Here is a 102,289-nt window from a genome sequence, read left to right on the forward strand (position 1 = left end):
CGCGGGCCTGGAGGGCCTTCACAGCGGCCCGGGATTCCTCGCGGACCCTGTCCTCGAGGCGAACCGCGCCGATCACCTCGCCGTCGCGGAGAACGTGCAGGACCGACGCGCCGCGGCCCACCCACTCCTGGACGGTGCCCGCGATGTCGGAAGGGGAGCCGAGTCCGAGTTCCTTCAGCATGGTCGGCCCGCCGACCGCCACGTCATGACCGCTGACGGTGGCCCGGACACCGCGGCCGGTCATCGACCTGAAGGCGGTGCCGGGAGAGGCGAGGTCCGCCGCGGCGGGGTCGGCCTGGGCCGCGGCGACGATGGCCCGGGCGACGGGGTGCTCGCTGTCGGCCTCCGCGGCCCCGGCCAGTGCCAGCAGTTCGGCCTCGGTCACGCCGGCGGTGGTGGTGATCGCGGTGACGGCGTGCCTGCCCTCGGTGAGGGTGCCGGTCTTGTCGAACAGGACGACGTCGATGGTCCGCATGCGTTCCAGGGCGATGCGGTTCTTGATCAGCACCCCGGCCTTCGCGGCGCGCTCGGTGGAGATCGCGATGACCAGCGGGATCGCCAGTCCCAGCGCGTGGGGGCAGGCGATCACGAGGACCGTGACGGTGCGGATCACCGCGTCGTCCGGGCTGCCCAGGAGCATCCAGGCGAGAAAGGTCAGGATGCCGGCGCCGAGCGCGAAGTAGAACAGCAGGGCTGCGGCCCTGTCGGCGAGGGCCTGCGCCCGCGAGGAGGAGGCCTGCGCCTCGGCGACCAGACGCTGGATCCCGGCGAGGGTCGTCTCGGATCCGACGGCGGTCACCGCCAGGCGGACGGCGTTGTCGGTCGCGACGGTACCGGCGACGACGGCGTCCCCGACAGTCCGCGGCACGGTGCGGGACTCGCCGGTGATCATGGATTCGTCGAACTCGGCCGTCCCGTCGATGATCCGCCCGTCGGCGGGCACCCGGGCGCCGGAGCGTACGAGGACGACATCCCCGGTCACCAGCGAGCTCACGGGCACGGTTTCGACGCCGTCGGCCGTGACCCTGTCGGCCTCGTCGGGCAGGAGCGCCGCGAGGGCATCGAGGGCCCCCGCCGCGGAGCCCAGGGCCCGCATCTCCATCCAGTGGCCCAGTAGCATGATGACGATCAGCAGGGCGAGCTCCCACCAGAAGTCCAGGTCGAACCCGCCGATGCGCAACGTGGTGACCCAGGAGGCGATGAACGCGACGCTGATGGCCATCGCGATCAGCAGCATCATGCCCGGCTGCCGGGATTTCAGCTCCGAGACACCGCCCTTCAGGAAGGGCGTGCCGCCGTAGACGAAGATGACGGTGCCGAGGATCGGGGCGATCAGTGTGGAGCCCGGGAACTCCGGTGGCATGTACCCGAGGAGCATGGTGAACATCGGGCTGAAGGCGACGACGGGGACGGTCAGGGCCAGACTGATCCAGAACCGGTTCTTGAACATCGCCGTCGAATGGCCTGCGTGCTCCCCGTGGGAGTGCACCTGATCGTCGTGACCGGTATGCCCCGCATGGTTCGCATGCTGGCCATCGGCCGGACCGGTGTGAGGCTGCTCCTTGGTGGACAACGCCGAGTGGGGGTGATCGTCGGGCATGGCCTGACCGTGCGTCGGTTCAGGGCCGGATCCGTGATCCACGTGGTGGCGGTGCTGGTTCGTGCTCATGATGACTTCCTTTTCGGCACCCGGACGGGTGCCCGTGCCCAGGTGTTCTCCTGAGGCGTTCGGATCGGTCGGAATGAGAGCGGTCTCGAAGACCTCTTTCACGGGGTTGCGCGCGACGTTCGTAGGCTCGGCGCTCGCGGCTTCCCGGGACACGGGCGTTACAGGGCGGCGGTGCCGGACCCTCAGGGTCCGCAGCGCGCTCGCCTGCAACGGTCGTGCGACTGGACCATCACTGTGTGTGTCCCCGATGGGGAGACAGTCTTTTCAGGTACCGACGAATTTATACCCCTAGGGGGTATACGTCAAGGGGGCGAATGTCGCTCGTTGCCTGCTCCGGTAAGGGACGCCTTCAGCGCACCTGGCTGGTGGTGACGATGGACTTCCAGGGCCCTGCCGGGACGTCCCTGTCATCCACGAACTGCCAGTTGACCCGGTCGTCCTGGCCGTTGACCTGCCGGAAGCCGAGGCAGCCGTTGAGGGCCGGCGAGACGTCCATGCCGGCTCCGTTGAAGTTCGTGTTCGCCGGCCGTGCGTCATTGGCGCCGAAGACGTAGGCCTTGTCCTGGTACTGGCCGGGTCCGGCGTCCTGGATCTGCCCGTAGCATTCACGGTCGCCGCTGCGGATCCGGACCCAGCGGTTCTTCATGTAGCTGAAGGATCGGTCCGTGCCCCGGCCGGCGTAGGCCGGCTCGTTGGCCCAGGGGATGACGCTCGCCCGCTCCTGGAAGGCCGCGGCATTGTTGAGGTCGTCGTAGGGCAGGTCGAGGTAGAACGGGTTCTCCCGTGGCGTCATGCGGGTCGGGGCGAAGCCGTTGGCGGCCCCGCGGGGTTCGGTCTGGCAGGCTCCATCGACGAGCACGCCGTCGCACCCGCCGTAGCTCTGCATCCACGCGGAGTCGTAGGTCGAGAACGCCTGGCTGCCGTCCGACGCCTGTGGGTTGAAGATCTCGCCGACCCAGAAGGTCGTGGCCACGATGTTCGTGTGCCAGGGATACTTCCCGTTGTTGACCAGCGCGGCCGCCGGGGAGGGCTGAGGGACAGGTGGCTGCGCAGCGGCCGCGGAGGGCTGAGGGTCGGCGGACTGCTCAGCCCGTGGAGACGGTTGAGGGGCGGAGGGCGCAGCTGCCGGGGACGGCTGGGAATCCGCCGGCGAACACGCGGCGGTTCCCAGCGCCAGGATCACCAGGAGCGTGCATCCCACCACCGGACGCCTGATGCCGTTGCCGTGGCGGGTGTTCTTTCTGGCGGACGAGGTATTCATGACGTCTGGCTCATCTCCGACCTGGTTTTTCCGGACGTGCCCTGAGAGAAGCGTTCCGGAACCGCGCGCAACTCCACACCCATTGCGCCGGCTCGGGGGCTGGCCTTCTCGCTCGTCGTCGGCCCAGCACGACGCCGTGCAGCCCATGGTGGACCAATCTACGGTTCTTTTCCTGGGTCCGGAACGGTTGAGGGATACCCGAATCTTCACCGCCGGCACTCGTTCAGGGCAGGACGCCGTCCATCGCAGGCTGCGGGATGAGGATCGTGAAGCAGGTGCCCTTGCCGCGCTCGCTCGTCACGGTGATGGACCCGCGGTGCTCGCTCACGATCGTCTTGGTGATCAGCAGCCCCAGCCCCACGCCCGGCACCGTCGACGTGCGGACGGACGGCGAGCGGAAGAAGCGGTCGAAGATCTGGTGGAGGTCGTCCTCCTCGATGCCGATCCCGGTGTCCTCGACCTCGACGATCAGGCCGTCGTCGCTCCGGCAGGCGTTCAGCGTGATGCTCCCGCCCTTCCGGTTGTACTTGACGGCGTTGGTGAGCAGGTTGTCGACAGCCTGCGCGAGGCGTGTGGGGTCCACGACGGCGGGGAGGGTCGACGGAGCACGGTTCACGAGGCGCAGCCCCGCGCGCGTGGCGCGGACCTGGCCCGACGACGCCGCCTCCGCGAGGACCCTGCCCACGTCCGTGGGCACCGGGTCGACGCGGAAGGAGCCGGCGTTGATGGCGAGCAGGTCCTCGACCAGCCGCTCGAGCCGCACCGCGTTGCGCCGCGCGACCTCGAGGTGGCCGGCGACGCCGTCGGGCAGGGTCCCGGCGCGTTCGAGCGTCAGCTCGAGGTACCCGAGGATCGACGTGAGCGGCGTGCGGAACTCGTGCGAGACGTTCGAGAGGAAGTCGTCCTTGGCCTGCAGCGCGAGGACCAGTTCGGTCACGTCGTGGAAGGAGACGACCGTCCCCGCGAAGGCGCCGTCGTCGTCGTGCATGGCGTGCGAGAAGATGTTGAGCGCGCGCTGCGAGCGCCCCGTACCCACCCACACCTGCTCGGCGTCGAGGTCCTCACCGCGGATCGCGCGCCGGACCGGCCGCGCCTCCGGCGGGAGGGGCGTGACCCTGTCCGGGCCGAAGAGCAGCAGCTCGGACTCGTTCGGATCGGCGTTGCCGGGAGGCGCCGCGGCGGAGTGGACCGCCCGCTGCCTGGCGTTCATGAGGACGTCGTGGCCCTCGGCGTCGACCGCCAGGAGACCCACGCTGACGGTGTCGAGGACGGTGTTGAGCAGGCGCTCGCGGGTGCGGCCCGCTTCCACGCTCTCGCGCAGCGCCGCCTGGGACGCCCTCAGCGCTTCCTGCCGCTGTCGGTTGTCCTTCGTGATCGAACTGACGAACCACGCGAGCCCGCAGAGCATCACGGGCAGCAGGATCGGATCGAACAGCGCGTCGAACGTGGGCGACCGCCCGCCGAGCAGCAGCGGGGACCAGACCATCGTCAGGGATGCGACGGCGGCGACGGCGACGGCCGTGCCCGTGCGGACCCGGGAAGCCGCGATCCAGACCACGGGGAACGCGGCCAGCAGGCCGATGCCGGGCATGCTCTCGCCTGCTGCTGCGCGCGACAGGCCGATCGCGACGAAGTCCACCAGGGGGACGATGATCACCCAGCGGCCCGGGATGCGCGACCACGGCAGCGTGCAGCACAGCACCAGGACGAGGAGGTTCAGCACCCAGGCGGCCAGGAAGACGGGGGGCGAGGTGAGTTCCTCGCGCTCGGCGATCCCGTGCAGCGTGGAGAGGGTGAAGGTGACGCTGAGGGCGAGTTCGCTGAGGATGATGCGGCGCCGCTGACGGGAGCGCCGCGCACCACGGCTCGTCTCTGCAAGGCTTCCCTCGATCGGTGTGCGTCCGGGTTCGCCCATGGGCCGATCCTAGTGGGGTCTGTAGAGTGACCGGAGGTGAGCCGGGAAGTCTGGTCGGCAGTTTCTTCGTCGACCCGCAAAGGACACCTCCATGACCAGCACTCCTCCACCCCGTCCGCGCTCGTCCGTCCTCGGCCGGGGGAGCTACGGCGAGGCGCTGCGGATCGGCGAGATCCTGCGGAAGGAGACCGTCGGCGGCATCCTGCTGGTCGCCGCGGCGGTCGTCGCGCTGATCTGGGCGAACTCCCCGGCCTCGGAGAGCTATTTCGCGCTGCGGGACCTGCCCGTCGGGTACGAGCCCTGGCATCTCGAACTGACCCTGGGGGCCTGGGCCGCCGACGGACTGCTCGCCATCTTCTTCTTCCTCGTGGGCCTGGAACTCAAGCGAGAGTTCGTGGCCGGCGATCTCCGGCAGTTCAGCCGGTCGGTGGTGCCCATCGCTGCCGCCGTCGGGGGCGTGGCGGTCCCCGCGGTCATCTACGCCCTGGTGAACCTCGGCAGCCCGGACACCCTGCGCGGGTGGGCGATCCCGACGGCGACCGACATCGCGTTCGCCGTGGCCGTCCTCGCGATCATCGGCTCGCACCTCCCCAGCGCGCTGAGGATTTTCCTGCTGACACTGGCCGTGGTCGACGACCTCCTGGCCATCACGATCATCGCGGTGTTCTACTCCTCGGACCTGCAGGTCGGGCCCCTGCTGCTGGCCCTCCTCCCGCTGGCCGCCTACACGGTCCTGGCGCAGCGGCACCGCCGGTTCTTCGGCTCCACGCCCGCCGCCGCGTGGGTGATCCTGCTGCCCCTGGGCATGGCCACCTGGGCGCTCGTCCACGCCTCGGGCATTCACGCCACCGTGGCCGGCGTGCTGCTGGGTTTTGCGATCCCCGTGATCCGGTCGCAGGCCAGCGGCGGCCCTGCAGCGGGCCCCGGCCTCTCCGAGATCTTCGAACACAGGTTCCGCCCGATCTCGGCCGGTATCGCGGTGCCGGTCTTCGCCTTCTTCTCCGCGGGCGTCGCGGTCGGAGGCTGGGACGGTCTGCTCTCGGCGGTCACCGACCCCGTAGCGATCGGCATCATCGTGGCGCTGGTGCTGGGCAAGCCGATCGGGATCCTGGGGACCACGTACCTCGTCACGAAGCTCACGCGGGCCTCGCTGGACCGGTCCCTGAAGTGGATCGACGTGTTCGGGGTGTCGCTCCTGGCCGGGATCGGCTTCACGGTCTCGCTCCTCGTGGCGGAGCTGAGCTTCGGCCAGGGCAGCATCCACGACGATCACGCGAAGGTGGGCATCCTCGCGGCATCGCTGCTGGCAGCACTCCTGGCGTCGTCGGTGCTGGTCCTCCGGAACCGCAGGTACCGGGCGGCGGAGGCCGAGGAGTCCGTCGACGCCGACCGGGACGGCGTCCCCGACGTGTACGAGGAGGACGGCCGCCCCTGAGCCGGTGGCCTGACGCGGCCGGGCTTCACGCGGGCCGCTCGGCCCGCCTCAAGCGGTTGGTTCTCCTCGCCTCTGCTCGCCTCAGGCGAGGAGGGCGCGTACGCCGATGACGGCGGTCGCCGCGCCGAGGATCATCGACGTGGAGATCAGCATGAGGTGCACCGTGAGGAAGCGGGTGGCCGCGCCCTTCTCGTCGCGTGCCCGCGGGTCCTTCATGATGCGGCGCAGGAAGGGCGGCCAGACGATCAGCGTCCAGACGCCGGCGAGGATCAGGATGAGGGCGAGCGGTGTGGGGAGTTCCATGGCGTGCGCAGGTCTTTCGGTCGGAGCGGAGGGAGCGGGGCGGCGCCGTCAGCGGCTTTCGAGCCACTTCCGGGCCTCGACGGCCTGCACGTTGAGCGCCTTGCCGATCATCGGCTCCGCGGCACCGGCGATCTTGCTGCCGAGGAACGGGATGGAGGACGTGACGGTGCCCTGGAGGTCGACCACGGTGTCGGTGCCCTGGGCGACCAGCCGCTGGACGGCGTTCACGTTCAGGGGGACGCCGGCGACGGTCATTTCGAGGGTCGCCGCACGGGAGCCGTCCGCGGTGGGGGCTTCCCAGTGCTCGGTCTGCGTGACCGAGAGGGTCTCGCCGACGAACTTGCGGGCCATGTCCGGGAGGCGGTTCGTCGGCATGGTGCGGACGGCGGTGAGCGTGAACGCTCCGGCGGTGTCGCCGTCGACCGTGAGCGACTCCAGGGTGCCGCCGACGTACTCGCTCATGTGGCGGACGAACGCCTCGTCGGTGAAGATCCCGAGCACCGTCGAGGTGTCGTAGGGGAGCGTGGTGGAAGCGTTCAGGGCCATGGTTCCTCCGGGGTTTTCGGCGCGCAGACCGCAGGGAGCGGCAGGCAGGGGTTCTCCGGTAATCCTACGGCCTGCCCTGTCCAGGGTGCCCGCGTCCCCCTTCCCGGGCGGCAAAGCGTCAGGGCCGCTTGGTAGTGTGGAGACGTCCCGGGAACGATTCGTCTTTCCGGGCTTTCGTGCTGTCTCCGCCTCGTTGCCGCCGTGCTGAGCACCGCCCGGTGACGGGAGGGGACGGACCACCGCCTGAGGAGTCCCGAACAGATGAGCCTTAACGGATTGCGCGCGGCCCTGGCCGAGGATGCGTCCTTCGCCCGCGTGCTGACCAACGCGTCGCGCCCCGTGGAGCAGCGCAGCGCGGACCTGCAGATCGGCGCGCCCGCGGGTCTCCGTGCCCCGCTGATCGCCGAGATGGTGGACGGTCTCGCCGCAGCCGGCCCGTCCGGCAACGGTGCGGTGCCCGTGGTCCTGGCGATCACCGCCACGGGACGTGAGGCGGAGGACCTCGCCTCGGCGTTGCGCAGCTACCTGCCCGAGAGCGCCATCGAGGAGTTCCCGAGCTGGGAGACGCTGCCCCACGAACGGCTCTCGCCGCGCTCCGACACGGTGGGCCGCCGCCTGTCGGTCCTCCGCCGGCTCGCGCACCCGGAGGGCTCGCCCGTCAAGGTCATCACGGCGCCCATCCGCGCCGTCGTGCAGCCGCTCGTCGCCGGACTCGGCGACCTTGAGCCTGTGGCCCTGAAGGTCGGCGACGAGATCGCGTTCTCCGACGTGGTGAAGGCCCTCTCCGAGGCCGCCTACGCGCGCGTCGACATGGTCACCCACCGCGGCGAGTTCGCCGTGCGCGGCGGGATCATCGACGTCTTCCCGCCCACCGAGGACCATCCCATCCGCGTCGACTTCTTCGGCGACGAGGTGGACCAGATGCGCTGGTTCGCCGTCGCCGACCAGCGCTCGATCGCCTCCGAGGAGCCGCCGGCAGCCCTGTACGCGCCGCCGTGCCGCGAGATCCTCATCACGCCGTCGGTCATGTCCCGGGCGGCGCGGCTGTGCTCGGAGCTGCCCGCCGCCGCCGCGATGCTCGAGAAGATCGCCGGCGGCATCGCCGTCGAGGGCATGGAGTCCCTCGCGCCCGTGCTCGTGGACGCCATGGTGCCGTTCGCCGGGGAGCTGCCGCCCGGGTCCATCGCCGTCGTGATCGAACCCGAGAAGGTGCGGGCACGCGCCCACGACCTCGCCGCCACGAACGAGGAGTTCCTCGCCGCCGCCTGGTCGACCGCGTCCGAGGGCGGCGCGGCGCCGCTCGACCTGGGCGGGAGCCTGGGCACCGACCTGCAGGAGGCGAGCTTCCGCTCGCTCACCGACACCCGCTCGACGGCGCTCGCCAACTCCGTGGCCTGGTGGGGCATCACGTCCTTCGGCGCTGACGAGGAGCTGAGCGACGTCGACAGCTTCAGCCTGCACGCCCGCGAGCCGCGCGGCTACCAGGGCGACGTCGCCGAGATGATGGAGTTCATCGGCGGGCGCGTCCGCGACCAGTGGCGCGTCGTCGTCGCCACCGAGGGCCCCGGCCCGGCCCAACGACTCGCCGAGCTCTTCCACGACAACGACATCCCCGCGAGCCGCGTCGACTCCCTCGACAAGGCGCCGCAGCCCGGGATCATCGAGATCACGACGGCGTGCGCCGGCCGCGGCTTCGTGGTGGACGGCCTGAAGATGGGGCTGCTCACCGAGGCCGACCTGCTCGGCCGTACGAGCGCCGCGGGCACCCGCGACATGCGCAAGATGCCCTCGCGACGGCGCAACGCCGTCGACCCGCTGCAGCTCAAGGACGGCGATTTCGTGGTCCACGAGCAGCACGGCGTGGCGAAGTTCGTCGAGCTGATGCAGCGCTCCACGGGCGCCGGGCCCACCCGCACCACGCGGGAGTACCTCGTGCTCGAGTACGCGCCGTCCAAGCGCGGCGCCCCGGGGGACCGGCTCTTCGTGCCCACCGACCAGCTCGACCAGGTGACCCGCTACGTGGGCGGCGACGCGCCGGCGCTCAGCAAGATGGGCGGCTCCGACTGGAGCAAGACCAAGAACCAGGCCCGCAAGGCCGTCAAGGAGATCGCCGGCGAGCTCATCCGCCTCTACTCGGCGCGCATGGCCTCCCGCGGCCACGCCTTCGGGCCCGACACCCCCTGGCAGCGTGAGCTCGAGGAGGCGTTCCCCTACGTCGAGACGCCGGACCAGCTGACGACCATCAACGAGGTGAAGGCCGACATGGAGCGCGAGGTGCCGATGGACCGCCTCGTCTCGGGCGACGTCGGCTACGGCAAGACCGAGATCGCCGTCCGCGCGGCGTTCAAGGCCGTGCAGGACGGCAAGCAGGTGGCCGTCCTCGTGCCCACCACGCTGCTGGTGCAGCAGCATTTCGAGACGTTCTCCGAGCGCTTCTCCGGCTTCCCGGTGCGCGTGAAGGCGCTGTCCCGGTTCCAGACCGCGAAGGAATCGCGGGAGACGGCGGAGGGGCTCACCTCGGGCGCCGTCGACGTCGTGATCGGCACGCACCGGCTCCTGTCGAAGGAGATCTCCTTCAAGGACCTCGGGCTCGTGATCGTGGACGAGGAGCAGCGGTTCGGTGTGGAGCACAAGGAGGCGCTGAAGAAGATGCGCACTAACGTGGACGTCCTCGCGATGAGTGCCACGCCGATCCCGCGCACCCTGGAGATGTCCCTCACCGGTATCCGCGAGACCTCCACGCTCGCCACGCCGCCGGAGGAACGCCACCCCGTCCTCACCTACGTGGGCCCCTACACCGACAAGCAGGCGTCCGCCGCGATCCGTCGGGAGCTGATGCGCGAGGGCCAGGTGTTCTTCGTGCACAACCGTGTCTCGTCGATCGACCGCACCGCCGCGCACCTCAAGGAGCTCGTGCCCGAGGCGCGCGTCGCCGTCGCGCACGGGCAGATGACGGAGTCCCGTCTCGAGCAGATCATCGTCGACTTCTGGGAGAAGCGGTTCGACGTGCTCGTGTGCACCACGATCATCGAGACGGGCCTGGACATCTCCAACGCCAACACGCTGATCGTGGACCGCGCCGACTCCTACGGCCTGTCGCAGCTGCACCAGCTCCGCGGCCGCGTCGGCCGTGGCCGCGAGCGGGCCTACTCCTACTTCCTGTACCCGTCGGAGAAGCCGCTCGGCGAGGTGGCCCTCGAGAGGCTGAAGGCCGTGGCGTCCCACAACGAGCTCGGCGCCGGCATGCAGCTGGCCATGAAGGACCTCGAGATCCGCGGGGCCGGTAACCTGCTCGGTGGCGAGCAGTCCGGCCACATCCAGGGCGTCGGCTTCGACCTGTACATCCGGCTCGTCGGCGAGGCCGTCGCGAACTTCCGCGGCGAGGCCGAGGAGAAGGCGGCGGAGATGAAGATCGAGCTGCCCGTCAATGCGCACCTGCCCCACGACTACGTGCCGGGGGAGCGGCTCCGCCTCGAGGCGTACCGCAAGCTCGCCGCAGCCATCACCGACGAGGCGATCGACGCCGTCGTCGCCGAGCTCAAGGACCGCTACGGAGAGCCGCCCGCAGCGGTGGAGAACCTCATCGCCGTCGCGCGCTTCCGGGTGAGCGCCCGCGCGCTCGGCCTGACGGACGTGGCGCTGCAGGGCAACTTCATCAAGTTCGCGCCGGCCGAGCTGCCGGAGTCCAAGCAGATGCGGCTCACCCGGATGTACCCGGGGGCGGCCATCAAGCCGGCGCTCAACGCGGTGCTCGTCCCGAAGCCGAAGACCGCGAGGATCGGCGGCCGGGACCTCGTGGACGCGGAGATCCTCGGCTGGGCCAAGAACGTGCTCGAGTCGGTGTTCACTCCCTAGCGCCGCCGGTCCATCCCTGTCCGGTCCGTCCCTGTCCGGCCCGTCCCTGTCCGGGTCGGACGGGTCTACAGGTCGGCCGTCCTCGGTGCTTCCGCCGGGCTGTTGCGCCGTCCGGTGCGCAGGGCGCGGAGGGCCAGCACGGTCACCGGGACGAGTGCCACGTGGCACAGCGCGAGCGCGATGGTGCTCGGGAGGTCGAAGTCGGCGGGGATCGTCATGGCGAAGATCGTGCCGATCTCCAGGACCGGGGCGACGATCATCGCGACGGTCACGACCCCGGGCCACCAGCGGCGCACGACGGCGACCACGGCGAGGCCGAGCGCGAGCGGCAGGACCGTGAACGCGACCAGGACGACGGCGACGACCTCCGCCGGGCCCGCCGGCGACGTGAAGGCGTAGCTCCCTCCGGCGAGCATGCCCAGGAAGAAGAGGGCGAGGTTCACGACGACCGCGATCGCGAGGGCGGTGAGGATGGCCCGCGCGGCCGGCATCCGGCTCATCGTGGGGCCTCGAGGTGGGCCCCGACGGGCGGGGCGGCGAACGCGATTCTGTGCTGGTACCGGATCATGCGGCCTACTCTGGACCGCTCCGAGAACGGAATCAAGGGTCGGGGGAGGACGGGCCGCTCTTCGTCGTTCGGACGCCCGAACCGGCTTTTCGCGGCGCGTCCTGCGGTGACACGCACCCCGCCTGGAGAACCGGGTACGAGGACGGGCGGGACGCAGTGGGGACGAAAGAGGCCGCCCCCGCAGGGACGGCCTCTCGACGGACGGCGGGTGGACCGTCGTCGTTGTCGTTGTCAGGAACCGACGCCCGCGGACGTCTCCTTCTCATCGGTGCTGTTGCCCTCGGCGAGGTTGTAGCCGGTGTCCGCGCGCCCGAGGATGCCCTGCGGGATGAAGAAGACGAGGAACGAGACGACGACGATCACGGCCATGGGCCAGACGTCCTGAGGTGTGAACCAGGTCAGCAGATACATGCTGAGCAGGAAGGCACCGAAGATGATCACGAACCAGACGATGTTCCCGACGAGGTGGCCCTTGCCGGCGTGGGCGGGCGGGGTCTCGGCGTTGGCTTCGTGTGACATGTGGTCTCCCTTGCGTGCTGTGTCTGCCGCGCCGTCAGTAGCCTGCGGCACCCTGTTCACCCTTAACGATAGCGACTCCCGAGCTCGCGCCGATACGCGTCGCTCCGGCATCGATCATGGCGCGTGCGTCCTCGAGCGATCGGACCCCGCCGGAGGCCTTCACGCCGAGGTCCGGACCGACGGTCTTCCGCATGAGCGCGACGTCCTCGACGGTCGCGCCGCCGCCGTTGAAGCCCGTGGACGTCTTCACGAAGTCGGCTCCTGCCTCGACCGCGGCCTGGCAGGCAAGCACTTTCTGCTCGTCCGTGAGCAGGGCCGTCTCGATGATGACCTTCAGGATCGCGCCGTGCTCGTGCACCGCCTCGGCGACGGCGAGGATGTCCGCCACGAGGACGTCCTTCTCACCGGCGCGTGCCGCGGCGATGTTGATGACCATGTCGATCTCGTCGGCGCCGTCGGCCACCGCGCCGCGCGCCTCGAGGACCTTGGACTCGGTGGTCGTGGCTCCGAGCGGGAAGCCGATCACCGAGCAGGTGAGCACGCCGGAGCCCTTCACGGCGGTGCGCACCGTGCTGACCCAGAGGGGGTTCACGCAGACGGACTTGAACGAGTACTCGACCGCCTCCCGGCACACCGTGAGGATCTGCTCACGGCTGGCGTCGGGCTTGAGGAGCGTGTGGTCGATGTAGGAGGCGAGGGATACGTCGGTAGGCATGCCCACTATCCTTCCATGTCGGCTGCGGCCCCTGCGCCCGCCCCGTGCGCGCTGTCGAGAGGACAGAGATGACCGGGGATGGCGCTCCCGGCCGGTCTTCTCCGTCCTCACGACGGGAGAGGGGTGCGTCAGAGGCCGAGCGCCTCGCCGACGTCGCGCCGCACGGCCTCGAGCCGCGCCCGGGCGGTCTCCTTCGCGCTGTCGAGCTCGGCGGCGGATCCGACGGGTTCCACCACCTCGAGGTAGCACTTGAGTTTCGGCTCGGTGCCGCTGGGCCGGATGATCACGCGTGTCTCGTTCTGCGTCAGGTACAGGAGCCCGTCCGTGGGCGGCAGCTGCGCGGAGCCGTGGGCGAGGTCCTCGGCGATGGTCACCGGGGAGTCGGCGAACGACGACGGCGGGTTCTCGCGCAGCCTGTTCATCATCGCGCCGAGCAGACCGAGGCTGGCGACCCGGACCGGGAGCTGGTCGGCGGCGTGCAGGCCGTGCACCAGGAACGCGTCGTCCAGCAGGTCGAAGAGCGTACGCCCGGCGGCCTTCGTGGCGGCCGCGAGCTCGGCCAGGAGGAGTCCCGCCGAGATGCCGTCCTTGTCCCGCACGAGCTCGGGGGCCACGCAGTACCCGAGGGCCTCTTCGTAGCCGAAGGCGAGGTCGTGCACGCGGGCGATCCACTTGAACCCGGTCAGCGTCTGGGCGTGGTCGATCCCGGAGACGCCCGCGATCCGCCCGAGGAGGCGTGAGGACACGATGGAGTTCGCAAAGACGCCGGTGCGGGCCGCGTCGGCGCCGCCCGCGTGGGACGCCGCCGAGCGGCGCGCGGCCAGGTGCAGGCCGAGGAGCGTGCCCACCTCGTCGCCGCGCAGCATGCGCCATGCGCCCGTGGCGGGTTCGCGCGCGGCGAGGGCCACGCGGTCGGCGTCCGGGTCGTTGGCGATGACGAGGTCCGCGTCCGTCTCCGCCGCCGCCTCGAGGGCGAGGTCCAGTGCCCCGGGCTCCTCCGGGTTGGGGAACGCGACGGTCGGGAAGTCGGGATCGGGCTCGGCCTGGCGTTCCACCATGGTGACGTCGTCGAACCCGGCCGCCGCGAGGACGGCCTGCGCCGTGCGCCCGCCGACCCCGTGCAGGGGTGTGAGGACGATCCTGAGGCCGCGGTCGGAGAAGGAGGGATCGGCGAGGGCCGCGACGGAGGCGATGTAGTCGGTCTCGATGGTCTCCGGCAGCACGGTCCAGCCGGCCGCCGCGAGGTCGATGCCGTCGACGGCGTCGACGGCATCGATATGGGCTGCGATGCCGGCGTCGTGCGGTGCCACGATCTGCACGCCGCGTGCGTCCTCCTCCACGGCCCGCCCGCCCAGGTACACCTTGTACCCGTTGTCCTGCGGCGGGTTGTGGCTCGCGGTGACCATGATCCCCACCTCGCAGTCCAGCGCGCGGATGGCGTAGGCGAGGACCGGCGTGGGCAGTTCGCGCGGCATGAGGAACGTCTCGATCCCGGCGGCGGTCAGGATCGCGGCGGTCTCCTCGGCGAAGATCCGCGAGTTGTGGCGGGCGTCGAACCCGACGACGGCGCGGGGCGCGTAGGCGCCGGCCGCGAGGTCGAGCGCGTGCGCGGCGACGCCCGCGGCGGCCCGGCGGACCACCACGCGGTTCATGCGGTTCGGGCCCGCGCCGAGGGCCGCCCGCAGGCCGGCCGTGCCGAACACGAGGGGACCGGAGAAGCGGTCACGCAGGTCCTGTTCGGAGACGGCGGCGAAGGAGTCGCCGTCGCGCACGTGCGCGAGGACCGTGCGGAGCTCCTGCGCCGTCCGCGGGTCGGGGTCCGCAGCGGCCCAGGCCTCCGCGGTCGCGAGGAGGGTGTCCAGTTCGGAGGTGGTCATGCGGGTCCCTACTGTCGACGAGGACGGGCGCCGGTCCGACGGCGCCCGCGTGCTGCAGGTGGTTGGTGCCCGGAGGGCTAGATGGCGGCGACGATGTCGGCCAGCAGGCGCGAGATGCGCGGTCCGGCCGACTGCCCGGCCTCGAGGACCTCGGCGTGGCTGAGCGGGACCGGGCTGATGCCGGCGGCGAGGTTCGTCACGAGCGAGATGCCGAAGACCTCCATGCCGGCATGGCGGGCGGCGATGGCCTCGAGCGCCGTGGACATGCCCACGAGGTCGGCGCCGATGCGCTTGGCGTACTGCACCTCGGCGGGCGTCTCGTAGTGCGGGCCGGTGAACTGCGCGTAGACGCCCTCCTCGAGGGTGGGATCCACCGTGCGGGCGAGGTCGCGGAGGCGGGAGGAGTAGAGGTCGGTCAGGTCCACGAAGGTGGCGCCCTCGAGCGGCGACGACGCGGTGAGGTTGATGTGGTCGCTGATGAGCACCGGGGTGCCGGGCTGCCAGTGTTCCTGAAGGCCGCCGCAGCCGTTGGTGAGGATCATCGTCGTCGCGCCCGCGGCCGCCGCGGTGCGCACGCCGTGCACGACGGCCCGCACGCCCTTGCCCTCGTAGAAGTGCGTGCGCGCGCCGAGCACGAGGGCGCGCTTGCCGTTGGGTGTGAGCACGGAGCGGATGGTGCCGGTGTGGCCGACGACGGCGGGAGCCGAGAAGCCGGGGATGTCGGCGGCGTGGAGCGTGTGCGTGGTCTCGCCGATCAGCTCGGCGGCCTCGCCCCAGCCGGAGCCGAGGACGAGGGCGGTGTCGTGCCGGTCGATGCCGGTAGCACGGGCGATATGGTCGGCAGCGTCGCGGGCCAGGTCAAAAGGATCAGAAGTCACCGGTACAACTTACCCGCTGCGCCATCAGGCGGACCACCGCGCCCCGCGGTCCCGGTGGCGGTTCCGACCGTTCCTTCCGGCCTGCCCGCCGTTGGGGTGTGTCGGTGGCATGGGCAATAATCGACGGGTGACCAACCAACTCGACTTCAGTTCACTGCGCCTCGCGATCCTGGGTGGCGGGCCCGGCGGATACGAAGCGGCCATGGTCGCCGCGTCGCTGGGCGCCAACGTCACCATCGTGGAGCGCAAGGGCCTCGGCGGGTCGGCGGTCCTCACGGACGTCGTGCCGTCCAAGACCCTCATCGCCACCGCGGACACCATGACCCGCTTCACCGATGCCAGTGGGCTCGGTGTCCACTTCTCCGCGGACAGCGCCGTGTACGCCGACCTGGACAAGGTCAACCAGCGGTTGCTGAAGCTCGCGCTCGAGCAGTCCTCCGACATCCGCGCCACCCTCGAGCGCCTCGGGGTGCGTGTCCTCATCGGCTCCGGCAAGCTGCTGGACGACCACCGGCTCGAGGTCGAGGTCGACGGCGAGACCACCATCGTCGAGGCCGACGCCGTGCTGCTCGCCGTCGGCTCGACGCCGCGCGAACTGCCGAGCGCCATGCCCGACGGCGAGCGGATCTTCAACTGGACGCAGCTCTACAACCTCCGCGAGATCCCCGAGCACCTGATCGTCGTCGGCTCGGGCGTCACCGGTGCTGAGTTCGCGAGCGCGTACAACGGACTCGGCTCCAAGGTCACGCTCATCTCCAGCCGCGACCGCGTGCTCCCCGGCGAGGACGCCGACGCCGCCGAGGTGCTCGAGGGCGTCTTCAAGGACCGCGGCATGACCGTCCTGTCCCGCTCACGGGCCAACGCCGTCGAGCGCACGGAGGACGGCGTGATCGTGACCCTCGGAGACGGCAGCACGGTCGAGGGCAGCCACTGCCTCGTCGCCGTCGGGGCCGTGCCCAACACGGCCGGGATCGGCCTCGAGGAGGCCGGCGTCGCCATCAGCGAGTCCGGCCACATCCAGGTGGACGGCGTCTCGCGCACCACGGCGTCGAACGTCTACGCGGCGGGGGACTGCACGGGCGTCTTCGCCCTCGCGTCCGTGGCCGCGATGCAGGGCCGGATCGCCATCGCCCACCTCATGGGCGATTCCGTCAGCCCCATCAAGCTCAAGCAGGTCGCCTCGAACATCTTCACCTCGCCCGAGATCGCCACGGTGGGCGTCACCGAGGAGGACATCGCGTCCGGCCAGTACCAGGGCGACATCGTGAAGCTCTCCCTGCACACCAATGCCCGCGCGAAGATGATGAACGTCAAGGACGGCTTCGTGAAGGTGATCTCCCGGAAGGGCTCCGGCACCGTGATCGGCGGCGTCGTCGTCGGGCCGCGTGCCTCCGAGCTGATCTTCCCGCTCGCGATCGCCGTGACCAAGAAGCTGCACGTCGACGACGTCGCGAACACCTTCACGGTGTACCCGTCGCTCACCGGCTCCATCTCCGAAGCGGCGCGGCGCCTGCACAAGCGCCTCTGACCCGGCGGGGCGGCGCCCCGGCATCCGTTCCCGGCGTCCAGTATGTGGACACGTTTATCCACCTGCTGGACGCCGGTGGTCAGATATCAGGGTTCAATGAAGCGCGGGTGCCGTGCTGCGGAGCCTCGTGCCCGGCAGCGGTGCCTCGTCCGAGAAAGCCGCAGCCATGACCTCCTCCACTTCCGCTGGTGCCAGCGGGACCACCAAACCGCTGAACTCCCGGGGCAAGGTGATCTTCGCCAGCCTCATCGGAACCACGATCGAGTTCTACGACTTCTACATCTATGCCACGGCAGCCGTCCTGGTCTTCCCGGCACTGTTCTTCCCCAACCAGACCTCCGCGAACCAGCTCCTCAGCTCGTTCGCCGTCTTCGGCGTCGCGTTCGTCGCCCGCCCGCTCGGGTCCATCGTCTTCGGCCACTTCGGCGACAAGATCGGCCGCAAGGCGACCCTCGTGGCCTCGCTGCTGACCATGGGTGTCGCCACGTTCCTCATCGGCCTGCTGCCCGCCGCCACCAATCCCGGCTGGGTCTTCCTGGCGCCGCTGCTCCTCGTCGTGCTGCGCTTCCTCCAGGGCCTCGCGCTCGGCGGTGAGTGGAGCGGCGCCGCGCTGCTGGCCACCGAGAACGCACCCGAGGGCAAGCGCGCCGTCTACGGCACGTTCCCGCAGCTCGGAGCGCCGATCGGCTTCATCCTCGCGAACCTGCTGTTCGTCCTGCTGAGCACCACGCTCAGCCCCGAGGAGTTCCTCGACTGGGGCTGGCGCGTGCCGTTCCTGCTGAGCGCCGTCATGGTGATCATCGGACTCTACGTCCGCCTGAAGCTGATCGAGAGCGCATCCTTCCAGAAGGTCCAGAAGGAGGGCAAGGTCGTCAAGGTGCCGCTCGGCACGACGTTCCGCCTCCACTGGCGCGCGCTGATCCTCGGCACCTTCATCATGTTCGCCACCTACGTGCTGTTCTACTTCATGACCGCCTTCACGCTGACCTACGGGACCGCGCCGTCGAGCGTGGAGCAGGCGCATGCCCGGGCGGAAGCGGCCGGCAAGGAGTTCACGGCGGCGCAGGCTGCGGCGTTCGTCCCCGGCCTCGGCATGAGCCGTACGGATTTCCTCTGGATGCTCATCATCGGTGTCGTGTTCTTCGGTATCTTCACGATCGTCTCCGGACCCCTGGCCGAGCGTTTCGGCCGCCGCAAGATGCTGCTCGGGACGACCGTCGGCATCGCCGTCTTCGGTCTCCTCTGGGCGCCGCTGTTCGGTGCGGGCACGGTCGGGGCGATGGCCCTGCTGATCATCGGGTTCATCCTCATGGGACTCACCTTCGGGCCGATGGCGGCCGTCCTGCCGGAGCTGTTCCCGGCCAACGTCCGGTACACGGGGTCGGCCGTGGCGTACAACGTGTCGAGCATGATCGGAGCGGCCCCCGCCTCCTTCATCGCCGTCGCACTCTGGCAGGCGGCGGACGGCAGCACCGTCCTCGTCGGCGCCTACCTGACGGTTGCCGCGGTCCTCACCTTCATCGCGCTCTACATCTCCAAGGAGACGCGCGACCGCGACTACGAGAACAACGTGTCCTGACCCGCGGGTCCGTCCGACCGCTCCTCGACGGCGCCGCATCCACCCGGGTGCGGCGCCGTCGTCGTCCCGGCCCGTTTCCGGCGCCCCCAGTACACTGGAAGGAAAGGCGGCTTACCAGGTACTTCGACGCGCACGGAACACGTGCGCCATAGGCCGGTCAACGGGGTAGCAGAAGCGGGTGACATGGAGAAGCAGGCGCTGGCCGGGCGGTACGCAGTGGGGGCGCGCATCGGATCCGGCGGTATGGCGGACGTCTTCGCCGCCCGTGACACGCGGCTCGAGCGGGACGTCGCCGTCAAGATCTTCCGTCCCGGGACCGCGGACGGGCTCGAGCGGGGATCCGCCGAGGCCCGCATGCTCGCGGGGCTCGACCACCCGGGACTCGTGCGCGTCCTGGACATGGACAGCGGTGAGCACTCCCAGGAGGGCGCCTACCTGGTCATGGAGCTCGTCGAGGGCCCGGACCTGAGGGACCTGGTCAAGATCGGCGGGCCGCTCGGTCCGGAGGCCGTGCGGGTCCTCGCGCTCGACCTCGCGCGGACGCTGCAGTACATCCACGGGCGCGGCATCGTGCACCGCGACATCAAGCCGTCGAACATCCTCACGCGCCAGGCCGATCCGGAGAGCGGTCTCTTCCGTTACCTCCTCACCGACTTCGGGATCGCCCGGTTCTTCGACGGCACCCACATGACCGCCACGGGTCAGGTCATCGGGAGCGCCGCCTACTTCAGCCCCGAGCAGACCCGGGGCGACGCTGTCGGGCAGCCCTCCGACATCTACTCGCTGGGGCTCGTGATGATCGAGGCGCTCACGGGCGAGCGGGCCTTCCCCGGCACCGGGGTCGAGAGCGCGCTGGCGCGCCTGCACCGGAGCCCGTCCATCCCGCACGCGGCGGGCCCTGCACTGTCCGCGCTCCTCGTCGCCATGACCCTCGACGAGCCGGGCGACCGGCCGGACGCGGCGAGCCTGGTCCGGGCGCTGAGCGCCATGGGGCCGCAGCGACAGGAGCCGTCGGCGACCACGGTCCTGCCCGTGGCTGAGTCGCCGACGGCGGCTCTGCCCGACGCGGCGGCGACTGGCTCCGGTGCCGCGCCGGCCGGTTCTTCCCACGACGGCGCGACGTCCCTGGTCGGCGCTGCACCCGGGTCGGTCGACGACGGTGCCACGTCCGTGCTGGGCGTCGACGCGCACGGCTCGGACGACAGTCGGGCCCATCCGACCGACGGCGGCACTGCCCGTGCGGGTCACCCTGCAACGGCTCTGATGAGTCCCGTACCGTCCGCACCGATACGTGCCGAGCGTTTTTGGGCGCCGTCGCCCTCCGAGCCGACCCGCACCGACGGGGTGGACGACTCCCTGGTGGACCGGTCGGAACGGAGCCGGGATGTGACGTCGAAGGGCGGCTCCGCCGGCCGGCGTCGTCGCGGGCCCTCCTGGCTCGTCGCGGTGCTGGCCGTCGCCGTCCTCGCAGCGGCCGTCTGGGCGTTCGTCCTGTTGTTCGGCGGCGATCCCGCACCCGCCGTCGAGCCATTGCCCGTCGTGCCCGGGGAGACGGGCCAGAGACTGCAGGAACTCTACGAAAGCGTGCAGCCATGAGGGGTACCACCACGTCCGGGGTCGTGACCCTGGTGGCCGCCGGCTTCCTGCTGGCGGGATGCGGTGCGCCGGCAATCGATGCCGCGACGGCAGGAGATCTCCAGGCCGAGGTGCGCACCATCGCCTCGACGGCGGCTGCGGGTGACCCCGCAGAAGCCATCGCCCTCGCGCAGAACCTGAAGGGCGAGGTGGATGCCGCCCGCACTGCGGGGACCGTCACCGAGGACCGCGCGAGCGAGATCGGAACCCGTCTGGATGCGGTGATCGCCGCCCTCGAAGCAGGGCAGGCGCCCGCCGACACCGCGACGACGGACCCGGCGACGCAACCGCCGGCCGAGGAACCGACCGGGGAAGCGCCGGCTCCGGTCGAGACGGACGCGCCCGCACCCCAGCCCAATCCTGCGGTAACCACTCCGGCTCCGGTGGAGCCCACCCCCGTGCCGACGACGGAGGAGGACCCGGAGGACGCCGAGGACACGGGGACCGAGGACGCGGGGGAGGAACCCGCGCCGGGTGTCGACGAGAAGGCGGCCGAGAAGGAAGCCGAGAAGGCAGCGGAACAGCAGCGGAAGGCCGCGGAGAAGGCGGCGGAGGAAGCCCCCGGGAACTCGGGCAACGCCCCCGGGAACTCAGGGGACAGGGGCAGGGGCGAATCGGGCTGACGCCGTCGCGGGACGACGTGTCCTGACGTCGAAGCCTTCCAGCCGGGTCCGAGCCGATGGTCCCCTCGCGGGCGTCGGGCGCATCGAAGGGGTCCCGCGCGGGTGTAGTCACCGTGAGCCATGGTGCCGACAGCAGGAAGCGCCCGGTGGAGGTGCAGTCCACCGGGCGCTTCCCGGACTAGCTGGTGGGCGGGGAACCCGAAGGCCTGCCGGGTTCCCCGCCGGGTACTCCTACCTGTAGGTGATGGCCGATCCCGTGGCGGCGGACCAGGTGATGCGTCCGCCCTGGAAATCCTGGGCCACCACCGTGGCGCTCAGCCTGAACTCGTTGGTGGTCGGGTAGCCGAGGCGACCGTTCTCCCAGCCCTGCGAGGCGTAGGCGTTGCGGATGGCGCCGGCGTTGCTGCGTGCTCCGGTGGCGGGGGACCAGTAGATGACCCCGCCCTGGAAGTTCTGGTACACGCCACCGTTCCTCAGTCCGACGATCTCGTTGCTGGTCGGGTAGCCGAGGAATCCGTTCTCCCAGTTGAACGAGGCCCATGCTGCGTCGATGGCCCCCCGGGTGATGCGGGCTCCCGTAGTCGGGGACCAGTGCACGACGCCGCCCTGGAAGTTCTGGTACGCGCCGCCGTTCCTCAGTCCGGTGACCTCGTTGCTGGTCGGGTAGCCGAGGCCACCGTTCTCCCATCCCTGGGCCGCCCAGGCCGCCCCGATGGCACCCTTGGTGATGCGGGCCCCGGTCGCCGGCGTCCAGTGCACGGTACCGCCCTGGAAGTTCTGGTACACGCCGCCGTTCTTCAGCCCGCCGACCTCGTTGCTGGTCGGGTAGCCGAGTGGTCCGTTCTCCCAGCGCTGACCCGCCCAGGTTGCGGCGATGGCGCCCCGGGTGATGCGGGCCCCGGTGGCCTGGGTCCAGTGGATGGCACCGTTCTGGTAGTTCTGGTAGCAACCGTTGGAGACGAGGCCGCAGACGACCGCGCCGGTCGCCGTTCCGACCCCGGGGGATGCGGCTGCCGCTGCATTGATCGCAGCGACGGCTGCCGGGGGAGTCGGTGCCGGAGCCGGTGGCGGCGGCGGCGGCGGGGTCGTCCCGGAGACCGTCAGTTCGTAGTCGTCCGTGACGAGCGTCCCGTTGCTGGTCAGGTTGAGCCCCATGCTGATCGCCGAGGCGCCTTCCGGCACGGGGGGTGAGGTGAAGGTGAGCTGGGTCCAGTCCGCCGCGGCGTTGAACAGCGGGCTGCTCGTCCAGTACCGCCACGTGCCCAGTCCGGTCCGGTAGTACAGCTCGAACTGGGTGGGGCCCGTGGACTTGTACCAGGCCTTCATCACGTAGGCGCGGCCCGGCACCGCGCCGGGGGCGCATTCACCGAGATCCAGCGTCGGGAGGAGCTTCGCGTCGCCGTCGACGTAGTTCGTCATGGTCAGTTGCTGCGCGATCGTGCTCGTGCGACCCGCGACCTGCGAGAACACCGGGGTGTTGACGCCGAAGCCGCCGAAGGCCCAGCACTTGGGCACGCCGGCCACGGAGCTCGGCGTCTGGAGGCCGGGGTTCTGCAGCAGGTTCCCGCTGGTGATCGGAGCCGGTGCGGCGGGCCCGGCCACGATCGGCTTGGTCGCTCCGGGGATGACGTCGCGGACCGGCTTGACCTCGATCCTCCCGGCGGCGACCTCGTCCCTGAGCCAGTTCGTGTACTGGGCGAAGACGGTGCTGGGGATGGAGAGCGGCTCACCGTCGCGTCCGACGTGGTGGAAGGTCAGCTGGACCCACCCCCCGCCTCCGTTCACGGACTGCGTCACGACGTTCTGCAGATCGGCGAGGGTCCAGGTGCTGTCCACCTGGTCGGGGGCTCCCGTGTAGAAGAGGTTGGCCGGAGGGATCGTCTCGGCGACCGGGAACGTCGCCGACTCGGGGTTCTTGCTCCGGACGTCGCCCAGGCCGCGCGCACTGTTGTAGCCGCAGTCCCTGACGATGGCTTCGGCCGCAGGATTGGAGGAAGCGAACGGGTAGGCGAAACTCCTGATGTCCAGGCCCATGCTGGTCAGGTTGACCCGGTCGTTGCAGACCTGGCGTCTGGCCTCGTCCGTCCCCGTCACCGCGAGGTCAGGGTGCGTCACGGAGTGTCCGCCGATCTCGTGGCCGTCGGCCTGCAGCTGCTGGACCTGTGCTGTGGTCATGTAGGTGGGAGCATTCAGGAACCCCGAGTTGACGTAGAACGTCCCCCGGAGACCGGCAGTCCTCATGGTGGTGGCTGCAGCGAACTGATTGTCGTTGGCGTCGTCGAACGTGAGGCTGACGACGGTGTTCGCGACGGCGTGTGCCGGCGCCGCGAAGACAGCTCCACCGAGCAGGCTGGCGGAGACCGCCAGGACGCTGCCGAGCGCCGTCCACCGCATGCGCAGGGAGGAGGGGCTGCGCCCTCCCCTGCGTGAGTGGTTCGATCCCGCGTGAGCGGGCTCTTCGGTCCGTGTTCCCATGTCTGCACCCCGATACTCCGTCAGGGGGGAAACCGGTTCCATCGAAGGCTGCGCACACCGGAGGTCAGTCGACCCCGATGTCCAAGACCCATTCCGCAACCCTGTCACGCGGTTGCGCGACATGACGCTGTTTCCCCAGCCAATGTGTCGGGCCCTGATATCGACCCGTGCTCGAAGCGTATTTAGGAAGGGCTGCGTCGTCGCGAGTGGTCGGTACCCTATTTGTACGGTCGCATTCTCGCGCTCTACTCGCTCCTACTTGGTCACGAGCATTCCCCGATCGGCGGGCGGCGCGCGCGCCGGACTTCCCCGTTCCGCATTCGCTGTGCCCGGCCGGGTTCGTCCTGAATGAATGCCGGGAGCCCGCAGTAAAGGTGCGCATCGAGGGAAATAGGGAGCCGACGCACTCGGCGCGGAGAATCGGACTTCCCTGGGACCAGGAGGACGCCGAGGGGTACGGGACGCATTCGTCGTACTTCTCCGCGGATCCCGCCGGTGGCGCTAGTCCCGGATGGTCGCGATGACGGAACCGGCCGAGACCGTGTCCCCGGGGGAGGCCGTCAGGCCCGTCAGGGTACCTGCCTTGTGGGCCGTCAGCGGCTGTTCCATCTTCATCGCCTCGAGCACCACGATGAGGTCGCCCTCGGAGACCACGTCGCCGTCGGACGCCGCCACCTTGACGATCGTCCCCTGCATCGGTGACGTCAGCTCGTCACCGCTGACGGTGGCCTTGCCGGCGCGGGCACGCGAGGACTTCTTGGACTTCGTCGGGGCACTGGCCTTGCCGTTCGGCGACGCGCCGAGTCCTGCCGGCAGCACCACCTCGAGGCGACGCCCGCCGACCTCGACGACCACGCGCTGGCGGGGGTCGTCGTCGGGCGCCGGATCGGCCGGTCCCTTCCAGGGCTCGATGGTGTTGTCGAACTCCGTCTCGATCCAGCGGGTATGGATGGAGAAGGGGCCCTCGGTGGGGGCGAAGGCGGGGTCGGCGACGACGGCTGCGTGGAACGGCAGCACGGTGGGCATGCCCTCGATGACCATCTCGTGCAGGGCGCGCCGGGCCCGCTGCAGGGCCTGCTCCCGCGTGGCGCCGCTGACGATCAGCTTGGCGAGCATGGAGTCGAAGTTGCCGCCGATGACCTCGCCGGCCTCGATGCCGGAATCGACCCTCACGCCCGGACCGCTGGGGAGCCTGAGCGTCTGCACCGTGCCGGGGGCGGGCATGAAGCCACGGCCGGCGTCCTCGCCGTTGATGCGGAACTCGAACGAGTGGCCGCGCACCTCGGGATCGCCGTAGCCGAGCTCCTCGCCCCGGGCGATCCGGAACTGCTCGCGGACGAGGTCGATGCCCGTGACCTCCTCGGACACGGGATGCTCGACCTGGAGGCGGGTGTTGACCTCGAGGAAGGAGATGGTGCCGTCCTGGCCCACGAGGAACTCGCAGGTGCCGGCGCCCTGGTAATCGGCTTCCCGGAGGATGGCCTTCGACGCCTCGTACAACCGCGTGTTCTGCTCGGCGGAGAGGAACGGAGCCGGCGCTTCCTCCACCAGCTTCTGGTTGCGGCGCTGCAGGGAGCAGTCACGTGTGGAGACGACGACGACGTTCCCGTAGGCGTCCGCCAGGCACTGCGTCTCGACGTGGCGGGGGGCGTCGAGGAAGCGTTCCACGAAGCACTCGCCGCGGCCGAAGGCCGCCGTCGCCTCGCGGACGGCCGACTCGTACAGCTCGGGGATCTCCTCGTGGCTGCGGACCACCTTGATGCCGCGACCGCCGCCGCCGAAGGCGGCCTTGATGGCGAGGGGCAACCCGAACTCGTCGGCGAAGTCGATGACCTCCTGCACGGATCCGACCGGGTCCTTGGTGCCGGGGACGAGCGGTGCGCCGACGCGCTCGGCGATGTGGCGGGCCTGGACCTTGTCGCCCAGCTGGGAGATGGAGTGCGGGGACGGGCCGATCCAGGTGAGACCGGCGTCGATGACGCGCTGCGCGAAGTCGGCGTTCTCGGACAGGAACCCGTAGCCGGGGTGGACGGCGTCGGCGCCGCTCCGTTCGGCCGCTTCGAGGATGCGGTCCATCACGAGGTAGGACTCCGCCGCGGTGTCCCCGCCGAGCGCGAAGGCCTCGTCGGCCATGCGCACGTGCAGCGCGTCGCGGTCGGGATCCGCGTACACGGCGACCGAGGCGATGCCCTCGTCCCGTGCGGCGCGGAGGACCCGGACGGCGATCTCCCCGCGGTTGGCCACCAGGACCTTCGTCACCGGCCGGCGCGCGCTGTCAGTGACGGGAGAGCTGCTGGCATCCGGGGACACGGACGCTGCAAGGGGGGACTGACTCATGGGGCGTGAACTCCTTTTTCTCAGTTCGGAGCCTAGCCCGCTTTGGTGCCTTCCGCCCATGGATCGTGCTGAACGGGAGTGTTGGGTGGCGATCCTTTGTAGGGAACCTACAACGCCGCGACGTGCTCCCACAGATCGGTGATCGGGACGCCCGCCGAGTTCAGGAGGGCGCGCAGCGTGGAGATGCTGACCCCGACGACGGCGTGCGGGTCGCCGTCCACGCGCTCGATGAAGGCGCCACCGAGGCCGTCGATGGTGAACGACCCGGCGCACTGCAGGGGTTCTCCGGTCGCCACGTACGCCTCGACCTCGGCGTCGGACATCGCGCCGAAGTGGACGGTCGCCGAGGACACCGCACCGATCGTGGCGCCCGATCCGCCGTCGCGCGTGTCCACGAGCCAGTGCCCGGTGTGGAGGACGCCGGAGCGCCCCCGCATGCGGCCGATGCGCTCGATCGCTACGGCGGGCTCGTAGGGTTTGCCGTGCGCCTCGCCGTCGAACTCGAACACCGAGTCGCAGCCGAGCACGAGGGCGTCGTCGGCGTCGTCGAGCGCCGCGACGGCTTCGGCCTTCGCGCGCGCGAGCAGCAGGGCGGTGTCGTGCGCGTCGATCTCCCCGTAGGCGGCGACGACGGCGGGCTCGTCGACGTCGGAGACCAGGATGGAATGACCGATGCCTGCGTCGGTCAGCAGCTTGGTGCGGGCGGGGGACTTGGAGGCGAGGATCAGGCGGGCCGTCATGCTCCAAGCCTAGGGGCTGCGCCAGGGACAGCTGGGCGCCCGTCGGTCCCGTCCCGGCGGCGGGACGGGACCGGCGAGGGTCTCACCAGCGGTGCGCGACGTCGACCACCACCCTCGATCCGCCGTTGTGTCCCGGCAGGACCGTGACGCGGACGGGAAGCCGTGAGCGCACGCCGAGACCGAAGGTCGTCTGGCCTTCGTAGCTCCCGGCCAGGGCCACCTGCCGGAAGGTGGAGTACCCGCGCACATCGACGATCTCGGCGCGGTTCGCGGGCCAGTACGTCGCCCGACCGTACTTGTCGTAGGCCGGGGCGAGGACCGTCACGGCGAGCCGTGCACCCCCGCGGAGCGGGACCTTGAAGCCGGAGCCGGGCTGGGCGACCTGCCAGACGTAGGACACCCTGTAGCCGGGCACGCGGCCCCGGGTGTCGATGACGAGTCGGTCGAAGCACTCGTGCCGCCCGGAGCGGACGTTGGTGATGGGACCGGAGGAGTAGGAGTCGACGACCTTCGTCGTCGAACCCCATGAGATGCCGCAGTACGCGGCGGACGCCGGAGGCGCTCCTGCAAGGCCGAGGCCACCTGCAAGTGCGAGTGCGGCGAGAGTGGCGGAGAGTTTCTCCGTCATGCGCGATGTGATCATGGCGCACCACCTGGTCGAACTGGATAGGTGCATCAATGGTCCTCCCGGACGGGAGGGAAAGCACCGCCGTCGGGCGGAACGGCGCCGAATCGTTAGCAGGGAACGCAGCACGGCCCGCCCCGGGATGCCGGGACGGGCCGTCGGGGGACGCCCGGGTGGTTACCGCGCCACGGAGGCCGAGATGCCGTCGTTCGGCGCGGCCGTGTCGATGCTGTCCAGGTCGCTGTCGTCGGCGAACGGGTCGCCGGTGCGCTGGGCGTTGTAGAGCTCGAGGTCCAGCAGCTGCTCGCGCCGGGCCACGATGGTCGGCACGAGGGCCTGGCCCGCGACATTGACCGCGGTGCGGCCCATGTCGAGGATCGGGTCGACGGCGAGGAGCAGCCCGACGCCGGCGAGGGGGAGTCCCAGCGTGGACAGGGTGAGCGTCAGCATGACGACGGCGCCGGTGGTCCCGGCGGTCGCCGCGGAGCCGAGGACCGAGACGAGCGCGACCAGGAGGTACTGGGTCAGCGACAGGTCGATGCCGAAGAACTGGGCGACGGAGATCGCCGCGATGGCCGGGTAGATGGCGGCGCAGCCGTCCATCTTCGTCGTCGCGCCCAGCGGCACGGCGAAGGAGGCGTAACCGCGGGGAACGCCGAGGTTGCGCTCTGTGACGCGCTGAGTGAGCGGGAGGGTGCCAACCGAGGAACGCGAGACGAAGGCCAGCTGGATGGCGGGCCAGGCGCCGGAGAAGTACTGCCTGACCGACAGGCCGTGCGCCTTGATGAGGACGGGGTAGACGGCGAACAGCACGAGCGCGAGGCCCACGTAGACGGCGAGCGTGAACTTGCCGAGCGAGCCGATGGTGTCCCAGCCGTAGATGGCCACGGCGTTGCCGATCAGGCCGACGGTCCCCAGCGGCGCGATCCGGATGATCCACCAGAGGACCTTCTGGATGACGGCGAGGGCCGAGGCGTTGAAGGCGAGGAAGGGCTCGGCCTGCCTGCCGACCTTGAGGGCCGCGATACCGACGGCCACGGCGACGACGAGGACCTGCAGCACGTTGAAGGTGAGCGCGGTGGTCACCGAGCCCGAGTCGGCGACGGTCGACGAGGCCTGGAGGCCCAGGAAGTTGGCGGGTACGAGGCCCGTCAGGAAGGCCCACCAGCTGCCCGTGCTGCCGGTGTACTCGGCGGGTGCGGTCGCGCCGGTCCCGGCACCGGGCTGGAAGAGGACGCCCAGGCCGATGCCGATGACCACGGAGATCAGCGCGGTGATCGCGAATCAGAGCAGGGTCTGCCCCGCGAGGCGCGCCGCGTTGTTGACCGCGCGGAGGTTCGCGATGGAACTGACCACTGCGGTGAAGATCAGGGGGACGACGGCGGCGCGCAGCAGGGCGACGTAGCTCGAGCCGAGTGTGGCGAGCGTGGTGCCGAGCCCGGTGGGCGTCTCCTTGGTATGGCCCGTGTACTTGGCGAGGAGGCCGAGGGCGAGCCCGACGACCAGGGCTGCGATGATCTGCGGACCGAAGGAGGTCGCCCAGCGGGGCAGTCTGCGCCGCGAGGGCGGGGTGGTGGTTTCTGTAGACACGCCCGAAACACTAGGGGCGAGGTATACCGAAGCGAAGCCGCAGTTGCGAAATGTTACCCGGAGCCGTCCGGGAACGGTCCGTCCGGTGACGGCGGTCCTGCCGGGCGCGGCCGCCGTCGTTCCCGGGTTTCGCCCACCAGAGCGGGTGTCGCGGCGGAACACGCCGCGAATCGCGGTGATGCGATGCGAGAACCGGGAACGACGGCGGGCGGGTCAGGACACCAGGGCGCGCCGCAACGTGTCGAGTCCCACGGAGCCGAGGTTGAGTGCGCGGGTGTGGAAGGCGCGGAGGTCGAAGGCTTCCCCCTCGTTCGCGCGAACCTCGTCGCGGATCTGCTCCCACAGCCGCTGGCCGATCTTGTACGACGGTGCCTGCCCGGGCCAGCCGAGATAGCGCGTGTACTCGAAGTTGAGCTGGCCCTCGCTGATGGCGATGTTGCGCTTCAGGAAGTCGTAGCCCTTCTCCGGGGTCCACGTGCCCTCGCCCCAGCGCTCGGGGATCTCCAGCTCGAGGTGCACGCCGATGTCGAAGACCACGCGGGCGGCGCGCATGCGCTGGGCGTCGAGCATGCCGAGCCGGTCGCCCGGATCGGACAGGAACCCGAGTTCCTGCATGAGGCGCTCGGCGTAGAGCGCCCAGCCCTCACCCTGCCCGGAGACCCAGATGGCGTTGCGGCGCCAGGGGTTCAGCAGGGCCCGCTGATAGGTCGCGGTCGCGACCTGCAGGTGGTGGCCCGGAACACCCTCGTGGTAGACCGTGGTGGTCTCCTTCCAGGTGGTGAAGGAGTCCTCGCCCTCCGGTACCGACCACCACATGCGGCCCGGGCGGGAGAAGTCGTCGCTCGGTCCCGTGTAGTAGATGCCGCCCTCGTTCGTCGGGGCGATCCGGCACTCGAGGCGCCGCATCACGTCGGGGATGTCGAAGTGCACCCCGGCCATGGCGTCGACGGCCATGTCGGAGAGCTCCTGCATCCACGCCTGCAGTGCTGCGGTGCCCTGGAGCTGGCGGGCGGGATCCTCGTCGAGGATGCGCATGGCCTCCTCGATGGTTGCTCCCTCGCGGATCTCGTCGGCCACCGCCTCCTGCTCGGCGATCACGCGATCGAGTTCCTCGACGCCCCACCGGTACGTCTCCTCGAGGTCGACGGCGGAACCGAGGAACACGCGGGACATCAGGGCGTAGTGTTCGCGGCCGACGGCGTCCTTCTCGGGTGCCGTGGGGAGCAGGTCGTCCTGCAGGAAGGCGGCAAGGGCACGGTAGGCGGAGCGGGCAGCGTCGGCACCTGCTCGGAGCTGCTCGCGCACCGGCTCGGGAAGGTCGACGTCGCCTGCGCTCGTGGTGGTGCCGAGGGCGTCGAAGAACCCGCCGTCCTCCGCGTACTTCGTGGCCTGCTCGACGACGATGGAGACCTGTCGGCGTGCTGCGACGAGTCCGCGCTCGCGGCCGGCACGGAGTGACGAGATGTATCCGTCGATCGCGCCGGGCACGTTGGTCATACGGCCGGCGATGTGCCCCCAGTCCTCCGCCGTGGCGGTGGGCATGAGGTCGAAGATCGCGCGGATGTTCTGGGCCGGGCAGGCGATGTTGTTCAGTTCGGCGTAGTCGAGGCCGGTCTCGTGGATCTCGAGGTCGAGTCCGAGCCGCTCCCGCATCGCGTCGAGCGTCACGGCGTCGACGTCGTCTGTGGGCTGCAGGTCGTTCAGTCGAGTCAGGGTTTCCCGCGTGGCCTCGGCAAGGGCCTCGATGCCGGCCGGTGAGTAGTCCTGGTATTCCGTCTCATGACCGGGGAGGCCGAGTTCGGTGGCGAAGTTCGGCATCAGTTCGAGCAGGGTCTCGTAGTAGGACGTGGCGACGGCGTCGATCGCGGTCGCCGGGCGTGCCGGGAGTTCGCCGGCCTGGCTGGACTCGCTGGAGGAGGCTGCGGACGCGTCGGAAGCTGGAGTGTTGTGGGTCACGTCCCGAGCCTAGCGGCAGGTGGTTGCCGGAGGCCACAGCGCCGCCGGTGCCACGTGCCGGCCCGCCGGAGCGACACCCGGCTCTCGGACGCCGCGACACCGGGCCGGTGGCGAACAGGAGTCGTGCCTGGACGTAGGGGCGGGTGATGAGTTCCGGATAGTGGCCGGAGGGGTCGAGGAGGTAGACGCCCGGTCCTCCGTGCTCGGTGTTCGTCTCCCCGGGCCGACTCCGCTGCGGGTCGGGCCCTCTTCGTTTGCATGGGCTGTATCGACTGCCGAACATCGATGCAAGGAGCACCACGGATCAGCGGGCGACGAGTTCGCCCGTCCGGGAGCGGCTCCGTCGAGCCTGACTGGTCATTCTGTCGACGAGCCTGTCGCCGCCCATTCCCGGGGTCCAGACCGATGGTGCCGCACATCACGAACAAGGATTCGCGATTCTCGATCACCTCGCGACGTGAGGTGAACAGCTCATCGCCCGACAACAACTCAGAAGCATCGTTGATGATGCTTCGATTGCCGCGAGGAAGTGCATGGTGAAACGACGACGAACATCGAATTCCGGCGTTCCACGGGCAGAAGTGGGATAGTCCCATCGAATTGCAGGAATTGCAGGGATCTCGAGTGCTGATCGAATTTTTCCGTCGTGGGTGGAGAGGATTACAGCAAAAGTCCGGGGAGTGATTCTCGTGACGTCAGAAGGGGGGTGGGTCGGGTTCGGTGGTGTAGGTGCGGCCGGTGGGTGAGGTGGCGGTGAGGGTGCCGGGGGTGTTGTAGCCGCCGGGTGTTCCGGTGGGGCTGCCGGGTGTGTCGGGTGTGTCGGGTGTGTGTTTTTCGTGGGTGTAGGGGGTTTGGGTGTAGTGCCAGATGCCTTGGGTTTTGAGGTGGTGGTGTTTGCGGCAGAGGGAGGCGAGGTTGGTGGCGTTGGTGGGTCCGTGGTGGGACCAGGGCACGGTGTGGTCGAGGTCGCAGCGGGAGGCGGGGATGGTGCAGCCGGGGTGGCGGCAGGTTTGGTCGCGGACGCGGAGCCAGTGTTTGAGGTCGGCTGGGACGGTGTAGGTGGTGCGGCCGACGCTGAGTACGGCCCCGGTTTCGGGGTGGGTGAGGATGCGGGTGAAGGAGGGGGCGTGGGCGGCGAGGCGGCGGGCGATGTCGGCGGGGATCGGTCCGTAGCCTTCGAGGTCGGCGGGGGCGTCGTCGACGCCGAGGAGGGTCAGCACGGGCACGGTGACATTGACGTGCGCCCGGATCCGGGGCGAGGACGCCGGGGCGCTGCACCCGCCACAGCAGGCCCCGCCCCCGCAGGTCCCGCCCGCACGACTGGCGCCCGAGCCCGTGCTGTCGGGGCCCGTGCTGCCCGAGCCCGTGCTGTCCGAGCCCGCGCTACCCGACCCCGTTAGGCCGGCGCCGCTGCTGGCCGGGCACCCGGTGCCGCTACCCGTACCTATGCCGGTGCACCCGGTGCAGGGGGTGCAGGGGGGTGGGTCGGTGAGGAGGAGGTCGGTGAGGACGTCGGTGCGCAGTTGGGTGAGGGTGCGGGTCTCGGTGGGGGTCTGTAGAGAACGGGCGGTGCTGGTGAGGCGGGTGTCGATGGCGGTGGCGTCGGTGGCGGGCAGGTGGACGTGCAGCCAGGCCATCGCGTCGTGGTCGGGTTCGAGGTCGACGCGGCGGCGGGTGGTGGCGGTCGCGGCGCGTTGGTGGAGGGTCTCGGGGTGCAGTCGGCTGCGCAGGGTCCGGGCTTTGCGGGCGAGGCGGCTGGTGGTGGTCTCGGCGGCCAGGGGCAGGAGCTGGTCTTCGAGGAGGGCCGCGGTGGTCGCGGGCAGGCCGGTGTATTCGTGGAGCAGGGTGGTCGCGTGGGCCCAGGAGATCGTTCCGGCGTGCAGGGCCGCGTGGGTGCGGGGGTGGTGGTTGACCAGGACCGCGGAGTGCTGGACGAGGCGGTGGGCGGTGCGTTCGGGGATGCGCAGCAGGCAGGCCAGTTCGGTCGCGGTCGTCGTGTCAGCGAGGTTCGTACGCCGCCGCCTGACGGGCTTCTGAGAGGATTGTCCGCCGGTTTGGTAGTCGAAGAATTCGTCTTCGAGGAGTTGGTGGAGTTCCTCGGTGGCGGTCGCGAGGTCCGCGTCGATGCGGGCTTTGTCCGCGGCGAGGGACAGGATGCGGGCGTCGATCCGCTCGCAGTCGGCCCGATACTCCGCGGTCGTCCTCATGCACCGATGATCCCGCCCACCACCGACACTATGAGGCGATGAGGGCCGTTCATCGAGCGCCTGCAGATTGCACTGCGGACTGCTCGTTGTTCGTGCCGAACGCATGATGGGAACGGTTCGGAACATTCGCCCCGCGTTTCTCCTTTCCGACCGATACCTGCGCCGATCTCGGACCGTGACCGGATCGTTCTCCTCGTTCCGTAGTTCCCCGAGGTCCACGGGCCTACCGTGGTGCACAGCGAGCAGGTGCACAGCGAGCAGCTGCACCGCGATCAGGGTCCACTACGGACAGGTGGCCCGTGATGCGCGAGACGCACAGGACCTGGAAGAGCCACAGGGGGAGCACATGAATCAGCAACGTACAGACGGGACGCACGCGACGCACACGGCGCGACGAGGCGCCACGGCGACCGCCGCCCTCGTGCTGCTCACCGCCTGCGGTACGGCGCCGCCGGACCAGCAGAAGGCGCCCGTGGAGCGCGTCGTCGTCCAGCAGGATCAGTACCCGGAGGCGCAGGAAGCGATCCTGCGGTCCTCCTACCGGCTGGGTGCTGCGCTCACGGCGTCCCCCGACTCCAACCAGGTCACCAGTCCGGTCAGCGCGCTCTACGCCCTGTCGATGCTGCGGGCCGGCGCCGGCACGACGACGGCGGAGGAGATGGACACCGTGCTGGGCTTCACCGCCGAGCACCACGAGGCGATGAACGCGCTGCTCGGCGGTGTCCAGCAGTTCGACGGAGACCCCGGCGACATCGACGAGGAGACCCCGCCCAGCACGCCACTGCTGCATCTGGCCAACGCCGTGTTCGTCCCCGAGGAGGGGCAGACGGGAGAAGCCTTCCTCGAGGTCCTGGCTCGGCAGTACGGAGCCGGCGTCTATCCGGTCGACTTCGCGGATCCCTCGACGCCGGCGCGCATCGACGACTGGGTCTCGCAGGAGACCGGAGGCCGGATCGACACCGCCCCGCTGGAGGCGACTCCCGACACCACGCTGTCGCTGCTGAACACCGTCTACTTCGCCGCCGCCTGGGAGGAACCGTTCGATGCCACGGAGACGAGGAACGAGCGCTTCACCCTGCCGAGCGGCGCGGAGGCCGAGGTGCCCACCATGCATGCCGCGGTCACGGTCCGGCACGCCGGCGGCGCGGGATGGAGCGGCATCGATCTGCCGTACGGCGAGGGCTTCTTCATGCGGCTCGTCCTGCCGGACGAAGGGTCGGCGCCTGCCTGGGACGAGCAGCAACTCGCCAACATGGCGGACGCCCTTGACGCCGCTGAACCCGTTCCCGTGGCCCTCGCCCTCCCCGCCTGGGACCACGCATACGACCAGGACCTGCTCGTTCTCCTCGCTGCACTCGGGCTGGAGGAAACAGTGGGTCCGAGCGCCGACTTCGGTGCCATCCAGCCCGGGAGTGTCATCGCCGGTGGTACCCAGACGGCGAACATCACCGTGGCGGAGAAGGGGACGATCGCCGCAGCGGTGACGCAGTTCGCCATGGTGACGAGCGCCCGGATCCCACCTGACCTGAGCATCTCCTTCGACCGGCCCTTCGGCTACCAGATCGTCCACGAGGACACCGGGCTGGCGGTCATCATGGGAACCGTCGCGGATCCGCGCTAGCGGGACCCGGGGCCGTACCACCCGGACAGGGTGGGAAACTCCACGGCAGGAAAGCCCGCGGCGGAGCGACCACCCGCGAGCAGGACAGCAGCGGGAACTAGCGGACGCTGCGCCGCCAGGACCCGGGACCCGGCGTCGGACCCAGCCGCAGCAGGGCGCGCCGCACCCAGGACCGGCCCTGGTTCGGGGCGTCGTCGCCGTCGCCCGCGCCCTGCAGGGCGACGACGACGGCGGTGAGCGCCGCCAGTTCCTCATCCGTCGGATGGCCGGACACCACCGCGAGGACGGCGTCGCCGTCGGCCACGCCCGGATCACCGGAAGGGACGCCGGCCGGCGAACCCGTAGGGGCATCCGCGAGGGAGACTCCCGGGCCGCCGTCGGACACGCTCTCCACGCCGGTCACAGCGGGATGTTCCCGTGCTTCTTGGCGGGGTTCGAGGCCCGCTTTTCCCGGAGGGCGCGGAGCCCGCGGACGATCTGCAGGCGTGTCTCGGACGGGGCGATGACGGCGTCGACGTATCCGAGCTCGGCGGCCTGGTACGGGTTCAGCAGCTCCTCCTCGTACTGCTGCACGACATCGGCGCGCGCGCCCTCGACGTCCCCGCCGGCCTCCGCCACGGCCTTGAGCTGCCCGCGGTACAGGATGTTGACGGCGCCCTGGGCGCCCATGACGCCGATCTGCGCCGTGGGCCAGGCGAGGTTGAGGTCCGCCCCGAGCTTCTTCGATCCCATGACGATGTACGCGCCGCCGTACGCCTTGCGCGTGATGACGGTCAGTTTCGGGACCGTCGCCTCGGCGTAGGCGTAGAGCAGCTTGGCACCGCGCCGGATGATGCCCTGGAACTCCTGGTCCTTGCCCGGCAGGAAGCCGGGAACATCCACGAGGGTGAGGATGGGGATGTTGAAGGCGTCGCAGTGACGGACGAACCGCGCGGCCTTCTCCGAGGCGTTGATGTCGAGTGTCCCCGCGAACTGCAGTGGCTGGTTGGCCACGATCCCGATGGTGTGGCCCTCGACCCGGGCGTAGCCCGTCACGACGTTCGGCGCGTACAGCGCCTGCATCTCGAGGAAGTGGCCGTCGTCCACGATCGCCGCGATGACGGCATGCATGTCGTACGGCTGGTTCGCGGCGTCGGGGATCAGCTCGTCGAGGGCGAGGTCCTCGTCCGTCACCTCGGGCTCCTCCACGAACGCCGTGAGGGGTGCCTCCGCGAGGTTGTTCGACGGCAGGAAGTCGAGGAGCTCCCGCACGAAGCCGATGGCGTCCGCCTCGTCCGCGGCGAGGTAGGCGGAGGTGCCCGTCGTCGTGTTGTGCTGCCGTGCCCCGCCGAGGGTCTCCATGTCCACGTCCTCGCCGGTGACGGTCTTGATGACGTCGGGCCCGGTGATGAACATGTGCGAGGTCTTGTCCACCATGACCACGAAGTCGGTCAGGGCGGGGGAGTAGGCCGCCCCTCCGGCGCACGGGCCCATGATGAGCGAGATCTGCGGGACCACGCCCGAGGCATGGACGTTGTTGCGGAAGATGTCGGCGAACATCGCGAGGGAGGCGACGCCCTCCTGGATGCGCGCCCCGCCGCCGTCGTTGATGCCGATCACGGGGCAGCCGTTGCGCAGCGCGAACTCCTGCACCTTCACGATCTTCTCGCCGTTGACCTGGCTGAGCGACCCGCCGTAGACGGTGAAGTCCTGGCTGTAGATCGCTATCAGGCGCCCGTCGACGGTGGCGTACCCGGACACCACTCCGTCGCCCAGCGGCTTCTTGCGCTCCATGCCGAACGCGGTGGAGCGGTGGACGGCGAGGGCGTCGAACTCCACGAACGAGCCCTCGTCCACGAGCAGGTCGACGCGCTCCCGGGCCGTGTTCTTGCCGCGGGCGTGCTGCTTCTCGATGGCCTCGGGACCGGAGGGCTGCTCCGAGAGCGCCTTACGCCTCCGGAAGTCAGCGAGCTTCCCGGCCGTCGTCGTGAGGTCGGGCTGCAGGTCCTGATGCATGAATACTCCGGTCGGCGCGTGGATGGGGGATGCACCGGCGGCTGGAGGTTTCCTCCAACGCGCGGCGCAATCCACCAAGTCTAGTGAGGTTCCGGGGGCTCGCCGTTGTAGGACGTCTACAGTTTCGTCCCCCATCGGTTAGCCGGGGAGGTGATGTTACCCGCGGGTAACAACGGTGCGTCGCAGCGCCGTCGGGCCGGTCCCGCTGCTTATGGTGGAGCCATGACTGCACGCAACGAAGCCCAGGAATCCCCGGCGGTGGGCACCGGACGAGCGGCCGGCGCCACGCTCGCCGGACGCACCATCATCATGTCCGGCGGGAGCCGCGGCATCGGCCTGGCCATCGCGCTGCGTGCGGCCCGCGACGGTGCGAACGTGGTCATCATGGCCAAGACCGGTGAACCCCACCCGAAGCTCGAGGGCACCGTCTACACCGCCGCCGAGCAGATCGAGGCCGCCGGCGGGCGTGCCCTGCCGATCGTCGGCGACGTGCGGAACGACGACGACGTCCGCGCCGCCGTCGACGCCGCGACCGGCACGTTCGGCGGCATCGACATCGTGGTCAACAACGCCTCGGCGATCGACCTCACGAAGACCCCCGACGTCGACATGAAGCGCTACGACCTCATGGCGGACATCAACGTCCGCGGCACCTTCATGCTGAGCAAGTTCTCCCTCACCGCGCTGAAGGAATCCGACAACCCGCACATCCTCACGCTCTCACCGCCCCTGAACCTCGCGCCCCGCTGGGCCGCCATGCACCTGGCCTACACCATGGCCAAGTACGGCATGAGCCTGACCACCCTCGGACTCGCCGAGGAGCTGAAGGACGACGGCGTGGCCGTGAACTCGCTCTGGCCCGCGACCCTCATCGACACCGCGGCCATCCGCAACATGCCGGGCGGGAGCCGGATGGTGCAGGCGGCCCGCAGCCCCGAGATCGTCGCCGACGCCGCCCACGCCGTCCTCGTCCGCCCGGCCCGCAGCTGCACCGGACACTTCTACACCGACGAGCAGGTGCTGCGCGAGGAGGGCATCACCGATCTCACGGGCTACAGCCTCGGAGCTCCCGAGGACCAGCTCGTGCCTGACATCTTCCTCTGACACCGGGGCTCCGGAGCCGGAGCCGGGGGCGCCGGTCCGGATAGGATCGATGCCATGTCCTCCCCCTACTCCAATCTCGAGCGCCCGGGCCTGAACCTCGGCGCGCTGAGGACAGCGGTGTGCATGCCGTCGGGTCCGTTCTCACGCCTCGACATCCTGCAGCGCACGGGGTCGACCAACACGGACCTCGTGGAGAATGCCCAGCGCGAGCCCGCCGGCTGGCCCGATCTCAGTGTCCTCGGGGCCGAGGTGCAGACCGCGGGCCGCGGACGGCTGGGCCGCAGCTGGGTGGCGCCCGAGCGGTCGTCGCTCTTCGTCAGCGTGCTCCTGCGCCCCTTCAACCGGCACGGCAGGCCCGTCCCCACCACCGCGTACTCCTGGTTCTCGCTGCTGGCCGCCCTCGCGCTCGCCGAGAGCATCGAGGACCGCACCGAGATCGCCCCGCAGCTCAAGTGGCCGAACGACGTCACCGTGGACGGCCGCAAGCTCGCCGGGATCCTGGCGCAGTTCGTGCCCGGCGCCGGAGCCGAGCCGCCCGCCGTCGTCGTCGGGGTGGGCCTCAACGTCAGCCTCACGGACGACGAGCTCCCCGTCCCCACCGCGACCAGCCTGCTCCTCGAATACGCCGGAACGACCGACCGGAACGTCCTCCTCAAGGCGTTCCTGCGCACGTTCGCCGACTCCTACCGGGCCTTCTGCGACGTCGACGGCGACGCGGACGCCGCATGGGACGACGGCCCGTCCCTGCACGCCCGCGTCGGGGCCCGCATGACGACCCTCGGCCAGGACGTGCGCGCCGAACTGCCCGGCGGCAGCCTGCTCAGCGGCCGTGCCCTGGCCCTCGACACCCACGGCGCGCTGATCGTGCGCGACGACGACGGCGAACGCCACACCGTCTCGGCCGGCGAGGTCGTCCACCTCCGCCCGCAGGTGTAGCCCGTGCGGATCAGGCTGCTCCCGGGGGAACGCGTCCTCGTGCGGACCCGGCCCAACCCGCTGCCGCTGGTGGGCCCGGTCCTCGCGGGGTTCGTGCTGCTCGGCGTCGGAGGATTCGGTCTCGGCTACCTCGCGTCCCGGCCCCTGCCGGGTCTCGCCGAGTGGCAGCCGGTCCTCGTCCTGGTGGCGCTCGCCGCCGTCGCACTCCTGCTGGCCCGTGTCACGGTGCTGCCCCTGATCCGCTGGTCGGGCAACCGCTACGTGCTCACGAGCATGCGGCTCATCCACCGGCGCGGAGCGACCCGACGCACCGAGCACCAGATCAACCTGTCCGCCATCTCCCAGCTCCAGACGGAACAGGGACTGATGCAGCGGATGGCGCGCAGTGGAACCCTCGTCGCGGACCTCGGCTTCGACCGCGCCCATGCCTACCCCCACGTGCCGCAGATCGCGACGTTCAAGGAGTACGTGGTGCAGGCGATCGGCGAACTCCCGCTGACGCGCATGTTCGATGGTGTAGACATGGAGATCGACCCGCAGTACGCCCGCGGCAGTATTCCGGGGGCACAGCAGGGATGGGCACAGCAGCAATGGAAGGGCGAGCAGCCGTGACAGTCGAGGACCGCCACGAGTCCGGGCACCCGGTGGACGAGGGTCAGCACCCCGATCAGGCCCCGGTGGAGACCGCCCGGCTCGACGACGCACCCGAGGCACCGGCGTCCACGGCACCGAAGGCGGTCTGGCAGCTGCAGTCCGACATGGCGACGGGCGCCGAGGCGCCGTCCCCCTCGGACGGGCCGCGGGAAGTGGACCGCAACACCATCCGCCGCCTCGAGCGGGAACTCCTCGGCGCCGAGCGCACCCTCAAGCGCCGCGACATCGCCGCCGGTGCGGGCGTGTCCCTCCTGTCCGCGCGGAAGCTGTGGCGCGCCATGGGCTTCCCCAACATCGGCGACGACGACATCGCGTTCACCGAGAAGGACCTCGACGCCCTCACCACGATCATCGACCTGGTCCGCCAGGAGCAGCTCACCGAGGACGCCGCCATCTCGATCACGCGGGCCGTGGGGCAGATGACCGACCGGATGGTGGTCTGGCAGATCGAGGCGATCGTCGAGGAGATGGTGGCGCAGCGCGGGCTCACCGACGCGGACGCGCGGAAGACGCTCGTGTCCGAACTCCCCGACCTGATCGAGCCCCTCGAGAAGACCCTCGTCTACGCGTGGCGCCGGCAGATGAACGCGGCCGTCCAGCGGCTCGCGCTGCGCGCCGAATCCGGCCTGCGGTCCAGCGAGGCGGGGCGTGACGGCGACGAGCAGGACGCGCCGCTGCCGCTCGCCCGCGCGGTGGGCTTCGCGGACCTCGTCTCCTACACGAGCCTCTCGCGGCAGATGAACGAGCGCACGCTGGCCCAGCTTGTGCAGCGGTTCGAGAACAAGAGCGCGGAGATCATCTCCGTGGGCGGGGGTCGCCTCGTGAAGACGATCGGCGACGAGGTGCTGTACATCGCGGAATCGCCGGAGGCCGGGGCGGAGATCTCCCTGGCGCTGTCCAAGGCGTTCTCCGAGGACGAGTTCCTGCCGTCCGCCCGCTGCTCGCTCGTCTGGGGCCGTGTGCTGTCCCGGCTCGGCGACATCTACGGCCCCACGGTGAACCTTGCAGCACGCCTCACCGCGCTCGCCGAACCGGGCGAGGTGCTCGTCGATTCCGGCACCGCCGCCACGCTCACGCACAACGAGAAGTTCGTCCTCACGCCCCACGAGGCGCGGCAGGTGCGCGGCTTCGGCGAGGTGCGCCCGGTGACCCTGGCCCGGGGGACGGGCACCGGGATCATCCTCGACTGACGCGGATCCGGCGTGCGGGAGGGCAGAATGGGGGCATGACAGACCAGCGCGCCCGTCCCCGCCGCACCGGCTCCATGCTCCGCCTGCCGGACGCGGCATGAACGATCAGCAAGCGCACGGCTCGCACGCCGTCGACGTAGGCCCCGGCAGCGGACCCGACGGCACGGTCGTCCCGCAGCAGGGCCGACGCTCGACCGCGGGGCCCGATGTCCGGCTCAGCTATGGGTTCGGCACCGATCGCGGACTCCGCCGCGAGCTCAACGAGGACTCGTTCCTGGCCGCCGAACCGGTGTTCGCCGTCGCGGACGGCATGGGCGGGCACGAGGCGGGGGAGGTGGCCAGCAGCATCTGCGTACGGACCCTCGAGGCGAGCAGCATCATCGGCAGCAGGATGCCCCGGTTCGGCATGGCGGACCTCGAAGAGCTCATCCACCAGGCCGATCAGCGGATCCGACGCGAGGCGGACGGGCACGCGGGTACGACGCTGACGGGCGTCGTCCTGGTCGAGGAATCGGGTGTCCCCACCTGGCTGTTCTTCAACGTGGGCGACTCCAGGTCGTACCGCCTCAGCGGGGGCACGTTCGGCCAGGTCTCGGTGGATCACTCGGAGGTCCAGGAACTCGTGGACACCGGCCGCATCTCGGAGGACCAGGCGCGCACCCACCCGCGCCGGCACGTGGTCACGCGGGCTCTCGGCACGGGCGACGACGCCGAAGCTGACTTCTGGCTCCTGCCCGTCGAGGAAGGAGACCGGATCCTGATCTGCTCGGACGGGCTGAGCGGGGAGATCACGGACGACGACATCCTCGCCGTCCTCAGCAGCCGACCGGACCCGCAGGAGGCGTGCGACGAGCTGATCGCCGCGGCCCTGAGGTCCGGTGCCCGCGACAATGTCACGGTGATCGTCGTCGACGCGGCGGGTCCCGGCGAGGACACCGACGTGACCGCGGTGTCCGGAGGGCGCTTCGCGGCGGACGGCGACTGACGGACCGCTGACCGTCCGGCGGCGTCCTCCCCGCTCCTCGCCGGTGGCCGGTGGCCGGTGTCAGGGCCGTAGGGCAAGATGTTGACGGTGACCACAGGAACCGAAGACGCAGCCCAGACCGCCGGATCCGCGGACCGTACCCCGCCCGGGGAAGAGCTCCGGGCGGAGTACGCGCAGCTCGCCGAGGACATCCGCGCACACCGCACCGCGTACTACCAGGACGCCGCGCCGACCATCTCCGACGCGGAGTTCGACGCCCTGTTCCGGCGCCTCGAGGAGCTGGAGGCCCTGCACCCCGAGATCGTCGCCAACGACTCACCGACCCAGGAGGTGGGCGGGGAGGTTTCGGCCGCCTTCGCCCCCGTGGACCACCTCGCCCGCATGTACAGCCTCGAGGACGTCTTCTCCCTCGACGAGCTGAAGGCCTGGCTGGACCGGGCGTCCGCCGGGGTGGAGGAGCGCAGCCCGGGCGCCGAGATCGCCTGGCTCACCGAGCTCAAGATCGACGGTCTCGCCGTGAACCTGCTGTACCGGGACGGCGAGCTGGTCCGCGCCGCCACCCGGGGCGACGGCGTGACGGGCGAGGACATCACGCACAACGTCCTCACGATCGCCTCGATCCCGCAGCATCTCGCGGGCAGCGACCACCCGGAGGAGGTGGAGATCCGCGGCGAGGTCTTCTTCCCCACGAGGGAGTTCTCGCAGCTCAACGAGCGGATGGTCGCCGCGGGCAAGGCCCCGTTCGCCAATCCGAGGAACGCCGCCGCCGGCTCGCTGCGGCAGAAGGACCCCGCCATGACGGCCGAGCGTCCCCTCGACATGTACGTGCACGGCATCGGGGCGCGCACCGGACTGACCGCCGGGACGCAGTCGGAGACCTACGAGCTCCTCAGGGCCTGGGGGCTCCCCACATCCCCCTACTACAAGGTCCTCGCGACGCAGGCCGAGGTCGTCGAGTTCATCGGGTACCACGGTGAGCACCGGCACGACCTGCTGCACGAGATCGACGGCATCGTGGTGAAGGTCGACAGCTTCGCGCTGCAGCGGGCACTCGGCCACACGTCCCGCGTGCCGCGCTGGTCCGTCGCGTACAAGTACCCGCCCGAGGAGGTGAACACGAAGCTGCTCGACATCATCGTCAGCGTCGGCAGGACCGGACGCGTCACGCCGTTCGGCCAGATGGAGCCCGTCAAGGTCGCCGGGTCCACCGTCGGCCTCGCCACGCTCCACAACCAGGAGGTCGTGAAGGCCAAGGGCGTGATGATCGGCGACATCGTGGTGCTCCGGAAGGCCGGCGACGTCATCCCCGAGATCGTGGGCCCGGTTCTCGCCCTGCGGGACAAGCAGGACCCGCCGGTCCGCGCCTTCGTCATGCCCACCGAGTGCCCGTCGTGCGGCACACCGCTGCAGCCGGCGAAGGAGGGCGACGTCGACATCCGCTGCCCCAATGCGCGGTCATGCCCCTCCCAGCTGCGGGAGCGCGTGTTCCACCTCGCCGGCCGCGGGGCCTTCGACATCGAGGCCCTCGGCTACGAGGCTGCCATCGCCCTCACCCAGCCCGCCGAACCCGCCGTACCGCCCGTCACCACCGAGGCCGAGCTCTTCGACCTCACACCGGAGAAGCTGGCCGACGTCCGGATCGAGCGGGACAAGAAGGTCAAGGGCGTGGTGACGGGCCGGGAGCTCGTGCCCTACTTCTACTCGAAGGGCACGGCGAAGAAGCCCTCCGAGCCGAGCGCCACCACGCGCAAGCTCTTCGTCGAGCTGGAGAAGGCGAAGAAGCAGCCGCTGTGGCGTGTGCTGGTCGCGCTGTCCATCCGGCACGTGGGCCCGACGGCCTCCCGTGCGCTGGCCACCGCCTTCGGGTCGATGGACCGTATCCGCGCCGCGAGCGAGGAGGAGCTCGCGCACGTCGACGGCGTGGGCCCGACCATCGCCGTCGCGCTCACCGAGTGGTTCGCGGAGGACTGGCACCGCGAGATCGTGGACCGGTGGGCCGCGGCGGGCGTGCGGATGGAGGACGAGGTCGACGACAGCACGCCGCGCACCCTCGAGGGCCTGACCGTCGTCGTCACCGGCTCGCTGGAGCACTACAACCGCGACGAGGCGAAGGAGGCGATCATCACGCGCGGCGGCAAGGCGTCGGGCTCGGTGTCGAAGAACACGAGCTACCTGGTGGCCGGCGAGAACGCCGGCACCAAGCTGGAGAAGGCCGAGGCGCTCGGCATCCCCGTGCTCGACGAGGAGGGCTTCACCGCGCTGCTCGCGCACGGGCCGGCCACCCCGGCTGACGACGGCGACCCGAGCGAGGACGAGGAGGCCGCGGAGGAGCTCGGGGCCGGAGCCGGCGGATCGGGCGCCGGGGACCCCGCGTGAGCTCCACGGCCTCGCCCGGCGCACTCCTGCACGTGGCCCGCCACGCGGCGGCGGCCGGCGCCGAGGTGCTCTCCCGGCGGGACCCGGCCGCGCTCGGCGCCACGAGCAAGGGGTCGGACAGCGACTGGGTGACGGCGTACGACATCGCCGCCGAGCGGGCCGTGCGCAGCGTCCTCGCCGACTCCCGCCCGCACGACATCGTCACGGGCGAGGAGCTCGGCACGACGGTCCCCACCGGCAGGCACGACGGCGACCGGGTCCGCTGGTCGATCGACCCCCTCGACGGCACCACCAACTTCATCCGGAACATCGTCTACTACGGCACGTCCGTGGCAGTCGCCGACGCGGACGGCACCTGGCTCGCCGGCGTCGTGCACGCCCCCGCCCTCCGGCGGATCTACTGGGCGTCGCGCGGAGGCGGCGCCTGGCTGAGCGACGGCGGGTCGGTGCGGCGCCTCGCCGGACCGGGCACGGGACGTGGACGGCTCCTCGCGACCGGTTTCTCCTACGACGCCGGGACGCGGGCCCGGCAGGCCGGCGATCTCGGCGCTCTGCTCGACGGTTTCGGCGACGTGCGATCGCTCGGCTCCGCGGCGCTCGACCTCTGCATGGTCGCGGACGGCACCTTCGACGCCTTCGTGGAGCGGGGCCTGCACGAGCACGACATCGCCGCCGGCGCGCTCATCGCCGAGGAGGCGGGCGTCGCCGTCCGCAGGCCGGAGCTCCGGTCCGTGCTCGACGGCGGCCCCACCGAGTCGGAGCGCCTCGCCGCCCTCACGCTCGCCGGCCCAGCAGACCTCCTCGGGCCGGCCTCCGATACGACCCTTCTCGGGCGGCACCCATGACGCCGTCCTGGCAGAGGATCCTGTCCACGCTGGCCGGCGCGCGCTCCCGGGAGCTGTACGCACGGGCCGTCCTCGGGCAGCCGCTCGACGCGACGCCGAAGGAGGTGCAGCGCCTCGTCGACGCCGGGCTGCTGACGCCCGAGAACCTCGTCGCGGAGGGGCTGTTCCAGGAGGTCCTCGCCGCTGCCGGGCCGGGCACGCCGAAGGGAGTCGACCGCTTCTTCCGGGACGGGCGCATCGACGGACTGCCGCGCGCCGGGCAGGAGCGGACCGACCTGCTGGCGCACCTCGCGGAACGGCTGCTGCCCGCCGACGAGGAGATCAGCGAACCCGAGGTGAACCGGCTGCTCGCCACGGTCACGCGTGACATCCCGACCCTGCGGCGCGCGCTCGTCGATCACGGCTTCGTAGAGCGGCACCCCGACGGTACCGGCTACCGGCGCGCCGGGACGACCTGAGGTCGGTTCCGTACGGGTCACTTCGGCAGCGTAATGCCGAGGCGGGCGATGCGCCGGTAGATGGTGGCGCGGCTGATGCCCAGTTCCGTCGCCGCCGCGGTGACCGTCGCCCCGGGCTGCGACAGGCTCCGCACGATCTCGTCGCGCTCCACCGACTCGATCCGGCTCAGGTGCCTGCTGGGCCGCCCCAGGATGTACGCGGGCAGGTGCTGGATGTCGATGGTCTCGGCCCGTACGGCGGCATCGTGGACCACGCTGAAGAGTTCGTCGACGTTGTCGGGCCAGTCGTGCGCGAGGAGCGCCTTCTCCGCGGCAGCCGTGAAGTCGAGCTCGCGCAGGCGCGTCTGCCGGGCGGCGTACCGGGCCAGGTGGAGGACGTCGTCGCCCCGGTCGCGGAGCGCCGGAACGGGGACCACGGTATCGATCGATTCCGCGAGGGGTGAGGGAACGGCGTCCAGGCCGGTGGCCGTGACGGCCCACGCGAGGGTGGGCGACGCTGCGTCCGCCGTCGACGGCAGGGCAGCCAGCGCCCGCGTCACCTGGCCCCGCAGTTCCTGGGCCGCCCACGCGGGCAGCAGATCCGCGTTCTCGATGATGACCGCGGTGTCCGGCTTCGCGAGTTCAGGCGTCCACAGCGACAGCCAGGCGTCGACGTCCTCCGGAGCGGGCGCGGCGGCGGAGAGGATGCGGCATCCCGGCTGCGCCTGGCGGAACGCCTGGGCGAGGAGGGTCACCCGACCGACGCCGTGCTCACCGACGGCGGCGACCACGCGCCCCGCGGACAGGGCACGGGTCGCGTCGTCGAGCGCGACCGTCCACAGCGAGGACATCGCCCGCAGCGTCCCGGCCGCCGGTTCGAGTGCGCTGCGCTGCATGCGGAACACCCCGCCCTTTCGGCCCGGGCGCTGCCGTCGCCCCCGCGAGCGCGCCAGCATCAGCGCCGCGGTGTTCCCGGCCGCCGAATGCGCCAGGGCCAGCAGGAGCTCGGGGGAGGACCTGGACCACGTGGTGATGTTGACGCTCCCCTCGAGGTCCCCGCTCACGGGGTCGAAGACCGGGACCGCGGCGCAGGTGTAGGTCCGCAGGCTCGCGCTGAAGTGGTCCTCGGCGCGCACCAGGGCGGGGGACCGGTCGGCGAGCGCCAGCCCCATCCCGTTCGTGCCGGCGTCGCGCTCTGAGTAGGCGAACCCGGGAGCCAGGTGCACCCTGTCCAGCGACCGCAGGAGGGTGGAATCGCCGCTCAGGCGGTTGAGCAGCAGTCCGTCGGCATCCGTGAGCATCAGGCTGACAGGCTCGTCGCCCAGTGTGTCGTGCAGGGCGGCCAGCACCTCCTGCCCGCACTGGAAGTAGAGCGAGTCCGACTGCACGGTGCCGGCCCAGGCGGGGTTCACCAGGTCGGCCGACACCCCGTACTCCTCGCTGCGCTGCCAGGAGGCCACGAGGCGCTTCGCGGCCACGACCAGCCTGCCGGTACCGGGACCTGCGCCCGCCGGAGAGATCTCACCGTCCCGAGTCGGCACCCTTGCCGCCCTCCTCGTTCACTGGGTCGAGGCTGCGTTCCACCCGCAGGCGTCCGGTCGTCTCAAATTGAGACACTCGCCGCGTGGTGGAAGCCATCTTCGCACCTAGTCTCGGTCCTGTCGCGACTACGGCAGTCACGAGGAGGAGAGACGACATGTACAGCAAGGATGGCGAGAACTACTTCATCGTCGACGCGCATATCGCGCTCTGGGACGCCCGTCCCGAGAACCAGCGCAATATCCACGGCAAGCAGTTCATCGACTGCTTCTACGACTACCACCGGAACCTCTCCCCGGAATCGGAGGTCTGGACGTACGAGGAGTACCTCTACCAGGGCGGCGAACGCCTCATGAAGGACCTGTTCACCGACGGGTACGTGGACCACGCGATCTTCCAGCCGGCGTATCTCGGCGAGTTCTACCACCGGGGGTTCGGGCAGACCGAGGAGGCCTACGGGCTGGCGGCCGCGAACCCCGACAAGCTGACCTACAACCACTGCTTCGACCCGCGGCAGGGCGAGGCGGGCCTCGACCAGCTGCGCGCGGACCACGAGCGGATGGGCTTCAAGGGGGTGAAGCTGTACACCGCCGAATGGCACGGAGAGTCCCGCGGGTACAAGCTGTCCGATCCGTGGACGTACCGGTACTTCGAGGAGTGCCGCAAGCTGGGCGTGAAGAACATCCACGTCCACAAGGGCCCGACCATCAGGCCCCTCGACCGCGATGCGTTCGACGTGTCCGACGTCGACCACGCGGCCACCGACTTCACGGACCTCAACTTCGTCGTCGAGCACGTCGGCCTGCCCCGGCTCGAGGACTTCTGCTGGATCGCCACGCAGGAACCCAACGTGCACGGCGGACTCGCGGTGGCGATGCCGTTCATGCACAGCCGGCCGCGATACTTCGCCCAGATCATCGGTGAGCTCATCTACTGGATCGGCGAGGACCGCATCCAGTTCTCCAGCGACTACGCACTGTGGACGCCGAAGTGGCTCGTGGAGCAGTTCGTCGACTTCCAGATCCCCGAGGACATGACCGAGTACGCGCAGCTCACCGTCCAGCAGAAGAAGAAGATCCTGGGCCTCAATGCCGCGAAGATGTACGACATCCCGGTGCCGGAGGAGCTCCGCCTGCCCGACGCCGACGAGACCGCCACGGGGCCCCGCCAGCCGGAACGGGCCGACCTGGCGAGCGCCCGATGACCGCAGTCCAGCTCGAGGCCGGGGCCCGCGGGCAGGCCCCGGCGGACGGGAGGGCCGTCACCGACGACGACGTGCGCGGGAGCCTGCAGGCGGTGCTCGATCCCGAGCTCGACGAGCCCATCACCGAACTCGGGTTCGTCCGCTCCATCCGGGTGGGAGACGACGCCGCGACGGTCGAGGTCCACCTCCGCCTTCCCGCGTCCTTCTGCTCGCCCAACTTCGCGTACCTCATGGCGTCGGACAGCAAGGACGCCATCTCGGCGATCCCCGGGGTGAGGCGTGTCGTCGTCGAACTGGACGACCACCACGACTCGGACCTGATCAACGCCGGTCTCGCCGCCGACGCAGGCTACCGGGGCACCTTCCGCCACGAGGCGGAGGACAGCCTCGACGAGCTGCGGGCCACGTTCCGCCGCAAGGCCCACACCGCCGCGATGGAGCGCTGCCTCACGGGCCTGCTGCGCGCGGACCGGGACCTCCCGGAAGAGGACCTCGGGACCGTGCGCCTCCGGGACCTCCCCGCAGGCCGCGAGAAGGAGGCGCTGCTGCGCCGCCGGACCGCGCTCGGCCTGCCCGGCGACGCGGACGCGTACGTGCTGGTCGACGACGAGGGCCGCACCTATCCGCCCGGGGCCGTCCCCCTCGCCCTCCGCCGCGCGCGGTCCACCCGCATCTCGATCGACGGGAACGCGCACTTCTGCCGTGGGCTCCTGCGCACCCGCTACGAGGGCTCCGGCGCCGACCAGGCCTTCCGGCCCGAGGGCTCGGAACCCGCGGACCAGCACGGACTACTTCCCCTCACAGTCAAGGAATCCCAACCATGAGCACAATGCGCGCCGTCCAGGTCGTCGGCTACCACGAGGCCCTCAAGATGGCGGAGGTGCCGATGCCGAGCGCGACGGGCCCGTTCGACGTCGTCGTCCGGATCGGCGGCGCGGGGGTCTGCCGCACCGATCTCCACATCCTCGAGGGGCAGTGGGCCGAGAAGTCCCAGGTCCACCTGCCGTACACCATCGGGCACGAGAACGCCGGGTGGGTGCACTCCGTCGGCAGCGCCGTCACGAACGTCGGCCCGGGGGACAAGGTCATCCTCCACCCGCTCATCACCTGCGGCCTGTGCCGCGCGTGCCGGTCCGGCGACGACGTGCACTGCGAGGAGAGCCGGTTCCCCGGCATCGACACCAACGGGGGCTACGCCGAGTACCTCCTGACCACCGCCCGCTCGGTGGTCCGCATCGACGACTCCCTCGAACCGGCGGACGTCGCCGCGCTCGCCGACGCAGGGCTCACCGCCTACCACGCCGCAGCGAAGGCCGCGAAGCGGCTGACGGCACGGGACACATGCGTCGTCATCGGTGCCGGCGGGCTCGGGCACATCGGCATCCAGGTCCTGCGCGCACTCACCCCCGCCCGCATCGTCGTCGTCGACCGGAACGCCGCAGCCCTCGATCTCGCCCGGGACATCGGGGCGCACGTGGGTGTCCTGGCGGACGGCAGCCAGGTCGAGCAGGTCCTGGCCCTCACCGGAGGGAAGGGCGCCGAGGTGCTCGTGGACTTCGTGGGCGAGGGCGGTGCCACCGCCCAGGGCATCGCGATGCTGCGGCAGGCGGGCGACTACTACGTGGTGGGCTACGGCGAGAACATCGACGTCCCCACGATCGACATCGTCTCGGCGGAGATCAACATCATCGGCAACCTCGTCGGGTCCTACAACGACCTGCAGGACCTCATGGCCCTGGCCGCCCGCGGCGCCGTCACGCTGCACACGCAGAAGTACGCGCTCGACAACTTCCAGCAGGCCATCACCGACCTCGACGCCGGCAGGGTGAGGGGCAGGGCCATCCTCGTGCCGTGACCCGCCGCTCCGCCGAACGATCCGCAGCACCCATCGACAACGACGTCCAGGAGGTTCCCATGCCCGCGAACAGTCCCATCCGCTCGGTCATCAGTCCGGGCCGGTACGCCCAGGGTCCGGGGGCCATCTCCCGGCTCGGGGAGTACCTCGCACCCATCGGGAGTACGCCGCTGATCGTCGCCGACGACGCCGTGTGGGGCTTCGTGGGCCACGACGTGACCACGTCCCTGAAGGCGGCGGGGCTCCCCGTCACGCGGGAAGCCTTCCGCGGCGTGCCGTCGGCGCGTGAGATCGACCGTCTCGTCGAGGTGATCAGGGCGGCGAAGGCCGACGTCGCCGTCGCCGTGGGCGGCGGGAGCACCATCGACGCCGTCAAGGCCTCCGGGTTCCTGGCCGGTATCCGGTGGGTGACCGTCCCGACGGTCGCGTCGACGGACGCCCCGACGTCGGCCCTGGCCGTCGTCTACACGGAGGACGGCGCGTTCGAGGAATACCGCTTCTTCCCGCGCAATCCCGACCTCGTCCTCGTCGACTCCCAGATCATCGCCAACGCCCCCGCCGCCTTCCTCGCGGCGGGGGTGGGGGACGCCCTGGCGACGTGGCTCGAAGCGCGCGCGACGGCGGCGTCGGGCTCACTGACGATGGCCGGGGGACTGCCCACCCTCACCGGGACGGCCCTGGCGCGGCTCAGCTGGGACATCCTGTGGGACAACGCGCTGCCGGCCCTCGACGCCGTCCGCGACCGGCTCGTGACCCCTGCACTCGAGAAGGTCATCGAGGCGAACACCCTGCTCTCGGGCCTCGGCTTCGAGTCGGGGGGCCTCGCGGCGGCCCACGCCATCCACAACGGGCTCACGGCGGCACCGCAGACCCACGGGCTGGCGCACGGCCAGAAGGTGAACATCGGGTCGCTGACACAGCTCGTCCTCGAGGGTGCGCCCACCTCGGACATCCGGGAATTCATCGAATTCACGACGAGGGTCGGCCTTCCCACGACCCTCACCGAGATCGGTCTGACCGTGGAGGACACGGAGGAACTCGAACTGGTCGCCGCCGCCGCGACCGTCCCGGGGGAGACCATCCACGCCATGCCGTTCGACGTGCGGCCCGCCGACGTCGTCTCCGCGCTCACGTCGATCGAGCGTTTCTCGCGTCGCGTCCGGGAGGAGGCCGGCCTCCCCGCCCCCGCGCCGTACGTGGCCGCCCACTGACAGGACCCCGTGCAGCACGCCCGGCGTTGCCCTGACGGATCGGATGGCCCACACTGGGTGCACCTCAGCGGGGTGCACGTCCTGGACGAGAGGAAGGTCGGGGCAGTGGGAGCGCACATACGATCAGGCGATGCGGAGATCTGGACGGAACAGGTCGGCGAGGGCCCCGACGTCCTGCTGATCGGGGGCCTCGGCGACACTGTCGAGTCATGGCAGTCCCAGCTCGACGGACTGTCCGACCGCTTCCGGCTGACGGCCTTCGACAACCGGGGTGCGGGCAGGACCTCCGGTCCGGGAGGGCCGCTCTCGGTCGGGACGCTGGCCGACGACGCCGCCGAGGTGCTGGAGGCCCACGCCATCCCGTCCGCCCACGTGGCCGGGTTCTCGGGCGGCAGCGTCGTCGCCCAGGAGCTGGCGATCCGCCACCCCGGGCTGGTCCGCAGCCTGGTCCTCCAGAGCACCTGGGCCGCGGCGGACGCCTACCTCCTGGCCTGGGGACGGTTCGTGAGGATGCTGGTGGAGGTGGCGCCGAGCGAACGGGCGTTCCTGGAGGCCTTCTTCCTGTCGATCTATACGCCTCGGGCGCACAACGACGGAACCGTGGAACAGATCATCGACGACGTGCTCGCCTTCCCGTACAAGCAGGGCACTTCGGATGTGCAGGCGTTCCTCGATGCCCTGACCGCCAGTGACACGACCGACCGGCTGCGCGGCGTGACGGCCCCGACCCTCGTGCTCGCCGGTGAGATCGACATCGTCACGCGCCCCGCACTGGGCCGCGCCGTCGCCGACGCCATCCCCGGCGCGACCTTCGAGATCATCGGGAACGAGGCACATCAACCGTTCCAGGAGAGTCCGGAGCTCTGGAACGCCCGCGTGAGCGCTTTCTGGCAGAGCGTGGAGGGGTGAGCCGTGGCCGAGGGCGGGTACCGGGACGGAGACGAGGACGGGTACCGGCAGTCCGGTACTGCTCCGCGCGGACGGAGGCCCGCCCGGCTCCTGGACCCGTCGGCGCGACTGCTCGTGGGCGTCGCGGTCGCCGTGTTCGCGGTATCGCTCGGCTTCGTCCTCCTCTACGCGACGTCGCTGCCGCCCGCGCTGTGCATCCTGATCGCGTTCGTGCTCGGTGGTGCCCAGCTCTACGCGCTGCGCGGCAACCTGTTCCGCGGCGGCGGGAATGACGGCGGCAACGGCGGCGAGACCGGCCGCACGGGCCCGTGATTCCCGATGGCGATGACCCGTCGGGGCGCCGCGTGCGTGGCAAAATAGGCCGGTGACCACCGCGACGCCCGCAGACTCCCTGTCCGATTCCCGCCTCATCATCCGGCCCGTCCAGCCCGGTGACTTCGAGGACGTCCGCCGCATCACGCGCGGCGCGTACCTCGAGGCCGGCTACTTCGCGGACGAGGCGCACCCCTACATGGCGGTGCTGTCCGACATCGAGCACCGCGCCGAGCACGCCGAGGTGTGGGTGGCCGAGCGCGACGGCGTTGTCGTCGGGTCGGTCGCGCTGACCTTCGCCGGCCAGCGGTACACGGACATCGCCATCGAGGGCGAACTCGAGTTCCGCATGCTCGCGGTGGACCCGGCCGTGCAGCGCGGCGGGGTCGGCCGGGCCATGGTGGAGCGCATCATCGAGCACGCCCGGACGCTCCCCGGCATCGAGGCCGTGAGCCTCACCAGCGGCTCGGACATGGTGCGTGCCCACCGCCTCTACGAGTCGATGGGCTTCGTCCGCGTGCCCGAGCGGGACTGGGAGGTCCCGAACGAGGACATCCTGCTCTGGGTCTTCCGCCTTCCCCTGTGACCCACGGGCGACCTGGGGAGCGCGCACGAGCCGCCGTCGTCGGGCCCGCCCGATGCCTGGCGCCTCCCGCGCCGCCACTAGACTGGGGGCAGACACCCACCTCCGACTTCCAGGGGAGATCCATGGCTGAGATCAACCGGGACGACGTCGCGCACCTCGCGCGGCTCGCCCACATCGACATGACCGACGACGAGCTCGACCGCATGGCCGGGGAGCTCGCCGTGATCGTCGACTCCATCAAGTCCGTGAGCGAGGTGGCGGGCGACGACGTCCCCGCGACCAGCCACCCCATCCCGCTGAGCAACGTGTTCCGCGACGACGTGGTGGGCGAGACGCTCACCAACGAGGAAGCGCTCCTCGGCGCGCCCGACAACGCCGACGGCCGCTTCAAGGTCCCGGCCATCCTGGACGGGGAGTAACCCATGACAGATCTGATCCACCTCTCGGCCGACGCCCTCGCGCGGAAGCTCGCGTCGAAGGAGGTCTCCGCCGTCGAGGTGACGCAGGCCCACCTCGACCGCATCGGCGCCGTGGACGGCGCGATCAACGCGTTCCTGCACGTCAACACGGACGAGGCGCTGCTCGTCGCCGCCGAGGTCGACAAGGCCCGCGCCATCGGCGACGTCCTGCACCCGCTGGCCGGCGTACCCATCGCCGTGAAGGACCTCATCGTCACGAAGGGCCAGCCCACCACGGCCGGTTCGAAGATCCTCGAGGGCTGGCAGAGCCCCTACGACGCCACGGTCGTCCGTCGGCTCCGCGCCGCGAAGATGCCGATCCTCGGCAAGACCAACCTCGACGAGTTCGCCATGGGCTCCTCGACCGAGCACTCCGCGTTCGGTCCCACCCGCAACCCGTGGGACCTGGACCGCATCCCCGGTGGGTCCGGCGGCGGGTCCGCTGCCGCCGTCGCCGCCTTCGAGGCGCCGCTGGCCCTCGGCACCGACACCGGCGGGTCCATCCGCCAGCCCGGTGCCGTCACCGGGACCGTCGGCGTGAAGCCCACCTACGGCGGCGTCTCCCGCTACGGTGCGATCGCGATGGCGTCCTCGCTCGACCAGATCGGCCCCGTCTCCCGCACGGTGCTCGACAGCGCCCTGCTGCACGAGGTCATCGGCGGCCACGACCCCCACGATTCGACGTCGCTCACCGACCCCGTCGGCGCGCTCGTCGAGGCCGCCCGCATGGGCCAGGTCGAGGGCATGCGCATCGGCGTCATCAAGGAACTGCAGGGCGAGGGCTACCAGGCCGGTGTCCTCACGCGCTTCTCCGAGTCGCTCGAGCTCCTGCGTTCGGCGGGCGCGGAGATCGTCGAGGTCTCCTGCCCCAACTTCCGGTACGCGCTCGGCGCCTACTACCTGATCATGCCGTCGGAGGCCTCCAGCAACCTCGCGAAGTACGACGGCGTGCGCTTCGGCCTGCGCGTGGTGCCCGACGGCACGCCGACGATCGAGCGCGTCATGGGTGCCACCCGCGCCGCCGGATTCGGCGACGAGGTCAAGCGTCGCATCATCCTCGGCACGTACGCGCTGAGCGCCGGCTACTACGACGCCTACTACGGCTCTGCGCAGAAGGTCCGGACCCTGATCCAGCGCGACTTCGCCGCGGCCTTCGAGCGGGCCGACGTCCTCGTGTCGCCGACGGCCCCGACCACCGCGTTCAAGCTCGGCGAGAAGCTCGACGACCCGCTGGCGATGTACCTCAACGACGTCGCCACCATCCCGGCGAACCTGGCCGGCGTGCCCGGCCTGTCGCTGCCGGGCGGCCTCGCGGACGAGGACGGGCTGCCGGTCGGCATCCAGCTCCTCGCGCCCGCCCGCCAGGACGCACGCCTCTACCGCGTGGGCGCCGTCCTCGAATCGCTGCTCGAAAACACGTGGGGCGGGCCGCTGCTGGCCAAGGCCCCGGAGATCACACAGAGTGCAGGTGGGAAGTAATGACTGCTGTAACCGATGAGGTCCTGACCTTCGACGAGGCCCTGGCGAAGTACGACCCGGTCCTCGGGTTCGAGGTCCACGTGGAGCTCAACACGAGGACCAAGATGTTCTCCTCCGCACCCAACGCGTTCGGGGACGTGCCCAACACGAACGTGACGCCCGTGGACCTCGGCCTGCCCGGCGTCCTGCCGGTCGTGAACGGCGTCGCCGTGGAGTCCGCGATCAAGATCGGCCTCGCGCTGAACTGCAGGATCGCCGAGAAGTGCTACTTCGCCCGGAAGAACTACTTCTACCCGGACACCCCGAAGAACTTCCAGACGTCGCAGTTCGAGGACCCGATCGCGTACGACGGGTACATCGACATCGAGCTCGCCGACGGCACCGTGTTCAGGGTCGAGATCGAGCGCGCCCACATGGAGGAGGACGCCGGGAAGCTCACCCACATGGGCGGCTCCACGGGCCGCATCCAGGGCGCGGAGTTCTCCCTCGTCGACTACAACCGCGCCGGCGTACCCCTCATCGAGATCGTCACCAAGCCGATCGTCGGTGCCGGCGCGCGCGCCCCCGAGCTCGCGAAGGCCTACGTCGCGGCGATCCGCGAGATCGTGAAGAACCTTGGCGTCTCCGATGCCCGCATGGAGCGCGGCAACGTGCGCTGCGACGCGAACGTCTCCCTCAAGCCCAAGGGTCAGGAGAAGTTCGGCACGCGTACCGAGACCAAGAACGTCAACTCGCTGCGCGCCGTGGAGCACGCGGTCACCTACGAGATCCAGCGCCACGCCGCCGTCCTCGACTCCGGTACGCCGATCCTCCAGGAGACGCGCCACTGGCACGAGGACACGCGCTCGACGACGTCGGGACGCCCCAAGTCCGACGCCGACGACTACCGCTACTTCCCCGAGCCGGACCTCGTGCCCGTCGTGACGAACGAGGCGTGGATCGAGAAGCTCCGCGCCGAACTGCCCGAGCCTCCCGCCGAGCGCCGCAAGCGCCTGCAGGCCGACTGGGGCTACTCCGACGCCGAGTTCCGTGACGTCGTCAACGCCGGCGTCATGTCCTCCATCGAGGACACCGTCGCTGCGGGCGTCAGCGCCGCCGTCGCCCGCAAGTGGTGGATGGGCGAGATCTCCCGCCGTGCGAAGCTCGCCGACGTCGAGCCCGCCGAGCTCGGGGTCACCCCGGAGCTGATCGTCGAGCTCAACGCGCTCATCGAGTCCGGCAAGATCAACGACAAGCTCTCCCGCGACGTGCTCGACGGCGTCCTCGCCGGGGAGGGCACGCCCGCGGAGGTCGTGGAGAAGCGCGGCCTCGCCGTCGTGTCCGACGACGGCCCGCTGCTCGAGGCCATCGACGGCGCCCTCGCGGCCCAGCCCGACGTCGCCGACAAGATCCGCGGCGGCAAGGTCCAGGCCGTCGGCGCGATCGTGGGCGGCGTCATGAAGGCGACCCGCGGGCAGGCCGACGCAGGCCGGGTGCGCGAGCTCATCCTGCAGCGCCTCGGCGTCGAGGGCTAGCGCTCGTCGTCACCGGGTGGCGCGGCGGCGCACGGCGTCCATGTCCTGCAGCCGCCGCGCCGTCCTGGTCGCTGCTGTTGTGCCGCCGCGCCGGGTGGCCATTCCCGGGGCGGCGTTCCCGCGGGAGTGCGCCTGCGCCACGGGTTTACGTCCCCAGGAGGTCCAGATGGCCCTGATGCCCGAGGCCGAATTCGACGTCGCGCCCGACCTCGTCGTTGCACTGCTCGCCGCGCAGGCGCCGGACCTGGTGCACCTGCCGGTGCGGTCCGTGGGCGGCGGGTGGGACAACACCCTCTTCCGGCTGGGGGAGGACCTCGTGGTGCGGCTGCCCCGGCGTGCGGTCGCCGATGCGCTGATGGTCGCGGAGCAGCAATGGCTGCCGGGCCTCGCCGCGTCCCTGCCCGTCCCGACGTCGGCACCCCTGCGGACAGGACGTCCGGGCGCCGGCTACCCGTGGCACTGGTCCGTCTGCCGGTGGATCGACGGGACGAGCGGCATCGCCGTCCCGCGCGCAGGACGCTCCTCCTCCGCCGTCGAGCTCGCGCGGTTCCTCGCCGAGTTCCAGCGCCCTGCGCCGCCCGACGCTCCCGCCAGTCCCGTGGGACGCGGCGGGCCCTTGGCGGCACGCGACGACGTGGTCCGGACGCGGCTGGCGTCCCTGCCCCACATTCCCGGGGCACCGGCCGCGTCCTTGCTGCGGGTGTGGGAAGCGGCCGTCGCCGCTCCGGTCTGGTCACAGGCGCCGCTATGGCTGCACGGCGACCTGCACCCCGCCAACGTCGTCCTCGGGCCCGGAGGGGCGCTGGCCGGCGTCGTCGACTTCGGCGACCTGTGCTCGGGGGATCCGGCGACCGACCTCGCCGCGGCCTGGCTGCACTTCGACGCCGCGGGCCGCTCCGCCTTCCGCGACGGGCTGGACGTGCTGCGCCCGACCGACGCCGCGACCTGGGCCCGGGCTCGCGGCTGGGCCGTGAGCATGGGCAGTTCCCTGGCGGCGTCGTCGGACGACGACCCGGCGTTCCTCGCGCTCGGCCTCGAGATCCTCGCGGCCGTCGTCGAGGACTGACTCCGGCGTCGTCGTTCCTCCCGCTGGGCCACCCGTCCGTGCACCCGGCGCGGCTGCCCAGGTGCGGGGCGGCGTTCCCCCGGAGATGCGCCTGCGCCGCGGGTCTGCGCTCGGCGGCCGCCCGGTCAACGCCGCCCGTCCGTGCACCCGGCACGGCCGCCCAGGTGCGGGGCGGGGTTCCCCCGGGTCTGGGCACCCGGCGCGGCGGCCCGCTCGGAGAACCCGGCTGGCACAGACACGGCGTGCCCGACGACGGCCGCTGATAGTGTTGCCCCGGGCAATATCCCGCCCGGCACTCGTACCGCCCAGGCCCAGCCCATCCCGCTGGAGGATCGGGGCGGCCTGGAAGGAACCGTTCAGTGAAGGCGCTGTACAAATCCGGGGCGCACCCCGGCTTCGAACTCGTGGACCGGCCCGAACCCGATGCAGGGTGGGGCGAGGTCAAGATCCGGGTCATGACCACCGGCATCTGCGGCACGGACCTCCACATCGAGAGCTGGGACTCCTGGGCGCAGGGCATGATCTCCGCGCCCCTCATCCCCGGCCACGAGTTCTACGGCGAGGTCGTCGCCCTCGGGGACGGTGTCCGGGACGTCCGCGTCGGGGACCGCGTCTCCGGTGAGGGCCACATCGTGTGCGGCATCTGCCGCAACTGCCGGGCCGGCCGCCGCCAGATGTGCATCCACACCTCGAGCGTCGGGGTGCAGCGCGACGGCGCGTTCGCCGAGTTCGTCGTCGTCCCCGAGACCAACGTGTGGGTGCACGACGCCACCATCACGCCCGAGCTCGGCGCCGTCTTCGACCCCTTCGGGAACGCCGTCCACACCGCGCTCAGCTTCCCGCTCGTCGGCGAGGACGTGCTCATCACGGGGGCCGGACCGATCGGGCTCATGGCCGTCGCCGTCGCCCGCCACGCGGGTGCCCGGAAGATCGCGATCACCGACGTCTCGGCTCCCCGCCTCGAACTCGCCCGCGGCGTCGGTGCCGACATCGCCGTCGACGTCAGCCGCATGCGCGTCGCCGACGCCCAGCGCGAGCTCGGCATGAAGGAGGGCTTCGACATCGGCATGGAGATGTCCGGCCACGCGACCGCCCTGCCCGAGATGATCGACAACATGAACCACGGCGGGAAGATCGCCATGCTCGGGCTGCCCTCCGGCCCCATCTCCATCGACTGGGCCAAGGTCGTCACGCATATGCTCACCCTCAAGGGCATCTACGGCCGCGAGATGTTCGAGACCTGGTACGCGATGAGCGCCATGCTGCAGTCCAACCGGACGCTGCGCGAGGCGGTCGCGTCCGTGGTCACCGACTGCCTGCCGGCCAGCGAGTGGCAGCAGGGCTTTCGGACGGCGCGCGACGGCGCCAGCGGCAAAGTGGTCCTCGACTGGACCACCTTCTAGGAAGCAGGAACACCATGTACTCAGCAGTCCGCGACCAGCTCGCCGGTGAACTCGACGACATCCGCAGCGCCGGCCTCTTCAAGCACGAGCGACGTATCTCGTCGCCGCAGTCCAGCTCCATCACGGCGGGCGCCCCGGGCGCCGACGACGTGCGGGTGCTCAATTTCTGCGCCAACAACTACCTCGGCCTCGCCGACCACCCCGACATCATCGCGTCGGCCAAGAAGGCGCTCGACGAACGCGGGTTCGGCATGGCCTCGGTGCGCTTCATCTGCGGCACCCAGGACCTGCACCTCGACCTCGAGCGGCGCGTCTCGCAGTTCCTCGGCACCGAGGACACCATCCTCTTCTCCTCCTGCTTCGACGCGAACGGCGGGGTCTTCGAGTCGCTTCTCGGTGCCGAGGACGCCGTGATCTCCGACGCCCTGAACCACGCGTCGATCATCGACGGCATCCGCCTCTCGAAGGCGCAGCGCTTCCGCTACGCGAACCGGGACCTGGCGGATCTCGAGGCGAAGCTGAAGGAGGCCTCCGGTGCCCGGCGCCGCCTGGTCGTCACCGACGGCGTCTTCTCCATGGACGGCTACCTCGCCCCGCTCGAGGCCATCTGTGATCTCGCCGAGCGCTACGACGCGATGGTCATGGTGGACGACTCCCACGCCGTCGGCTTCATGGGCGCGACCGGCGCCGGAACGCCCGAGCACGCCGGCGTCGCGGACCGGGTGGACATCTTCACCGGCACCTTCGGCAAGGCGCTCGGCGGCGCCTCCGGCGGGTACGTCGCAGCCCGCGCCGAGATCGTCGCCCTGCTGCGCCAGAAGGCACGGCCCTACCTGTTCTCGAACTCGCTCGCCCCGTCGATCGTCGCCGCGACCCTGACGGCGCTCGACCTTGTCGAGAACAGCGCCGAGCTCCGCGGGACCCTCACCCGCAATGCGGCGCAGTTCCGGCGTCGCATGACGGAGGAGGGCTTCGACCTGCTCGAGGGCGAGCACGCGATCATCCCGGTCATGTTCGGCGACGCCGTCCTCGCCGCACGGACCGCGGACGCGATGCTCGCGCACGGCGTCTTCGTCACCGCGTTCAGCTACCCCGTGGTCCCGAAGGGCGCCGCCCGCATCCGCGTGCAGCTGTCCGCCGCGCACACGGGTGACGACGTCGAGGCGTGCGTCCAGGCGTTCGTCGCCGCCCGCGCGGAGGCGGGCACGGGCGGATCGGGAGCCGACGGCGGCGGGACCGCTGCGGACGCCGGTTCGCCGGGTGCCCATGTGGGTGGCGCGTAGTCCGGTAGCACCCCGGGTCCTAGGGGGCCACGTCCCCGTCGACATACATCCAGCGCCCTTCCACCCGGACGAATCGGCTGCGCTCCTGCAGCAGCCCCGACCGCCCGGCGTGCCGGAACGACGCCCGGTACTCGACCACGCCGGCGTCGTCCCGGTCGCCGCCGAGTGCCGTGTCGACGATCTGCAGGCGCCGCCACTCGACGTCCCCGTCGAGATCGACGGCATCCGGACGGGTCGACGGGTCCCATGAGTCGAGCAGGTACCGCTCGAGCCCGAGAGCGAACGCCGAGAACCGTGAGCGCATCAGGGCGAGCGCCGTCGACGCCGCCACTCCCCGGTGGAGCGGCCCGCAGCATTCCTCGTACGGCAGACCGGTGCCGCAGGGGCAGTCCTCGAGGGTCACACGACTCCCCTTCCTGACCGGGAAGGTTCGACCACTCAGGAGATCTCGTCGGAGACGCGGATGAGGACCTTGCCGGTCGCACCGTTCTCGACGGCGTCGTGAGCGGCGACGGTCTCCTCGAGCGGGAACCAGGAGAGGGGGAGTCCGGCAGACTCCCCGACAGGCAACGCCCCGCTGCGCAGAGCCGCCGTGATGTCCTCCGCCGCGGCGACGAGAGCGTCCTGGCCCACCGTGTAGAGCAGCAGGCCCTGCCAGCGCACGTTCTTCGCGAAACTCGCGACGACGGGGGCTGTGAAGTCGTCACCCTTGTTGTTCGCGTAGTACGCGATGGAGCCATGGTTGGCGATCACCTCGACGTCGAGCGCCGCGTTCTGTCCGGGGGACACCTCCACGACATGGTCGACGCTGCCCGGAGCTGCCTCGCGGATGCGCTGGGCGAGGGAAGCGTCGGGGTAGCGGAGGACGTGGTGGGCCCCCGCGGCGCGACCGAGCTCGGCCTTGGCGTCGCTGCTGACGGTTGCGATGACGGTCGCGCCTGCCCAGGCGGCGAGCTGGATCGCCGCGTGGCCGACGGCTCCGGCGCCGCCCTGGACGAGGACCGTGCGTCCCTCGAGGGCGCCGGGAGCGAGTCGCGACGGCCCGTGCTCGTGGACGGTCAGTGCACGGTGCGCCGTCATCGCCGGTACACCCAGGCTGGCTCCCACCTCGAGACCGACGCCGTCCGGCAGCCGGACGGCCCGTTCGGCGGGCAGCACGACGAACTCCTGGGCGGTCCCGGTCGGGCGGCCGTGAGCAGCCAGATAGATCCAGACCCGGTCGCCCACCTGCGGCTCGGTGACGCCGTCGCCCACCGCGTCGACGACCCCGGCGCCGTCCTGGTTGGGGACCACCTCGGGGAACGGGATGTCGCCGTCGGCGCGGGCCTTCCAATCCGTGGGATTCACGCCGGAGTGGACGACGCGGACCCGCACTTCGCCCGGACCGGGCGTCGCGACGTCACGGTCGACGAGGGAGAGAACAGAGGAGGGACCGGTGGCGGAGTAGACGATTGCTTTCACGACCAACCGGAACCGTCGATGTCCGGACGGTATTCCCCGGGCTCGGGATCCGCCCGATCGGGAGGCAGGGCACACCGGACGCACCCGGATGGGGGAGGCCCGCCCTAGGATGACCGGATGAGCTCCCTCGCGTGCGACGTCCTGATCATCGGCGGCGGGATCGCCGGCCTCTCCCTGGCGTCCGCGCTCGCCCCGTTCTCGAGCGTCGTCCTCGTCGAGGCGGAGCCGACCCTCGGATACCACACGTCGTCGCGCTCCGCCCGGCAGCTCATCCCCAGCTACGGTCCCGAACCGCTGCGGGACCTCACGCGCCGCACCCTCGAGCTGCTGTCCGGCGTGCAGTCCTCCACCGGCCTGCCGCTCACCGTGCCGCGGTCCTTCCTCCTCATCGGGTCCGAGGCCGACGTCGCCGCGAAGGCGAGCGCGGCGATGCGCCCCGTGACCCACGCCGAGGCCCTCGGGCTGTGCCCGCAGCTGCGGCCGGACGCCTTCGAGGCGGCCGCCCTCGACACCGGCTGCGTCGGCACCGACACCGATCTCCTCCTCGAGTACCACCGGCGCAGCGCGGGCGACGACGGCGTGCTCATCCTCACGGGCGCGCCCGTCACCTCCGCCCGGTACGACGGCGCCGGCTGGAGCGTCCGCGCCGGCTACCGCAGCATCAGCGCCGAGGTCGTGGTCGACGCCGCGGGAGCCTGGGCCGACGGCGTCGCCGCGATCTGCGGGGTGGCGCCGCAGGGACTCGTGCCGCTGCGGCGGACGGCGGCGATCGTCTCGGCGACCAACGCCCCGTCCGTCGGCACGCCGATGGTCGCCGCCGCGGACGACTCGTTCTACTACCGCCCGGACGCCCAGGGGGTCCTCGTCTCGCCGAGCGAGGCCGAGCCGGCCGAGCCCGGCGACGCCCAGCCCCACCCGGGCGACGTCGAGCGGCTCGTGGAACACCTGGCCACCGTCACCACCCTCGGCATCACGTCGGTGCAGCGGTCCTGGACGGGACTGCGGACACAGCGGGAGTCCGGGCTGCCCGTGGTCGGATTCGACGCCGCCCACCCCGGCTTCTTCTGGCTCGCCGGGCAGGGGGGCTACGGATTCCAGACGTCGTCGGGACTCGCGGAACTCGCGGCGGTGCTGCTCACGGGAGCCGATCCGGCCGATCTCGGCGCCGACCCGGGCCAGGTCCGCGCGGCCGCAACGGCCCTCGGGCCCGCCTGAGGCCCGCACGGAGGACCGGGAGTCGGCCCGCCCGCAACGGGTGATCGCGCCGTGCACCGTCCCGCCCGGCCGCACGAGGTTTCCGTAGAGTAGGGGCCGGAGGACGCCGCGGCACGGGCCGGCGGCGTGCCCGGTCATCGTCGGAACACCCGCCGCAGCGGCGGACACACGGAACGGAACGCATCATGTCGGCAAGTGGAGGCAACAAGGCGATCGTCGCGGCACTCGCCGCGAACCTCACGATCGCCGCGCTCAAGTTCGTGGCCTTCGCGCTCACCCGATCCTCGTCGATGCTGGCCGAGGGCATCCACTCCGTCGCGGATTCGGGCAACCAGGTCCTCCTGCTCGTCGGCGGCAAGCGGGCCAAGCGCCAGGCGAGCCCCGAGCACCCCTTCGGCTACGGGCGCGAGCGCTACATCTACGCCTTCATCGTGTCGATCGTCCTGTTCAGCGTCGGCGGACTCTTCGCGCTCTACGAGGCGTACCACAAGTACCAGGACCCGCACCCGATCGAAGGCCCCTTCTGGTGGGTGCCGCTCGCGGTCCTGCTCGGCGCGATCGTGGCCGAGTCGTTCTCCTTCAGGACGGCCATCAAGGAGTCCAACCACGTGCGCGGCGGCATGGGCTGGGTGCGCTTCGTCCGCACGGCGAAATCCCCCGAGCTGCCCGTGATCCTCCTCGAGGACCTCGGCGCCCTCATCGGCCTCCTGTTCGCGCTGTTCGGCGTCTCCATGACACTGCTCACCGACAACGGCCTGTGGGACGCCGCGGGCACCGCGATGATCGGCCTGCTCCTCGTGGCCATCGCCGCCATCCTCGCCGTCGAGACCAAGAGCCTGCTCCTCGGCGAATCGGCGACCGCCGCGGACGTCGCCAGGATCGAGGCGGCCATCAGCGGCGACGGCTCCACCCGCATCATCCACCTCAAGACCCTGCACCTCGGGCCGGACGAGCTCCTCGTCGCGGCCAAGATCTCGGTCGGGAGCCGGGACAGCGGGGCCCGGATCGCCGAGGACATCAACGGTGCCGAGCAGCGCGTCCGGGCCGCCGTGCCGATCGCCACGGCCATCTACCTCGAGCCGGATCTGTTCGTCCCCGAGGCCGCCGCGACGCCCTCAGCGAACGGAGCCCCCACGCGCGCCGTCCCCGGCAACGAGTAGCCGCAGCGGGACTAGGATGGGCGCATGAACGTCATCGAAACGCGCCTGCCCGGCATCGGAGTACGGCGCGAGATCGTCACCGGTTCGGGCCGCAGGGTGGGGATCGTCGCCCAGCGCGACGGCAATCTCGACCTCATCATCTCGAAGGCCGGCGACCCGGATGCCTGTGTGGCCTCCATCCCGCTGACCCCCGACGAGGCGGCGACGATCGGGAACCTGCTCGGCTCGCGGCAGCTCGTCGCCCAGCTCACGGAGGAGCACCGGGACCTCCCGGGCGTCTCCACCCGGCAGTTCATGATCGAGCGCGGTTCACCCTTCGACGGCCGCCCCCTCGCGGACACCCGGATGCGCTCGCGCTCGGGTGCCTCCCTCGTGGCCGTCCTCCGTTCGGGCCAGGTGCAGGCCTCGCCGACACCCGATTTCACCCTCACCGCCGGCGACCTGCTGGTGGTGGTGGGTACCTCCGAGGGCCTCGACACCGCGGCGGACATCCTGTGCAACGGCTGAGCGGCCTGTGCACACCACTGCCCTCACCCTGATCGAACTTGGCGCCATCCTGCTCTTCCTCGGTATCCTCGGCCGGCTCGCCGGCCGGATCGGGCTCTCGCCCATCCCGCTCTACCTCATCGGCGGGCTGTTCTTCGGTCAGGGCGGGTTCCTCCAGCTCGAGGGCGTCATCGAGTTCAGCGAGGTGGCCAGCGAGATCGGCATCGTCCTGCTGCTGCTCATGCTCGGCCTCGAGTACACGGCGAAGGAACTCGTCACCGGCCTGCGCCAGTCCTGGCTCGCCGGGATCGTCGACTTCGTCCTGAACTTCACGCCCGGCGCCCTCGTCGCCGTGATCCTCGGGTGGGGGCCGGTCGCCGCGCTCGTCATGGGCGGCGTCACCTACATCTCGTCCTCGGGGATCGCCGCGAAGGTCATCGCCGACCTCGGCAGGCTCGGCAACCGGGAGACGCCCACGGTCCTCGCGATCCTCGTCTTCGAGGACCTCGCGATGGCCGTGTACCTGCCGGTGCTCACCGCGGTCCTCGCCGGGCTGAGCTTCGCCGGCGGGCTCGGCACCGTGGGGATCTCCCTGCTCGTGGTCACCCTCGTGCTGGTCATCGCCCTGCGCTGGGGCAATGTCGTCTCCGCCATCGTCGACAGCACCGACCGGGAGGTCTTCCTCCTGACCCTCATCGGGGCGGCCCTCCTCGTCGCCGGACTCGCCTCCGCCATGCAGGTCTCCGCGGCGGTCGGCGCGTTCCTGCTCGGCATCGCCATCTCCGGCGCGACGGCGGAGAACGCCGCCCGCATCCTCGAACCCCTGCGGGACCTCTTCGCCGCCATCTTCTTCGTCGTCTTCGGGCTGAACACCGATCCGGCCTCGATCCCGCCCGTGCTCGGCGTGGCCCTGATGCTGGCGGTCGTGACGTCGGCGACGAAGATCGCGACCGGCTGGTGGGCCGCACGCCGCCAGGGGATCGGCCGGATGGGCCGCGCCCGCGCCGGGACCGCACTCGTGGCGCGCGGCGAGTTCTCCATCGTCATCGCGGGCCTCGCCGTGACCTCCGGGGCCGTGATCCCCGACCTCGCTGCCCTCGCCACCACCTACGTGCTGCTCATGGCCGTCCTCGGGCCGGTGCTCGCACGGCTCGCCGAACCGGCCATGGAGCTGGCCGACCGCCTGCCGAAGCGGCCCCCGCGGCCGGTCCCCGCACCCCGGGGCACCTGAGCCGGGAACGAGGGGCCGCGCTAGTCGAGGAGCCGGCCGATCGGCTCCCGCTTCTCGGCCTGGAACGTGTCCTCCTCGCGCCCGTACGCCCAGTAGCCGGAGAGCGAGACCTGCGAACGGGCGAGTCCCTTCTCCGTGAACAGGACGTCCCGCAGCGCCTTCATGGCACCGCGTTCGCCGTGCACGAAAGCGTCGACACGCCCCGCGGGCCAGGGCCCGGCCGCGACGGCGTCGGCGAGCAGCGTCGTCGTCCCCGCCGCCTGCCCGTCGCGCAGCAGCCAGTGCAGTTCGAGGCCCGCCGGCGCGTCGAGGGCCAGGATCTCCGCGGCCCCGTCGACCTCGAGGTAGGCGTGCCCGACGGCGGCGGGGTGCAGCGCCTCGATGCCCGCGGCGATGGCCGGCAGGGCGGAGTCGTCGCCGACGAAGAGGTGCCAGTCGGCGTCCTGGTCGGGCGACCACTTGCCGGAGGGGCCCATCAGGACGAGGGCGTCACCGGGTGCCGCCGCCGCGGCCCAGGGCCCTGCGATGCCGGCGTCGCCGTGCACCACGAAGTCGATGGCGAGCCGCCGGGACGCGGCGTCGAGCCAGCGGATCGTGTAGGTGCGCTTCACGGGCCGGTCACCCGCCGGGAGCTCGTCCTTCAGGGCCGCGAGGTCGTAGGGCGGGACCAGGCCGAGTCCGGGCTTCGCGAAGAGCAGCTTCGCGTACTTGTCCGTCGCGTCGCAGTCCTGCAGGTCCGCGAACCCCGGACCGCCCGCCACGACCCGCACCAGGTGGGGGCTCAGCCACTGCGTCTCCAGCACGGTCAGGACCGCCTGCGGACGCGGCGGCTTGCGGGACGGCTCGGGGTCGGGGAACGACACGGGGGAGGACACGGGGGAGGACATGGGGCGTCGCTTTCTGCAGGGGGTCGGTCAACCCTAACAAGCTTCACTGGAGCGTCGCTGGGAGCGCCTCGAGCGCAGCGGCGAGCAGTGAGCCATCGTCGACCAGCAGGCGCGCGGCCTCGATCTCCGGTGCCAGGTAGCGGTCCGTCCCAGGGCCCTCGACGTCCTGCCGCAACCGCTGCCGGACGGCGGCGATCGGCGCGGAGCTGCGGTAGCCGGACTCGCCGGCGGCACCGCCGTCGCGCATGTCCAGACCCCGGGCGGCGGTCAGGATCTCGATGGCGAGGACCCGCGTGAGGCCGTCCACGGCCCGGCGCAGCTTGAGGCCTGCCGCCCAGCCCATGGACACGTGGTCCTCCTGCATCGCGGAGGAGGGGATGGAGTCCACGGACGCCGGGTTCGCGAGCCGCTTCAGTTCCGACACGATGCCCGCCTGCGTGTACTGCGCGATCATGTGCCCGGAGTCCACGCCGGGATCGGCGGCGAGGAACGCGTTGAGTCCGTGGCTGCGGGCCTTGTCGAGGAAGCGGTCGGTGCGGCGTTCGCTCATGGAGGCGACGTCGGCGACGGCGATGGCGAGGAAGTCCAGCACGTAGCCCACGGGCGCGCCGTGGAAGTTGCCGTTCGACTCGATCCGGCCGTCCGGGGTGATCACCGGGTTGTCGATCGCGGAGCCCAGTTCGACGGCGGCCACCGCGTCCGCGTGCGCGAGGGTGCCGCGTGCGGCGCCGTGCACCTGGGGCGCGCACCGCAGGGAGTAGGCGTCCTGGACGCGGGTGAACCGGTGGCGCCCGGTCTCCGACGTCAGTTGCTCGCGGAGCAGGGGGGACCCCTCGAGCAGCGCGCGGATGGTCCCGGCCGAGGCGACCTGCCCGGGATGGGGCCGGAGGGCGTGCAGGTCCTCGGCGAAGACGGCGTCGGTGCCGAGCAGTCCCTCGACGCTCATGGCGGCCGCGAGGTCCGCCGTCGCCAGGAGGCGGTGGAGGTCGGCCGAGGCGAGGATCAGCATGCCGAGCATGCCGTCCGTCCCGTTGATGAGCGCGAGGCCCTCCTTCTCACGGAGTTCCACGGGACGGATCCCGGCGGCGGCGAGGGCCTCCGCGGCGGGTACGAGGTCACCGGACGCGGTCCGGACCGTGCCCTCGCCCATGAGCGCGAGGGCCACGTGCGAGAGCGGTGCGAGGTCGCCCGAGCAGCCGAGCGATCCGTATTCACCGACCACGGGGGTGATGCCGGCGTTGAGGAGCGCCGCGGAGGTGGAGGCGACGACGGGACGCACACCGGTGCGGCCCGTCGCGAGGGTCGACAGGCGCCCGAGCATGAGGCCGCGCACCACCTCGCGGTCGACCTCGGCCCCCGAGGACGCCGCATGGCTGCGGATCAGGCTGCGCTGGAGCTGCGTGCGCTGGTCGAGCGGGATGTGCCGGGTGGCCAGGGCGCCGAAGCCCGTCGAGACGCCGTAGTGCGGCGTGCCGTCGTCGACGAGCGAGTCGACGACCCGGCGGGAGGCCGCCATGGCCGCCAGGGCCTCGGGGGCCAGCTCGACCGGTGCGCCGTGGCGGGTCACGGCGACGACGTCGGCGGGGGAGAGGGGGCCGGGTCCGATGATCACGGAGGGCTGGGACACGGTCTGCCTCGGTTCCTGCGGTCGCTGCCGCTATTGCCATTGAGTGGAAAGGACGTTTCAATAAGTGAAAACTACAGCAGGTCCGAACGCAAGGAGGCGGCATGGCGGAGTCCTCGACCCGCACGGTGGAGCGGGCGCTCGTGCTCCTCGGCGCGGTGTGCGACGCCGGGTCGCTGAGCCTGGCGGACGCCGCACGGGAGGCGGAGCTGTCGGCGTCCACGGCGCTCCGGCTGCTGCGGACCCTCGAGGGCACGGGCTTCGTGCGGCGCGACCCGCTCGGCGCCTACCGGCCCGGCCTCCGCGTGGTGCAGCTCGGCGCGCAGGCGCTCGGGCACGAATCGCTCGTCTCCCTCGCCGAACCCGCCCTCGAACGCCTCGTGCGGCAGACCGGGGAGTCGGCGTACCTGAGCGTCCCCTCGCACGACGGCGAGGGGGTCTACCTCGCGATGCGCGAGGGCACCCACTCGGTCCGCCATGCCAGCTGGATCGGTCGGAGCATCCCGCTGGACGGGACCGCCGTCGGCGCCGTCCTCGCGGGCGGCCCGCCGGCCGGCGGCTTCGTCGTCGTGCGGGACGGCGTCGAGGCCGACGTCACCGCCATCGCCGCGCCCGTCTCGCCCGGCGGCCGCGCCGTCGCGGCCCTCAGCGTGGTCGTCCCCAGCTACCGCATCACCGCGGTCGAGGCCCGCCGCTTCGGAGCGCTCGTCGCGCACGAGGCGGCAGCACTCCTGACCCCGCAGGACGCGCACTCCACCGTCACCACCCGAGGAGAACCAGCATGACGAGCACCCCGAGTCCCACGCACGATCCCTCCCGCTCCATCCGGGCCGCCCGGGGCACGCGCCTGACCGCGAAGAGCTGGCAGACGGAGGCGCCCCTGCGCATGCTCATGAACAACCTCGACCCCGAGGTGGCCGAGCGTCCCGAGTACCTCGTGGTCTACGGCGGCACGGGCCGCGCCGCCCGCAGCTGGGCGGCGTACGACGCGATCGTCCGCACGCTGGAGACCCTCGAGGACGACGAGACGCTCCTCGTGCAGTCCGGCAAGCCCGTCGGAGTCTTCCGCACCAACCCGTGGGCGCCGCGCGTGCTGCTCGCCAACTCCAACCTCGTGGGCGACTGGGCCACCTGGCCCGAGTTCCGCCGCCTCGAGGCCGAGGGCCTCATGATGTACGGGCAGATGACGGCGGGATCGTGGATCTACATCGGCACGCAGGGCATCCTCCAGGGCACCTTCGAGACCTTCGCGGCGATCGCCCGCAAGCGGTTCGGCGGGACCCTCGCCGGGACGCTGACCCTCACCGCGGGCTGCGGCGGAATGGGCGGCGCGCAGCCGCTCGCCGTCACGCTGAACGGGGGCGCCGTCCTCATCGTCGACGTCAGCGAGGCGCGCCTGCGCCGCCGCGTCGCGAAGCGGTACCTGGACACCGTGGCGGACACGCTCGACGACGCGGTCGCGCAGGTCCTCGCCGCGAAGCGGGAGAAGCGCGCCCTGTCCGTCGGCGTCGTCGGCAACGCCGCGACGGTCTTCCCCGACCTGCTGCGGCGCGGGCTCGACGTGGACATCGTCACCGACCAGACGTCCGCCCACGACCCGCTGAGCTACCTGCCCGAGGGGATCGCCCCGGACGAGTGGGAGCGCGAGGCCGCGGCCGACCCCGACGGCTTCACCAAGAAGGCGCAGGCCTCCATGGCCCTGCACGTCGAGGCGATGGTCGGTTTCCTCGACGCCGGCGCCGAGGTGTTCGACTACGGCAACTCCATCCGCGACGAGGCGCGCACGGGCGGCTTCGGGCGGGCGTTCGAGGTGCCCGGCTTCGTCCCCGCCTACATCCGCCCGCTCTTCTGCGAGGGGCTGGGGCCGTTCCGCTGGGTGGCGCTCTCCGGGGACCCGGCGGACATCGCCGTCACGGACGCGGCCCTCAAGGACCTGTTCCCCGACAACGGGCACCTGCACCGCTGGCTCGCCGCCGCCGCCGAGCACGTGGAGTTCGAGGGCCTGCCCGCGCGCATCTGCTGGCTCGGCTACGGGGACCGCGCGAAGGCGGGCCTGCTCTTCAACCGGCTCGTCGCCGAGGGGAAGGTGTCCGCCCCCATCGTCATCGGCCGCGACCACCTCGACTCCGGCTCCGTCGCCTCGCCCTACCGCGAGACGGAGGCCATGGCCGACGGATCGGACGCCGTCGCCGACTGGCCGCTCCTGAACGCCCTGCTGAACACGTCCTCCGGCGCCACGTGGGTGTCCATCCACCACGGCGGGGGCGTCGGCATCGGCCGCTCCATCCACGCCGGGCAGGTCTCGGTGGCCGACGGCACCGACCTGGCCGCGCAGAAGCTCGAACGCCTCCTGACGAACGACCCGGGCATGGGCGTCATCCGCCACGTCGACGCCGGCTACGAGCGCGCCCGCGAGGTCGCGGCCGAGCGCGGGGTGCGCATCCCCATGCAATCCTGAGAGCACCCGACCGTCCAGAGCAGGCCGACCACCGGAAGGCACCCGTGCAGACCGTATCCTCAGTCCTCGATTCCATCAGCGACGTGGGCCGTGACGCGGCCCGCGGAGGCTACTCGCGCGGCGTGTTCACCGGCGCCGAACTCTCCCTGCGCGAGTGGTTCTCCGCGGCGGCCGCAGCCCGCGGACTGTCGGTGGAGACCGACCGGAACGGCATCCTCTGGGCGTGGTGGGACGCGACCGACAGCCGCGACGGCGCCCTCGTCACCGGCAGCCACCTCGACTCGGTGCCGGGCGGCGGTGCGTTCGACGGTCCGCTCGGCGTCGCCTCGGCGCTCGTCGCCGTCGACCTGCTGCGGGAGCGCGGCGTCCGGCCGAACCGCTCGCTCGCGGTCACGGTGTTCCCGGAGGAGGAGGGCTCCCGTTTCGGCGTCTCCTGCCTCGGCTCCCGCCTGCTCACCGGGACGCTCGACCCGGACCATGTCCGGTCCCTGACCGACGCCGACGGCACCACCTTCGCCGACGCCTCCCGCGCCGCCGGCCTCGACCCGGCGCACCTGGGGCGGGACGAGGAGGCGATCCGCCGCATCGGCGACTTCGTGGAACTGCATGTGGAGCAGGGGCGCGGGCTGATCGATCTGGACTCCGCCGTCGCCGTCGGCTCCACCATGCTGGGCCACGGCCGCTGGCGCCTGTCCGTCACCGGCCAGGGGAACCACGCCGGCACGACCCTCATGGCCGACCGCGCCGACCCGATGATCGCAGCCGCCCAGGTGGTCCTCGCCGTCCGGAAGGCCGCGGCGGAGCAGGACGGCGCCCGCGCCACGGTGGGACGCCTGCACCCCGTTCCGGGCGGCACGAACGTCATCGCCTCCCGCGTGGACCTCTGGCTCGACGTGCGCCACGAGGAGGACGCGGTGACGGCGTCGCTCATCGAGAGGATCCATGGCCAGGCCCAGAAGATCTGCGCCTTCGAGGGCTGCCGGGCCACCCTCACGGAGGAGTCGCGGAGCGGCACCGTCCACTTCGACGGGGCGCTCCAGCGCTCACTCGGCAATGCGCTCGGCCGCGCGTTCCCCGGCGCGCCCACCCTGCCCACGGGCGCCGGGCATGACGCCGGCATCCTCGGGTCCATCGCCCCCACCGCCATGCTGTTCGTGCGCAACCCCACCGGCATCAGCCACTCGCCCGAGGAGTTCGTGGAGCGCGACGACGCCGACGCCGGGGCTCTCGCGCTCGCGGACGTCCTCGAGGACCTGCTGTGACGCAGCCGCCCGTCGCCCGCGCCGTCTGGTGCGCCTCCGCCTGGCTGGAGGCGGAGGGGGTGCGCGACGCCGTGCGCGTCGAGGTCGACGCCGACGGGTACGTCGTGGGCGTCCTGCAGGGCGTCCCCGCGCGGGACGGCGACCTCGTGCTGGACGGCGTGGTGTTCCCGGCCGCCGCCAACGCCCACTCCCACGCGTTCCACCGGGCGCTGCGCGGACGCACCCACGACGGCGGGGGGACGTTCTGGACCTGGCGGGAGACCATGTACCGCGCGGCGAACGCCCTGACGCCGGCCCTGTACGAGGAGCTCGCCACGGCCGTGTACGCCGAGATGGTCACGGCCGGCTGGACGAGCGTCGCCGAGTTCCACTACGTGCACCACCGCCCGGACGGCACGCCCTACGGGCAGGCTTCCTCGGACGGCGACGGCGACGGCGACCGCGACGGACCGCACGCGATGGAGCTGGCCCTCGCCCGCGCGGCGGTGCGGGCGGGTATCCGCCTCACGCTGCTCGACACCTGCTACCTCGCGGGCGGGTTCGGGGCGCCGCTCGAGGCGGGGCAGCGCCGCTTCTCCGATGGGACCGCGGAGCGCTGGCTCGCACGGCTCGCGTCACTGCGTGCCGCCGTCGGTGCGCTCCACCCCGCACACCAGGTGACCGTCGGCGCCGCCCTCCACTCCGTCCGGGCCGTCCCCGAGGACCAGCTGGCGGTCGTCGCCGCCGACCTGCCGCCCGGACTGCCCCTGCACGTCCACCTGTCCGAGCAGCCGGCGGAGAACGAGGACTGCCTGCACGCCACGGGCTGCACGCCCACGGGGCTGCTCCACCGGCACGGCCTCGTGACGGACCGCCTGTCCGCCGTGCACGCCACGCATGTCGGCGGCGAGGACATCGCGACGCTCGCCGACGCCCGCGCCACCGTCGTCCTGTGCCCCACCACCGAGGCCGACCTCGCGGACGGCATCGGGCCGGCGGGGGAGTTCCGCCGGGCCGGGGCGACCCTCGCCCTCGGCACCGACCAGCACGCCGTCGTCGACCCGTGGCTCGAGATGCGGGCCCTCGAGCACGGTGAGCGCCTGCGCACCGGGCGCCGCGGCCACTTCGAACCGCAGGAGCTGCACCGCATCGCGGCCGCCGGCGGGGCGACGGCGCAGGGGCGCCCGCGCGCCGGTTTCGAGCGGGGATGTGCCGCCGACCTGATGGCGGTGGACCCGCGCAGCGCCCGCACGGCCGGATCCTCCCCGGAGCAGCTCGCCTACACCGCGACCGGGCAGGACGTGACGGCCGTCGTCGTCGGGGGGGTCCAGCTGGCGCGCGGCGGCGTCCACGCCCGGCTCGGCGAGCCCGGGCCCCTGCTCGCCGCTGCCATCGCCCGCCTCGACGAGGCGTCCGGCTCCGCAGCGGACCGCACCGGGTCCGCGCGCGAGGGGGCCCGGCCCTGATGGCCCTCCTCGTCACCAACATCGGCGAGCTCACGACGCAGGACGCCGACGCCCCGGTGCTCCGGCGCGCAGCCGTCATCCTCGAGGGGGAACGGATCAGCTGGATCGGTCCGGCCGCAGGCGCCCCCGCGGCGGACGAGGCGTACGACGCCGGCGGCCGCGCCGGCCTGCCGGGCTGGGTCGACAGCCACACGCACCTCGTGTTCGCCGGCGACCGGACGGCCGAGTTCGAGGCGCGCATGGCGGGACAGGAGTACGCGGCGGGCGGCATCGCGGTCACCGTCGGGGCGACGCGCGCGGCAGGGGACTACGACCTCACGCGGCTCCTGCTCGCCCGCGTCGCGGAGGCCGCGGCGGGCGGGACCACCTACCTGGAGACGAAGACGGGCTACGGGCTCGACGTCGGGCACGAGGCCCGCAGTGCACGCATCGCCGCCGGCGTCGTGGACGAGGTCACGTTCCTGGGTGCACACCTCGTCCCGGAGGGGGAGGACGCCGACGCCTACACGGACCTCGTCGCCGGCCCCATGCTTGACGCCGTCCTGCCCCATGTCCGCTGGGCCGACGTCTTCTGCGAGACGGGGGCCTTCACCGCCGAGCAGTCGCGCCGCGTGCTCGAGGCGTGCGCAGCAGCGGGCCTCGGCCTGCGCGTGCACGGGAACCAGCTGGGACCCGGCGCCGGCGTCGCGCTCGCCGTCGAGCTCGGCGCCGCCAGCGTGGACCACGTCAACCACCTCTCGGACGCCGACGTCGACGGTCTCGCCGGCACCTGGTCCGGCTTCGCCGCGGGAGGTGGGCCCGGCACCGTCGCCACCTGCCTGCCCGCCTGCGACCTCTCCACCCGCCAGCCCTTCCCGCCCGCCCGGAGGCTGCTCGACGCCGGCGCGCGGATCGCCCTCGCCAGCAACTGCAACCCCGGCACCTCCTACACCAGTTCGATGGCCTTCTGTGTCGCCACGGCCGTGCTGCAGATGGGACTGACCGTGCACGAGGCCGTCCGCGCCGCGACGTACGGCGGAGCCCTCGCCCTGCGGCGGCACACGGGCGACGACGTGGACGGCCGCCGCGCCGTCGGGTCGCTCGCCGTCGGCCACCGGGCCGACCTGCAGCTGCTGGACGCGCCGTCGGCCACGCATCTCGCGTACCGCCCCGGGATGCCGCTCGTGCATGCCGTCTGGAAGGCGGGCCGCCGAATGCGCTAGGAGTTCCCGCCGCGGGCGTCCGGCTGGGAATCCCCGGCGGCCGCTGCGAGGATAGCGCCATGCCTGCCGAGCCCGCGTCCTCCGCGCCGACCGCCGACCGCCTCCCTCCGGACGCCGCATCCCGGAAGCGGCGCATCACCGCCGAGGTGCTCATCGTCTTCGGGCTGTCCCTGGGCCAGTCCGGCGTCTACGCCGTGGTGAACCTGGCCGAGAAGCTCACCCGCGGACCCCTCGCGACGCAGACCACCACCCTCAACCCGGTGCTCAACGACCGGCAGTACTTCGACCTCGCGTACCAGCTCCTGGACATCCTCTTCGCACTGGTGCCGGTGGCCCTCGTCCTGTTCCTGCTCGGCGGGCACGGCGTCTCCGCGTTCCGGCGCCTCGGGTTCACGTTCGAGAAGCCGGTGCGCACCGTCGGCTTCGGCGTCGGCCTCGCGGTGGTGATCGGCGTCGGGACCCTCGGCGTGTACGCCGGCGGACGCGCCCTGGGCATCACGACGGCGCTCGTGCCCGCCGCGCTCGACTCCTACTGGTGGACCATCCCGGTGCTCGTCCTGTCGGCGGTGCGGCACGCGGTCCTCGAGGAGGTCATCGTCGTGGGCTACCTGTTCATCCGGCTGCGTGACCTCGGCTGGTCGACGCCCGCGATCCTCTTCACGAGCGCCCTGGTGCGGGGCAGCTACCACCTCTACCAGGGCTTCGGCCCGTTCATCGGGAACGTACTCATGGGCCTCCTGTTCGCCTGGTTCTACACGCGCACCCGGAGGGTCATGCCGCTCGTGATCGCCCATGCACTCCTCGACACCGCGGGGTTCGTCGGATTCGCGCTCCTCGGGCCCGCCATCGGGATCGGCGGCTGACCGGGCGAAGGCTCTCCTTGCCTGGTTGCGCACGCGGATCATGACTAAATTATCCGAGGCCGCGGTGCTAGCGTGGGTCCACCCGGCGGGGATCCGCGGTTCCGGCGGGCCACCCACGAACCAGGAGGAACGATGAGCATCACGAGTGTCTCCGAGTGCAGCGTCCACAACTGCTCGTTCAACCACGACGGCTGTACCGCCGTCGCGATCACGGTGTCCGGGTCCGAGGAACACGCGTCCTGCGCCACCTTCATCGACACGTCCGTCAGCGGCGGCCTCCCGAAGATGCTCGCGCATGTCGGGGCCTGCCAGCGTTCGGAGTGCTCGTTCAACCACGACCTGCTCTGCAGCGCACCGGCCGTCAAGGTGGGCCCCGGCGCCGAGGCCGCCGACTGCCTCACCTACACCCACGCCTGACCGCGCACGGGCCGGACCGACGGATACCGATGAAGGAGGGACCGGACGAGTCGTCCGGTCCCTCTCCCTGCGGTCCGATCGGTCAGATCTCGATGCGGCCGTCGGTGGTCTCGAACGTCACGGACATGATGCCCGGCGTGCCCCTCGGCGCGATCCACTGGACCTGGACACCGTCGAGCGTCTCCTCGACGTCGGTGCCGAGCCATTCGGTCACCCGCTCGGAGGAGCCCGCGATGGTCAGGCAGTCCAGCTTGACGGAGGCCGGCCGGGCCTTCGAGGGGTGGAGCTCCTCGGTCCCCTCGTCCCACCGGAGCAGGTAGGGGACCTGCGGATCGGCGATGAGCCCCTTGATGCCGATCTGCTGCCAGGTCAGTTCCTGGCCGTCGGGGAACTTGCGGTTGCCCGGGACCGCGCTGCGGCCGAGGCGCTCCTCGAAGGGCCCGAGGTCGTCGACGGCGACGCACCAGCCCATCCAGCCCCCACCGGCCTCGGAGCGGGCGCGGACGGCCTGGCCGAACGGCGCCTTGTCGGATGCGGGGTGGTTGAGGACCTCGACGACCTCGAGGTACTGGCCGTTCGCGAGGGGGAAGATCATGTTGCGGGTGCCGAAGCGGGGGTGCACACCGCCCTTCACGGGCTCCATGCCGAGCCGGGCCGAGATGCGGTCGGCCGTCGCGGCAAGTCCATCGGGTTCACAGGCGTAAGAGACGTGGTCCAGGCGCATGCGGACAGTGTTGCACTAAGTGATGTGCGTCTCGACTAAGGGTGCCCTTACTCCTGATCCGGCTTCCCATCCGCCCCTCGATCCCCATCCGTACCACCCCCTCGGAAGGCGCGGACCGGGCTCCTTCATGCGATGTCATACGTGTTGCCGGATCAGCTCCCATGGGCTTTCATGAAGGCAGGTCATGAGTGCCAGCGCGAAGCCCCGGCTTGCTGGCCGGCAACCCTCCAACCGCGGTGGGGTGCCCCGGGTGAGGACCAGGTGCGGCGCCGGACCGGCGCCGCGCAAGCGCGGGCTCCTGCGGAGCCGATGCACCCGGGGCGGCGACCCCGTCGACGGGGCAGCGGACGAGGAGGGGCCCTTCCAAGAGGGAGCACCATGTCCGACGATTGGTCCTTTGAGACACGCCAGATCCATGCCGGCCAGGTGCCGGATCCAGCCACGGGGGCGCGTGCGCTCCCCATCTACCAGACGACGTCGTTCGTCTTCCCGAGCGCGGAGAGCGCCGCGAACCGGTTCGCGCTGACGGAGCTCGCCCCCATCTACACGAGGATCGGGAACCCCACCCAGGAAGCGGTGGAGACCAGGATCGCGAGCCTCGAAGGCGGGGTCGGCGCGCTGCTGCTCGCCTCCGGGCAGGCCGCGGAGACCTTCGCGATCCTGAACGTCGCCGAGGCAGGGGACCACATCGTGGCCAGCCCCAGCCTGTACGGGGGCACCTACAACCTCCTCAAGCACACGCTGAAGAAGTTCGGCATCGAGACCACGTTCGTGCAGGATCCCGACGACCTCGAGCAGTGGCGGGCCGCCGTCCGCCCGAACACGAAGCTCTTCTTCGGCGAGGTCGTGTCCAACCCCCGGCAGGACGTCCTCGACCTGGAGGGCATCAGCGCCGTCGCCCACGAGCACGGGCTGCCCCTGATCGTGGACAACACGCTCTCGACGCCGTACCTGATCCGGCCGATCGAGTGGGGTGCGGACATCGTGGTGCACTCGGCGACGAAATACCTCGGCGGGCACGGCACCGCCATCGCCGGCGTCATCGTGGACTCGGGGAACTTCGACTTCGCGCAGCACCCCGAGCGCTTCCCGGGCTTCAACACGCCCGACGAGAGCTACCACGGGCTGGTCTACGCCCGGGACCTCGGCGTCGGCGGCGCGCTCGGCGCCAACCTCGCATACATCCTGAAGGCGCGGGTGCAGCTGCTGCGGGACCTCGGCTCCGCCGTCTCGCCCTTCAACGCCTTCCTCATCGGGCAGGGCCTGGAGACCCTCAGCCTGCGCCTGGAGCGCCACGTCCAGAACGCGCAGGCGGTCGCCGAATGGCTCGAGGGGCACGACGACGTCGAAGGCGTCGCCTACGCGGGACTCGCCTCGAGCCCCTGGTACGAGCGCGGGAGGAAGTACGGGCGGAACGGTACGGGCGCGATCGTCAGCTTCGACATCGCCGGAGGCCTGGAGGCGGGCAAGCGTTTCGTGGACGCCCTCGAGCTGCACTCCCACGTCGCGAACGTCGGCGACGTCCGCTCGCTCGTCATCCACCCGGCATCGACCACGCACAGCCAGCTCGGGGCGGAGGCGCAGCTCACCGCAGGGGTGCGCCCGGGCCTCGTCCGGTTGGCCGTCGGCCTGGAGAACATCACCGACATCCTCGCCGACCTCGACGCGGGCTTCCGCGCCGCCAAAGGAGCCTAGCCCTTCGTGACCACCTACCCTGCTGCTCCGCTCCACCCCGGGATCGACGGCGCCCCGTCGGGAGACGGCCTCCTGCGTATCGCGTCGATCGGGCCGCTGGCCCTGGAGACCGGGGGCGAACTGCCCGACGTCCAGCTCGCCTTCGAGACCTGGGGGCGGCTCGACCCGGACGGCTCCAACGCCGTGCTCGTGCAGCATGCCCTGACCGGCAGCTCCCACGTGGCACGCGGAGCGTCGGAGGAGGAGGGCTGGTGGGACTCGCTCGTGGGCCCCGGCCGCACGGTGGACACCGACCGGTACTTCGTGGTGTCCATCAACATGCTGGGGGGCTGCTACGGGTCGACGGGCCCGGCCAGCCCGGCCCCCGACGGCACACCCTGGGGCTCGCGCTTCCCGTTCGTCACCATCCGCGACTCCGTGCGGGCGGAGGCCCTGCTCGCCGATCAGCTCGGCGTCGGGCGCTGGCACTCGGTGCTCGGAGGGTCGATGGGCGGCGCACGTGCCCTCGAGTGGGCCCTGATGTACCCGGAGCGTGTGGCGCGCTGCGCCGTCGTCGCCTGCACCGCCGCCAGTTCGGCCGAACAGATAGCGTTCGCCCAGGCACAGCTGCAGGCCATCCGGCTCGACCCGGCGTACCGCCGCGGCGACTACTACGACGGCCCGCACCCGGATGCGGGCCTCGGCCTCGCCCGGCGCATCGCGCACATCACCTACCGGTCCGAGCTCGAACTGGAAGCACGCTTCGGTCGGGCGGAGCAGGACGACGAGCAGCCCTTCGGGGCCGTCCTGCCCGCCGACCGGGGCCGCTACCAGGTCGAGAGCTACCTCGACCACCAGGCGGACAAGCTGGTGCACCGGTTCGACGCGAACAGCTACGTCGTGCTGACCGAGGCGCTCATGAGCCACGACGCGGCCCGGGGGCGCGGGAGCCTCGCCAGCGCCCTCGGAGCCTCGACGTCGGAGTTCTTCATCGCGGCGGTGGACAGCGACAGGCTCTACTTCCCGGCACAGTCGACGCGGCTCGCCGCAGCCCTGCCCGGGGCCGTCCCCGTCCACATGATCTCCTCGCCGGTGGGCCACGACGCCTTCCTGACCCAGATCCACCAGCTCGACGACCAGCTCCGCGCCACCTTCTACCCGGAGGCGGATCTATCGGTTGGGTTTCCTCCCGCGGGCACCTAGGCTTGGAGCTAAGCCTGCTTATGAAGCGGCGGGCACGTCCTGCGGCAGCCGCCGCGGACCCTTCGACGCGAGGAGCTGTTCGTGGAACTGAGCACCATCGGCTGGAACCAGGAAGCACGCGACAAGATCCTGCTGGACTCCGACCGCGCCCTGCAGGGTGCGGTCCGCGAGGCCGTGGAGACGCTGGACGGGAAGTCCCGCGACGAGGTCTACGAGTTCCTCTTCCAGAAACTGCAGCCGCAGTTCGTCGACTTCAAGCCCGGCCCCGACCTCAGCGCCTGCGCCGACGCGGTGGCCAACGGCGAGGTTTCCCTCGACGGCTGAGCACCTCGACGACTGAGCACCTCGACGCCCGGGACGGCGGGTGCCGCGCGGGACGCCGCTAGCCCGCGGCGCCCGGCGGCATCCCCGGCCCGAAGATCGGCACGGGCTCCGGACGCTTCGCGATGACGCCGTCGCCCGACGACCGGTGGCGCAGCCGCCGGAGCACCCAGGGCACGAAATACTCGCGCGCCCACACGAGGTCCTCCGCCCGGGCGGCCCGCCACGTCCGGACCGGGAGGTCCTTCGGCTGCAGCGGCTCGAGCGTATGGCGCACCGCGAGGGTGTCGAGCACCATCGCCGCGATGGTGTGGTGGCCGAGCGGCGAGAAGTGCAGGCGGTCCGAGGACCACATCTGCGGGTTCTTGAGCTGACGCAGGGCCCACATGTCGGCGATGACCGCCTCGTGCCGCGAGGCGACGATGCGCAGGTTCTCGTTGTAGATGGCGGTCTTCGAGCGGATGCTGCCGAGCACCGTCTCCCGGACATCCGGCCCGGTGAAGAGCACGACCGTGGCGCCCGTGGCGGCGAGTGTCGCGACGACGGCGTCGAGTTTCTCCGCGAGGACGTCGGGGTCGCCGCCCGGCCGCATCAGGTCGTTGCCCCCTGCAGACATCGTGATGAGGTCCGGGTGGAGCGCCAGCGCGGGCTCCACCTGCTGGTCGATGATCTGCTGCAGCAGGCGCCCGCGGACCGCCAGGTTCGCGTAGGCGAAGTCCTCGTGCCCCCGGGCCAGTTCCTCGGCGACCCGGTCCGCCCAGCCGCGGTTGCCGCCGATGCTCTCGGGGTTCGGGTCGCCGATGCCCTCCGTGAACGAGTCGCCCAGGGCCGCGTAGCGGCGCCAGGGGTGCGGCTCCGAGTGGAGGAACGGATCGATCATGGGCCCGTTCGGGATGGGATGGCTCGCATCCGGCAGGGGTGTCTCGCCTGGTGTGCTCACCGGGCCATTCTTGCAACTGCCGGGACCGGGGCGCCACCGTGCCCGGCCTGCGGGAGGCAGGCGGAGCCGGCCTCCGGTCGCCGACACGGGGCGCGTTCTGCGCCGTGCCAGAATGGGAACCATGACGAAAACCGCCTCCGGCACGGCCGCACCCTCCGCCGGTTCCTGGGCCCCCGTGGTCCTCTGGTCCAGGCCCGAGGCCGAACGCCGGGGCACGCCCCTGCTCGTCCTCTTCCACGGCTACATGGCCGACGAGAAGGACCTGATGGGCCTCGCCGACCATCTGCCGGCCGAGTTCACGGTGGCATCGGTCCGCGCACCCCGACCCGCCCGGCCCGGTTTCTCCTGGTTCCCGCTGGCACGGGAGGACGACTACTCCGTGGAACGCGTCGTGGAGGGCGTCACCGCCGTCTCCGCCTGGCTGGACTCCGTCCGCGGGGACCACTCCAGCGTCAGCATCCTCGGCTTCTCGCAGGGCATGGGGGTCGCCACGTCCCTCCTGCGCCACCGGCCGGCGGACTTCGCCTGCGTCGTGGGGCTCTCGGGCTTCGCGGTGCCCTCCGGGGACCACCCCTTCTTCCGTGACGAGGAGGCCGCGGCCTCGCCGACGCCGTTCTTCTGGGGGAGGGACCAGGAGGATGCCGTCATCACGCCCGAGATGATCGAGTTCACCCACGCCTGGCTGGTCGGGCACACCTCGCTGACGAAGATCCTCTACTCGAACATGCTCCACAGCATCAATCTGCAGGAGCTCGCGCACGTCCGGGAGTTCCTGAGCATGACGGTCCTCGGGCGCCGCTGACCGGCGACGGCGCAGGAGCGCGCGTCCGGCATCAGCCGCGCGTGATGCGCACCCGGACGCCGTTGACGCCGACGGTGTCCCCGGGATGGAGCTGTCGTCCGCGGCGCTCCTCGATCTCGCCGTTGACCTGCACGAGCCCGTTGTCGATCAGCGTCTTCGCCTCGACGCCGTCCTCGGCGAGGGACGCCAGCTTCAGCAGCTGTCCCAGCCGGATCATGTCGTCCCGGATGGGGAGTTCTGCGGGGGATGCGTCGTCGGTCATGCGTCCATTCTGCCGGATGACGCCCGACTAGGCTGGACGGGTGTCTGATGCACCTGCCCTCCCCCCAGCTGTCGGCTTCCCCCTCGCCCTCGCCGCGGGGCTCGCCATCCCCGTCCAGGGCAGGATCAACGGTGCCCTCGGGACGGTGCTCGACGACGGCATCGCCGCCGCGCTCATCAGCTTCGGCACGGGCCTGGTCGTGATGATCGCCCTGACCCTCGCGGTGCCGAGCGCGCGGGCCGGTGCCCGCCAGATCATCCCCTCGGTGCGCGAGCGCCGCTTCCCGCCCTACTACGTCGCGGCCGGAGCCATCGGCGCGTTCTTCGTGTTCTCGCAGTCGCTGACCATCGGCCTCCTCGGCGTCGCCCTGTTCACGGTGGCCGCCGTCATGGGCCAGACCCTCAGCGGCCTCCTCGTCGACAAGGCCGGCATCGGCCCCGGCGGGAAGCGCGCCGCGACGCCCATGCGCGTGATCGGCGTCGTCCTGACGGTCCTGTCCGTCGTGTGGGCCGTGTCGCCGCGCTTCGGCGCCGCAGGGGAGCTCTCGAGCTGGCTCGTGCCCGTCCTGCTGCCCGTCGCGGCCGGCGTGCTGATGAGCTTCCAGCAGGCGATGAACGGCACCGCGGCACTCGCCTACGGGACGCCGCTCGCCGCCACGCTGATGAACTTCATCGCCGGGACCGCGGTGCTGCTCATGGCGTGGCTGGTCAAGCTCGCGGTCGCCGGACCGGGCGATCCGCTGCCGACCGAGTGGTGGTACTACCTCGGCGGACCCATGGGCTGCATCTTCATCGCCCTCGGCGCCCTGCTCGTGCGCAGCCTCGGGGTCCTGCTCACGGGGCTCTGCATGATCGGCGGGCAACTGGTCGGTTCGCTCCTGCTGGACCTCGTGGTCCCGGCGCCGGGCACGCTCGTGGTGTTCGCGACCGTCGCCGGCACCCTGCTGACGCTCGGCGCGATCATCCTCACCACCCTGCCCTGGCCCCGGCGGGTCCGGGCCTGAGGAGCCCCGGGCGGGCCGGACCGCTCCGGCCCGCGCCCCGCAGCGGCGCGGGATCGACCCGGTAGGCTTGCCCCGGTAGCTTTCGCGCCCCCTCCGGCGGCCCGGACAGCCCGCAGCACGCGCCCCCCACCTGCGGACCGCACCCAGCGGCCTGCACAGAATTGGAGAAGAAACACCATGGCAGCAGCCAAGTCAGCACTCGACCCCATCATCTCGCTCGCCAAGCGGCGCGGTTTCGTGTTCCAGTCGGGGGAGATCTACGGCGGATCGCGGTCCGCGTGGGACTACGGACCCCTGGGCGCGGAGTTCAAGGAGAACATCAAGCGGCAGTGGTGGCAGACGATGGTGCGCGGCCGCGAGGACGTCGTCGGCCTCGACTCCGCCGTCATCCTGCCCCGCCAGGTCTGGGAGGCCTCCGGACACGTCGAGGTGTTCAGCGATCCCCTCGTCGAGTGCCTCTCCTGCCACAAGCGCTACCGCGCGGACCACCTCGAGGAGGAGTACGAGGAGAAGAAGGGCCGTGCACCGGAGAACGGGCTGAAGGACGTCACGTGCGCCAACTGCGGCACCCGGGGCCAGTGGACGGAACCGCAGGAGTTCTCCGGACTCCTCAAGACGTTCCTCGGTCCCGTGGCGTCCGAGGAGGGCATGCACTACCTGCGGCCCGAGACCGCGCAGGGCATCTTCGTGAACTTCAACAACGTGCTGACCACCGCGCGCAAGAAGCCGCCGTTCGGGATCGGCCAGATCGGCAAGAGCTTCCGCAACGAGATCACGCCGGGCAACTTCATCTTCCGCACCCGCGAGTTCGAGCAGATGGAGATGGAGTTCTTCGTCGAGCCCGGCACCGACGAGGAATGGCACCGGTACTGGATCGACCAGCGTTTCGCCTGGTACACCGACCTCGGCATCAAGCCGGACAACCTGCGACTCTTCGAGCACCCGCTCGAGAAGCTGAGCCACTACTCCAAGGGCACCACGGACATCGAATACCGGTTCGGGTTCGCGGGCTCCGAGTGGGGCGAGCTCGAGGGCATCGCCAACCGCACGGACTTCGATCTCTCCACCCACTCGAAGCACTCGGGCACGGACCTCGGCTATTTCAACCAGGCCACCAACGAGCGCTACACGCCGTACGTGATCGAGCCCGCGGCCGGGCTCACCCGCTCCTTCATGGCGTTCCTCGTCGACTCGTACACCGAGGACGAGGCACCCAACGCCAAGGGCGGCGTGGACAAGCGCACCGTGCTCAAGCTCGATCCGCGCCTCGCCCCGGTCAAGGCCGCCGTGCTGCCGCTGAGCCGCAACGAGGACCTGTCCCCGAAGGCCAAGGACCTCGCGGCCCAGCTGCGCAAGGGCTGGAACATCGACTTCGACGACGCCGGCGCGATCGGCCGCCGCTACCGCCGGCAGGACGAGATCGGCACGCCGTTCTGCATCACCGTGGACTTCGACACGCTCGACGACCAGGCCGTGACCATCCGCGAACGCGACACCATGGCCCAGGAGCGCGTGTCCCTCGACCAGGTGCAGGGCTACCTCGCCGCCCGCCTGATCGGAGCCTGATGGCCCTCGAGTACCGCGCCTGGCAGGAGGGCGACGACCTCGAGCTCCTCCAGCTGTGGGGCGGCCCCGAGTCTGCGGCGGCGGAGCAGTTCCGCGGCTCCTTCCGCACACCCTCGGACGAGCCCTGGAACCGCTGCATCACCGTCGTGGACCAGGGGATCCCCGTCGCGGCGGGCTGCGTCTACGGCGCGGCCCTCCACCCGGACCGGCTCTGGTGCTACGTCGAGGTCGCCGAGGACCACCGGCGCGCGGGGATCGGCTCCACGCTGCTCACCATGCTGCAGCACGAGGCCGGCGCCTCGCCGTCGGGCATCACGGCCCTGCGGTCCAAGGTGACGCCGGGCACCACCGGAGCGGCCTTCGCCGCTGCCACCGGGTTCACCGCGCTGCAGCGGTCGCGGCTCATCGTCGTCGCTCCGGGTGCGCTCGCGGCGCCCGCGTTCGACGACGCCGCCGGGCCGCAGCTCGAGGAGGCGGCCACCGGGTCCGTGGAGCTGACCCGGGCGCTGGCCACCTTCTACGAGTCCGTGCACGCCTGGGACAGGGCGGACCTCAGCCTCGGCCGCGCGCAGCAGCTGTTCCTCGCGGACACGAGCGGCGCCGGGGGAGCGATCGTGCTGCGCGACCGGCCGAAGGCCGACGGCGGCGCCATCGCCGCGTTCGCCGTCAGCTACACGCAGGCCCGCACCGACGACCCCGCCGACGTCCTGCTGGGCTACGACACCACGCTCGCCCCGCAGGAGCAGCAGGCCGCCGTCGCCACCCTGATCGCGATGCTCGTGCACCAGTATCCGATCCAGCTCGAGGTGGACGACTCGATGGCGGCGCTCGTCGCCGTCGTCGAGCCCCTGCTCGCCACGGGTGCGGCACGCCTCGGCGGACCGGAGACGCTCGTCGTCGCCACCGCCTGAGCCCCGACCAGGGCGGCGTCGTCAGCCCCGCCAGCCCTGCCGGTCGCCGTCAGCCGCGGCTGTGCCGCCCGGCCGCCAGGTCCGCCGCGTCCGCCGCCGCGCGCTCGGCGTCGGTCATCGCGCCGCCGCCCAGGTGGGCCGGCATCCACCAGGCGCCGGGTTCCGGGGTCACCGGGAAGTCGGCGATGCAGGTCTCGATGCCGTCCTGCAGCTCCTGGCGCAGCTTCTCCGTCTCCTCGGCGACGTCGAGGCCCGGGGCATGGTGGATGGGCGGGCCGATGTGCACGCGGACGGGGGACTTCCACGCCCGCCGCACCGAGAAGCCGTGCCCGCGGGTCAACAGCCGGTGGGCGCCCCACACCGAGACGGGGATCACCGGGACCCCGGCCTCGGCGGCGAGCCGCACGGGACCGGTCTTGAGTCCGCGCACCGTGTAGCTGCGGGACACGCCCGCCTCGGGCAGGATCGCCACGTACTCCCCGGCCCGCAGCTTCGCGAGGGCGTCGTCGTACGCGTCCGCGCCCGCCCGGCGGTCGGTGACCACGTGGCCGAGGCCGAACACGACGGGGCTGACGAACCAGTGGTCGGCGGCCCGCTTGGAGATCATGTAGCGGGCCTGGATCCGCGCGTGGTTCCACAGGACCAGTTCCGCGAAGGCGAAGTCGAGGTAGCCGAGGTGCGTGATGGCGACGACGGCGCCGTGCCCGGGCACGGCGCGGCGCGACCGGCCGTCCAGCGGGTCGGACGCCGGCAGGTTCTCCGTCCCGCTCACCGTGATCGGCAGGCGCAGGGCGGCGAAGACCGCCTTGCCCGCGTAGACCACGCAGCGGTACATGCGGTCGCTCTGCCGCGGCTTCCATCCCATGCTCAGATCCTTCCGGCCTTCGGCGGGAGCGGGAGGAGACCCGCTCGTCGTGTCCACGTACTCTTTGTACCCCGGACGGCCCGGCCTACACCTACCCGGCGGGAACTTCCGGGTCAGGTCGGCGCCGCTCAGGCCGTGATGCCGAGCGGATCCGGGGCGCGGTACAGGGCGGCGGAGGGCGCGAGGAACCGGGCGTCGAGGCTCGCACCCGTGTCCTCCGCGAAGTGGCGGAGGAGGAAGGACGTGCTCAGGCCGTGCCAGACGGGCACGGTACGGAACATGAAGTGCCCTGCCCCGAGCATCCGTACGTAGTGGACGTCCCGGGCCACGCCGAGCGCGCGGCGCGCGAAGGAGAGCGACGCCGTCGGGCTCGTCCAGCGGTCGGTGTCGCCGTGCATGATGAGGACGCCCCGCCCGCGGACGGGTTCCACCGGGCTCGACGGCTCGAGCCACGGGGCGAGGGCGGCCACGGCGCGGACCTGCGGGTGCCCGGCCGCGTAGAGCGCGGTCAGCCCGCCCATCGAGTGGCCCAGGAGGTAGACGGGCGCCGTGGGGTGCTCCGCGGCGATGCGGTCCAGCGCCCACCGGGCGTCCTTCAGGGCGGACTGGTCGGCCCCGTTCCAGCCCCGCACCCGGTTCCGGAGCGTCCACACCGCCAGGCCGTGCCGCGCGCCCCCGGCCGCGAGGCGCGCGGCGAAGGGGCGCATGCGCAGGGGGCTGAGGTGCCTTGGCCGGACGGCGTCGAAACTCCGGGCGCGCCCGCCGTGCAGGACGAGCGCGACGCCGCGAACCCCGGTGCCCGCCCCGCCGACGCCGACCACGGGGTCCCCGTCCCGCGCCGGGCGGGTCGCCTCTGCTGCCATGTGCCGTCCTCCTCCGCCCCGGAGGGCTCCCGTCGTCCCGGTCCCGGGCCGCTCCTGCGTAGAATCGCAAGCGGTGGCCGGGCTCCGTGACGCGCCCCGACCCGCGCCCGAACGACCGTCACCGACCGTCACCGCCCGTTTCCGCCTGGTACCGACCGTCACCGGCCGGTACCGGCCGGTACCGAGCATTGTCCAGCATCCGCCGAACCACCGAGGGAAGTCCGTGGGCTCCAGCCACCTGCACGCCGCTCGCGCCGAGGGGAGTCCCGCACCCTCGGCCTCCGCGCTGGTCACCCGGAAGCGGGCGACCCTCCTGCTCTCGGCCTTCCTCGTGCCCCTCGGGGTCATCACGCTCGTCGCGATGGTGCTGCTCTGGCCCAGCGGCGACCGGAGCTCTTTGCGCGTCGCCAACCCGTACGCCACGGCGGAGGGTGTGAGCTTCGAGCGCGGGACCGTCCGCGAGGTCGCCGAGGGGGACTGCCCGTCCTCCCAGCCGACCGTCGACGCCGGCGGCACCGCCCTGACCTGCACCATCGCCTACACGCAGCCCGCCCACGGAGGAGACATCATCCCCGTCGAGGTCGCCCCGGAACTCGCGCGGACCGAGGCCGTCGAGGCGGGCGACGAGATCCGCTACCTCGACCTCGCAGGCATCCTCCAGGGCGGCGCGGCGCCCTACGTCTTCGTGGACTTCGTGCGGTCGGTGCCCATCGTGGCACTCGCGGTCGGATACGCCGTCGTGGTCGTCGCCGTCGCCCGCTGGCGCGGGCTGCGTGCCCTGCTCGGCCTCGTCGGCGCGCTCGCGGTCCTGGCGCTGTTCGTCCTGCCGGGCCTCGTCGAGGGCAGGCCGCCCCTGCTGCTCGGACTCGTGGGCTCCGTGGTGATCATGTACGGGGTCCTCTACTTCGCGCACGGCGTCTCGGCCCGCACCTCCACGGCCCTCCTCGGGACGGTCTTCGGGCTCGGCATCACGGCGCTGCTCGCGGCCTGGGCCACGGACGCCGCCCACCTCACCGGCGTGGGGGACGAGAACGCGTACACCCTGGTCAACGCCTCGGACGAGCTGTCGATCTCCTCGATCATCCTGTGCGGGCTCATCATCTCCGGTCTCGGCGTCCTCAACGACGTGACCATCACGCAGTCCTCCTCCGTCTGGGAGCTGCACGAGCTGGCGCCCGACACGTCGGGGCGGCGGCTGTTCGCCTCCGCGATGAGGATCGGGCGCGACCACATCGCGTCCACCGTCTACACCATCGCGTTCGCCTACGCCGGGGCGGCGCTGCCCGTGCTGATCCTCGTCTCGCTCTACGACCGCGCGCTGCTCGACACCCTGACCAGCGGCGAACTCGCCGAGGAGGTGGTACGGACGCTGGTGGGCTCGATCGGCCTCGTCCTCGCGATCCCGCTGACGACCCTCGTCGCGGTGCTCGTGGTCAAGGCCGTCGGCCCGAGGACCCGCGGCGGCGGGCACGACGACACGGCGTCGGGCGGGGGCACGACGCCGGCGGTCCCGTCCGTCGACGGCGCGACGCTCGCCCCGGGTGAGCGGCTCGTCGCCCTCGGCGGACGGCGCAGCCGGCGGCCGGCCGGGGAGGACGCATGACGAACGCGTGGCGGAAGGCGGGCAGGGCGGACCGCGAGCGCAGGCGCACAGCGAACAGTGCCCCCGGATTTGCGGCACCTTGCGACAATGGAGGGGTGACCGCAGTGACGACCCTCCCCGCTCCGACCGGTGATCCCGGCACCGGCGACGCCCCGGACGCAGCCCCCGGCGCCCTCAAGCTCGACCTCCCGCCGCTCACCCTCGGCGGCATCACCGTGACCACGCCGGTGATCCTCGCGCCGATGGCGGGCATCACCAACAAGGCCTTCCGCCGCCTGTGCCGCGAGTACGGCGGCGGCCTCTACGTGTCCGAGATGGTCACCTCCCGTGCGCTCGTGGAGCGCAGCCCGGAGTCGATGCGCATCATCTCGCACGACGAGGACGAGGCGGTCCGCTCCGTGCAGCTGTACGGGGTCGACCCGAAGACCGTGGGCGCCGCCGTGCGCCTGCTCGTCGAGGAGGACCGCGCGGACCACATCGACCTGAACTTCGGCTGCCCCGTCCCGAAGGTCACCCGCAAGGGCGGGGGAGCGGCCCTGCCGTGGAAGCTCGACCTGTTCACGGGCATCGTGCAGACCGCCGTGCGCGAGGCGTCGAAGGGCGGCGTCCCGCTGACCATCAAGATGCGCAAGGGCATCGACGAGGACCACCTCACCTTCCGCGAGGCGGGGAAGATCGCCCGCGACAGCGGTGTCGCCGCCGTCGCCCTCCACGGGCGCACCGCGTCCCAGTTCTACTCGGGCAAGGCCGACTGGGACGCCATCGCCGAACTGCGCGACGCCCTGCCCGACATCCCCGTGCTCGGCAACGGCGACATCTGGAGCGCCGAGGACGCCGTACGGATGGTCCGGCAGACCGGCGTCGACGGCGTCGTCATTGGCCGTGGCTGCCAGGGGCGGCCCTGGCTCTTCGGGGACCTCATGAACGCCTTCGAGGGCAGCGCCTCCCGGTACCGGCCCGGCCTCGGGCAGGTCGCCGACACCGTCTACCGGCACGCCGAGCTGCTCGTGGAGACCTTCGGCAGCGAGATGATGGGCCTCCGCGACATCCGCAAGCACATGGCCTGGTACTTCAAGGGCTATGTCGTCGGCGGGGAGCTCCGCGCCAGGCTCGCCGCCGTGCCGACCCTCGAGGTGCTCCGCGGGCTCCTCGACGAGCTCGACAAGGACTCGCCCTACCCCGGGCAGGACGCCGAGGGCCCCCGCGGGCGGGCCGGCTCACCGAAGAGGACGGCCCTGCCGGAGCACTGGCTCGACGGCCGCGTCCTCAACGAGGCGCAGCAGGCGGACATCGCCGCTGCCGAGGTCGACGTATCCGGCGGCTGACGCGGCTCCCCGGCATTCCCGGGGACCCACCCGCCGGCCGGTCCACATCGGCGGCTGCAGGCGGGCCGACCCGCACCCGTTGCGCTAGAAAGGCATCATGAGCTTCCCCGAACCGTCCGCCACCGGCTACAGCGCCTCGGACACCGAGCGGTGGGTGGAGGAGCCGCCCAAGAGCTCGCACCGCACCGACTTCGAACGCGACCGCGCACGGGTGCTGCACTCGTCCGCGCTGCGCCGCCTCGGCGCGAAGACGCAGGTCGTCGCGCCCGACACCGACGACTTCGTCCGCACGCGCCTCACGCACTCGCTCGAGGTCGCCCAGGTGGGGCGCGAACTGGGGCGGACCCTCGGGTGCGACCCGGACATCGTGGACACCGCCTGCCTGGCCCACGACCTCGGCCACCCGCCGTTCGGCCACAACGGGGAGTCGGCGCTCAACGACATCGCGCACGGCATCGGCGGCTTCGAGGGCAACGCGCAGACCCTGCGCCTCCTGACCCGGCTCGAACCGAAGGTCCTCGCACCCGGCGGCGGCCCCGCGGGCCTCAACCTCACCCGGGCGAGCCTCGACGCCGCCTGCAAGTACCCCTGGACGGCGGCATCGGCCCCCGTGATCAGCGGCCAGCGCACCACGAAGTTCGGCGCCTACGACGACGATCGCCCCGTCTTCGACTGGCTCCGTGACGGCGCCCCGGAGGGCCGCTCGTGCCTCGAGGCGCAGGTCATGGACCTCGCGGACGACATCTCCTACTCGGTGCACGACGTCGAGGACGCGATCGTCGCCGGGCACCTCCAGCTCAAGTGGATGGACAGCGCCGACGCCCGCGCCCGCGTGATCGGCTACACGCAGCAGTGGTACCTCCCCGGCAGCGACCCGGCGGCCGTCGACGCCGCCCTGGCCCGCCTCGAGAGGACCCCGGTGTGGGTCCGGGAGGCGGACGGCACGCGCCGGTCCATGGCAGCCCTCAAGAACATGACGAGCCAGCTGATCGGCCGCTTCTGCCTCAGCGCCATGCAGTCCACGCGCTCCATCTACGGGCCGGACTCCCTCACCCGCTACAACGCGGAGATGGTGGTCCCCGAGGAGACCATCCTGGAGATCGCCGTGATGAAGGGCCTCGCCACCACGTACGTGATGACCACGGACCACCGCCAGCCGCTGTACGAGCGCCAGCGGGAGATCCTCGCCTCCCTCGTCGCCCAGGTCCACGCGGACGGCGACCGCTACCTCGAGCCGATGTTCGCGGCGGACTGGCGTGAGGCACCGGACGACGACGCTCGCCTGCGCGTCGTCATCGACCAGGTGGCATCGCTCACCGACGCGTCGGCGCTCGGCCTCCACGAGCGCATCGTCGGGCCCGTCCCGGCGCTCTGGTAGGTCCCGGGCAGTGCCCACATCCGTTCCGGCGCCGGTCCGGGTCTCGGTGGGGCGGGCCTAAACTGGGGTCATGGCCGGACTCATCAAGCGTGAAGACATCGATGAGGTACGCCAGCGCACCGACATCAAGGAGGTCGTCGAGGCGTACGTGACCCTGAAGTCGGCGGGCATCGGCTCCTGGAAGGGCCTGTGCCCGTTCCACGACGAGCGCTCGCCGTCCTTCCACGTCCGCCCTCAGATGGGCTCCTACCACTGCTTCGGCTGCGGCGAGGGCGGCGACGTCATCTCCTTCGTGCAGAAGGTCGACCACACCACGTTCAGCGAGACCGTCGAGAAGCTCGCCGCGCGCATCGGCTTCGAGCTGCACTACGAGGACGGCGGCACCGGCCCGCGCCGCGAGGACGTCGGCAAGCGGCAGCGGCTGCTCGACGCGCACAAGATCGCGGCCGAGTTCTTCCGCGACCAGCTCCTCACCCCGGGCGCCGCCACCGGCCGGCAGTTCCTGCAGGAGCGGGGCTTCGACCGTGCGGCCGCCGAGCAGTTCGGCGTCGGCTACGCACCCCAGGGCTGGGACACGCTGCTCAACCACCTCACCGGCCGCGGCTTCACGCTCGACGAGCTGAAGCTGACCGGTATGTTCAGTGCGTCCTCGAGCAACCCCGGCCGCTTCTACGACCGCTTCCGCGGACGCCTGATCTGGCCGATCCGGGACATCACCGGGGACACCGTCGGATTCGGGGCCCGGAAGCTCTTCGAGGACGACCAGGGGCCGAAGTACCTCAACACCCCGGAGACCTCCCTCTACAAGAAGTCCCAGGTGCTGTACGGCATCGACCTGGCCAAGCGGGAGATCGCCAAGAACCGGCAGCTCGTGGTCGTCGAGGGCTACACCGACGTCATGGCGTGCCACCTCGCCGGGGTGGGCACCGCCGTCGCGACCTGCGGCACCGCGTTCGGCACGGACCACATCAAGATCGCCCGCAGGCTCCTGTCCGACGACGGGACCGGCGGCGAGGTGATCTTCACGTTCGACGGTGACGCCGCAGGCCAGAAGGCCGCCCTGCGCGCGTTCGAGGAGGACCAGCGCTTCAATGCGCAGACGTACGTCGCCGTCGAGGCATCCGGCGCCGATCCCTGCGAGCTCCGGCAGACACGCGGCGACGACGCCGTGCGGGAACTCATCGCCGACCGCCGTCCCCTGTTCGAATTCGCGATCAAGGCGTCCTTCGGGAACTTCGACCTCTCCTCGGGGGAGGGGCAGGTCAAGGCGCTGCGGCACGCGGCTCCGATCGTCGCGCAGATCCGCGACGTGTCCCTGCGGTCCACCTACACGCGGGAACTCTCGCGATGGCTCGGCATGCAGTACGTCGGGGAGGACCAGGTGGCGCGCGCCGTCTCCGCCGCAGCACGCCGCGACGCGGGCGGGGCGCGGTCGGGCGGCCGGCAGCAGGGGCAGCAGGGGCAGGTGCAGGCGGGCCAGCAGTCACCGGGCCAGCAGGGGGTCGCCGGAGGGGATGCCGCGACGCCGGCCGAGCCGTTCTTCGAGCGCCCCGATCCCCGTGATCCGATGGCCAGGATGGAGCGCGAGGCGCTCGAGGTGGTGCTGCAGCAGCCCACGCTGCTCACCGCCGCGCAGTGGGAGAGCTTCTCCACGTCGCGCTTCTCCGTCCCCGTGTACGAGGCGCTGCACACCGCCGTCATCGCGGCGGGAGCAGCGGGCACCGAGCTCTCGCGCTGGGTCGAGTCGGTGCGCGAGGGCGTCCCGGACGTCCTCCGGCCGCTCGTCAGCGAACTGGCGGTCCGTCCCCTCCCCGCGAAGGACGCCGATGCCATGGTGCTGTACTGCCGCGACATCCTGAACCGGCTCACCGAGCTCCGCATCACGCAGCAGAAGGCGGACAAGCTCGGGCAGCTCCAGCGCATGGACCCGACGGCCGATCCCGTGCTCTACAACCAGCTGCAGCGCGACCTCATGGAGCTCGAGATGCAGCGGCGGCTGCTCCGCGAGGACTAGGGCGGCGCCGATTTCACTTCGCTCCGGAACGTATGTAGAGTGATAACCGCGCTTTCCTCCGTAGCTCAATTGGCAGAGCATTCGACTGTTAATCGAAGGGTTACTGGTTCAAGTCCAGTCGGAGGAGCAATGAGAAGCCCCTGACCTGCGGAAACGTGGGACAGGGGCTTCTTCCATGTCCGGGTCAGGACGCCGCCCGGGACCTCCCGGAGACGGTGCCGGCCCGCGGGTCCGCTACTCCTGCCCGAGACGGGTGAGGAGCGCCGGGGCGGCGGCGAGGACCCGCGGGGAGGGCTCGGCCCGCAGGACGAGGGCCTCCAGCTCCCGGCCGCCCTTCAGCAGCTCCGCGACCCACGGGGCGCCCTGTTCCTCCACATAGCCGACCGTCACCGGCGGCCTGCCCGTGGTGAGGGCGACCCCGTGCGCGTCGTGCCCGTTGCCCCGCTCCCGCAGGAGGCCCATGCGCTGACCGGCGCGGCCGCGGACGTGCCGCTCGGCGTCACTGGCGATGGAGCTGTCGTCGGAGCTGCCGTCGGAGCGGGTGCCCCGCGCCCCCGACGGCGAGGATCCCGACGGCTCGGAGGGCCGGCGTCGCGGGGTCGATCAGCCGTCCGTCCTCCGCGGCGATCTCCAGCCCGTCCGTGGAGTCGACCAGGCGCAGCGGGGGCCCTCCGCGCCCTGTCCCAGATCCCCATGCGCGACTCCATCGGGTTGCCCGGAGCCGTGTCGGGGCGTGTCGGAGGGCGGGCGTACGCTGTGCTCATGCAGAACGACAGCACGGACAGGCTCATCCTGGTCACCGGATCCACGGGGTACATCGGCGGCCGGCTCGTCACGAAACTCGTCGCGGAGGGCCGCAGGGTCCGCGTCGTCGTCCGCTCGCCGCAGAAGCTGAAGGACGTCCCGTGGGCCCCGTCCGTCGAGATCGTGCGGGGGGACCTGCAGGACGTCGACACGATGCGCGAGGCGAGCCGCGGCGTGGACACGCTGTACTACCTCGTGCACTCGATGGGCTCGGGCAGGAACTTCGACGCCCGCGAGGCGGAGATCGCGTCGACGGTCTCCCGGGCGGCCACCGAGGCCGGTGTGCGCCGCATCGTCTACCTGGGCGGGTTGCACCCCGAAGGCGTGGAACTCTCCACCCACATGCGCTCCCGCACCGAGGTGGGGAGGATCCTCCTCGGGTCCGGCACACCGACCATCGCGTTCCAGGCGGGCGTCGTCATCGGATCGGGCTCGGCGTCCTTCGAGATGATCCGGCACCTGTCCGACGTCCTGCCCGTGATGCCCGCACCCAGGTGGGTCCTCAACCACATCGAGCCCATCGCCGTGCGCGACGTCATCCACTACCTGGTGGGCGCACTCGACCTCCCGGCGGACCTGAACCGGACCTTCGACATCGGGTCGCGCGAGGTGCTCACGTACGCCGAGATGATGAACCAGTACGCCGAGGCAGCCGGCCTCCCACGGCGGCGGATCCTCGCGCTGCCGGTCCTCACGCCGCGCCTCGCAGGCCACTGGGTCAATCTGGTCACGCCCATCCCGCGCGCGATGGCGATGCCGCTCATCGAGTCGCTGCAGCACGACGCCGTGCCGTCCGAGCACGACATCGACCAGTACATCGGGATGCCGGAGGGCGGGCTGACGGGGTACCGCCGCTCCGTGGACCTCGCGCTGGGCAAGATGCGCGCGGGAGAGGTGGAGACCAGCTGGGCCGGCGCTTCCCAGCTCGTCTCCGAGGCCGATCCGCTGCCCTCGGACCCCCAGTGGGCGGGACACACCGTGTTCACCGACGTCCAGACCTACAGCTCGACGGCGTCACCCGAGAAGCTGTGGAGCGTCGTCGAGGGGATCGGCGGCGAGAACGGCTGGTACTCCTGGCCCGTGGGCTGGGCCGCCCGCGGCTGGATGGACAAACTGGCCGGGGGAGTGGGGCTCCGGCGCGGCCGGCGGGACGCGCGCGAGCTCCTCACGGGGGAGGCGCTCGATTTCTGGCGCGTCGAGGAACTGGTGCGCGGTGAGCGCCTGAGGCTGCGTGCCGAGATGAAGGTGCCCGGCCGCGCCTGGCTGGAGTTCCGGGTGGAGCCGGAGGGGTCCGGCAGCTCCTACTACCAGCGGGCGGTGTTCTTCCCGCAGGGCCTGTCCGGGCGCCTCTACTGGCTCGCGGTGCTGCCGTTCCACGGGTTCATCTTCTCGGCGATGGCCCGCAACATCGCCAGGACGGCGGAGGCGCTGCCGGCCGGGTCCGAGCCCGCCGCCACCTGACGGGACCCCGACACCCGACCGGAGCCCGCTACTGCAGGGCGGGCACGGACCGGGGCCTGACCACCGTCCACAGGAACACCATGCCCAGGGCGATGCAGGAGGCCATGATGAGCGCCATCGGCGTCGCCGACTCGATCCCGCCACCCAGCACGCCGACGAGCGGGGAGACGACACCCGCCGTGCCGAAGGTCACCGCGCCGAGCAGCGAGGCGGCCGTGCCGGCCTGAGCACCGTTGTTGATGAGTGCCAGCACCTGTACGCACGGGAAGATGAAGCCCGTCGCCATGATGTAGAACCACAGCGGGATCGCCGTCCCCCAGAAGCCGAGTCCCAGCTGGTCGAAGGCCAGGATGAGCATCGCCATGACGAGCTGCACGACCGTCACCGCCGCGATCACCCACTGCGGGCCCACGCGTCGCAGGATCCGTGAACTGACCTGCACGCCGGCCACGATGCCGAGGGAGTTGATGGCGAACAGCAGTCCGTACTGCTGCTCGTCCAGTCCGTAGGGTCCCTGGAACAGGAACGGCGACGCCGAGAGGTACGAGAAGATCCCCGAGAAGTTCATGCCGCCCACCAGCAGCACGCCGATGAAGATCCGGTCGCTCAGCACCGCGCGGTACCGCTGCACCACCGTGAGTCCGGACTGCCGCCGGTTCTCCTTCGGCAGGGTCTCGATGATGAACAGGCTCACGGCGACGATCACCAGGACGCCGTAGCAGGCGAGGAACCAGAAGATGCCCGGCCACGGGAAGAGCAGCAGCAGCTGCGAGCCGATCACCGGCGCGAAGATCGGTGCCATGCCGTTGACGAGCGCCATGTAGGAGAGCATGCGCACGAGCGTGTAGCCCCCGAAGAGGTCCCGCACCATGGCCATCGCCACCACGCCGCCGCCCGCCGCGCCGACGCCCTGGAGCACGCGGAACAGCATGAGCGCGTTGATGTCCTCCGACGACGCCGCGCCGATCGACGCGCCGACGTGCAGGATCGTCGCCAGGATCAGCGGCAGGCGCCGCCCGATCTTGTCACTGAGCGGACCCACGAGCAGCTGCCCGGCGGCGAAGCCCACGATCGTCCCCGTGAGGGTCAGCTGCACCGAGGCCTCGGAGACGCCGAGGTCGTCCTGCAGGGCAGGGAACGCCGGGAGGTAGAGGTCGATCGTGAACGGGCCGAGGGCGGTCAGGGTGCCGAGGATGAAGACGTAGATGATCTTCTCGCGGCGGGAGAGCGTGTCGCCGGGGTGCGTGAGGGTACTCAAGATGTTGCCTAACAGAGCGGGGCGGAACGGGACGGAGCGGGGGCGGCATCGACAGCGGCGGCCCGGCGACGACGGCGGAGCGGCTTCCCACGGGCAACCCGGATCCCCTCGGATTTGGTTGCTGTGGCGAATCAATGCTCCTCCCATCCTAGAACCCCCGTCAACCCTCCGGGCGGACCGACGGCCGCTGCTGGGGCCGCGGATCCCGCTGCTAAGCAGGCTTCGGGTTGACGTAGGGTGAGGAGACACGGAACGAGCAGGGAGAACGGAACATGAGCGGGAACGGCACCGAAGCTGAGGCAGAGCAGTCACCGAGGCACCTCGCACGGGTCATCGCCATCACTGTCGCAGCCGCCGTCGGCGGTCTCCTGTTCGGGTTCGACACCGCCGTCATCAACGGGGCGGTGGACTCCATCCAGGGCGAGTTCGGGCTGAGCCCCAGCGTCCTCGGCTTCACCGTCGCCATCACTTTGCTCGGCTGCGCGGCGGGCGCCTGGTTCGCCGGAGGGCTCGCCGACCGGTGGGGCCGGAAGAAGGTCATGGTCGCGGCGGCCTTCCTGTTCGCCGTCAACTCCGCGGGATCGGCCTACGCCTTCTCGGAGTGGGACCTCATGGCCTGGCGGCTGGTCGGCGGCCTCGCCATCGGCATCGCCTCCGTCATCGTCCCCGGGTACATCGCGGAGATCGCGCCGTCGAAGTGGCGTGGCGGGCTCGCCTCCGTCCAGCAGCTGGCCATCACGGTCGGCATCTTCGCCGCCCTGCTCTCGGACGCCTCGCTCGCCAATGCCGCCGGCGGCGCGGACGGCGACCTCTGGTGGGGCCTCGCCGCGTGGCGCTGGATGCTCCTGGTCGGGGTGATCCCCGCCGTCGTCTACGGGATCCTGGCCCTCATCATCCCCGAATCCCCGCAGTTCCTCATCCGGGCGGGCCGCGACGCCGAGGCCGCACGCGTCCTCTCGCGCGTCTCCGGCGTGAGCGACACCGGGGGCAAGATCAGCCAGATCCGGGAGAGCTTCGAACGGGAGGAACGGGCGAGCTACCGGGACCTGCGCGGACCCGCCTTCGGACTGCAGCCCATCCTGTGGGTCGGCATGGCGATCGCCGCACTGCAGCAGCTGGTCGGGATCAACGCGATCTTCTACTACTCGACCACCCTGTGGAAGTCCGTCGGCTTCAGCGAGAGCGATTCGTTCACGACGTCGGTGATCACCTCCGTCATCAACGTGGCCATGACGTTCGTCGCCATCTTCTTCGTCGACCGCGTGGGGCGCCGCCGGCTGCTCCTCATCGGATCCGTCGGCATGGCCGTCGGCCTCCTCGCCGCGACGCTGGCCTTCCTGCAGGCCGACGGCACCGGCGAGGAGCTCTCACTGCCCGGCGTCTGGGGCCCCGTCGCGCTCGTCGGCGCGAACCTCTTCGTCATCTTCTTCGCCGCGACCTGGGGTCCGGTCATGTGGGTGACCCTCGGCGAGATGTTCCCCAACCGCATCCGCTCGATCGCCCTCGGCGTCGCCACGATGGTCAACTGGGTGTTCAACTTCATCGTCACCCTGACCTTCCCGTGGGTGAGCGAGAACCTCGGCCTCTGGATCATGTACGCGGCATTCACGGTCTTCGCCGTCCTGTCCTTCGTCTTCGTCCGCACCCGGCTTCCCGAGTTCACCGGCAAGGACCTCGAGGACAACGCAGAGCTCACCTCCGCGTGAGGATCACGGGCCGGCGCCCTACCCCATACGGGCCCCGCACGGGCCCTTCGGCCCACGGCGACCGCCGCGCGGAATCCGGGCGCGTGCCCGGTGGTAATTTTGGTTCAGCGAATGTCCAGCAACACACTCACGAATGGAGGCAGGGCCTATGAACAGCTCGGCTAGTACACGCGGCAAGCGGTCCACGGGCTCGCTCTCGCTGTTGGGACTCATCAGGCTCCTCGCCCGGCTGACGCCGCGACAGGTCAGCGACGAATTCTCGATCGCCGTCCAGCAGATGAAGCAGAAGGGGATCAAGGCCGGGATAGCGGCGGCCTTCCTCGTCGTCGCGCTGGTCTTCGTGCTGTTCTTCGCCGTGGCCCTCGTCGTCGCCGCCATCATGGGACTGGCCGAGGTGATGCCGGCCTGGCTGGCGGCCCTGCTGGTCGCCCTGCTCTTCCTCGTGATCGCCGGCATCCTCGCACTGATCGGCGTCTCGCGCCTCAAGAAGCAGCTGCCGCTGCTGCCCGAGGACGCGATCCGCGGCATCCGCTACGACCTCGGGGTGCTGAAGGAGGGCCGCAGCTTCGACCCCGCGACGCTCGACGTGAAGAAGCCCAAGCAGGACAAGGACGGCAAGGACGACGTCGCGAAGGACACGAAGCCGAAGGAGCCCACGCCCTCGTACGAGGAGCTGCGCGGCCGGTCCGGGGAGCGCCGCACGCACATCGCCGAGGCGAGGGATTCGCTCGGAGCCCGCGCGGACGTCAAGGCCCGCCTCGACAAGGCCCGGCACCGCTCCGCGGGTGGACCGCAGGGTGCCTCCCGGGCGGACGGCACCAAGGGCCCGCAGGTCGCCGCGGTCGCCGTCCGGCGCGACGTCCCCCTCAACACGACCGTGGCGGACCGGTGGAAGCCCCTGAGCGTCCTCGCCGCGTCCGTGGCCGCGATGCTCGTGATGCTGCGCCGCCTCCTCAGCAAGTAGGGCGCCGGCACGCAGGACCCGCAGTTCCGGCGGCCGTTCGTCCGTGATCCTGTTCCGCAGCCCGCTGCGGACGTTCCGGAGGAGCGGCCGTCCGCCTGCATAATGGGGTGGGGAGGTACGGGTGATGGGATCGATCGGGCCGGGAGCACGGGGCGGTAGCGGGGGTGCCGTACTCGCGACGGCGTGGACCCTGCCGAACCTCATCACGATCGTCCGGTTCCTCGGCGTCCCTCTGTTCGTCTGGTTCATCGCGCACCAGAGGTACGGCGCCGCGGTCCTCGTCCTCGTGGTCGTCGGCTCTACCGACTGGGTGGACGGCTTCGTCGCCCGGCGGTTCAACCAGGTGTCGACCGTGGGGAAGTGGCTCGACCCGCTGGCCGACCGTACCGCCATGATCGTGGTGGCCGTCGTCTTCGTGGTCAACGGCTTCACCCCCGCCTGGTTCGTGTGGGCCATCGTCATCCCCGACATCATCCTCATCGTCAATGCGCTCGTCCTCTTCCGCGGACCCCTGCACCTGCCCGTCGTCATGGTCGGCAAGATCCGGACCGCGCTCCTGCTCGTGGGGGCGCCGCTGCTCCTGCTCCACCGGGTCGAGGGCTTCGGCCAGGACTGGATCCTCGCCGTCGCCCAGGGGCTGCTCGCCGCCGGGTGCGTGCTGCACCTCGTCGCGTTCTGCGCCTACTTCAGGGCGGCGCACCTCAAATACCGGCTGGAGCGGGCCGAGCAGCAGTCGTGCCCGTCCTAGCCATCGCGCTGGCGCTGCTCGGCGCCGTCTTCCTCGCGTTCGGAGCGCAACGCCAGGGCAGCGCCGTGCGGGCGAACACCGGCGGGCTGTCCCTCTCCTCGTCGGGCTTCTCCCGCCTGCTCACCAACCCGCGGTGGCTGTTCGGGCTGTTCCTGCTCGGCGCGGGCACCGCCCTGAACGTCGTGGCCCTGTCGCTGGCGAGCCTCACGGTCGTGCAACCCATCGGCGCGATCGCGCTGGTGATCACGACGATCGTCAATTCTCGCGACCAGGGCATCCGGATCAACCGGCCCACCATCGCCGCGATCACCGCCTGCGTCGCGGGCAGCGCACTCTTCGTGATCCTCGCAGTGAACGTCACCCGGGAGAACCACGCCGTCGATCCGGCCCAGGAACTCTCGGTGGTGCTCCTGCTCGGCGCCGCCGTCGTGCTCTTCGGCTCCCTGGCCGTGTTCGGCAGGCACCGCCTCAACGCCTTCGCCTACATCCTGGGCGCCGGGGTCCTCTTCGGCTTCGTCGCCGTCCTGACGAAGATCATCGCGGGACACCTGCTCGACCCGAACGGCCGCTTCCTGCTGAACGTCCCCGTCCTGACCCTCGTGGCCCTCGTCGCCGCCGTGGCCCTCGGCGCCTGGTTCGTGCAGAGCGCCTACGCCACCGGCCCTCCGGATCTCGTCATCGCCGGCCTCACCGTCATCGACCCCATCGTCGGCATCGCGGTGGGCATCACCATCCTCGACGAACTCCAGCCCGACGTCCGGACCGTGACCGCGCTGGGCATGGGCGCGGCCGCACTCGTTGCTATTGTTGGGGTCGTCGTCCTGTCACGCCACCACCCCGACGTGGTGAAGAGGCAGCGCTGACACGACCCGCTCCAGTTCCGTCCAGCACACCGACGTAGGGATCCACGCGTGAGCCACCCGGCTGATTCCAAGCCCCTGACCATCCTGATCGCCGCGGACACCTATCCGCCCAACGTGAACGGGGCGGCCCAGTTCGGGTACCGGCTGGCCAGGGGCATGCACGGGCGCGGGCACGACGTCCACGTCCTCGCGCCGGGCTCCTCCAACGGCAGGAGCTTCACGGAACCCGGGGGCGACTGGACGGTGCACCGCCTCCGCTCGCACAGCGTGCCGACCCACGACTACTGGCGCATCTGCTATCCGTGGGAGATCCGACGCGACATCAGCCTGCTGTTCGACCAGGTGCAGCCCGACGTCGTCCACATCCAGTGCCACTACATGGTGGGGGAGTACACGCTGTACGAAGCCGTCCGCCGCGGCATCCGGGTCGTCGCCACCAACCACTTCATGCCCGAGAACATCAACCCGTTCCTGCCGTTCCCCGACTGGTTCAAGAAGATCGTCGCCAGGAACTCCTGGCGCGACATGGGCAAGGTGATGGGCAAGGCCGCTGCCGTCACGACCCCCACACCGCTCGCCGCGAAGGCCATGCGCGACCACGCGTTCCTGACCGACGTGATGGCCGTGTCCAACGGGATCGACTCCGCGGCCTACGAGGTCGAGCCGGGCGAGGTCATCGAGCCCTACGAGCACCCGACGGTCCTCTTCGTCGGGCGCCTCGCCGAGGAGAAGCACGTGGACGTGCTCATCGACGCCGTCGCCAGGACCCCCGAGCACCTGCGCGTCCACCTCGAGATCGTCGGGGGCGGAGAGGTGAAGCCCGCCCTGCAGGCCCAGGCGGCGCGCCTCGGCATCGCCGACCGCGTCACCTTCCGCGGCCTCATCGACGACGACGAACTGCGCAGGAGCTACATCCGCGCCTCCCTGTTCTGCCAGCCGGGAACCGCCGAGCTGCAGTCGCTCGTCACCCTCGAGGCGATGTCCGCCTCGACGCCCGTGCTGCTGGCCGATGCCATGGCGCTGCCGCACCTGGTGTCCGACGGCGAGAACGGCTACCTGTTCACGCCGGGCGATTCCGAGGAACTGGGCGCCCGGATCACGCAGATCCTCGAACTGCCACGCGAGGACCGGCAGGCGATGGGTGCCGCCAGCCGGACCATGGTGGGCAGGCACGACATCAGGACGACCCTCGAGATCTTCGAGGGACTGTACTACGGGACCCTGTCCCCGGCGGCGGTGGACGAGGACGGCCTTCTCGCAGCTCCGGTCGGCAGCGGAGCCGACCGTCCCGCCCGCATACAATAGGACCTGCGCCCGGCGCCCGGTGGAGCACTCCGGAGCCGGGGCATCGGGGACGCCACGCTCCTCGGGGCTGTAGCTCAGCTGGTTAGAGCAGCGGACTCATAATCCGTTTGTCCTGGGTTCAAGCCCCAGCAGCCCTACTTCTCGTCGATCGTCCGGACCGGGGTACCCCCCCCAGGGGGAGCGGTCCCGCTTTCCGGGGTGCTGTTCCTGTCCGTCC

The 102,289-nt window shown here is 71.2% G+C and carries 86 protein-coding genes, 2 tRNA genes, 1 pseudogene and 1 riboswitch (1 of these 90 running past the window's edge); of the genes and pseudogenes, 58 read left to right on the plus strand and 31 right to left on the minus strand.

Features of this window, described 5'->3' with window-relative positions; all coding sequences use genetic code 11:
* The 3 genes from ACX80K_RS12220 to ACX80K_RS12230 form a co-directional block, all read right to left on the minus strand.
* Positions 1–1,669 carry the 5' portion of a copper-translocating P-type ATPase gene (locus tag ACX80K_RS12220; RefSeq protein WP_459272149.1) on the minus strand. It extends 554 nt beyond the left edge of the window, so 1,669 of the gene's 2,223 nt are visible here — the first part of the coding sequence; it begins with the start codon at positions 1,667–1,669; its stop codon lies beyond the left edge, outside the window.
* A 349-nt stretch (positions 1,670–2,018) separates the two neighbouring features.
* Entirely contained in the window at positions 2,019–2,642 is a 624-nt protein-coding gene (locus ACX80K_RS12225) for a hypothetical protein (RefSeq protein ID WP_459272150.1), read from the minus strand.
* Positions 2,643–3,153: 511 nt separating this feature from the next.
* A complete protein-coding gene (locus ACX80K_RS12230; protein WP_459272151.1) occupies positions 3,154–4,845 on the minus strand; it encodes a sensor histidine kinase in 1,692 nt (563 codons plus the stop codon).
* 91 nt (positions 4,846–4,936) lie between these two features.
* Between ACX80K_RS12230 and nhaA the strand changes: the two genes are divergently transcribed.
* A complete protein-coding gene (gene nhaA, locus ACX80K_RS12235) occupies positions 4,937–6,280 on the plus strand; it encodes a Na+/H+ antiporter NhaA (RefSeq protein ID WP_459272152.1) in 1,344 nt (447 codons plus the stop codon).
* A gap of 81 nt (positions 6,281–6,361) precedes the next feature.
* Here nhaA and ACX80K_RS12240 read toward each other — a convergent pair whose 3' ends face one another.
* Together ACX80K_RS12240 and ACX80K_RS12245 are read right to left on the minus strand one after the other, a co-directional pair.
* On the minus strand, positions 6,362–6,583 hold the full coding sequence (locus ACX80K_RS12240) for an SCO4848 family membrane protein (RefSeq protein ID WP_104180058.1): 222 nt from the start codon (positions 6,581–6,583) through the stop codon (positions 6,362–6,364).
* A gap of 48 nt (positions 6,584–6,631) precedes the next feature.
* Positions 6,632–7,129, minus strand: a complete 498-nt coding sequence (locus tag ACX80K_RS12245; protein ID WP_459272153.1) for a DUF2505 domain-containing protein — start codon at positions 7,127–7,129, stop codon at positions 6,632–6,634.
* 261 nt (positions 7,130–7,390) lie between these two features.
* On the opposite strand from ACX80K_RS12245, the gene mfd reads away from it, so the two are divergent.
* Positions 7,391–10,984, plus strand: a complete 3,594-nt coding sequence (mfd, locus tag ACX80K_RS12250) for a transcription-repair coupling factor (protein WP_459272154.1) — start codon at positions 7,391–7,393, stop codon at positions 10,982–10,984.
* Between the two features lie 65 nt (positions 10,985–11,049).
* On the opposite strand, the gene ACX80K_RS12255 is transcribed toward mfd, so the two are convergent.
* The 5 genes from ACX80K_RS12255 to ACX80K_RS12275 form a co-directional block, all read right to left on the minus strand.
* On the minus strand, positions 11,050–11,484 hold the full coding sequence (locus ACX80K_RS12255) for a hypothetical protein (RefSeq protein ID WP_459272155.1): 435 nt from the start codon (positions 11,482–11,484) through the stop codon (positions 11,050–11,052).
* A 299-nt stretch (positions 11,485–11,783) separates the two neighbouring features.
* The gene (locus tag ACX80K_RS12260) at positions 11,784–12,071 is read right to left on the minus strand and encodes a hypothetical protein (RefSeq protein ID WP_459272156.1); all 288 of its coding nucleotides are present in this window, start codon (positions 12,069–12,071) and stop codon (positions 11,784–11,786) included.
* 34 nt (positions 12,072–12,105) lie between these two features.
* Positions 12,106–12,786 carry a deoxyribose-phosphate aldolase gene (gene deoC / locus ACX80K_RS12265; RefSeq protein ID WP_459272157.1) on the minus strand — a complete coding sequence of 227 codons (681 nt, stop codon included), beginning with the start codon at positions 12,784–12,786 and terminating at the stop codon, positions 12,106–12,108.
* A gap of 128 nt (positions 12,787–12,914) precedes the next feature.
* Complete coding sequence (locus ACX80K_RS12270; protein ID WP_459272158.1) at positions 12,915–14,663, minus strand: phospho-sugar mutase; 1,749 nt, start codon at positions 14,661–14,663, stop codon at positions 12,915–12,917.
* Between the two features lie 77 nt (positions 14,664–14,740).
* Positions 14,741–15,541, minus strand: coding sequence for a purine-nucleoside phosphorylase (locus ACX80K_RS12275; protein ID WP_459272159.1), 801 nt, complete (start codon positions 15,539–15,541; stop codon positions 14,741–14,743).
* A 127-nt stretch (positions 15,542–15,668) separates the two neighbouring features.
* Between ACX80K_RS12275 and ACX80K_RS12280 the strand changes: the two genes are divergently transcribed.
* The 4 genes from ACX80K_RS12280 (at position 15,669) to ACX80K_RS12295 (ending at position 20,906) form a co-directional block, all read left to right on the plus strand.
* Complete coding sequence (locus ACX80K_RS12280; RefSeq protein WP_459272160.1) at positions 15,669–17,069, plus strand: NAD(P)H-quinone dehydrogenase; 1,401 nt, start codon at positions 15,669–15,671, stop codon at positions 17,067–17,069.
* 166 nt (positions 17,070–17,235) lie between these two features.
* Positions 17,236–18,648: an MFS transporter gene (locus ACX80K_RS12285; RefSeq protein WP_459272161.1), complete on the plus strand. Its 1,413-nt coding sequence runs from the start codon at positions 17,236–17,238 to the stop codon at positions 18,646–18,648.
* Between the two features lie 183 nt (positions 18,649–18,831).
* Complete coding sequence (locus tag ACX80K_RS12290; RefSeq protein WP_459272162.1) at positions 18,832–20,244, plus strand: serine/threonine protein kinase; 1,413 nt, start codon at positions 18,832–18,834, stop codon at positions 20,242–20,244.
* A complete protein-coding gene (locus ACX80K_RS12295) occupies positions 20,241–20,906 on the plus strand; it encodes a hypothetical protein (protein WP_459272163.1) in 666 nt (221 codons plus the stop codon). Before ACX80K_RS12290 ends, ACX80K_RS12295 begins: the two co-directional genes overlap by 4 nt.
* Positions 20,907–21,137: 231 nt before the next feature.
* Here ACX80K_RS12295 and ACX80K_RS12300 read toward each other — a convergent pair whose 3' ends face one another.
* The 7 genes and pseudogenes from ACX80K_RS12300 to ACX80K_RS12330 all read right to left on the minus strand — a co-directional run bounded on the left by ACX80K_RS12300 (position 21,138) and on the right by ACX80K_RS12330 (position 32,836).
* Positions 21,138–23,381, minus strand: a complete 2,244-nt coding sequence (locus tag ACX80K_RS12300) for a polysaccharide deacetylase family protein (protein ID WP_459272164.1) — start codon at positions 23,379–23,381, stop codon at positions 21,138–21,140.
* A 501-nt stretch (positions 23,382–23,882) separates the two neighbouring features.
* Positions 23,883–25,778, minus strand: a complete 1,896-nt coding sequence (locus ACX80K_RS12305; RefSeq protein WP_459272165.1) for an acetyl/propionyl/methylcrotonyl-CoA carboxylase subunit alpha — start codon at positions 25,776–25,778, stop codon at positions 23,883–23,885.
* Positions 25,779–25,825: 47 nt separating this feature from the next.
* The gene (locus ACX80K_RS12310) at positions 25,826–26,458 is read right to left on the minus strand and encodes a Maf family protein (RefSeq protein WP_459272166.1); all 633 of its coding nucleotides are present in this window, start codon (positions 26,456–26,458) and stop codon (positions 25,826–25,828) included.
* 82 nt (positions 26,459–26,540) lie between these two features.
* Positions 26,541–27,086, minus strand: a complete 546-nt coding sequence (locus ACX80K_RS12315) for an AMIN-like domain-containing (lipo)protein (protein ID WP_459272232.1) — start codon at positions 27,084–27,086, stop codon at positions 26,541–26,543.
* A 174-nt stretch (positions 27,087–27,260) separates the two neighbouring features.
* A pseudogene (locus tag ACX80K_RS12320) lies at positions 27,261–28,673 on the minus strand (dicarboxylate/amino acid:cation symporter).
* Between the two features lie 213 nt (positions 28,674–28,886).
* The gene (locus ACX80K_RS12325; protein ID WP_459272233.1) at positions 28,887–30,536 is read right to left on the minus strand and encodes a DUF885 domain-containing protein; all 1,650 of its coding nucleotides are present in this window, start codon (positions 30,534–30,536) and stop codon (positions 28,887–28,889) included.
* 788 nt (positions 30,537–31,324) lie between these two features.
* Entirely contained in the window at positions 31,325–32,836 is a 1,512-nt protein-coding gene (locus ACX80K_RS12330) for an HNH endonuclease signature motif containing protein (protein WP_459272167.1), read from the minus strand.
* A 346-nt stretch (positions 32,837–33,182) separates the two neighbouring features.
* Between ACX80K_RS12330 and ACX80K_RS12335 the strand changes: the two genes are divergently transcribed.
* Positions 33,183–34,457: a serpin family protein gene (locus tag ACX80K_RS12335; protein WP_459272168.1), complete on the plus strand. Its 1,275-nt coding sequence runs from the start codon at positions 33,183–33,185 to the stop codon at positions 34,455–34,457.
* A gap of 97 nt (positions 34,458–34,554) precedes the next feature.
* Here ACX80K_RS12335 and ACX80K_RS12340 read toward each other — a convergent pair whose 3' ends face one another.
* Positions 34,555–34,860 carry an acyl-CoA carboxylase subunit epsilon gene (locus tag ACX80K_RS12340; protein ID WP_459272169.1) on the minus strand — a complete coding sequence of 102 codons (306 nt, stop codon included), beginning with the start codon at positions 34,858–34,860 and terminating at the stop codon, positions 34,555–34,557.
* A complete protein-coding gene (locus ACX80K_RS12345; RefSeq protein WP_459272234.1) occupies positions 34,857–36,440 on the minus strand; it encodes an acyl-CoA carboxylase subunit beta in 1,584 nt (527 codons plus the stop codon). The genes ACX80K_RS12340 and ACX80K_RS12345 overlap by 4 nt, the downstream gene beginning before the upstream one ends.
* Before the next feature lie 234 nt (positions 36,441–36,674).
* On the opposite strand from ACX80K_RS12345, the gene ACX80K_RS12350 reads away from it, so the two are divergent.
* The 8 genes from ACX80K_RS12350 (at position 36,675) to ACX80K_RS12385 (ending at position 45,000) form a co-directional block, all read left to right on the plus strand.
* Positions 36,675–37,556: an SDR family oxidoreductase gene (locus ACX80K_RS12350; RefSeq protein ID WP_459272170.1), complete on the plus strand. Its 882-nt coding sequence runs from the start codon at positions 36,675–36,677 to the stop codon at positions 37,554–37,556.
* A gap of 54 nt (positions 37,557–37,610) precedes the next feature.
* Complete coding sequence (locus ACX80K_RS12355; RefSeq protein ID WP_459272171.1) at positions 37,611–38,492, plus strand: biotin--[acetyl-CoA-carboxylase] ligase; 882 nt, start codon at positions 37,611–37,613, stop codon at positions 38,490–38,492.
* A gap of 3 nt (positions 38,493–38,495) precedes the next feature.
* Complete coding sequence (locus ACX80K_RS12360) at positions 38,496–39,104, plus strand: PH domain-containing protein (RefSeq protein ID WP_459272172.1); 609 nt, start codon at positions 38,496–38,498, stop codon at positions 39,102–39,104.
* The gene (locus tag ACX80K_RS12365; protein ID WP_459272173.1) at positions 39,101–40,336 is read left to right on the plus strand and encodes an adenylate/guanylate cyclase domain-containing protein; all 1,236 of its coding nucleotides are present in this window, start codon (positions 39,101–39,103) and stop codon (positions 40,334–40,336) included. The genes ACX80K_RS12360 and ACX80K_RS12365 overlap by 4 nt, the downstream gene beginning before the upstream one ends.
* A 97-nt stretch (positions 40,337–40,433) precedes the next feature.
* Complete coding sequence (locus ACX80K_RS12370; protein WP_459272174.1) at positions 40,434–41,321, plus strand: PP2C family protein-serine/threonine phosphatase; 888 nt, start codon at positions 40,434–40,436, stop codon at positions 41,319–41,321.
* Positions 41,322–41,399: 78 nt separating this feature from the next.
* Positions 41,400–43,697 carry an NAD-dependent DNA ligase LigA gene (gene ligA / locus ACX80K_RS12375; RefSeq protein ID WP_459272175.1) on the plus strand — a complete coding sequence of 766 codons (2,298 nt, stop codon included), beginning with the start codon at positions 41,400–41,402 and terminating at the stop codon, positions 43,695–43,697.
* Positions 43,694–44,542, plus strand: coding sequence for an inositol monophosphatase family protein (locus ACX80K_RS12380; protein ID WP_459272176.1), 849 nt, complete (start codon positions 43,694–43,696; stop codon positions 44,540–44,542). The genes ligA and ACX80K_RS12380 overlap by 4 nt, the downstream gene beginning before the upstream one ends.
* Positions 44,539–45,000: a DUF2087 domain-containing protein gene (locus tag ACX80K_RS12385; protein ID WP_459272177.1), complete on the plus strand. Its 462-nt coding sequence runs from the start codon at positions 44,539–44,541 to the stop codon at positions 44,998–45,000. Before ACX80K_RS12380 ends, ACX80K_RS12385 begins: the two co-directional genes overlap by 4 nt.
* Before the next feature lie 17 nt (positions 45,001–45,017).
* Here ACX80K_RS12385 and ACX80K_RS12390 read toward each other — a convergent pair whose 3' ends face one another.
* A complete protein-coding gene (locus ACX80K_RS12390; RefSeq protein ID WP_459272178.1) occupies positions 45,018–46,520 on the minus strand; it encodes an AAA-type ATPase lid domain-containing protein in 1,503 nt (500 codons plus the stop codon).
* 155 nt (positions 46,521–46,675) lie between these two features.
* Between ACX80K_RS12390 and ACX80K_RS12395 the strand changes: the two genes are divergently transcribed.
* From ACX80K_RS12395 to ACX80K_RS12455, 13 genes are all read left to right on the plus strand, one after another.
* Entirely contained in the window at positions 46,676–47,722 is a 1,047-nt protein-coding gene (locus tag ACX80K_RS12395) for an amidohydrolase family protein (protein WP_459272179.1), read from the plus strand.
* The gene (locus ACX80K_RS12400) at positions 47,719–48,546 is read left to right on the plus strand and encodes a metal-sulfur cluster assembly factor (RefSeq protein WP_459272180.1); all 828 of its coding nucleotides are present in this window, start codon (positions 47,719–47,721) and stop codon (positions 48,544–48,546) included. Before ACX80K_RS12395 ends, ACX80K_RS12400 begins: the two co-directional genes overlap by 4 nt.
* Positions 48,543–49,577 (plus strand): NAD(P)-dependent alcohol dehydrogenase, encoded by a 1,035-nt coding sequence (locus tag ACX80K_RS12405; RefSeq protein WP_459272181.1) that lies wholly within the window; start codon positions 48,543–48,545, stop codon positions 49,575–49,577. The genes ACX80K_RS12400 and ACX80K_RS12405 overlap by 4 nt, the downstream gene beginning before the upstream one ends.
* Positions 49,578–49,636: 59 nt before the next feature.
* Entirely contained in the window at positions 49,637–50,788 is a 1,152-nt protein-coding gene (locus tag ACX80K_RS12410; protein WP_459272182.1) for a glycerol dehydrogenase, read from the plus strand.
* A gap of 105 nt (positions 50,789–50,893) precedes the next feature.
* Positions 50,894–51,697: an alpha/beta fold hydrolase gene (locus tag ACX80K_RS12415; RefSeq protein WP_459272183.1), complete on the plus strand. Its 804-nt coding sequence runs from the start codon at positions 50,894–50,896 to the stop codon at positions 51,695–51,697.
* A 3-nt stretch (positions 51,698–51,700) separates the two neighbouring features.
* Positions 51,701–52,009, plus strand: a complete 309-nt coding sequence (locus ACX80K_RS12420; RefSeq protein WP_459272184.1) for a hypothetical protein — start codon at positions 51,701–51,703, stop codon at positions 52,007–52,009.
* A 52-nt stretch (positions 52,010–52,061) separates the two neighbouring features.
* Entirely contained in the window at positions 52,062–52,595 is a 534-nt protein-coding gene (locus tag ACX80K_RS12425; RefSeq protein WP_459272185.1) for a GNAT family N-acetyltransferase, read from the plus strand.
* Positions 52,596–52,717: 122 nt separating this feature from the next.
* Positions 52,718–53,014, plus strand: coding sequence for an Asp-tRNA(Asn)/Glu-tRNA(Gln) amidotransferase subunit GatC (gatC, locus tag ACX80K_RS12430; protein ID WP_459272186.1), 297 nt, complete (start codon positions 52,718–52,720; stop codon positions 53,012–53,014).
* Positions 53,015–53,017: 3 nt separating this feature from the next.
* Positions 53,018–54,532 carry an Asp-tRNA(Asn)/Glu-tRNA(Gln) amidotransferase subunit GatA gene (gene gatA / locus ACX80K_RS12435; protein ID WP_459272187.1) on the plus strand — a complete coding sequence of 505 codons (1,515 nt, stop codon included), beginning with the start codon at positions 53,018–53,020 and terminating at the stop codon, positions 54,530–54,532.
* Positions 54,532–56,046 carry an Asp-tRNA(Asn)/Glu-tRNA(Gln) amidotransferase subunit GatB gene (gene gatB, locus ACX80K_RS12440; RefSeq protein WP_459272188.1) on the plus strand — a complete coding sequence of 505 codons (1,515 nt, stop codon included), beginning with the start codon at positions 54,532–54,534 and terminating at the stop codon, positions 56,044–56,046. Before gatA ends, gatB begins: the two co-directional genes overlap by 1 nt.
* A 166-nt stretch (positions 56,047–56,212) precedes the next feature.
* Positions 56,213–57,112, plus strand: coding sequence for an aminoglycoside phosphotransferase family protein (locus ACX80K_RS12445; protein ID WP_459272189.1), 900 nt, complete (start codon positions 56,213–56,215; stop codon positions 57,110–57,112).
* A gap of 359 nt (positions 57,113–57,471) precedes the next feature.
* On the plus strand, positions 57,472–58,515 hold the full coding sequence (gene tdh, locus ACX80K_RS12450; RefSeq protein WP_459272190.1) for an L-threonine 3-dehydrogenase: 1,044 nt from the start codon (positions 57,472–57,474) through the stop codon (positions 58,513–58,515).
* Between the two features lie 14 nt (positions 58,516–58,529).
* Entirely contained in the window at positions 58,530–59,798 is a 1,269-nt protein-coding gene (locus tag ACX80K_RS12455; protein ID WP_459272191.1) for a glycine C-acetyltransferase, read from the plus strand.
* Between the two features lie 19 nt (positions 59,799–59,817).
* Here ACX80K_RS12455 and ACX80K_RS12460 read toward each other — a convergent pair whose 3' ends face one another.
* Both ACX80K_RS12460 and ACX80K_RS12465 read right to left on the minus strand, forming a co-directional pair.
* Positions 59,818–60,201: a YchJ family protein gene (locus ACX80K_RS12460; protein ID WP_459272192.1), complete on the minus strand. Its 384-nt coding sequence runs from the start codon at positions 60,199–60,201 to the stop codon at positions 59,818–59,820.
* A gap of 35 nt (positions 60,202–60,236) precedes the next feature.
* On the minus strand, positions 60,237–61,259 hold the full coding sequence (locus tag ACX80K_RS12465; RefSeq protein WP_459272193.1) for an NADPH:quinone reductase: 1,023 nt from the start codon (positions 61,257–61,259) through the stop codon (positions 60,237–60,239).
* A gap of 117 nt (positions 61,260–61,376) precedes the next feature.
* Between ACX80K_RS12465 and ACX80K_RS12470 the strand changes: the two genes are divergently transcribed.
* From ACX80K_RS12470 to ACX80K_RS12485, 4 genes are all read left to right on the plus strand, one after another.
* On the plus strand, positions 61,377–62,474 hold the full coding sequence (locus ACX80K_RS12470) for an NAD(P)/FAD-dependent oxidoreductase (protein WP_459272194.1): 1,098 nt from the start codon (positions 61,377–61,379) through the stop codon (positions 62,472–62,474).
* Between the two features lie 185 nt (positions 62,475–62,659).
* On the plus strand, positions 62,660–63,634 hold the full coding sequence (locus ACX80K_RS12475; protein WP_459272195.1) for a cation diffusion facilitator family transporter: 975 nt from the start codon (positions 62,660–62,662) through the stop codon (positions 63,632–63,634).
* Positions 63,635–63,658: 24 nt separating this feature from the next.
* Positions 63,659–64,141, plus strand: a complete 483-nt coding sequence (locus tag ACX80K_RS12480) for a cation:proton antiporter regulatory subunit (RefSeq protein ID WP_459272196.1) — start codon at positions 63,659–63,661, stop codon at positions 64,139–64,141.
* 7 nt (positions 64,142–64,148) lie between these two features.
* Positions 64,149–65,351, plus strand: a complete 1,203-nt coding sequence (locus ACX80K_RS12485; RefSeq protein ID WP_459272197.1) for a cation:proton antiporter — start codon at positions 64,149–64,151, stop codon at positions 65,349–65,351.
* Between the two features lie 20 nt (positions 65,352–65,371).
* Here ACX80K_RS12485 and ACX80K_RS12490 read toward each other — a convergent pair whose 3' ends face one another.
* A complete protein-coding gene (locus ACX80K_RS12490; protein ID WP_459272198.1) occupies positions 65,372–66,238 on the minus strand; it encodes a siderophore-interacting protein in 867 nt (288 codons plus the stop codon).
* A gap of 43 nt (positions 66,239–66,281) precedes the next feature.
* Positions 66,282–67,865, minus strand: coding sequence for a histidine ammonia-lyase (gene hutH, locus ACX80K_RS12495; protein WP_459272199.1), 1,584 nt, complete (start codon positions 67,863–67,865; stop codon positions 66,282–66,284).
* Positions 67,866–67,966: 101 nt separating this feature from the next.
* Between hutH and ACX80K_RS12500 the strand changes: the two genes are divergently transcribed.
* The 7 genes from ACX80K_RS12500 (at position 67,967) to ACX80K_RS12530 (ending at position 75,509) form a co-directional block, all read left to right on the plus strand.
* Entirely contained in the window at positions 67,967–68,647 is a 681-nt protein-coding gene (locus ACX80K_RS12500) for an IclR family transcriptional regulator (protein ID WP_459272200.1), read from the plus strand.
* Positions 68,644–70,320, plus strand: a complete 1,677-nt coding sequence (gene hutU / locus ACX80K_RS12505; protein WP_459272201.1) for a urocanate hydratase — start codon at positions 68,644–68,646, stop codon at positions 70,318–70,320. Before ACX80K_RS12500 ends, hutU begins: the two co-directional genes overlap by 4 nt.
* A gap of 44 nt (positions 70,321–70,364) precedes the next feature.
* Entirely contained in the window at positions 70,365–71,582 is a 1,218-nt protein-coding gene (locus tag ACX80K_RS12510; RefSeq protein ID WP_459272202.1) for an allantoate amidohydrolase, read from the plus strand.
* Positions 71,579–73,027: a formimidoylglutamate deiminase gene (locus tag ACX80K_RS12515; RefSeq protein ID WP_459272203.1), complete on the plus strand. Its 1,449-nt coding sequence runs from the start codon at positions 71,579–71,581 to the stop codon at positions 73,025–73,027. Before ACX80K_RS12510 ends, ACX80K_RS12515 begins: the two co-directional genes overlap by 4 nt.
* Positions 73,027–74,229, plus strand: a complete 1,203-nt coding sequence (locus ACX80K_RS12520; protein ID WP_459272204.1) for an amidohydrolase family protein — start codon at positions 73,027–73,029, stop codon at positions 74,227–74,229. Before ACX80K_RS12515 ends, ACX80K_RS12520 begins: the two co-directional genes overlap by 1 nt.
* Before the next feature lie 59 nt (positions 74,230–74,288).
* Positions 74,289–75,092: a CPBP family intramembrane glutamic endopeptidase gene (locus ACX80K_RS12525; protein WP_459272205.1), complete on the plus strand. Its 804-nt coding sequence runs from the start codon at positions 74,289–74,291 to the stop codon at positions 75,090–75,092.
* 132 nt (positions 75,093–75,224) lie between these two features.
* Positions 75,225–75,509, plus strand: coding sequence for a DUF1540 domain-containing protein (locus ACX80K_RS12530; protein ID WP_459272206.1), 285 nt, complete (start codon positions 75,225–75,227; stop codon positions 75,507–75,509).
* 82 nt (positions 75,510–75,591) lie between these two features.
* On the opposite strand, the gene ACX80K_RS12535 is transcribed toward ACX80K_RS12530, so the two are convergent.
* Positions 75,592–76,233, minus strand: coding sequence for a VOC family protein (locus ACX80K_RS12535; protein WP_459272207.1), 642 nt, complete (start codon positions 76,231–76,233; stop codon positions 75,592–75,594).
* 180 nt (positions 76,234–76,413) lie between these two features.
* Positions 76,414–76,530, plus strand: a riboswitch (SAM riboswitch).
* A gap of 81 nt (positions 76,531–76,611) precedes the next feature.
* On the opposite strand from ACX80K_RS12535, the gene ACX80K_RS12540 reads away from it, so the two are divergent.
* From ACX80K_RS12540 to ACX80K_RS12550, 3 genes are all read left to right on the plus strand, one after another.
* On the plus strand, positions 76,612–77,928 hold the full coding sequence (locus tag ACX80K_RS12540; RefSeq protein WP_459272208.1) for a bifunctional o-acetylhomoserine/o-acetylserine sulfhydrylase: 1,317 nt from the start codon (positions 76,612–76,614) through the stop codon (positions 77,926–77,928).
* A 6-nt stretch (positions 77,929–77,934) separates the two neighbouring features.
* Positions 77,935–79,110, plus strand: a complete 1,176-nt coding sequence (metX, locus tag ACX80K_RS12545; RefSeq protein ID WP_459272209.1) for a homoserine O-acetyltransferase MetX — start codon at positions 77,935–77,937, stop codon at positions 79,108–79,110.
* A gap of 81 nt (positions 79,111–79,191) precedes the next feature.
* On the plus strand, positions 79,192–79,434 hold the full coding sequence (locus ACX80K_RS12550; RefSeq protein ID WP_459272210.1) for a hypothetical protein: 243 nt from the start codon (positions 79,192–79,194) through the stop codon (positions 79,432–79,434).
* Between the two features lie 58 nt (positions 79,435–79,492).
* On the opposite strand, the gene ACX80K_RS12555 is transcribed toward ACX80K_RS12550, so the two are convergent.
* Complete coding sequence (locus ACX80K_RS12555; protein ID WP_459272235.1) at positions 79,493–80,311, minus strand: SGNH/GDSL hydrolase family protein; 819 nt, start codon at positions 80,309–80,311, stop codon at positions 79,493–79,495.
* Between the two features lie 181 nt (positions 80,312–80,492).
* On the opposite strand from ACX80K_RS12555, the gene ACX80K_RS12560 reads away from it, so the two are divergent.
* Positions 80,493–81,173, plus strand: a complete 681-nt coding sequence (locus tag ACX80K_RS12560; protein WP_459272211.1) for an alpha/beta hydrolase — start codon at positions 80,493–80,495, stop codon at positions 81,171–81,173.
* A gap of 31 nt (positions 81,174–81,204) precedes the next feature.
* On the opposite strand, the gene ACX80K_RS12565 is transcribed toward ACX80K_RS12560, so the two are convergent.
* Positions 81,205–81,435: an RNA-binding S4 domain-containing protein gene (locus ACX80K_RS12565; protein WP_459272212.1), complete on the minus strand. Its 231-nt coding sequence runs from the start codon at positions 81,433–81,435 to the stop codon at positions 81,205–81,207.
* Between the two features lie 40 nt (positions 81,436–81,475).
* Here ACX80K_RS12565 and ACX80K_RS12570 point away from each other — a divergent pair, with 40 nt between their 5' ends.
* The 3 genes from ACX80K_RS12570 (at position 81,476) to ACX80K_RS12580 (ending at position 84,915) form a co-directional block, all read left to right on the plus strand.
* Positions 81,476–82,438, plus strand: coding sequence for a DMT family transporter (locus tag ACX80K_RS12570; RefSeq protein ID WP_459272213.1), 963 nt, complete (start codon positions 81,476–81,478; stop codon positions 82,436–82,438).
* 177 nt (positions 82,439–82,615) lie between these two features.
* A complete protein-coding gene (locus ACX80K_RS12575; protein WP_459272214.1) occupies positions 82,616–84,004 on the plus strand; it encodes a glycine--tRNA ligase in 1,389 nt (462 codons plus the stop codon).
* Positions 84,004–84,915 (plus strand): GNAT family N-acetyltransferase, encoded by a 912-nt coding sequence (locus ACX80K_RS12580; RefSeq protein WP_459272215.1) that lies wholly within the window; start codon positions 84,004–84,006, stop codon positions 84,913–84,915. Before ACX80K_RS12575 ends, ACX80K_RS12580 begins: the two co-directional genes overlap by 1 nt.
* A 49-nt stretch (positions 84,916–84,964) precedes the next feature.
* Here ACX80K_RS12580 and ACX80K_RS12585 read toward each other — a convergent pair whose 3' ends face one another.
* A complete protein-coding gene (locus tag ACX80K_RS12585) occupies positions 84,965–85,780 on the minus strand; it encodes a lysophospholipid acyltransferase family protein (RefSeq protein ID WP_459272216.1) in 816 nt (271 codons plus the stop codon).
* Positions 85,781–85,908: 128 nt separating this feature from the next.
* Positions 85,909–86,643: an alpha/beta hydrolase gene (locus ACX80K_RS12590; RefSeq protein ID WP_459272217.1), complete on the minus strand. Its 735-nt coding sequence runs from the start codon at positions 86,641–86,643 to the stop codon at positions 85,909–85,911.
* 223 nt (positions 86,644–86,866) lie between these two features.
* On the opposite strand from ACX80K_RS12590, the gene ACX80K_RS12595 reads away from it, so the two are divergent.
* The 5 genes from ACX80K_RS12595 to ACX80K_RS12615 all read left to right on the plus strand — a co-directional run bounded on the left by ACX80K_RS12595 (position 86,867) and on the right by ACX80K_RS12615 (position 93,090).
* The gene (locus tag ACX80K_RS12595) at positions 86,867–88,246 is read left to right on the plus strand and encodes a YibE/F family protein (RefSeq protein WP_459272218.1); all 1,380 of its coding nucleotides are present in this window, start codon (positions 86,867–86,869) and stop codon (positions 88,244–88,246) included.
* A gap of 95 nt (positions 88,247–88,341) precedes the next feature.
* Entirely contained in the window at positions 88,342–89,571 is a 1,230-nt protein-coding gene (gene dusB, locus ACX80K_RS12600; RefSeq protein WP_459272219.1) for a tRNA dihydrouridine synthase DusB, read from the plus strand.
* A 97-nt stretch (positions 89,572–89,668) separates the two neighbouring features.
* The gene (locus tag ACX80K_RS12605) at positions 89,669–90,949 is read left to right on the plus strand and encodes a deoxyguanosinetriphosphate triphosphohydrolase (RefSeq protein WP_459272220.1); all 1,281 of its coding nucleotides are present in this window, start codon (positions 89,669–89,671) and stop codon (positions 90,947–90,949) included.
* Between the two features lie 70 nt (positions 90,950–91,019).
* Positions 91,020–92,963: a DNA primase gene (dnaG, locus tag ACX80K_RS12610; protein ID WP_459272221.1), complete on the plus strand. Its 1,944-nt coding sequence runs from the start codon at positions 91,020–91,022 to the stop codon at positions 92,961–92,963.
* A 54-nt stretch (positions 92,964–93,017) separates the two neighbouring features.
* A tRNA-Asn gene (locus ACX80K_RS12615) sits at positions 93,018–93,090 on the plus strand.
* A gap of 107 nt (positions 93,091–93,197) precedes the next feature.
* On the opposite strand, the gene ACX80K_RS12620 is transcribed toward ACX80K_RS12615, so the two are convergent.
* Positions 93,198–93,425 carry a hypothetical protein gene (locus ACX80K_RS12620; RefSeq protein ID WP_459272222.1) on the minus strand — a complete coding sequence of 76 codons (228 nt, stop codon included), beginning with the start codon at positions 93,423–93,425 and terminating at the stop codon, positions 93,198–93,200.
* A 300-nt stretch (positions 93,426–93,725) separates the two neighbouring features.
* On the opposite strand from ACX80K_RS12620, the gene ACX80K_RS12625 reads away from it, so the two are divergent.
* Positions 93,726–95,228, plus strand: a complete 1,503-nt coding sequence (locus ACX80K_RS12625; protein WP_459272223.1) for an SDR family oxidoreductase — start codon at positions 93,726–93,728, stop codon at positions 95,226–95,228.
* Between the two features lie 28 nt (positions 95,229–95,256).
* Here ACX80K_RS12625 and ACX80K_RS12630 read toward each other — a convergent pair whose 3' ends face one another.
* Positions 95,257–96,486: a multidrug effflux MFS transporter gene (locus ACX80K_RS12630; RefSeq protein ID WP_459272224.1), complete on the minus strand. Its 1,230-nt coding sequence runs from the start codon at positions 96,484–96,486 to the stop codon at positions 95,257–95,259.
* A gap of 272 nt (positions 96,487–96,758) precedes the next feature.
* Between ACX80K_RS12630 and ACX80K_RS12635 the strand changes: the two genes are divergently transcribed.
* The 6 genes from ACX80K_RS12635 (at position 96,759) to ACX80K_RS12660 (ending at position 102,209) form a co-directional block, all read left to right on the plus strand.
* On the plus strand, positions 96,759–98,192 hold the full coding sequence (locus ACX80K_RS12635) for a sugar porter family MFS transporter (RefSeq protein ID WP_459272225.1): 1,434 nt from the start codon (positions 96,759–96,761) through the stop codon (positions 98,190–98,192).
* A gap of 148 nt (positions 98,193–98,340) precedes the next feature.
* Positions 98,341–99,156: a phage holin family protein gene (locus tag ACX80K_RS12640; RefSeq protein ID WP_459272226.1), complete on the plus strand. Its 816-nt coding sequence runs from the start codon at positions 98,341–98,343 to the stop codon at positions 99,154–99,156.
* A gap of 124 nt (positions 99,157–99,280) precedes the next feature.
* A complete protein-coding gene (locus ACX80K_RS12645) occupies positions 99,281–99,904 on the plus strand; it encodes a CDP-alcohol phosphatidyltransferase family protein (protein ID WP_459272227.1) in 624 nt (207 codons plus the stop codon).
* The gene (locus ACX80K_RS12650; RefSeq protein WP_459272228.1) at positions 99,892–100,767 is read left to right on the plus strand and encodes a DMT family transporter; all 876 of its coding nucleotides are present in this window, start codon (positions 99,892–99,894) and stop codon (positions 100,765–100,767) included. Before ACX80K_RS12645 ends, ACX80K_RS12650 begins: the two co-directional genes overlap by 13 nt.
* Before the next feature lie 48 nt (positions 100,768–100,815).
* On the plus strand, positions 100,816–102,072 hold the full coding sequence (locus ACX80K_RS12655) for a glycosyltransferase (protein ID WP_459272229.1): 1,257 nt from the start codon (positions 100,816–100,818) through the stop codon (positions 102,070–102,072).
* A 63-nt stretch (positions 102,073–102,135) separates the two neighbouring features.
* Positions 102,136–102,209, plus strand: a tRNA-Ile gene (locus tag ACX80K_RS12660).
* The last annotated feature ends 80 nt before the right edge of the window (positions 102,210–102,289 follow it).

Source organism: Arthrobacter sorbitolis, assembly GCF_054510995.1.

Coding starts and splice junctions, on each gene's coding strand:
- ACX80K_RS12520 (WP_459272204.1), top strand. CDS start 73,027: ATGGCCCTCCTCGTCACCAACATCGGCGAGCTCACGACGCAGGACGCC.
- ACX80K_RS12295 (WP_459272163.1), top strand. CDS start 20,241: ATGAGGGGTACCACCACGTCCGGGGTCGTGACCCTGGTGGCCGCCGGC.
- ACX80K_RS12470 (WP_459272194.1), top strand. CDS start 61,377: ATGAGCTCCCTCGCGTGCGACGTCCTGATCATCGGCGGCGGGATCGCC.
- ACX80K_RS12310 (WP_459272166.1), bottom strand. CDS start 26,458: ATGACGGCCCGCCTGATCCTCGCCTCCAAGTCCCCCGCCCGCACCAAG.
- ACX80K_RS12240 (WP_104180058.1), bottom strand. CDS start 6,583: ATGGAACTCCCCACACCGCTCGCCCTCATCCTGATCCTCGCCGGCGTC.
- ACX80K_RS12385 (WP_459272177.1), top strand. CDS start 44,539: ATGACGCCGTCCTGGCAGAGGATCCTGTCCACGCTGGCCGGCGCGCGC.
- ACX80K_RS12230 (WP_459272151.1), bottom strand. CDS start 4,845: ATGGGCGAACCCGGACGCACACCGATCGAGGGAAGCCTTGCAGAGACG.
- ACX80K_RS12290 (WP_459272162.1), top strand. CDS start 18,832: ATGGAGAAGCAGGCGCTGGCCGGGCGGTACGCAGTGGGGGCGCGCATC.
- ACX80K_RS12565 (WP_459272212.1), bottom strand. CDS start 81,435: ATGACCGACGACGCATCCCCCGCAGAACTCCCCATCCGGGACGACATG.
- ACX80K_RS12335 (WP_459272168.1), top strand. CDS start 33,183: ATGAATCAGCAACGTACAGACGGGACGCACGCGACGCACACGGCGCGA.
- gatC (WP_459272186.1), top strand. CDS start 52,718: ATGGCTGAGATCAACCGGGACGACGTCGCGCACCTCGCGCGGCTCGCC.
- ACX80K_RS12585 (WP_459272216.1), bottom strand. CDS start 85,780: ATGGGATGGAAGCCGCGGCAGAGCGACCGCATGTACCGCTGCGTGGTC.
- ACX80K_RS12590 (WP_459272217.1), bottom strand. CDS start 86,643: ATGGCAGCAGAGGCGACCCGCCCGGCGCGGGACGGGGACCCCGTGGTC.
- ACX80K_RS12575 (WP_459272214.1), top strand. CDS start 82,616: ATGGCAGCAGCCAAGTCAGCACTCGACCCCATCATCTCGCTCGCCAAG.
- ACX80K_RS12245 (WP_459272153.1), bottom strand. CDS start 7,129: ATGGCCCTGAACGCTTCCACCACGCTCCCCTACGACACCTCGACGGTG.
- ACX80K_RS12605 (WP_459272220.1), top strand. CDS start 89,669: ATGAGCTTCCCCGAACCGTCCGCCACCGGCTACAGCGCCTCGGACACC.
- ACX80K_RS12620 (WP_459272222.1), bottom strand. CDS start 93,425: ATGGGCCTCCTGCGGGAGCGGGGCAACGGGCACGACGCGCACGGGGTC.
- ACX80K_RS12350 (WP_459272170.1), top strand. CDS start 36,675: ATGACTGCACGCAACGAAGCCCAGGAATCCCCGGCGGTGGGCACCGGA.
- ACX80K_RS12400 (WP_459272180.1), top strand. CDS start 47,719: ATGACCGCAGTCCAGCTCGAGGCCGGGGCCCGCGGGCAGGCCCCGGCG.
- ACX80K_RS12315 (WP_459272232.1), bottom strand. CDS start 27,086: ATGACGGAGAAACTCTCCGCCACTCTCGCCGCACTCGCACTTGCAGGT.
- nhaA (WP_459272152.1), top strand. CDS start 4,937: ATGACCAGCACTCCTCCACCCCGTCCGCGCTCGTCCGTCCTCGGCCGG.
- ACX80K_RS12305 (WP_459272165.1), bottom strand. CDS start 25,778: ATGGGCGGAAGGCACCAAAGCGGGCTAGGCTCCGAACTGAGAAAAAGG.
- ACX80K_RS12475 (WP_459272195.1), top strand. CDS start 62,660: ATGTCGGCAAGTGGAGGCAACAAGGCGATCGTCGCGGCACTCGCCGCG.
- ACX80K_RS12370 (WP_459272174.1), top strand. CDS start 40,434: ATGAACGATCAGCAAGCGCACGGCTCGCACGCCGTCGACGTAGGCCCC.
- ACX80K_RS12300 (WP_459272164.1), bottom strand. CDS start 23,381: ATGGGAACACGGACCGAAGAGCCCGCTCACGCGGGATCGAACCACTCA.
- ACX80K_RS12645 (WP_459272227.1), top strand. CDS start 99,281: ATGGGATCGATCGGGCCGGGAGCACGGGGCGGTAGCGGGGGTGCCGTA.
- ACX80K_RS12405 (WP_459272181.1), top strand. CDS start 48,543: ATGAGCACAATGCGCGCCGTCCAGGTCGTCGGCTACCACGAGGCCCTC.
- ACX80K_RS12500 (WP_459272200.1), top strand. CDS start 67,967: ATGGCGGAGTCCTCGACCCGCACGGTGGAGCGGGCGCTCGTGCTCCTC.
- ACX80K_RS12270 (WP_459272158.1), bottom strand. CDS start 14,663: ATGACCACCTCCGAACTGGACACCCTCCTCGCGACCGCGGAGGCCTGG.
- mfd (WP_459272154.1), top strand. CDS start 7,391: ATGAGCCTTAACGGATTGCGCGCGGCCCTGGCCGAGGATGCGTCCTTC.
- ACX80K_RS12445 (WP_459272189.1), top strand. CDS start 56,213: ATGGCCCTGATGCCCGAGGCCGAATTCGACGTCGCGCCCGACCTCGTC.
- gatA (WP_459272187.1), top strand. CDS start 53,018: ATGACAGATCTGATCCACCTCTCGGCCGACGCCCTCGCGCGGAAGCTC.
- ACX80K_RS12255 (WP_459272155.1), bottom strand. CDS start 11,484: ATGAGCCGGATGCCGGCCGCGCGGGCCATCCTCACCGCCCTCGCGATC.
- ACX80K_RS12480 (WP_459272196.1), top strand. CDS start 63,659: ATGAACGTCATCGAAACGCGCCTGCCCGGCATCGGAGTACGGCGCGAG.
- ACX80K_RS12535 (WP_459272207.1), bottom strand. CDS start 76,233: ATGCGCCTGGACCACGTCTCTTACGCCTGTGAACCCGATGGACTTGCC.
- ACX80K_RS12530 (WP_459272206.1), top strand. CDS start 75,225: ATGAGCATCACGAGTGTCTCCGAGTGCAGCGTCCACAACTGCTCGTTC.
- ACX80K_RS12560 (WP_459272211.1), top strand. CDS start 80,493: ATGACGAAAACCGCCTCCGGCACGGCCGCACCCTCCGCCGGTTCCTGG.
- ACX80K_RS12395 (WP_459272179.1), top strand. CDS start 46,676: ATGTACAGCAAGGATGGCGAGAACTACTTCATCGTCGACGCGCATATC.
- dnaG (WP_459272221.1), top strand. CDS start 91,020: ATGGCCGGACTCATCAAGCGTGAAGACATCGATGAGGTACGCCAGCGC.
- ACX80K_RS12260 (WP_459272156.1), bottom strand. CDS start 12,071: ATGTCACACGAAGCCAACGCCGAGACCCCGCCCGCCCACGCCGGCAAG.
- ACX80K_RS12455 (WP_459272191.1), top strand. CDS start 58,530: ATGTACTCAGCAGTCCGCGACCAGCTCGCCGGTGAACTCGACGACATC.
- gatB (WP_459272188.1), top strand. CDS start 54,532: ATGACTGCTGTAACCGATGAGGTCCTGACCTTCGACGAGGCCCTGGCG.
- ACX80K_RS12355 (WP_459272171.1), top strand. CDS start 37,611: ATGTCCTCCCCCTACTCCAATCTCGAGCGCCCGGGCCTGAACCTCGGC.
- ACX80K_RS12330 (WP_459272167.1), bottom strand. CDS start 32,836: ATGAGGACGACCGCGGAGTATCGGGCCGACTGCGAGCGGATCGACGCC.
- ACX80K_RS12635 (WP_459272225.1), top strand. CDS start 96,759: ATGAGCGGGAACGGCACCGAAGCTGAGGCAGAGCAGTCACCGAGGCAC.
- ACX80K_RS12625 (WP_459272223.1), top strand. CDS start 93,726: ATGCAGAACGACAGCACGGACAGGCTCATCCTGGTCACCGGATCCACG.
- ACX80K_RS12285 (WP_459272161.1), top strand. CDS start 17,236: ATGACCTCCTCCACTTCCGCTGGTGCCAGCGGGACCACCAAACCGCTG.
- ACX80K_RS12640 (WP_459272226.1), top strand. CDS start 98,341: ATGAACAGCTCGGCTAGTACACGCGGCAAGCGGTCCACGGGCTCGCTC.
- ACX80K_RS12555 (WP_459272235.1), bottom strand. CDS start 80,311: ATGATCGATCCGTTCCTCCACTCGGAGCCGCACCCCTGGCGCCGCTAC.
- ACX80K_RS12580 (WP_459272215.1), top strand. CDS start 84,004: ATGGCCCTCGAGTACCGCGCCTGGCAGGAGGGCGACGACCTCGAGCTC.
- ACX80K_RS12525 (WP_459272205.1), top strand. CDS start 74,289: ATGCCTGCCGAGCCCGCGTCCTCCGCGCCGACCGCCGACCGCCTCCCT.
- ACX80K_RS12490 (WP_459272198.1), bottom strand. CDS start 66,238: ATGTCCTCCCCCGTGTCCTCCCCCGTGTCGTTCCCCGACCCCGAGCCG.
- ligA (WP_459272175.1), top strand. CDS start 41,400: ATGTTGACGGTGACCACAGGAACCGAAGACGCAGCCCAGACCGCCGGA.
- hutU (WP_459272201.1), top strand. CDS start 68,644: ATGACGAGCACCCCGAGTCCCACGCACGATCCCTCCCGCTCCATCCGG.
- deoC (WP_459272157.1), bottom strand. CDS start 12,786: ATGCCTACCGACGTATCCCTCGCCTCCTACATCGACCACACGCTCCTC.
- ACX80K_RS12540 (WP_459272208.1), top strand. CDS start 76,612: ATGTCCGACGATTGGTCCTTTGAGACACGCCAGATCCATGCCGGCCAG.
- ACX80K_RS12410 (WP_459272182.1), top strand. CDS start 49,637: ATGCCCGCGAACAGTCCCATCCGCTCGGTCATCAGTCCGGGCCGGTAC.